At 34.6% G+C, this 115343-nt stretch carries 105 protein-coding genes, 1 rRNA gene and 4 pseudogenes (1 of these 110 running past the window's edge); 55 read left to right on the top strand and 55 right to left on the bottom strand.

The window, feature by feature from the left end; translation table 11 throughout:
* The 5 genes from EKM03_RS07335 to EKM03_RS07315 all read left to right on the top strand — a co-directional run.
* On the top strand, window positions 1-637 hold the 3' portion of the coding sequence (locus EKM03_RS07335; protein WP_126553643.1) for a YggS family pyridoxal phosphate-dependent enzyme. The gene continues 17 nt to the left of window position 1, outside the view; 637 of the gene's 654 nt are visible here — the last part of the coding sequence; its start codon lies beyond the left edge, outside the window; the stop codon is at window positions 635-637.
* Window positions 638-755: 118 nt separating this feature from the next.
* A complete protein-coding gene (locus EKM03_RS07330; protein ID WP_126740101.1) occupies window positions 756-2117 on the top strand; it encodes an exonuclease domain-containing protein in 1362 nt (453 codons plus the stop codon).
* 27 nt (window positions 2118-2144) lie between these two features.
* On the top strand, window positions 2145-2975 hold the full coding sequence (locus EKM03_RS07325; RefSeq protein ID WP_126462913.1) for an ion transporter: 831 nt from the start codon (window positions 2145-2147) through the stop codon (window positions 2973-2975).
* A gap of 158 nt (window positions 2976-3133) precedes the next feature.
* Window positions 3134-4051: a tRNA (adenosine(37)-N6)-dimethylallyltransferase MiaA gene (miaA, locus tag EKM03_RS07320; RefSeq protein ID WP_126462916.1), complete on the top strand. Its 918-nt coding sequence runs from the start codon at window positions 3134-3136 to the stop codon at window positions 4049-4051.
* Window positions 4052-4241: 190 nt separating this feature from the next.
* The gene (locus EKM03_RS07315; RefSeq protein WP_126740100.1) at window positions 4242-4982 is read left to right on the top strand and encodes an acyl-[acyl-carrier-protein] thioesterase; all 741 of its coding nucleotides are present in this window, start codon (window positions 4242-4244) and stop codon (window positions 4980-4982) included.
* Window positions 4983-5030: 48 nt separating this feature from the next.
* Here EKM03_RS07315 and EKM03_RS07310 read toward each other — a convergent pair whose 3' ends face one another.
* The 12 genes from EKM03_RS07310 to EKM03_RS07255 form a co-directional block, all read right to left on the bottom strand.
* Window positions 5031-5747, bottom strand: a complete 717-nt coding sequence (locus EKM03_RS07310) for a response regulator transcription factor (protein ID WP_126452426.1) — start codon at window positions 5745-5747, stop codon at window positions 5031-5033.
* Window positions 5748-5750: 3 nt separating this feature from the next.
* Window positions 5751-7334, bottom strand: coding sequence for a sensor histidine kinase KdpD (locus EKM03_RS07305; protein ID WP_126553637.1), 1584 nt, complete (start codon window positions 7332-7334; stop codon window positions 5751-5753).
* A 71-nt stretch (window positions 7335-7405) separates the two neighbouring features.
* Entirely contained in the window at window positions 7406-7990 is a 585-nt protein-coding gene (coaE, locus tag EKM03_RS07300) for a dephospho-CoA kinase (protein WP_126740099.1), read from the bottom strand.
* A gap of 1 nt (window position 7991) precedes the next feature.
* Complete coding sequence (locus EKM03_RS07295; protein WP_126452432.1) at window positions 7992-8993, bottom strand: glycosyltransferase family 2 protein; 1002 nt, start codon at window positions 8991-8993, stop codon at window positions 7992-7994.
* 128 nt (window positions 8994-9121) lie between these two features.
* Window positions 9122-10312, bottom strand: coding sequence for an enoyl-ACP reductase FabV (gene fabV / locus EKM03_RS07290; RefSeq protein WP_126562401.1), 1191 nt, complete (start codon window positions 10310-10312; stop codon window positions 9122-9124).
* 109 nt (window positions 10313-10421) lie between these two features.
* Window positions 10422-12074, bottom strand: a complete 1653-nt coding sequence (recN, locus tag EKM03_RS07285; RefSeq protein ID WP_126740098.1) for a DNA repair protein RecN — start codon at window positions 12072-12074, stop codon at window positions 10422-10424.
* A 53-nt stretch (window positions 12075-12127) separates the two neighbouring features.
* On the bottom strand, window positions 12128-13012 hold the full coding sequence (locus EKM03_RS07280) for a DUF4835 family protein (RefSeq protein WP_126740097.1): 885 nt from the start codon (window positions 13010-13012) through the stop codon (window positions 12128-12130).
* A gap of 69 nt (window positions 13013-13081) precedes the next feature.
* On the bottom strand, window positions 13082-14299 hold the full coding sequence (gene coaBC / locus EKM03_RS07275) for a bifunctional phosphopantothenoylcysteine decarboxylase/phosphopantothenate--cysteine ligase CoaBC (RefSeq protein WP_126462930.1): 1218 nt from the start codon (window positions 14297-14299) through the stop codon (window positions 13082-13084).
* A gap of 8 nt (window positions 14300-14307) precedes the next feature.
* Window positions 14308-14625, bottom strand: a complete 318-nt coding sequence (locus tag EKM03_RS07270; protein ID WP_026709525.1) for a DNA-directed RNA polymerase subunit omega — start codon at window positions 14623-14625, stop codon at window positions 14308-14310.
* A gap of 8 nt (window positions 14626-14633) precedes the next feature.
* Window positions 14634-15434 carry an outer membrane protein assembly factor BamD gene (locus EKM03_RS07265; RefSeq protein WP_126462931.1) on the bottom strand — a complete coding sequence of 267 codons (801 nt, stop codon included), beginning with the start codon at window positions 15432-15434 and terminating at the stop codon, window positions 14634-14636.
* A gap of 175 nt (window positions 15435-15609) precedes the next feature.
* Complete coding sequence (gene dapA / locus EKM03_RS07260; RefSeq protein ID WP_126462933.1) at window positions 15610-16491, bottom strand: 4-hydroxy-tetrahydrodipicolinate synthase; 882 nt, start codon at window positions 16489-16491, stop codon at window positions 15610-15612.
* Window positions 16492-16497: 6 nt separating this feature from the next.
* Complete coding sequence (locus EKM03_RS07255) at window positions 16498-17016, bottom strand: hypothetical protein (RefSeq protein WP_126740096.1); 519 nt, start codon at window positions 17014-17016, stop codon at window positions 16498-16500.
* A 47-nt stretch (window positions 17017-17063) separates the two neighbouring features.
* Here EKM03_RS07255 and EKM03_RS07250 point away from each other — a divergent pair, with 47 nt between their 5' ends.
* Complete coding sequence (locus EKM03_RS07250; RefSeq protein WP_126553629.1) at window positions 17064-17873, top strand: 5'-nucleotidase C-terminal domain-containing protein; 810 nt, start codon at window positions 17064-17066, stop codon at window positions 17871-17873.
* A 139-nt stretch (window positions 17874-18012) separates the two neighbouring features.
* On the top strand, window positions 18013-18924 hold the full coding sequence (locus EKM03_RS07245) for a bifunctional UDP-sugar hydrolase/5'-nucleotidase (protein ID WP_126462937.1): 912 nt from the start codon (window positions 18013-18015) through the stop codon (window positions 18922-18924).
* Window positions 18925-19192: 268 nt separating this feature from the next.
* Here the strand turns inward: EKM03_RS07245 and ligA are convergent, their stop codons facing one another.
* From ligA to rpsF, 6 genes are all read right to left on the bottom strand, one after another.
* The gene (gene ligA / locus EKM03_RS07240; protein ID WP_126740124.1) at window positions 19193-21211 is read right to left on the bottom strand and encodes an NAD-dependent DNA ligase LigA; all 2019 of its coding nucleotides are present in this window, start codon (window positions 21209-21211) and stop codon (window positions 19193-19195) included.
* A 73-nt stretch (window positions 21212-21284) separates the two neighbouring features.
* Complete coding sequence (locus tag EKM03_RS07235; RefSeq protein ID WP_126452452.1) at window positions 21285-21758, bottom strand: DUF6495 family protein; 474 nt, start codon at window positions 21756-21758, stop codon at window positions 21285-21287.
* Window positions 21759-21868: 110 nt separating this feature from the next.
* Window positions 21869-25033 (bottom strand): carboxypeptidase regulatory-like domain-containing protein, encoded by a 3165-nt coding sequence (locus tag EKM03_RS07230; protein WP_126740095.1) that lies wholly within the window; start codon window positions 25031-25033, stop codon window positions 21869-21871.
* Window positions 25034-25127: 94 nt separating this feature from the next.
* Window positions 25128-25571, bottom strand: a complete 444-nt coding sequence (gene rplI, locus EKM03_RS07225; protein ID WP_126462941.1) for a 50S ribosomal protein L9 — start codon at window positions 25569-25571, stop codon at window positions 25128-25130.
* Window positions 25572-25637: 66 nt separating this feature from the next.
* On the bottom strand, window positions 25638-25934 hold the full coding sequence (gene rpsR, locus EKM03_RS07220) for a 30S ribosomal protein S18 (protein ID WP_007138295.1): 297 nt from the start codon (window positions 25932-25934) through the stop codon (window positions 25638-25640).
* 5 nt (window positions 25935-25939) lie between these two features.
* A complete protein-coding gene (rpsF, locus tag EKM03_RS07215; RefSeq protein ID WP_035671622.1) occupies window positions 25940-26281 on the bottom strand; it encodes a 30S ribosomal protein S6 in 342 nt (113 codons plus the stop codon).
* Between the two features lie 166 nt (window positions 26282-26447).
* On the opposite strand from rpsF, the gene EKM03_RS07210 reads away from it, so the two are divergent.
* Window positions 26448-27143: a LytTR family DNA-binding domain-containing protein gene (locus tag EKM03_RS07210; RefSeq protein WP_126553621.1), complete on the top strand. Its 696-nt coding sequence runs from the start codon at window positions 26448-26450 to the stop codon at window positions 27141-27143.
* 10 nt (window positions 27144-27153) lie between these two features.
* Here EKM03_RS07210 and priA read toward each other — a convergent pair whose 3' ends face one another.
* The 4 genes from priA to nadC all read right to left on the bottom strand — a co-directional run bounded on the left by priA (window position 27154) and on the right by nadC (window position 32004).
* Entirely contained in the window at window positions 27154-29634 is a 2481-nt protein-coding gene (priA, locus tag EKM03_RS07205) for a primosomal protein N' (RefSeq protein WP_126562413.1), read from the bottom strand.
* Window positions 29635-29711: 77 nt separating this feature from the next.
* The gene (locus EKM03_RS07200; protein WP_126553617.1) at window positions 29712-30140 is read right to left on the bottom strand and encodes a DUF2147 domain-containing protein; all 429 of its coding nucleotides are present in this window, start codon (window positions 30138-30140) and stop codon (window positions 29712-29714) included.
* A 101-nt stretch (window positions 30141-30241) separates the two neighbouring features.
* Window positions 30242-31150 carry a YihY/virulence factor BrkB family protein gene (locus EKM03_RS07195; RefSeq protein WP_126462949.1) on the bottom strand — a complete coding sequence of 303 codons (909 nt, stop codon included), beginning with the start codon at window positions 31148-31150 and terminating at the stop codon, window positions 30242-30244.
* Complete coding sequence (nadC, locus tag EKM03_RS07190; protein WP_126562415.1) at window positions 31147-32004, bottom strand: carboxylating nicotinate-nucleotide diphosphorylase; 858 nt, start codon at window positions 32002-32004, stop codon at window positions 31147-31149. Before nadC ends, EKM03_RS07195 begins: the two co-directional genes overlap by 4 nt.
* Window positions 32005-32289: 285 nt before the next feature.
* Here nadC and EKM03_RS07185 point away from each other — a divergent pair, with 285 nt between their 5' ends.
* The 3 genes and pseudogenes from EKM03_RS07185 to rlmH all read left to right on the top strand — a co-directional run bounded on the left by EKM03_RS07185 (window position 32290) and on the right by rlmH (window position 33940).
* A complete protein-coding gene (locus EKM03_RS07185; RefSeq protein ID WP_126553613.1) occupies window positions 32290-32724 on the top strand; it encodes a hypothetical protein in 435 nt (144 codons plus the stop codon).
* A gap of 108 nt (window positions 32725-32832) precedes the next feature.
* Window positions 32833-33255: pseudogene (locus EKM03_RS07180) on the top strand (CIA30 family protein).
* Between the two features lie 211 nt (window positions 33256-33466).
* Entirely contained in the window at window positions 33467-33940 is a 474-nt protein-coding gene (gene rlmH / locus EKM03_RS07175; RefSeq protein ID WP_126462955.1) for a 23S rRNA (pseudouridine(1915)-N(3))-methyltransferase RlmH, read from the top strand.
* A gap of 469 nt (window positions 33941-34409) precedes the next feature.
* On the opposite strand, the gene EKM03_RS15090 is transcribed toward rlmH, so the two are convergent.
* A complete protein-coding gene (locus EKM03_RS15090; RefSeq protein ID WP_199736827.1) occupies window positions 34410-34598 on the bottom strand; it encodes a hypothetical protein in 189 nt (62 codons plus the stop codon).
* A gap of 2 nt (window positions 34599-34600) precedes the next feature.
* The gene (gene folP / locus EKM03_RS07165; RefSeq protein ID WP_126740094.1) at window positions 34601-35425 is read right to left on the bottom strand and encodes a dihydropteroate synthase; all 825 of its coding nucleotides are present in this window, start codon (window positions 35423-35425) and stop codon (window positions 34601-34603) included.
* Between the two features lie 109 nt (window positions 35426-35534).
* Here folP and EKM03_RS07160 point away from each other — a divergent pair, with 109 nt between their 5' ends.
* The 5 genes and pseudogenes from EKM03_RS07160 (at window position 35535) to tpiA (ending at window position 39579) form a co-directional block, all read left to right on the top strand.
* Window positions 35535-36080: a DUF1599 domain-containing protein gene (locus tag EKM03_RS07160; protein ID WP_126562421.1), complete on the top strand. Its 546-nt coding sequence runs from the start codon at window positions 35535-35537 to the stop codon at window positions 36078-36080.
* A 104-nt stretch (window positions 36081-36184) separates the two neighbouring features.
* On the top strand, window positions 36185-37285 hold the full coding sequence (locus EKM03_RS07155) for a BT_3928 family protein (protein ID WP_126740093.1): 1101 nt from the start codon (window positions 36185-36187) through the stop codon (window positions 37283-37285).
* Window positions 37286-37357: 72 nt separating this feature from the next.
* Window positions 37358-37981, top strand: a pseudogene (locus EKM03_RS07150) (ABC transporter permease); the annotation flags it as partial.
* A 263-nt stretch (window positions 37982-38244) separates the two neighbouring features.
* Entirely contained in the window at window positions 38245-38739 is a 495-nt protein-coding gene (locus tag EKM03_RS07145; RefSeq protein WP_126562426.1) for a TlpA disulfide reductase family protein, read from the top strand.
* Window positions 38740-38826: 87 nt separating this feature from the next.
* Complete coding sequence (gene tpiA, locus EKM03_RS07140) at window positions 38827-39579, top strand: triose-phosphate isomerase (RefSeq protein ID WP_126462964.1); 753 nt, start codon at window positions 38827-38829, stop codon at window positions 39577-39579.
* 51 nt (window positions 39580-39630) lie between these two features.
* Here tpiA and EKM03_RS07135 read toward each other — a convergent pair whose 3' ends face one another.
* Complete coding sequence (locus EKM03_RS07135; RefSeq protein ID WP_126562428.1) at window positions 39631-40854, bottom strand: porin; 1224 nt, start codon at window positions 40852-40854, stop codon at window positions 39631-39633.
* A gap of 95 nt (window positions 40855-40949) precedes the next feature.
* Here EKM03_RS07135 and prmA point away from each other — a divergent pair, with 95 nt between their 5' ends.
* From prmA to EKM03_RS07115, 4 genes are all read left to right on the top strand, one after another.
* Window positions 40950-41783, top strand: a complete 834-nt coding sequence (gene prmA / locus EKM03_RS07130; protein ID WP_126462968.1) for a 50S ribosomal protein L11 methyltransferase — start codon at window positions 40950-40952, stop codon at window positions 41781-41783.
* Between the two features lie 45 nt (window positions 41784-41828).
* On the top strand, window positions 41829-42104 hold the full coding sequence (locus EKM03_RS07125) for an ATP-dependent Clp protease adaptor ClpS (protein WP_126553601.1): 276 nt from the start codon (window positions 41829-41831) through the stop codon (window positions 42102-42104).
* A 92-nt stretch (window positions 42105-42196) separates the two neighbouring features.
* On the top strand, window positions 42197-43468 hold the full coding sequence (locus EKM03_RS07120; RefSeq protein ID WP_126562431.1) for a sterol desaturase family protein: 1272 nt from the start codon (window positions 42197-42199) through the stop codon (window positions 43466-43468).
* Between the two features lie 7 nt (window positions 43469-43475).
* Window positions 43476-44144 (top strand): lysoplasmalogenase, encoded by a 669-nt coding sequence (locus EKM03_RS07115; protein ID WP_126562433.1) that lies wholly within the window; start codon window positions 43476-43478, stop codon window positions 44142-44144.
* Between the two features lie 44 nt (window positions 44145-44188).
* Here EKM03_RS07115 and EKM03_RS07110 read toward each other — a convergent pair whose 3' ends face one another.
* Together EKM03_RS07110 and EKM03_RS07105 are read right to left on the bottom strand one after the other, a co-directional pair.
* Entirely contained in the window at window positions 44189-44605 is a 417-nt protein-coding gene (locus tag EKM03_RS07110) for a DUF6691 family protein (protein ID WP_126553595.1), read from the bottom strand.
* A 37-nt stretch (window positions 44606-44642) separates the two neighbouring features.
* Window positions 44643-45203, bottom strand: a complete 561-nt coding sequence (locus EKM03_RS07105; protein WP_126452492.1) for a YeeE/YedE family protein — start codon at window positions 45201-45203, stop codon at window positions 44643-44645.
* Window positions 45204-45395: 192 nt separating this feature from the next.
* Between EKM03_RS07105 and EKM03_RS07100 the strand changes: the two genes are divergently transcribed.
* The 4 genes from EKM03_RS07100 (at window position 45396) to EKM03_RS07085 (ending at window position 49679) form a co-directional block, all read left to right on the top strand.
* Window positions 45396-45848 carry a 2-dehydro-3-deoxyphosphooctonate aldolase gene (locus EKM03_RS07100; RefSeq protein ID WP_126576363.1) on the top strand — a complete coding sequence of 151 codons (453 nt, stop codon included), beginning with the start codon at window positions 45396-45398 and terminating at the stop codon, window positions 45846-45848.
* A 196-nt stretch (window positions 45849-46044) separates the two neighbouring features.
* Window positions 46045-46863, top strand: coding sequence for a 3-deoxy-8-phosphooctulonate synthase (gene kdsA, locus EKM03_RS07095; RefSeq protein ID WP_126740092.1), 819 nt, complete (start codon window positions 46045-46047; stop codon window positions 46861-46863).
* Between the two features lie 18 nt (window positions 46864-46881).
* Complete coding sequence (locus EKM03_RS07090) at window positions 46882-47724, top strand: hypothetical protein (RefSeq protein ID WP_126553591.1); 843 nt, start codon at window positions 46882-46884, stop codon at window positions 47722-47724.
* Between the two features lie 878 nt (window positions 47725-48602).
* Window positions 48603-49679: a PAS domain-containing sensor histidine kinase gene (locus EKM03_RS07085; RefSeq protein ID WP_233579309.1), complete on the top strand. Its 1077-nt coding sequence runs from the start codon at window positions 48603-48605 to the stop codon at window positions 49677-49679.
* 28 nt (window positions 49680-49707) lie between these two features.
* Here the strand turns inward: EKM03_RS07085 and EKM03_RS07080 are convergent, their stop codons facing one another.
* The 10 genes from EKM03_RS07080 to corA all read right to left on the bottom strand — a co-directional run bounded on the left by EKM03_RS07080 (window position 49708) and on the right by corA (window position 67307).
* On the bottom strand, window positions 49708-51087 hold the full coding sequence (locus EKM03_RS07080; RefSeq protein ID WP_126562444.1) for a M28 family peptidase: 1380 nt from the start codon (window positions 51085-51087) through the stop codon (window positions 49708-49710).
* Between the two features lie 140 nt (window positions 51088-51227).
* Window positions 51228-53324 (bottom strand): glycoside hydrolase family 97 protein, encoded by a 2097-nt coding sequence (locus EKM03_RS07075; protein ID WP_126740091.1) that lies wholly within the window; start codon window positions 53322-53324, stop codon window positions 51228-51230.
* A 142-nt stretch (window positions 53325-53466) separates the two neighbouring features.
* The gene (bglX, locus tag EKM03_RS07070; protein WP_126740090.1) at window positions 53467-55767 is read right to left on the bottom strand and encodes a beta-glucosidase BglX; all 2301 of its coding nucleotides are present in this window, start codon (window positions 55765-55767) and stop codon (window positions 53467-53469) included.
* Window positions 55757-56017: a hypothetical protein gene (locus tag EKM03_RS15260; RefSeq protein ID WP_233584073.1), complete on the bottom strand. Its 261-nt coding sequence runs from the start codon at window positions 56015-56017 to the stop codon at window positions 55757-55759. The genes bglX and EKM03_RS15260 overlap by 11 nt, the downstream gene beginning before the upstream one ends.
* Before the next feature lie 3 nt (window positions 56018-56020).
* Window positions 56021-57409, bottom strand: coding sequence for a glucoamylase family protein (locus tag EKM03_RS07060; protein WP_126462991.1), 1389 nt, complete (start codon window positions 57407-57409; stop codon window positions 56021-56023).
* A 73-nt stretch (window positions 57410-57482) separates the two neighbouring features.
* Window positions 57483-58385 (bottom strand): LamG-like jellyroll fold domain-containing protein, encoded by a 903-nt coding sequence (locus EKM03_RS07055; RefSeq protein ID WP_126462993.1) that lies wholly within the window; start codon window positions 58383-58385, stop codon window positions 57483-57485.
* A gap of 17 nt (window positions 58386-58402) precedes the next feature.
* On the bottom strand, window positions 58403-59857 hold the full coding sequence (locus tag EKM03_RS07050; RefSeq protein WP_126740089.1) for a RagB/SusD family nutrient uptake outer membrane protein: 1455 nt from the start codon (window positions 59855-59857) through the stop codon (window positions 58403-58405).
* A gap of 4 nt (window positions 59858-59861) precedes the next feature.
* Window positions 59862-62870, bottom strand: a complete 3009-nt coding sequence (locus EKM03_RS07045; RefSeq protein ID WP_126562456.1) for a SusC/RagA family TonB-linked outer membrane protein — start codon at window positions 62868-62870, stop codon at window positions 59862-59864.
* 239 nt (window positions 62871-63109) lie between these two features.
* The gene (locus tag EKM03_RS07040) at window positions 63110-65854 is read right to left on the bottom strand and encodes a histidine kinase (RefSeq protein ID WP_126740088.1); all 2745 of its coding nucleotides are present in this window, start codon (window positions 65852-65854) and stop codon (window positions 63110-63112) included.
* Window positions 65855-66236: 382 nt separating this feature from the next.
* Window positions 66237-67307: a magnesium/cobalt transporter CorA gene (gene corA / locus EKM03_RS07035; protein ID WP_126562956.1), complete on the bottom strand. Its 1071-nt coding sequence runs from the start codon at window positions 67305-67307 to the stop codon at window positions 66237-66239.
* A gap of 331 nt (window positions 67308-67638) precedes the next feature.
* Here corA and EKM03_RS07030 point away from each other — a divergent pair, with 331 nt between their 5' ends.
* Window positions 67639-70200 (top strand): zinc-dependent metalloprotease, encoded by a 2562-nt coding sequence (locus tag EKM03_RS07030; RefSeq protein ID WP_197037198.1) that lies wholly within the window; start codon window positions 67639-67641, stop codon window positions 70198-70200.
* Window positions 70201-70372: 172 nt separating this feature from the next.
* Here the strand turns inward: EKM03_RS07030 and EKM03_RS07025 are convergent.
* Window positions 70373-70575 (bottom strand): annotated as a pseudogene (locus EKM03_RS07025) (rhodopsin); the annotation flags it as partial.
* Window positions 70576-70735: 160 nt separating this feature from the next.
* Between EKM03_RS07025 and EKM03_RS15465 the strand changes: the two are divergent.
* Window positions 70736-71158: a Brp/Blh family beta-carotene 15,15'-dioxygenase gene (locus EKM03_RS15465; RefSeq protein ID WP_126564212.1), complete on the top strand. Its 423-nt coding sequence runs from the start codon at window positions 70736-70738 to the stop codon at window positions 71156-71158.
* A gap of 44 nt (window positions 71159-71202) precedes the next feature.
* Here the strand turns inward: EKM03_RS15465 and dnaK are convergent, their stop codons facing one another.
* Complete coding sequence (gene dnaK / locus EKM03_RS07015; RefSeq protein ID WP_126452530.1) at window positions 71203-73089, bottom strand: molecular chaperone DnaK; 1887 nt, start codon at window positions 73087-73089, stop codon at window positions 71203-71205.
* Window positions 73090-73470: 381 nt separating this feature from the next.
* On the opposite strand from dnaK, the gene EKM03_RS07010 reads away from it, so the two are divergent.
* From EKM03_RS07010 to EKM03_RS06995, 4 genes are all read left to right on the top strand, one after another.
* Entirely contained in the window at window positions 73471-73647 is a 177-nt protein-coding gene (locus tag EKM03_RS07010) for a histone H1 (RefSeq protein ID WP_126452532.1), read from the top strand.
* 239 nt (window positions 73648-73886) lie between these two features.
* On the top strand, window positions 73887-74324 hold the full coding sequence (locus EKM03_RS07005; protein ID WP_126463004.1) for a thioesterase family protein: 438 nt from the start codon (window positions 73887-73889) through the stop codon (window positions 74322-74324).
* A gap of 181 nt (window positions 74325-74505) precedes the next feature.
* Complete coding sequence (locus EKM03_RS07000) at window positions 74506-75084, top strand: cytochrome b/b6 domain-containing protein (protein ID WP_126553575.1); 579 nt, start codon at window positions 74506-74508, stop codon at window positions 75082-75084.
* A 221-nt stretch (window positions 75085-75305) separates the two neighbouring features.
* Entirely contained in the window at window positions 75306-75986 is a 681-nt protein-coding gene (locus tag EKM03_RS06995; RefSeq protein ID WP_126463008.1) for a haloacid dehalogenase type II, read from the top strand.
* 117 nt (window positions 75987-76103) lie between these two features.
* Here EKM03_RS06995 and EKM03_RS06990 read toward each other — a convergent pair whose 3' ends face one another.
* The 3 genes from EKM03_RS06990 to EKM03_RS06980 form a co-directional block, all read right to left on the bottom strand.
* Window positions 76104-76589 (bottom strand): hypothetical protein, encoded by a 486-nt coding sequence (locus tag EKM03_RS06990; RefSeq protein WP_126564211.1) that lies wholly within the window; start codon window positions 76587-76589, stop codon window positions 76104-76106.
* A gap of 245 nt (window positions 76590-76834) precedes the next feature.
* Window positions 76835-78415, bottom strand: coding sequence for an NADP-dependent glyceraldehyde-3-phosphate dehydrogenase (locus EKM03_RS06985; RefSeq protein WP_126740087.1), 1581 nt, complete (start codon window positions 78413-78415; stop codon window positions 76835-76837).
* Window positions 78416-78648: 233 nt separating this feature from the next.
* Window positions 78649-78960: a rhodanese-like domain-containing protein gene (locus EKM03_RS06980; RefSeq protein ID WP_126463014.1), complete on the bottom strand. Its 312-nt coding sequence runs from the start codon at window positions 78958-78960 to the stop codon at window positions 78649-78651.
* Window positions 78961-79231: 271 nt separating this feature from the next.
* Here EKM03_RS06980 and EKM03_RS06975 point away from each other — a divergent pair, with 271 nt between their 5' ends.
* The 15 genes from EKM03_RS06975 to trpA all read left to right on the top strand — a co-directional run bounded on the left by EKM03_RS06975 (window position 79232) and on the right by trpA (window position 92789).
* The gene (locus EKM03_RS06975) at window positions 79232-79858 is read left to right on the top strand and encodes a Crp/Fnr family transcriptional regulator (protein WP_126463016.1); all 627 of its coding nucleotides are present in this window, start codon (window positions 79232-79234) and stop codon (window positions 79856-79858) included.
* Window positions 79859-79926: 68 nt separating this feature from the next.
* On the top strand, window positions 79927-80715 hold the full coding sequence (locus tag EKM03_RS06970) for a sulfite exporter TauE/SafE family protein (protein ID WP_126463018.1): 789 nt from the start codon (window positions 79927-79929) through the stop codon (window positions 80713-80715).
* A gap of 80 nt (window positions 80716-80795) precedes the next feature.
* On the top strand, window positions 80796-82211 hold the full coding sequence (locus EKM03_RS06965; RefSeq protein ID WP_126463020.1) for a rhodanese-like domain-containing protein: 1416 nt from the start codon (window positions 80796-80798) through the stop codon (window positions 82209-82211).
* A 59-nt stretch (window positions 82212-82270) separates the two neighbouring features.
* Window positions 82271-83107: a methyltransferase domain-containing protein gene (locus EKM03_RS06960; RefSeq protein ID WP_126463022.1), complete on the top strand. Its 837-nt coding sequence runs from the start codon at window positions 82271-82273 to the stop codon at window positions 83105-83107.
* Window positions 83108-83320: 213 nt separating this feature from the next.
* The gene (locus tag EKM03_RS06955) at window positions 83321-83776 is read left to right on the top strand and encodes a MarR family winged helix-turn-helix transcriptional regulator (protein ID WP_126463024.1); all 456 of its coding nucleotides are present in this window, start codon (window positions 83321-83323) and stop codon (window positions 83774-83776) included.
* Window positions 83777-83790: 14 nt separating this feature from the next.
* Window positions 83791-84423 (top strand): NAD(P)H-dependent oxidoreductase, encoded by a 633-nt coding sequence (locus tag EKM03_RS06950; RefSeq protein ID WP_126463026.1) that lies wholly within the window; start codon window positions 83791-83793, stop codon window positions 84421-84423.
* Window positions 84424-84458: 35 nt separating this feature from the next.
* Complete coding sequence (locus EKM03_RS06945) at window positions 84459-85028, top strand: YceI family protein (protein WP_126463028.1); 570 nt, start codon at window positions 84459-84461, stop codon at window positions 85026-85028.
* Between the two features lie 360 nt (window positions 85029-85388).
* Entirely contained in the window at window positions 85389-86789 is a 1401-nt protein-coding gene (locus EKM03_RS06940; RefSeq protein WP_126463030.1) for an anthranilate synthase component I family protein, read from the top strand.
* A gap of 154 nt (window positions 86790-86943) precedes the next feature.
* Window positions 86944-87510, top strand: coding sequence for an aminodeoxychorismate/anthranilate synthase component II (locus EKM03_RS06935; RefSeq protein ID WP_126463032.1), 567 nt, complete (start codon window positions 86944-86946; stop codon window positions 87508-87510).
* A gap of 73 nt (window positions 87511-87583) precedes the next feature.
* Window positions 87584-88576 (top strand): anthranilate phosphoribosyltransferase, encoded by a 993-nt coding sequence (gene trpD, locus EKM03_RS06930; protein WP_126740086.1) that lies wholly within the window; start codon window positions 87584-87586, stop codon window positions 88574-88576.
* A gap of 87 nt (window positions 88577-88663) precedes the next feature.
* Window positions 88664-89443 (top strand): indole-3-glycerol phosphate synthase TrpC, encoded by a 780-nt coding sequence (trpC, locus tag EKM03_RS06925; protein WP_126463036.1) that lies wholly within the window; start codon window positions 88664-88666, stop codon window positions 89441-89443.
* Window positions 89444-89581: 138 nt separating this feature from the next.
* A complete protein-coding gene (locus tag EKM03_RS06920; protein WP_126568492.1) occupies window positions 89582-90202 on the top strand; it encodes a phosphoribosylanthranilate isomerase in 621 nt (206 codons plus the stop codon).
* A gap of 4 nt (window positions 90203-90206) precedes the next feature.
* Window positions 90207-91388 carry a tryptophan synthase subunit beta gene (gene trpB / locus EKM03_RS06915; RefSeq protein WP_126463038.1) on the top strand — a complete coding sequence of 394 codons (1182 nt, stop codon included), beginning with the start codon at window positions 90207-90209 and terminating at the stop codon, window positions 91386-91388.
* A gap of 258 nt (window positions 91389-91646) precedes the next feature.
* On the top strand, window positions 91647-91967 hold the full coding sequence (locus EKM03_RS06910; protein WP_126463040.1) for a gamma-glutamylcyclotransferase family protein: 321 nt from the start codon (window positions 91647-91649) through the stop codon (window positions 91965-91967).
* 60 nt (window positions 91968-92027) lie between these two features.
* Window positions 92028-92789, top strand: coding sequence for a tryptophan synthase subunit alpha (gene trpA / locus EKM03_RS06905; protein WP_126463042.1), 762 nt, complete (start codon window positions 92028-92030; stop codon window positions 92787-92789).
* A 564-nt stretch (window positions 92790-93353) separates the two neighbouring features.
* Here the strand turns inward: trpA and EKM03_RS06900 are convergent.
* Entirely contained in the window at window positions 93354-96047 is a 2694-nt protein-coding gene (locus EKM03_RS06900) for a TonB-dependent receptor (protein WP_126740085.1), read from the bottom strand.
* A gap of 296 nt (window positions 96048-96343) precedes the next feature.
* Between EKM03_RS06900 and ychF the strand changes: the two genes are divergently transcribed.
* The 7 genes from ychF (at window position 96344) to EKM03_RS06865 (ending at window position 103976) form a co-directional block, all read left to right on the top strand.
* A complete protein-coding gene (gene ychF, locus EKM03_RS06895) occupies window positions 96344-97438 on the top strand; it encodes a redox-regulated ATPase YchF (RefSeq protein WP_126452619.1) in 1095 nt (364 codons plus the stop codon).
* 373 nt (window positions 97439-97811) lie between these two features.
* Window positions 97812-98333, top strand: coding sequence for an NADPH-dependent FMN reductase (locus tag EKM03_RS06890; RefSeq protein WP_126463048.1), 522 nt, complete (start codon window positions 97812-97814; stop codon window positions 98331-98333).
* Window positions 98334-98475: 142 nt separating this feature from the next.
* Complete coding sequence (locus EKM03_RS06885) at window positions 98476-100338, top strand: DNA topoisomerase IV subunit B (RefSeq protein WP_126463051.1); 1863 nt, start codon at window positions 98476-98478, stop codon at window positions 100336-100338.
* An 11-nt stretch (window positions 100339-100349) separates the two neighbouring features.
* On the top strand, window positions 100350-100535 hold the full coding sequence (locus EKM03_RS06880; protein WP_126553547.1) for a hypothetical protein: 186 nt from the start codon (window positions 100350-100352) through the stop codon (window positions 100533-100535).
* Window positions 100536-100585: 50 nt separating this feature from the next.
* Window positions 100586-101035, top strand: coding sequence for a DUF1016 N-terminal domain-containing protein (locus tag EKM03_RS15255; protein ID WP_126553545.1), 450 nt, complete (start codon window positions 100586-100588; stop codon window positions 101033-101035).
* A 77-nt stretch (window positions 101036-101112) separates the two neighbouring features.
* Window positions 101113-101286, top strand: a complete 174-nt coding sequence (locus EKM03_RS15250) for a PDDEXK nuclease domain-containing protein (protein ID WP_233584072.1) — start codon at window positions 101113-101115, stop codon at window positions 101284-101286.
* Window positions 101286-103976 (top strand): DNA gyrase/topoisomerase IV subunit A, encoded by a 2691-nt coding sequence (locus EKM03_RS06865; protein WP_126740084.1) that lies wholly within the window; start codon window positions 101286-101288, stop codon window positions 103974-103976. The genes EKM03_RS15250 and EKM03_RS06865 overlap by 1 nt, the downstream gene beginning before the upstream one ends.
* Window positions 103977-104015: 39 nt before the next feature.
* On the opposite strand, the gene EKM03_RS06860 is transcribed toward EKM03_RS06865, so the two are convergent.
* The 7 genes from EKM03_RS06860 to EKM03_RS06830 all read right to left on the bottom strand — a co-directional run bounded on the left by EKM03_RS06860 (window position 104016) and on the right by EKM03_RS06830 (window position 108695).
* Window positions 104016-104786: a TerC family protein gene (locus tag EKM03_RS06860; protein WP_126463058.1), complete on the bottom strand. Its 771-nt coding sequence runs from the start codon at window positions 104784-104786 to the stop codon at window positions 104016-104018.
* A gap of 33 nt (window positions 104787-104819) precedes the next feature.
* Complete coding sequence (locus EKM03_RS06855) at window positions 104820-105194, bottom strand: DNA topoisomerase IV (RefSeq protein ID WP_126463060.1); 375 nt, start codon at window positions 105192-105194, stop codon at window positions 104820-104822.
* 161 nt (window positions 105195-105355) lie between these two features.
* Window positions 105356-105928 (bottom strand): pentapeptide repeat-containing protein, encoded by a 573-nt coding sequence (locus tag EKM03_RS06850; RefSeq protein WP_126562965.1) that lies wholly within the window; start codon window positions 105926-105928, stop codon window positions 105356-105358.
* The gene (locus tag EKM03_RS06845; protein WP_126463064.1) at window positions 105928-106149 is read right to left on the bottom strand and encodes a DUF6095 family protein; all 222 of its coding nucleotides are present in this window, start codon (window positions 106147-106149) and stop codon (window positions 105928-105930) included. Before EKM03_RS06845 ends, EKM03_RS06850 begins: the two co-directional genes overlap by 1 nt.
* Window positions 106150-106205: 56 nt before the next feature.
* Entirely contained in the window at window positions 106206-107018 is an 813-nt protein-coding gene (gene murQ / locus EKM03_RS06840) for an N-acetylmuramic acid 6-phosphate etherase (protein ID WP_126740083.1), read from the bottom strand.
* 155 nt (window positions 107019-107173) lie between these two features.
* Entirely contained in the window at window positions 107174-107842 is a 669-nt protein-coding gene (locus tag EKM03_RS06835; RefSeq protein ID WP_126562967.1) for a ZIP family metal transporter, read from the bottom strand.
* A gap of 88 nt (window positions 107843-107930) precedes the next feature.
* Window positions 107931-108695: a class I SAM-dependent methyltransferase gene (locus EKM03_RS06830; RefSeq protein WP_126463070.1), complete on the bottom strand. Its 765-nt coding sequence runs from the start codon at window positions 108693-108695 to the stop codon at window positions 107931-107933.
* A gap of 95 nt (window positions 108696-108790) precedes the next feature.
* Between EKM03_RS06830 and EKM03_RS06825 the strand changes: the two genes are divergently transcribed.
* Together EKM03_RS06825 and EKM03_RS06820 are read left to right on the top strand one after the other, a co-directional pair.
* The gene (locus tag EKM03_RS06825; RefSeq protein WP_126452595.1) at window positions 108791-109966 is read left to right on the top strand and encodes a class I SAM-dependent RNA methyltransferase; all 1176 of its coding nucleotides are present in this window, start codon (window positions 108791-108793) and stop codon (window positions 109964-109966) included.
* A 56-nt stretch (window positions 109967-110022) separates the two neighbouring features.
* Window positions 110023-110259 (top strand): hypothetical protein, encoded by a 237-nt coding sequence (locus EKM03_RS06820; protein ID WP_126463073.1) that lies wholly within the window; start codon window positions 110023-110025, stop codon window positions 110257-110259.
* A gap of 100 nt (window positions 110260-110359) precedes the next feature.
* Here the strand turns inward: EKM03_RS06820 and EKM03_RS06815 are convergent, their stop codons facing one another.
* The 3 genes from EKM03_RS06815 to rlmD all read right to left on the bottom strand — a co-directional run bounded on the left by EKM03_RS06815 (window position 110360) and on the right by rlmD (window position 113178).
* On the bottom strand, window positions 110360-111181 hold the full coding sequence (locus EKM03_RS06815) for a DUF6048 family protein (protein WP_126740082.1): 822 nt from the start codon (window positions 111179-111181) through the stop codon (window positions 110360-110362).
* Window positions 111153-111674 (bottom strand): DUF6452 family protein, encoded by a 522-nt coding sequence (locus EKM03_RS06810; protein WP_126562969.1) that lies wholly within the window; start codon window positions 111672-111674, stop codon window positions 111153-111155. Before EKM03_RS06810 ends, EKM03_RS06815 begins: the two co-directional genes overlap by 29 nt.
* Window positions 111675-111762: 88 nt before the next feature.
* Window positions 111763-113178, bottom strand: coding sequence for a 23S rRNA (uracil(1939)-C(5))-methyltransferase RlmD (gene rlmD, locus EKM03_RS06805; protein ID WP_126463077.1), 1416 nt, complete (start codon window positions 113176-113178; stop codon window positions 111763-111765).
* 480 nt (window positions 113179-113658) lie between these two features.
* On the opposite strand from rlmD, the pseudogene EKM03_RS06800 reads away from it, so the two are divergent.
* Window positions 113659-114640, top strand: a pseudogene (locus EKM03_RS06800) (transposase).
* A 156-nt stretch (window positions 114641-114796) separates the two neighbouring features.
* Here the strand turns inward: EKM03_RS06800 and EKM03_RS15245 are convergent.
* Entirely contained in the window at window positions 114797-114922 is a 126-nt protein-coding gene (locus EKM03_RS15245) for a hypothetical protein (RefSeq protein WP_317125163.1), read from the bottom strand.
* 165 nt (window positions 114923-115087) lie between these two features.
* Window positions 115088-115197: ribosomal RNA gene (rrf, locus tag EKM03_RS06790) — 5S ribosomal RNA — on the bottom strand.
* Between the last annotated feature and the right edge of the window lie 146 nt (window positions 115198-115343).

Here is a 115343-nt window from a genome sequence, read left to right as displayed (position 1 = left end):
TTTACTCCAAATAAAATCCACTTTACCGGAACATATAACCTTAGTTGCGGTTTCAAAGACCAAACCTGTTTCGGATTTAATGGAAGGGTATGAGGCCGGTCAACGCATTTTTGGAGAAAATAAAATCCAGGAAATGGCGGAGAAATGGGAACAAATGCCCAAAGATATTCAATGGCACATGATAGGCCATGTTCAGACCAATAAAGTCAAATTTATGGCGCCATTTGTGAGCTTGATTCACGGTGTGGATAGTTTGAAATTGCTACAGGAAATCAACAAACAAGCACTAAAAAGCAATAGAATTATTGATTGTTTATTACAAATGCATATTGCCGAAGAAGAAACTAAATTTGGTCTTGACCAAGAAGAACTTGCTTCACTCCTATCCTCAAACGAATTCCAGGAATTGAAAAACATTAGAATCGTTGGATTAATGGGAATGGCAACTTTTACAGACAAGAAAGATCAAATCAAGAAAGAATTCACCCATCTGAAATCTATTTTTGATCAATTCAAAATTCAAAATTCACAATTTACCATTCTTTCTATGGGAATGTCCGGTGATTATCAACTTGCAATTGAATGCGGAAGTACGATGGTTCGCATTGGAAGTAGTATCTTTGGAGGAAGAAATTGACTTTTGATTTGAGATTAACGAATATTGACCCGAGCGGTAGCGAACTGGCGAAGCATTTCAGATTTAAAAATCTCTACTTCAAAACTGAATACTAAAAACTGAACACTGAATACTTATTTTGTACGCAATACTAGACATAGAAACCACAGGAGGACAATTCAACGAAGAGGGAATCACTGAAATCGCTATCTATAAATTTGATGGACATGAGGTCGTGGATCAGTTCATTAGTTTGGTAAATCCGGAAATCCCAATTCAACCTTTTGTAGTTAAACTTACCGGTATTAATAATGCCATGTTGCAATCTGCTCCCAAGTTTTTTGAAGTAGCAAAACGCATCATCGAAATGACAAACGATTGTATTATCGTGGCTCATAATGCTTCTTTTGATTACAGAATCTTGAGAACCGAATTCAGACGATTAGGATACGATTTTGAAGCCAGAACACTTTGTACGGTTGAATTATCAAAAAAATTATTGCCGGAACAACCGTCCCATAGCCTAGGAAAACTCGTTCGTGCGCTTGGAATCCCAATGGCAGACCGCCACAGAGCCAGTGGTGATGCTTTAGCAACAGTCAAATTATTCAAAATTCTTTTAGAAAAAGATTTAGAGAAAGAAATTGTAAAAGATTTTATAAAGCTGGAAATCGAAAAAGGAATTGCTCCAAAATTACTGGATATTGTGTCCGGATTACCAGCAAAAACAGGTGTCTATTACATTCATAATGAGAAAGGAAATCTAATTTACATTGGCAAAAGCCGAAACATAAAAAAACGAATCAATCAGCATTTTATAGGAACTTCTGCAAAATGCAAGAAAATTCAAGCAGAAGTGTTTTCCGTAACCTATGATGAAACCGGAAGTGAATTGATCGCATTATTAAAAGAAAGCGAGGAAATAAAAATCAACAAACCCATATATAACAGAGCACAGCGAAAAAGTATTTTTCAACTGGCACTCTATGCTGAAAAAGATAAAAATGGGTATCTCAACCTAAAGCTTCAAAAAGCAGATGGACGCAAAAAAGAAATCACATCCTTTTCCTCCCTGCAAGAGGGTAAAAACGCATTATTCAGAATTACTTCTCATTATAATTTATGCCAAAAACTAACTGGTTTGTATGTTTCTAAAACCAACTGTTTTCAATACACTATAAAAGAATGTGACGGCGCTTGTATTAGCAAAGTTTCACCTGAAGAATACAATATCAGAGTTCTTACTTTTGTCGAGAAAAATAGTTTCGAAAATCAAAATATGATATTGATTGACAAAGGCAGAGCCATCAGCGAAAGATCTGCCGTTTTGATCGAAAACGGAATTTACAAAGGCTATGCTTTTTATGATTTAAATTATCAAATCAACAATATCGAAATACTGAGAAACATCCTCATTCCGATGCAAAATAACCGGGACACTAAAAATATTATCCAAGGGCACATACGAAGCAATAAAACCTTGAAAACGTTAAAATTCTAATCGTATGCTATCAATCCATCCATAATTATGCACCGAATAAAGTCAAAATTTGACACTTTCAGACAAAAAACCAATGTCATTATTTATGGCACAAATACGGCTTCCGGACGCTTGTTTGATCTGGTACTTTTAGGAGTAATTTTGTTAAGTGTTGTAATTGTGATGCTTGAAACCGTAAAAGGTTTCGATACAAAATACCACCAAGAACTCATTATCCTAGAGTGGGTCATTACGATTTTCTTTACCTTAGAATACATTCTTCGAATTATATCTATAAAAAAACCTGTCAAATACGTTCTCAGTTTCTATGGAATCATTGATTTGATTGCCACTTTACCTATGTATTTGTCCTTGTTTTATTTTGGAACAAGCGTTTTAACTGTGGTAAGGGCTTTGAGATTACTGCGATTGTTCAAAATATTGAAACATCCAAAATTCTCCAGTCAATCCACTCACCTAAAAGAAGCGCTAATTGCCAGTAGAGGAAAAATATTAATTTTTATCTATTTCATGTTGATCAGCAGCATCCTGATAGGCTCCGTTATGTATGTGGTAGAGGGTAAAGAAAGCGGTTTTACCAGCATTCCCACCAGCATTTATTGGACCATTGTAACACTCACAACCGTTGGCTACGGTGACATATCGCCCATAACACCATTAGGCCAAGCTATAGCATCAGTAGTAATGATCATGGGATATGGAATAATAGCCGTTCCTACGGGTATCGTTTCAGCTGAATTTGCAAACAGCAACCGTAAAAAACCAAGAGCCGAAAGAATTAATCCATGCACCGTTTGCGGAACTGACGGTCATGAATATAATGCAAAATACTGCTACCATTGTGGCACCGAATTATAATTTATTAATTTGAAGCAATTCCAGCTGTACACTGCAACTCCTCGTTATTCCAGTTGTTTTTCTAAGGCTAAAAAGGAGCTTCCTCCGGTCGCTCTTTTACACCAAGAAAAAAAACTGCAATACCTCCGGGGTTTCCGTTTCCATCTGGGCTAAAAACTATGAAATACCTAATCACCATTATCGGACCCACAGCGATAGGAAAAACTTCCTTGAGCATCATTTTGGCTAATTATTTTAAATGCGATATCCTGTCATGTGACAGCCGACAGTTTTTCAAGGAAATGACCATCGGAACCGCAGTTCCAAACCAAGCCGAGCTAGCAACAGCTACCCATCATTTTATCCAAAACAAATCCATATTCGAGAATTATACCGTAGGTGATTTCGAGAAAGAAGCCATTGCAAAACTGGACGAATTATTTCTGACCAATGATTATGCTATACTAGTTGGTGGTTCGGGATTATATGTAGACGCAATCCTAAAAGGTTTTGATGAATTTCCAGAAATAGACCCTACAGTTCGCTCAGCAATAACACTGAATTATGAAAAACTGGGAATTGGGTATTTGCAACAAAAACTCGAAGTTTTAGATCCTAATTATTACAAAACTTTGACTGTCGAGAATTCTCAAACCTTACAAAATCCACAACGTATGATGCGTTTCGTAGAAGTATGTATTGGTGCCGGAAAACCATATTCTTCTTTTTTAAATCAAAAGCAAAACAGTCGCAACTTCACTCCTATTTTAATTGGTTTAGAAGCCGACAGAAAGGGTATCTATAACCGAATCAATCAACGTGTAGATGCCATGATGAACGAGGGTTTATTAGCGGAAGCAAAAACGTTATTCCAGAATAAAGAATTGAACGCCTTGCAAACAGTGGGTTACAGAGAACTATTCCGTTATTTTGACAGGGAAATTTCATTGGAATTTGCCATTGAAGAAATAAAGAAAAATACCCGCCGATTCTCAAAACGTCAACTCACTTGGTTCAAAAAAAATGAAAACACCAAATGGTTTGATTTTGAAACTCCTTATGAAACGATTGTGAAGTACATCAATTCAAAAAAATAAAAATATCATTATTGACGACGATCAAAAAAATTTAACCACTAATTCGCTAATAAAAAACCTATACTTCGAATATAATTAGCGGTCATTATTATTATTTATAAAATGTTTTGTTTTAACAATCCCTATAAACAAAAGAAGTACAACAAAAAAGCCTTTTTAAACCCATTACTAATAATTACAATCTATAAATATGCCCATTTCACCTAACTTCACATCTATTCTTAGCAAAGACTGGGAAATCAATTTTATACAATGTGCTCCAAACGGGTTTTTAAAATACACTGATTTGTGTTCTATATTACAATTAACAGCAGCTGCACATTCAGAAATTGGTGGAATCAGTTTTACGGACATGCAGGAATTTAATCAAGCGTGGGTTTTGAGCAGAATGCGTGTTGAAGTTACTAAATTACCTAAATCCGGAGATGTCGTAACGGTAAAAACCTGGATCAATTCCTTAGAGAATTCCCGTTCAGTACGGGCGCTGGAAATGCAAGTAAATGGAGAAAAAATTGTGGGTTCAGAGACTTTCTGGGCTGTATTCAATACTAAAAAAAGACGGCCGGAAGCATTGGCGTTGCCGTTCGAGCATTTTGAAGTATATCCAGAAAAAAAAGCTACTCATGAAGGTTTTTCTAAAATTAATTTCAATCAGGAGAAAGAAATAGTTTTTGAAAAAACCATTTTCTTATCGGATTTAGACATTGTAAATCATGTTAATAATGTCAAATATCTGGAATGGTGTTTGGATCTGGTTGATGAAAAATTAATCCTGAATCAGGAAATTATTAGTTTCGAAATGAATTTCCTAAAAGAATTATCTCTAAAGGATAACGTAATTATTCATGAAACTATTTCTAAAAATGAAACTATTTTTAGTATTACAAAAGAAGAAAAAACCAATTTCGCTTTGCAATTAAACTGGAAATAAATATTTTTAAAATAAAAAAAGCCTCAATTTCTTGAGGCTTATAGCTACTTATTCTGCTACTTTATTTTTTACAACTAATCTAAATCCTTCTCCGTGGATATTCAAAATTTCAACATCTTCATCCAGTTTAAGGTATTTCCTCAGTTTTGCTATATAAACATCCATACTTCTGGATGTAAAGTAATTATCATCTCTCCATATTTTTGTCAAGGCTAATTCTCTTGGCATCAAATCATTTTCATGAAGAATCAACATCTTCAACAAATCATTTTCTTTTGGAGATAATTTAATTGGCTCTTCAGTATTAAAAGTTAAAAAACGAAGTTTTGAATTTAAATAAAACTTCCCAATATTAAATTCAAATTGTACTTGTTCTGCTCTGGTATCTGATGATTTTCTTTGAATTATCGCTTTGATTTTCATCAACAATACTTCTGAATCAAAAGGTTTATTTAAGTAATCATCCGCACCCGCTTTGTAGCCTTTCAACACATCCTCTTTCATCGATTTTGCAGTTAAAAAGATAATTGGAACTTCGTTGTTTTTTTCTCTGATTTCTTTTGCTAAAGTATAACCATCTTTGTAAGGCATCATTACATCCAGAATACACAAATCATAAGTATCTTTTTTAAATTTTTCGAAACCTTCCATTCCATTTTTGGCTAAAGTGACGTCAAAATCATTTAGCATTAAATAATCTTTCAAAACCGCACCAAAATTCAGGTCATCTTCCACTAAAAGTATTTTCTTATTTACATTTTCCATATTCTAATTTATTAATGGTAATTTTATTATGAAGGTACTCCCTTTTCCCTTTTCACTTTCTACATATACTTGACCGTTGTGGTCATCTACAATTCTTTTTACATACGCTAAACCTAATCCATGTCCTTTGACATTATGAATGTCGCCGGTATGTTCTCTATAAAATTTTTCAAAAATTCTTTTTTGAGCTATTTTACTCATTCCTAAACCGTTATCTTTAACTTTGATAATAACCATATCTTTTACATTTTCAGTAAAAATGTCTATTTCTGGCACATTAGGTGAATATTTTATAGCATTTTCTAAAATATTGACAATCACATTGGTAAAATGAACATCGTTGAGTAATACGGTAGTTCTTAAAGCGCCAAAGTGGCTTCTAATGGTTCCTTCTCTATCTTCTAAAATTAGATTTACATGTTCAATAGCATCATTTATAATGTCATGTACATTGAGCGTCTCTTTGATAATGTCCAGTTCTTTCTTTTCTAGTTTAGAAATTCTTAATACATTCTCAACCTGGGCGTGCATGCGTTTATTCTCGTCTTTAATCATCTGAAGGTATCGTAAAACCTTCTCCTTATCATCTATTATTTTTGGATTTCGTATCGCATCTAATGCTAAATTAATTGTGGCTATTGGAGTTTTAAACTCGTGCGTCATGTTATTAATAAAATCATTTTTAATTTCAGAAATTTGACGTTGCCGGATCAATTGATTCAATGCACTTGAATACGCAATCAAAATAATTAGAGTAAAAACAATTGAAAGTACGGTAATACTTACGAGTTCCGACAATAAAAATTTCTTTTTAAGCGGAAATGTAACCAACAAATCATACTTACTGCTTCCTTCATTATCAATAAATACCGGAATAGAATAGGTAGCATCTTTATCATATTTAAACTCGCTTGATTTGATTTTAGTCGCTAAATTATTGCTGTAAATACCAAATTCAAATTTTGTTTCAATACCGTGTTCTTCTAATTCTTTCTTGATTAATTTTTGTAAAACACTGCTCGAAACACGTTCCTCAAGCGGCATTGCTGACAATACATCTTTTGCTGAAATTTTAAAAAGAGCATTGTCTAAAATATCTAAATTTCCTTCTTTTTCAATTCTAATATCTGGAATCAAACTTTGATTCCCACCTAATTTGTCAATAGAATTATTGTTATACACTTCTGTAACGCGTTTAGAACTAAAATTCTTGAATTTTTCACTATCAAATTTCTTATCAAAGAACGTAGGAGAAATATTGTAATTCTCAGAAATTATACTGTTTGAGTATATAATAGTTTCGTTTGTTCTTGGATTTTTCTGAACGTAATAAAACTCTAATATATCGTCCTTTTCAGGAACTTTTCCGGTACTATCCTTGTAATGATTTATTTTGTCATAAAAATTATACTCTTCTTGTTTTTGAAGATTATTCGCCACATTACCAATAACTTGCTTAACATGAAACTTAAATTGCTCATCATTATTTTTAAACGAGGTATTGAACCAATATACCTGAACTAAAATTATCCCTATTAAGGACAAGCTCATTAATAAAACAAGTAATCTAAAAAAAAGTTTATTCATCAAAACAAATTTAGTATTTTAACAATATATTAAATAATAGATTAACCAAACATTAACAACTATGCTTGTTTTTATACAATCTTTAATATTTTAAGAATTTCATTTGCCTCCTGCTTTGCTGTTTCAAGTGAAACATTATGAATAACAAAATCACTTTTGTCAATTCTCTGTTTATCAGTCCATTGTGAATTTATTCGTTTCAAAACAAGATCTCGGTTTGATTTATCTCTGGCAATTACCCTTTGAATTCTCAATTCTAACGGTACTGTAACCGTTATAATAAAATCAAATTCTTTATCACGCCCACTTTCAAATAAAATAGCCGCTTCATAGATAATAAACGGCGCCGTCTCTTGTTGTAAAATCCATTGATCAAAATGTTTTTTTACTGCCGGATGAATAATAGCATTGAGTTTTTCTAATTTTTCAGGTTCCTCAAATACGATTTTAGCTAATTTTTCTCTATTTAACAGGTTAATTTCAAAAACAGAACTCCCAAATTCGTTTTTTATGGCTTTTAAAATCACAGCAGATTCCATCATTTTTCTGGCCTCCGCATCCGCAATATAAACGGGAATCCCAAATGATTCAAAATATTTTGCAAGGGTAGTTTTGCCACTTCCTATGCCTCCGGTTAAACCAATGATTTTTGTCATCTTACACTTTAAAAAATAATTCTGGAAAAGCCTCTTGTGGTTTTTGCCTTAAAATAATAACTTTATAATAGGATTTTATGAAACCTAAACCGTAACCATAAAACTGTTTCCAAACCGCTATTAATGATAAATAACCTATTTTAAGGCTCTTATTCTGGTAAGAAGAGACCAAGAACAATACCAAAAAGTAAATAAAATACAACTGAAGCAGATAATCAAAATTAAAAATTAACAACAATACAATTGAAAAGAAAAATCCAATGATGAAAACCGAAGGAAAGAAAAAAGTAAGCTTATTGTATTTTGGATACCAACTGTTAAGAATTGGTCGTGCTTTTCCAAATTTATTTACCTGAGTTGAAAACTTATCCCAGTCGATTCTTCGTTTGTGATATACAAATGCTTGTGGGAAAAGTGTGGTTTCAAAACCTAAGTTCCACAAACGAATTGACAAATCAGGATCTTCTCCTGGATGAATATTTCCAAAACCTTTGGACGCTTCAAAAGCTTTGCGAGACAGCCCCATGTTAAAACTTCGGGGCTGAAACTTATCGATTTTTTCAGAACCGCCTCTAATTCCTCCTGTGGTTAAAAAAGAAGTCATTGCAAAATTAATTGCTTTTTGGATGTCTGAAAAACTATCTAAAGCCTTGTCCGGTCCTCCAAAACAGTCTACATAATTTTGCTTTAAAGCCGTATCAACTTCAGACAAGTACTGCTCAGGTATAATACAATCCGAATCAAAAATGATAAAGTAATCCCCTCTGGCTTTTTTCATTCCATAATTTCTGGAATCGCCAGGTCCTGAATTCTCTTTGTAATAATAGGAAATATCAAGTCTGTCTCCATATTTTTGAGCAACATCCTGACACACTAAAGCAGAACCGTCTTCTACGATTACAATTTCAAATATCTCTTTATAGGTTGTATGAGACAAACTTTCTAAAAGTTCATCTACTTCGTCTGGGCGATTGTAAACTGGGATTATTAAGGAAAATAACATAAATCAAAATGAGGTATTAGTAGTCTGTTTTTAGGTCTTTAAAATTTTAACAAATATAATGGTTATCCATAAAAAAACCATCAACTATTAATTGATGGTTTTATAAATACTATTTTAAGGTACAATAATTAAGAAATACTTTTAATGTTTACCACTTCGTTTGTATCCGCTTTGTAATCTACACCATCCACGTCAAAACCAAATAAATTGTAAAAATCTTTTCTGTATCCTACTAAATCTCCTATTTCGGATAAATTTTCAGTTACAGCCTCCATCCACAATTTAGCTACTTTTTCCTGAACATCAGGACGCATCTCTAAATCATCAATCCTAATTCTTCCTTTTTCGTCAACAGGAACTTCATTGCCGGTAAACAATCGTTCTTGATACAAACGCTGAATTTGCTCAATACATCCTTCGTGTATACCTTCTTCCTTCATTATTCGATATAATAAAGAAATATACAATGGAATAACCGGAATTGCAGAACTTGCTTGTGTAACCAATGCCTTATTTACAGAAACAAATGCTTTTCCATCAATAGCTGCTAAACTGTCCGTGATTGCAAATGCAATCGATTCAAGATGATCTTTGGCCCGACCAATTGTACCTTTTCTATACACTGCCTCAGTCAATGATGGCCCAATATAGGAATAAGCAACAGTTGTAGCGCCTGGAGCTAATAGATTTTGAGCTTTTAGAGCATCAATCCACATCTCCCAATCTTCCCCGCCCATAACGGCGACTGTGTTTTCTATATCATCACCAGTGCAAGGCTCAATTGAAATTTCAGAAACTTTACCAGAATGAAAATCAACTGTTTTATTGGTAAAAGTACCACCAATTGGTTTCAAAACAGAACGATGCAATATTCCTGTTACAGGATGCATACGAACGGGAGAAGCTAAACTGTAGATTATTAAGTCCACTTGACCTAAATCAGCTTTTATAAGATCTAATGTTTGTTGCTTTACTTCATTCGAAAAAGCATCTCCATTGATACTTTTTGCATACAAACCTGCTTTATGCGCTTCATTTTCAAAAGCTGCAGAGTTGTACCAACCTGGTGAAGCTGTTTTTCCTTCAGAAGGAGCTTTTTCAAAAAACACACCAATAGTTGCTGCATTAGAACCAAAAGCACTTGTAATTCTGGAAGCCAAACCAAAACCGGTTGAAGCCCCAATTACTAATACATTTTTAGCTCCGTTGATTGCGCCTTTTGATTGTATGTATTCTATTTGATTTTTTACATTTTGCTCGCATCCTTTTGGGTGTGATGTCGTACAAATAAATCCTCTCATTCTAGGTTCTATAATCATAATTCTATTGTTTATTTGGTTAAACGTTTAATCGGTAATAGATTAAACACATAACTAAGTTTATCTTTATTTATTTATCTTTTTAAGTTGACAAATATAAGGCATTTCTTTAGTTCAACAAGGCTTTGGCATGATTTAAGGCTGAGTCGGAAACGATTGTTCCAGATAACATTTGCGCGATTTCAACCACTCTTTCTTCTCTACTTAATAATTTCAATTCAGATTGCGTATCCTCGCCAACAGTCAATTTAAACACTTTGAAATGAGCATTCCCTTTTGCCGCAATTTGGGGTAAATGCGTAATTGCAAAAATTTGCATTTGCTGACTCATTTCCTTCATAATTTCCCCCATTCTAATGGCTATTTCTCCGGAAACACCAGTGTCAATTTCATCAAAAATTAATGTTGGTAATTTTGAATAGTGTGCCAATATCGCCTTAACAGCAAGCATAATCCTTGACATTTCTCCACCAGAAGCTACTTTTTTTAACAAACCAAAATCCGTCCCTTTATTGGCCGAAAATAAAAACTGAAGCTCATCTTTTCCGTTTTGAAAATAGGTTTCAGTTGATTTTACATCCATTTTAAAGCGCACATTAGGCATTCCTAAAGTTTCTAAAATCGCAATCAACTTTTGGGATAAAACTGGAATCGAATTCAATCTATTCGTATGAATTGTAGTTGAAAAAACATCTAATTCAACGGTTTTTTGCTTTAGAGAAAGCGTCAGTGCAGCGATCTCTTCTTCCATATTTCCTAATTCTAATACTGAATTTTCTAGATTCATCTGAATTTGAAGTAGTTCATCCACAGATGACACCTGATGTTTCTTTTGCAAGGTAAAAATCACCTGAAGCTTTTGACTAATTAAATCCAATTGTTCCGGATCATTGATCAATTTTTCAGAACAACGATTCATTTCTTCCAAAACATCTTCAAATTCAATCGTTACGCTTGTAATTCTTTCTAACAAAGATTGGTAATCCGCTGAAAAAACAGCAATTTTTTGTAATAAAACCTTAATTTCATTCAAATTATGCATCACACCCATTTGTTCTTCATTGGCTATAGCCAAAGATTTATCAATAGATTCCTTGATAATTTCAACATTATTTAATTTTTCAAAATCAGCCTCAAGAGATTCTTGTTCACCTGATTTTAATTGCGCTGCTACCAATTCATCCAATAAAAAAGTATTGTATTCCTGCTCTTTCTTAGATTCGCTTTGTCTTTTCAGTAACGAATTTAATTTGGATCTATCCGATTTATATTTTTTTAAAAGCGACTGATACTCCAGAATTATATTTTTATTTGTGGCAATAGCATCTATAATTTCAAACTGTACATTTTCATCCGAAAGTTCTTGAGTTTGTTGTTGCGAATGAATATCAATCAAGAATAAGCTCAATTCCTGCAATTCCTGAAGATTTACGGGGCTGTCATTAACAAACGCTCTTGATTTTCCTGAAGGCAGGATTTCGCGTCTAATTATAGTGTCATTTTCATAGTCTAAATCATTTGTTTCAAAAAAAGGAAGTAAATTATACTTAGAAATTTCAAAATGAGCCTCAATAATACACTTTTCTTCTTTGTTTTTTAGAGAAGTCAAATCGGCTCTTTTTCCTAAAACCAGCCCCAATGCACCTAAAATTATTGATTTTCCTGCACCAGTTTCACCAGTGATTGTTGAGAAACCTTTTGAAAAATCGATTGTCAATTTTTCTATTAAAGCATAGTTTTTTATCGAAAGTGACGTTATCATTTATTTGTTTTTTTTTATTGGAACCGGGGATTAAATTAAAATCTGGCCGCTAATTAATAGTGTATCAGTGCCCATTTGCTAGAATTCAAAGGAGAAATTTTATTTAGATTATCAACTAAATCTGAAATTGTGATACTAGGACCACCTGAAAATACAGCTACAATTTCATCTGATTTAGCATCAAAAAAGACACGGGTTAAAAACGCATTAGGTCTTGAAGCATTTAACTTAGCTAAATCAATTAAAGATCCTTTTATTTTTTCTTTAGCCTCTTTTAAATCCTGATTCATCAAATCTAATCCGGAATGGTACTCAAACATCGTTTGTCGAACTTGTTTGAATGCCGGGGATAAAATATCATTTATCAAAAAATAACGGTTTTGATTTCCATCGGCCTGACTCCATCCTTTTGATCCTCCTTGCTGTGCTACATTTAAAATATTCTGAGCAGTTTCAAAATAAGGATTTCCGGATTCCATCACAAAAGTATCCGCATCCATTCCTAAAATGACATAACTGTAAAAAGAAAGAACCGAAACTAAATTAGAATCAAAACTGCTGGGGTTAAAAATTAAATTTTCAAACTCAGTATACCGAAAACTAAAATCTTTGTCGTTATAATTTAAAACTGGTGAAGTGTACGATGAATTAAAAACCGGACGGGATGATTGTACCTGGATGGTGGCTATAAATTGATCGGAATTATTAGCAGAAACAGTAATATAAATTGAGCAATTAATTTTTTTATTTTGCTTCACTGTTTGACCGGTCCAATCTGTTTTGTTTACAAACTCACTGATCGAGGTTTGCAAGGTTTTAAAAACTTGTTGATTGGTAACACTCAATCGCTGTGCATCAACTGTTACGGTACAATTCAATTGTTGTGCTTGGACACCTCCAAAAATAAAAAGCAGCAAAAAAGTAAATATTTTATTCATCTGTAGATTTCTGTTTTTTTATCTGTCACCATAAATCACAACCGTTATTACCTCATAGAGTGTCATGTGCTACCTTAGTTTTTCAAAATGCGCTATTACTTTATTTAGTATATCATCCGCAACAGCCTCTTTCGATTTTAATTCCATTGGTTCAAGATTAAAAAACTGGTCTATAAAAGTAACTTTATTCGTTGGTTTTCCAAAACCGGCACCCTGATCTTGAAGGGAATTCAAAACGATCAAATCTAAGTTTTTTTTCTGAATTTTCAGCTTTGCATTTTCGATTTCATTTTCTGTTTCTAAAGCAAAACCAATCAGAAACTGATTTTTCTTCAGCGTTCCCAAAGAAGCTAAAATATCCTTGGTTTTCTCGAGTTCAATTACAAAATTATCAGCTGCCTTTTTAATTTTTTGTTTAGCTACATTCTTGGGCTTATAATCCGCAACTGCTGCTGCTGCAATGGCGACATCTACATCAGCGTACCTCTGGTGGCAGGCTAGATACATCTCTTCGGCAGAGACTACATTAATAACTTCAATCAAGGAATTTGAAACTGTAAAATGTGTTGGTCCACTTACTAAAATTACTGAAGCACCTAGATTAGCAGCGCTAATTGCTATATCAAAACCCATTTTACCCGAAGAATGATTTCCTATAAAACGCACGGGATCGATTGCTTCATAAGTAGGACCCGCAGTAATTAATATTTTTTTCCCTTTAAGAGGTAATTTATTGTTTAAATCCGCCTCAATAAAAGCCACTATATTCTCTGGTTCCGCCATTCTACCTTCTCCGGACAATCCACTTGCCAATTCGCCTGTTTCGGCAGGAATTATTGTATTACCAAATTGTGTCAAAGAGGAAAAATTAGCAATAGTTGAAGGATGTTTGTACATATCTAAATCCATTGCAGGAGCAAAATACACGGGACATTTTGCGGATAAATAGGCTGCAATCAATAGATTATCACAAATACCATTTGTCATTTTAGACAATGTATTTGCTGTAGCTGGCGCAATAATCATCAAATCAGCCCAAAGTGCCAATTCAACATGATTGTTCCATTTTTCATCTTCATTGTCTTGGTTATAAAAACTAGAATAAACCGGATTTTTGGATAACGTAGATAATGTAAGAGGGGTTACAAAATCCTTAGAAGCAGGTGTCATTATCACTTGGACATGTGCACCTGCTTTTATGAAAAGTCGTACTAATGAAGCGGTTTTATAGGCTGCAATTCCACCAGAAATTCCTAGTAAAATTTTCTTACCGTTTAAAACTGACATAGCATTTATTATTTATTAGAGTCTCTGTGGTAAATTTTACCATCTAACCATTCTTGAACTGCTAAAGCGTGTGGTTTAGGCAGTTTTTCGTAAAATTTTGAAACCTCAATTTGTTCTTTGTTTTCAAAAACTTCTTCAAGACTGTCATTATATGTTGCAAACTCTTCTAATTTCTCTGTCAATTCTTTTTTAATTTCTGAATTGATTTGGTTTGCTCTTTTAGCCATAATGGTTATTGCTTCATACACATTACCAGTAGGTTCTTCAATAACAGTTTTATTATATGTTATTGTATTTACTGGAGCATTCGTCTTTTTTAAATCCATGACTTTATTTATTTAGTAAATTTTTGTAAATCTTTTTCTATTTGAGCTAACATTTGGTTCGCTACTTTTATATATTTCGTTTCAGCATTAAATTTTATCAAATTTGCTTGCGCTGTTTTTGCAACATTCAAACGTTCTTCCATTTTTGCAGGAACACTATTTATTGCCAGTTGGTAAGCTGAATCTAATTTAAAAAACAATGCGTCCTCTTTTAGTGGTGTTCCTGGATAATCTGCAACAAAATTATCTAAAGCAATTATCGCTGATTTGAAATCAGAAATCGTATGGTATCCTTTAGCATTTTCAAATACTTTTTTTTGTATTTTCTCGCTAAGCACTTTAACGGAACTATTGGCGTCAGCCATATATTCTGAGTTTGGATAACTATCAATAAACAGTTGTAATTTATCCAATGCTTTGTTCGTGTCCGTTTGATCTAGACTATAAGAAGGAGAAAGCATAGAGTAACTTTTTGCCCCTAAATAAGCTGCTTCTTGTATTTTTTCACTTTTAGGATATCCTGAAACAAAGCTTTCAAATTGATATCCTGCTAAATAATATTGCTTTGTCTTGTAATAGGATTGCGCAAACATATAAAACAATTTTTCTGCTTGAGGCTTTCCTCTGTATGCTGGGCCAATCTGCTCAAAAATACGAATTGCTTTAGAAAATTTTCCTGTATCGTATAATTTAGTCGCCATTTCAAACTTGACAGCTACATCTTCGGTTTTTAGTGCTCTTTGGTATTCGTTACAAGAACTAAAAAAAACTACAAGAAGCAATAGAGATATTATTTTTTTACTCAACATTTAATATTGTTTTTTAGATTTCGTGAATCTTTGATTTCATTTTTTTACTTTTTTCATGATTCCTTTGGCTGAAACAACCTACCAAATCATACCGAAGTTTCGGTGGCAAATTTAGTTATTAATTTAGCGACTTCAAAATATATTTTTTGTTTAAAAAAATGCTACTTTTTCATCCTTATTTATTCATTTTTTTTACAAACTGATCAATTCTATTTGCTAGTGAATCATCTACTTTTACCAGTGGCAAACGCACTGTATTTTCAGAAATCCCTAGTGACAGAAAGACTTGTTTGATTCCTGCTGGATTTCCCTGCTCAAAAATCATGTCAATACAATCTGATAAAAGATACTGTGTTTTGAACGCTTCATCTGTCTTTCTGTTTAAGCCCAATCGAATCATTTCAGAAAATTCTTTAGGGAAACCTTGACCAATAACTGATATCACACCTGCTCCACCTGCTAAAACCATTGGTAAAGCTATCATATCATCACCAGAAATTACAAGAAAATCTTTTGGTTTGTTTTTCAATAATTGCATTGCCTGAACAAGATCTCCTGCTGCTTCCTTTATGGCTACGATATTTTCGAAATCATTTGCCAAACGCAAAACAGTCGAAGGCAACATATTACTTGCCGTTCTTCCCGGAACATTATATAAAATCACTGGAATGGGAGAGGCTTCAGCAACAGCCTTGAAATGCTGGTAAATCCCTTCCTGAGTAGGTTTGTTATAGTACGGAGAAACGGAAAGTATTGCCGTAAACGCAGTTAAATCTCTTGTTTTTAACTCTTCAACAACTTTTAAGGTATTATTACCTCCTACTCCAAGCACTAAGGGCAAAGTGCCATTATTAGCTTCGATTACAGTACGGATGACCAATTCTTTTTCCTCTGGAGACAAAGTTGCGTTTTCTGCAGTGGTACCCAATACTACCAAATATTCAATTCCTCCATCGATAGAAAAATGTACAATTCTTTTTAAAGCTTCGGTATCTATTGAAAAATCTTGTTTAAAAGGAGTTACAAGAGCAACACCTGTTCCTATTAATAATTGCATATTATTTTATATTTTGTTTAATAATTTTAAATATTTGAATAACTCACTTGAAAAAATGCGGTAACTATTAACCTCTGTTTTAATCATGAAATGATTTAATCTTTGGTCTATGGATGAAAAACCAACCTTGAATTGTGCTTTTGAATTATGGGTAACTTGCAATAAAATTGCTTTTTCTATATCGTAATAGCTTATTAATAAATCGAATTTTTCATTGCTAAAAGCATTAACCTCCGTGGATGCAATTTGTCCTTTCCAATTGAGATCTCCAGCACTAAATATAGGATATTTTTTTTCGCTAATTTGTTTTAATTTATCGTTATAAACAATAATTTTGATGTTTTCAGGCAAAATTCCATAGGATAAAATTTCCTTTACCAGCAATTCAGTCTCAGCAAAACCAGTAGTATCAACGACTAAACCAATTGTTTGCACACCAGCCACAGATCCATTACTTTTTAAATTCTGAAAGCTGTTTTTTAATGTTTTTTTTACAAAAAAATTCTTTATATAATTTAAAAACATAGTACTTTTACTTGATTACAAAATTAATTAATTAAGTTGCATTTAAAATGGTAAATCTAAAAAAGTATAACGACGTTTCTAAACTTTTTGTTATATTCTTAACATTTTTATTTGTTGCTTCGTGCAGCAAACAAAATTACTATGTTACTAAAATTGAAGGAAAACGAATTCCTGTCACTGAAAAAGAAAATCAAGTCTCTACTACAGACCCCATAGGAAAACAAGCCCTGCAAATTGAAAATTTCATCAAACCGTATCGGGAACACATCAATAAAGATTTAGATAGTGTCCTTGCGTATTGTCCGGAAACATTAGACAAGAGTTCTGGAAAATGGCAAACTACAATTGGTAATCTGATGGCCGATGTCACATTAAAACGAGGTAATGTTGTGTTTCAAGCTAGAGAAAAAAAGAATATCGACATTTGTTTGCTGAATAGCGGAGGGATTCGCTCTATACTTCCAAAAGGGAATGTCACCGCCCGAACGGCTTTTGAAATTATGCCTTTTGAAAACAGTCTGGTCGTTATTGCGCTAAAAGGAGAACAAATCCTTGAAATCGTTTCCTATCTTATTGCTGAAAAAAAACCGCATCCATTAGCTGGATTAACCTTTACTATTGACAAAAACAATCTTCCAAAAAATATATTGGTTCAAGGAAACCCTGTTCAGCAAGAAACTATTTATTATGTAGGAACCAATGATTATTTATCAAATGGTGGTGACAATATGAATTTCTTTAAAAAAGGAGTTCAAAAATTTGATTTAGAGTACAAACTACGAAATATACTGATTGATTATTTTAAAGAAGTGGATACTATTCCTGTGATAAATGATGTTCGGATTACGGTTGAATAAAAAAGGGTAATAAACAATCCAAAGTAATTTTGAAAACATAAAGCATAGCCCCGATTAAAGTGAAAATCCTTTTTTATCGTTTTTTAACGATAAAAAAGATTGCAACGAAAAGCGGGAAATAGCTCCAAAAAAATATAAAATGAAAAGAAGAGAATTTATTGAGAAAACAGCTGCTGGATCAGCTTTATTAGGTTTAGGTGTATCCTTGAGCAGTTTTGAGTGGTCTAAAACCAAACAACTAACAATTTTACACACCAATGATGTGCACAGTTATATTGATCCTTTCCCAGCAGATCATCCCAGAAATGCTAATATGGGTGGTGTGGCCCGAAGAGCCGCTTTGATTGAAACGATTCGGAAAGAAAATCCAAATGTATTATTGCTGGATGCAGGCGATATTTTTCAGGGAACCCCTTATTTTAATTATTACGGAGGTGAATTAGAATTCAAATTGATGAGCATGATGGAGTACGACGCTTCTGCAATAGGGAATCATGATTTTGACAATGGTGTAGAAGGTTTGCATGCGCAAATGCCACACGCTAAATTTGAGTTCCTATCTGCCAATTATGATTTTAAAAACACGGTGATGGATGGTTTTGTAAAACCCTATAAAATATTCAACAAAAACGGAATAAAAGTAGGTGTTTTTGGACTCGGGATAGAGCTTGCTGGCTTAGTAGACAAGGCAATGTATAAGGAAACGGTGTACAATGATCCGATTGAAACGGCTCAAGATATGGTTCGGATTTTAAAGAAAGAACAGCAATGTGATATCATAATTTGTTTGTCTCATTTAGGGTATAAATACAGAGACGAACCTGCCAAAATATCTGATTTAAAATTGGCCGAGCTGACTCAGGATATAGATTTGATTATTGGTGGACATACCCATACTTTTCTGGACAAACCAACGGTTATAAAAAATCTTGTAGGCAAAGAAGTTTTAGTAAATCAGGTAGGTTGCTACGGAATTAATCTGGGAAGAATTGATTTTTATTTGGATAACAATAAAGCAAAAGCTTTTGAAGGAAAATCGATCATAGTGTAACTGTAATCGATTTTTTCTATGAAATTAAACCATTTTATACCAATTATTTTTTGAACAAAACCAACCGTTATTCTATTCATTGTTTATTTTTAAGTCCGGATTTAAACTTTGGGCATTAATTCCAAATTTATAAAAACAGATTAGCGTGCTATAAATAAGACCAATTGTTTAATAACATAGAACATTACTATGTAAAAACACCTTTACAAGAATTTCAAACAATACATCAAAAAACAGACAATTAATATTCTGGCAAAAAAATATATTTTTAATCAGTCTCTGCAGTAGAACTATGAATTAAATTGATAAAATCATCTTCTGAAATTATTGGGACATTTAGTTTATTGGCTTTATCTAATTTAGCAGGCCCCATATTGTCTCCAGCTACAACATAATCCGTTTTTGCTGAAATAGAATTCCCTATTTTGCCTCCATTATCTTCAATTGCTTTTTTCAAATCGTCTCTGGAAAATTTCTCAAAAACTCCTGAAACTACAAAAGTCTTTCCTGAAAGTTTATCCGTGGCATTTGGATTTATTTTTTCAAAAATTTCAAATTGTACACCATGTTTTTTTATTCTCTCAATGATACTTCTATTTTCTTGATTTTCGAAAAAATCAATTACGCTTTGTGCAATTCGGTCTCCAATTTCATCCACTAAAATCAAATCCATCAAAGTCGCCTGACCCAAGGTATCAATGTTTTTATAATGTTTAGCCAATTTCTTCGCTACTGTTTCTCCTACAAAGCGAATTCCAAGTGCGAACAAAACGCGTTCGAAAGGAATATTTTTCGAATTAGCAACACCATTCACTAAATTTTCAGATGATTTTTGTGCCATTCGCTCCAATGGTAAAATCTGATCTACCGTCAATTCATACAAATCGGCATAATTATGCACTAATCCATTATTAAAAAGTAAAGCTATCGTTTCTCCGCCAAGACCTTCAATATCCATGGCTTTTCTAGAAATAAAATGCTGAATTCTTCCAATGATCTGCGGTGGGCAACCATAAAAATTTGGACAATAATGATTGGCTTCACCTTCACTTCTCACTAATTTTGTATTGCATTCCGGGCAATGCGTGATGTATTTTGTAGGCTCCGAGACATCGGATCGTTTTGTTAAATCGACTGCTATAATTTTGGGAATAATCTCTCCTCCTTTTTCTACAAAAACAGTATCTCCTTCACGAATATCTAGCTTTTCTATTTGATCTGCATTGTGTAAAGAAGCCCTTTTTACAATGGTTCCAGCTAATTGAACGGGTTCAAGGTTAGCCACGGGAGTTATAGAACCAGTGCGTCCTACCTGATACGAAATAGAATTTAATTTTGTTGAAACTTGTTCTGATTTGAATTTATAAGCGATGGCCCAACGAGGCGATTTAGCAGTAAAACCCAGTTCCTCTTGATAATGAAAAGAATTTATTTTAACTACTACGCCATCCGTTTCATAAGGAAGAGTATGTCTATGAGTGTCCCAATGATTAATGAATTCAAAAACTTCTTCTAGATTATGAGCTAATTTTGCTTCTTTGGGTGCTTTAAAACCCCAATTTCTTGCCGTTTCTAATCCTTCAAATTGCGATTTAAAAGGCAAATTATTGCCAATTAAAAAATACAACAAACAATCCAAAGGTCGTTTTGCCACTTCAGCACTATCTTGCAATTTTAGACTTCCTGAAGCCGTATTTCGAGGATTTGAATAGGGAGTTTCTCCAATTTCTATTAGTTCCTGATTCATTTTTTCGAAACCGGCAAAGGGCAAAATGATTTCACCGCGAATATCAAATGTCGCAGGGGAATTTCCTTTCAACTTAAGCGGAATTGATTTTATGGTTTTAATATTATTAGTCACATCGTCCCCTTGAAAACCATCGCCACGCGTAACAGCACGTTTTAATTTTCCGTTTTCATACGTAATACTGATAGAAGCTCCATCGTATTTTAGTTCACAAGTATATTCTAATGGAACATCTCCTAAAACCTTCTGAACACGTTTTTCCCAATCGATTAATTCTTCTTTGGAATAGGAATTATCCAAAGAATACATTCTATATTCATGCGGAACGGTTTGGAAGTTTTTTGTTATTGTTCCCCCAACTCGTTGCGAAGGTGAATTCTCATCAAAATATTCCGGATACTGGCCTTCAAGTTCTTGTAGTTTTTTTAATTTCAAATCAAAGTCATAATCAGAAATTATTGCATTATCTAACACATAATAATTATAGTTGTGCTGATTTAATTCCTCCCTTAATTTTTGAATTGTATTCTGAATATCCATAGAAAATAAATTGGCCATTTTAGTTTTGAAAAAGTGTACTAAAATAACCAATTAAAAATAAATAGCAATACAATTACGATGCTATAATAGTATTTATTTGTTGGTACAATAGACCATCACTCAAAAACGAACCTTGCTGTATTAATTCAAAAATTGAAGAATTTCGTTCTTCTGTAAACTCTTTTTTACCCACTTTCATTTCAATAGTATCCGTAAACATATTATCGCTAAGCCATTGCAATCCTTGTTTGGTCAAGAAATCAGTTTCTGGAACTAAAGATTTCAAGACAATTGATTGCACATGAGTATCAAAACAATGAAAAAGGAAAATATGATTTTTAGAAAAATGTTCTAAGTAGGTTGCTTTTGAAAGTACTCCTTCCCAAACCAAATCAGAAAACACATCTAATTCTTGTTCGGCAACTTCCGGTTTTTCTGCTTTTATTTTATCCCACTCGGCTTTATCGATAGTCTGCGTTGCTAAAAAAGTACTGAATTCCTGATTCAATTCCTCAAATTGTTCTTTTGTTAATCTTGAGTATTTCATTATTGCGTTTTAATATTTAACTTTTGTTTTTTAGCTGTTTTTTGAATTTATAAAACAAAAAAAGCCCTCTCAAACGAGAGGGCAAATTTAATCTATATTTTTATCTTTTTTTAGAAAATATATCTAATTCCAAACTGTGCCTGCCATCTTGATAATAAACTTGCATCATAGTTGAAGGTTTTGGTTTGAGTACCGTTAAAAGTATAGGTTGGTATTTTTGTAGTTTTATCAACAGATACTCCAATTGGCTGTACACTTGTTGGTACTTGAACCAATCCCCAATCCGAATTAATCAAATTACCTAAGTTCAGTACATCAATACTAAATTGAATGGTATTCGTTTTATTAGAAGCTGAAGAAATTTTAAAATTATAATCTTGCATTATTTTAAAATCCCATTTTCCTCTCCATGGAGACAGCGCACCATAACGCGCTGCGTACTGACCTCTTCTATCACTCAAATAGTTATCCTGCTTGATAAAGGCATCAAATGCGGCACCTTGACTAACTCCTCCTGTAAATAGCATAGTACTTATTTCGGCTGAAGTTGGTATATAAATTAAATCATTTCCAGTTGCCCCATCATTGTTAATATCTCCACCATACGTATAATTAAAACGGCCTCCTTGTGCGTATTCAAAGAAAGTCGATACAGTAGTAGCCCATTTGTCATTAGTACCATACTTCCATTTTTTTGAAGCTACGCCTATAAAACGGTGCGTATCGCCATACTTAGAATCAGATAAAACCGCATCATTCACATTCCCCAAAGCCGGATTAAAAGCAAAAGCATCACCCGTAATTTCTGCTTCAATAGAATTAACATCCTGTGACTTCAAATAGTTGTAAGCTAAACTTGCGAACAATCCATTGTCAAAAGTCTTTTGTACTTTGATAGAAGAGTTGAATGCACTTCCTTTATTTGTATTCGTCAATACATATCCATTAGTTCTCGCCGGAAAACCATAATCTGTCCAAGTACCATAATCCGCACTACCGTATATTGCTCTATTATCAACACCTGTCAATTGACTTGTTGGTCTTTTTAATCCCCAATTTTGTATATGAACCCCATTTAAATCTTTATTATAAGACATGTCTATGGTTACAATATAATCATTTTCGAATTTGTGATCAAATCCTAAACTCGTTCTCCAAACCTGTGGAAATTTAAAATCTTCGTCTACTACTTGATAGAAAAATGGGTCTATACCACCTACTTGATTTCCAATCCATACAAAAGGAAGCTTACCGGTAAAGATTCCAGTACCACCGCGTAACTGTTGTTTTTTATCTCCATTAATATCCCAATTGAAGCCAACTCTTGGCGACCAAAGTAAATTATTATTAGGTAATTTAGTTGAATCAAAATTCTTTATACTTCCATCAGCTGGGTTGTAATAATCAATATTTGGCAAATATCCTTCTGAATTATCTGTGTCAATAAATTTTTGAGCTAATTCAGATGTATTGAAATACAATGGTTTATCAGCTCTTAATCCATAGATTAATTTGAAATTATCACTGATATTCCATTCATCCTGAACGTAAAAAGCTAATTGTCCTACTGTCGTTTCAGCTAAATTCCAACCCCCATCAACACCGTCTTTCAATGCATTTTTTGTATCAAAAGTTGTTTGTGCGTTTTTTATTGCAGTGCTGTAATAACCATTTGCAATATTCGCATCAAAACCTGCCATATTTGTACTTCCAAAAACATCAAAACCATACCCTTTTAGGTTAAATGAATTTTTGAAAATGAACTTTTCGAATGAGAAGCCTACTGTATAGGTATGATTTCCTCTGACAATATTTAAATTATCAGTAATTTGAATTACTTTTTGATCTAATTTATTATTGATAGAGAAAGGCTCATGACCTGCTATAATGTAAGGCGAACCATCTTTAGTAATTGTAATTACAGGCGCAGGAGTAGAAAAAGGATTTCTAAAATCATTAAAATGAGTATAACCTGCTTGTAATTTATTAGAAACCGTCTCACTAAATTTAGAATTTAATTCTACTAAAAAAGAGCTAATTTGGTTGTTAATTTGGTACCCTGAATTTTCAAATTGTAACGTATTTACATCAATTCCTCTACGAATAATAGCGGTAGGATGTGCAGGCTTATCTTTTGAAGCATCTAAAAAATTATAAATAACAGCTAGTTTATGGTTGTCATTAATATTCCAATCCAACTTTACAATTCCTTTACTTGAATTAGAATTATGTGTAAATCCTTGATAAGCTCCCGTATTATAACCTAGCTTTCCTAACTCAGTAGATACATGCATTAAATCAGTTTCTAATACTCTGGATTCATTCACTCCAGTAGTTCCATTTCCATCATTAGCAACAAAATTTGATCCTGAATCGCTTCTTTTATCAATTTCAAAATTGGTAAAGAAAAACAATTTGTTTTTAACAATTGGACCACCAAGACTAAAACCGGTTTGTGTTTGCTCTAACGACGGCACAAATATTTTTTCTCCTTTAATTTTATTACCTGTCATATCCTGATTTCTATAAAAACTATAGGCAGTACCATGGAATTCATTTGACCCTGATTTAGTGACTGCATTTACAGAAGCTCCAGTAAAACCTGATAATGTAACATCATAAGGAGCGGTGGCAACTTGAATTTGTTCGATTGCATCCAATGAAATAGGCTGAGAGCCAGTTTGTCCACCCGGAGTTGCTGCATCTAAACCAAAAGGATTGTTAAAAATGGCACCATTAAGCGAGTAACTATTGTATTGATCGTTTCTACCTCCAAAAGAACCTCCACTTGCTGTTGGTTCTAAACGGGTAAAATCATCAGCTGATCTAGAAATTGAAGGCAGCGCTGATAATTCTCTTCTACCGATAGTGGTTTCTGCACCAGTTCTTCCACTTTGAAAAACTCTATTTTTAGAACCAACTACTTTTACTTCCGCTAATTTCTGACTTTCATCTTTCAAGACAACATCTAAACTGAATACTTTACCTAAATCAAGGTAAACATCATTATATTCTTCACTTCTATATCCTACATAGGATACGACAATTTTGTAAGGACCACCAATTCTCATATTCAACATACTGATTCTTCCATCCGCATTAGATAACGCAGAATACTTAGAACCTGTTGGAATATGTATTGCCTGAACCGTCGCTCCAGGAAGCGTCTCATTGCCTGAACCTCGCACAATCCCTTTGATGCTAGAAGTTGTAGTTTGCCCAATGACAGCACTGAAACTACATAAAATTAATAATAAAGTAATGATTTTTTTCATTTGTGTAAATGTGTTATTTTGGGTGCAAAAATAAACAAAAAAAAATCACTCCTAAGAGTGATTTTAATAATTTATTAACAATATGTTAACAAATTTATGCTTTTTCAGCAACAATTTCATAATCCAATTCAACTATTACATCTCTGTGCAAACGAACGTTGGCAGTATATTTACCAGTACGTTTAACAATTCCGCTTGTGATGAATTTTCTATCAATTTGTTGTCCACCTTTAGCTAAAGCTTCAGCGATATCAATATTCGTGATTGAACCGAATAATTTTTCACCACCTGCTTTTGCAAAGATTTTAATTTCGATAGCTTTCAATGCTTCAGCCAATGTTTTTGCATCATTAACTACTTTAGCTTCTTTATGAGCTCTTTGTTTTAGGTTTTCAGCTAATACTTTCTTTGCAGAAGATGTTGCTAAATGAGCGTGTCCTTGTGGAATTAGAAAATTACGTCCGTATCCGTTTTTTACAGAAACGATATCATCTTTAAATCCTAAATTTTGAACGTCTTGTCTTAAAATAAGTTCCATGTTGTTGTCCTTTTATATAGAAGTTAGGTTTCGTATTTCAGAAAACCAACAACTGTTAATTTTTTATTATTTTAGTAAATCAGCCACATATGGCATTAATGCTAAGTGACGTGCTCTTTTTACAGCAACAGACACTTTTCTTTGGTACTTCAATGAAGTTCCTGTTAAACGACGAGGAAGTATTTTTCCTTGCTCATTAACAAATTTCAATAAGAAATCAGCATCTTTATAATCAATATATTTGATACCTGATTTTTTGAAACGACAATACTTTTTAGTTTTGTTTGTTTCTATATTTAAAGGCGTAAGATATCTGATATCTCCGTCTTTTTTTCCTGAAGCCGATTGTTGTAGTGTAGCCATGATAATTAAGCTTTTGTAGATTTTAATTTAGTTCTTCTTCTTTCAGCCCAAGAAATAGCGTGTTTGTCAAGACTTACAGTCAAGAAACGCATTACTCTTTCATCACGTCTAAATTCAGTTTCAAAAGCAATAAGGACTTCTCCTGCTACTTTGAATTCGAATAAATGGTAAAAACCACTTTTTTTGTTTTGAATTTCGTACGCCATTTTTTTAAGGCCCCAGTCTTCTTTCGACACCATTTCTGCTCCTCTACTAGTAAGAAAATCTTCAAATTTGCTTACTGTTTCCTTTACCTGAACTTCAGATAAAACGGGATTTAAAATGAAAACAGTTTCATAATGATTCATAAATATATATTTATTTGTTATTTGGGTGCAAAAGTAATCAATATTTCTTATCTCACAAACCTTATTTCGTTTTTTTGCTCTAAATTTAAAAAAATCGATGATATTATTTTTATTTCTAAATAAAAAAGTAGTAAATTTACTTAACCATATCTAATACTGAAATTTTATGAAACTAAACTGTGTTGTAGTTGATGATAGTTCTATCCAGAGGATAATTATTGCAAAGTTAGTTAATAATAATCAAAATTTACACCTAATAGGGGATTTTTCTAACGCTATAGAAGCAAAAAGTTGCATGGCTATTCACAATGTAGACTTAATATTTCTAGACATAGAAATGCCTGTCATCAGTGGTTTTGATTTTCTAGATGGCTTAAAAGTAAAACCCCAAATTATTTTCATTACTTCCAAGGCAGAATACGCCATGAAAGCGTTTGATTATGACGCAACAGACTACCTTCAAAAACCAATCGCAATTGATCGATTTAACGCCTCTGTAAAAAGAGCTATTGATTTTCATTTACTTAAAAAAGAAAATAAAGAAAATGAAGGCGAGCATATTTTCATTAAAAGTAATTTGAAAAAATTGAAAATTTTCACTTCTAAAATAAAATGGATTGAAGCCTTTGGAGATTATGTCAGAGTCGTTACTGAAGAGGACACTAATCTGGTACTCTCTACAATGAAATCTTTTGAAAATGATCTGTCAAAAGATAAATTTATCAGAGTTCATAAGTCCTATATTATTAATATCGATAAAGTAGAGCGCTTCAATAGCAAATATGCCGAAATTGGGATGACAAAAATTCCTTTAAGCCGACACAAAAAAGAAGATTTAGTACGAGCCCTTTCCTTTTCTTAATTTCCATTTATCAATAAAAATCTACATTTGAAGTTACTTTTATAGCTCTGAACTGAGCAACAGCCTCAAAACTATTTAGCATTTTCTGAATCGTTTTTTTTGTGTTCCCAATAGACACATTTTGAGGTATTTTGATAATAATCATACGAATGTATTCGTTTCTAATCCTGCTGATAGCTGGTTCTTCCGGACCCAATACTGGCATATTTAAGTTTTGACTTATCACTTGATACAGCCACATAGCACCTTCCTTTAACTTATCAAAATCACGTTGTTTTAGCGTTAGTTTTATAAGCCTGAAATACGGTGGATATTTATAAATTTGTCGGTCATACAATTGTTCGTTATACATTCCAAAATAATCGTTCTTAGTCACTTGTTGTATTGTATTGTGATTGGGATTGTAGGTTTGTATGATCACTTTCCCTTGTTTTTGAGAACGTCCTGCTCTACCGGCAACTTGAGTCATCATCTGAAAACTTCTCTCAAAAGCTCTAAAATCAGGATGATATAACATATTATCCGCATTCATGATTCCCACTAAACTCACGTTGTCAAAATCCAACCCTTTGGCCAGCATTTGGGTTCCTACTAATATGTCCATTTCTCTGTTCTTAAAACTATCAATGATTTTTTCGAAACCAAATTTTCCTCGGGTCGTATCCTGATCCATTCTCCCTATTTTTGAATTTGGAAAAATAGACAGTAATTCTTGTTCAATTTGTTCGGTTCCAAAGCCTTTTGTAGTCAAATCAACACTAGAACATTCGTGACAATGTGTAGGTTTAGCCATGGTGTATCCACAATAATGACAACGCAACTGGTTTTTATGCTTGTGATAGGTCAAACTTACGTCGCACTGTTGGCATTGAGGTACATGACCGCAAGTGATACATTCAATTACAGGAGAATATCCTCTGCGGTTTTGAAACAAAATCACTTGCTCTCCTAAAGACAACGCGTTTGTAATTTCTTCAATTAAAACGTCACTAAAATGTCCTGTCATTTTTTTTCGAAAGTATTTGTCTTTCAAATCCACCAATTCAATATTGGGCATCCTGACATTCCCGAAACGTTCCGAAATTTCGACCAGACCAAATTTATCTGATTTGGCATTAAAATACGTTTCTATACTTGGCGTAGCCGAACCCAAAAGCACTTTTGCCTTGTGGGAATGTGCTAAAACTATAGCCGCATCCCGGGCGTGATACCGCGGAGCCGGATCTGCCTGCTTGAAGGTTTGCTCGTGTTCTTCATCTACAATTATGAACCCTAAATTATGAAAAGGCAAAAACAAAGCGGACCTCGCTCCAATTACCACTTGCGCTTTCTCAGAATTTTGCAAAACTTGATTCCACACCTCAATCCGTTCATTATTGTTATATTTCGAATGAAAAACCGCTACTTTATTTCCAAAATAACTTCTTAATCGACCTACTAATTGAGTCGTCAAGGCAATTTCAGGCAGTAAATACAGGATTTGTTTTCCCGTTGCCAAATATTCTTCGATGAGTTTGATGTAAATTTCCGTTTTTCCACTGGATGTTACTCCGTGTAATAAACAGACTTCTTTTAGAATAAAACGATCTTTAATTTCTTCGAAAGCAGCTTGTTGCGCCTGACTCAACTGTAATTCTTCATCACGAATTTTTCCGTTGAAATGTACTCTGTCTTCCTGCAAAAAATAATCTTCGAATATTTCTTTCTCGATTAAAGCTTTAACAATTGCCGAAGAAGAATTAGCTTGCTCAACTAATTTTTTTACGGTAATGGGTTTAGCTCCGTTCCTTTCGGCCTCGCCTTGGGACTTTTGCGTTGCGCTCAATTGAAAATAGTGCATTACAATTTCCTTTTGTTTGTTGGCATTTTTCAGCGTCTCAAGTAATTCGCTTAAGCCTTGATTGGATTCGTATTTAGGGTGCAGCCGCACGTAGCGAACTAATTTAGGTTTGTAGCTTTCCTGTATTTCTTCCTGAAGCACCAAGATGTTCTTATCAACTAGTTTTTGAATAACAGGAAAGATATTTTTCTTGTTTAAAATAGCAATAATATCTTGAATTTTTAGCGAATTCTGCTGTTGCAAAGCTTCGTAAACTAGGAACTCATCATCCGAAAGAAGATTGGTATCCACAAATAAATTCGTTTTTTGAGAAATCAAGGTTTCGCTTTCCAGCAAAAGAGCACTTGGCATGGCACCACGATACACATCTCCAATGGCACACATATAATAGGAAGCGATCCACTGCCAATGTGCAATCTGGATTTCAGTTACGATGGGCTTTTCATCCAGAATTTGATGGATTTCCTTCGCATCATACAACTCTGGTTTGTTTTGATGAGTTTCAATAACTAAAGCCGTAAAAATTTTACTTTTCCCAAAAGGAACAGCTACCCGCATTCCTTTTTTGATGTATAAAAACTCCGTTTCGGAAACGCTATACGTGAATGTTTTAGCTAAGGAAAGAGGTAAAATTACTTCTGCAAAATACATTTATAATCAATTATGAGTTATCAATTTGAGTGATGTGTTGAATTTTTACTTTGAACCCATAACTCCTAATTTCACACTTATTTTACTCTGTTCCAAGTTTGTGTTCTTCCAAATAAGGCCACACCAATATATCCTCGAACGTTCAGTTTATCAGTACCATTCAAAACCAAAGAACATTTGTAGAGCTTCCCCGTAGTTGGATCCAAAATTTTTCCTGAATTGTATTCTTTACCATCTTTAGTAAGGCCTTTGATAATCACAAGCCCCATAATAGGCTTATTTTTTTCATCACCGGAACATGCTGTACATACACTTTTTTTCTTTTCGGTATCTAATATGTCAACGATTTTTCCGTAAATTTTACCGGAACGTTCGTAGATTTCGACTATTGATTTGGCTTTGCCTGTTTCGTCATCAATGGTTTTCCATTTTCCGATAACGCTATGCGTTTGTCCATAAAAGGCCATCGAAATAAATAATACCAGAATTGTAATTGTATTTTTCATCTTTTTCTTTTTAGAGCCCTGATAGCCTTGAAAATCCTGTCATGGCAAGAAACGAATAGCAGGAAATAACCCTTGATTTTGAGACTATTTTGGTTTAAAAATTATATTTTTTTTGCTTTCAGTTTATTTACTGTGGCATTCAATTCAAAACCCAACAGTAATATCATGCAGTTGATCCAAATATAAAACATCAAAACCAATAATGTTCCTATTGAGCCATATAATTCATTGTATTGTGAAAATTTTGTGACCCAAATTCCAAAACCGTATGAATCCAGCAGAATCAATATTGTTGTAAATACAGAGCCAATAGAGATAAAAGCTCTGTTTTTATAATACTTAGTTCCAAACTTAAAAAGTATAGAAGTAGTAGCTAAAATCATCAAAATCACGAATGCATAGCGTCCTAAAATAATTAGTTGCAGCTGATCGCTAAATACTGTTTTCTGTATAAATACCTCAAAAACAACAATTATTGCAACCGTTACAATTAAAAGTAAAGACAGCAATAATGACATTCCTAATGCGACTAAATACTGACGGATAAACCCTCGTTTGATCAGGACGTGTCTGGAAGATTCAAAACCTCCCAGAATTCCATTTAATCCATTTGCCATTAATAAAATGGAGAGCAAAAACCCATAGGAAACTAATCCTGAATGGCTGTTATTAAGAATATCATTGATGATTTTATAAATAGCATCATAGGTATTGGGCGGAACTCCATCCTTTACAAATTGAAGAAAATCATTCTGAAAACCTTCAATAGGTATGTAAGGAATAAGATTTAAGATGAACAGCGCAAAAGGAAATAAGGCCATGAAAAAACTAAATGCAATTGCACTGGCATGATAGGTTACCGCACTCTCCACAATCCCAAGTCCGTAAAGTTCTAACAAATCGTATAAGGACAAGCCTTCTAGCCAAGGAAGCTTGATCTTTTTTAGCACATGAACCAGATTGCGAATTATCGGGATTTTTTCGAGCTTAACCTCTATCTCTTTACTCATATTGCTTTTAAACTCAAATCCATGTTGTAAACGGAATGCGTCAAGGAACCTGACGAAATATAATCTACTCCACATTCTGCATACTTGCGAATGGTATTTTCATTTATATTTCCGGAAGATTCAGTCCGGCATTTATCCCCAATCAAAGCTACTGCTTTTATCGTATCCTCATAATTAAAATTATCAATCAAAATCCGGGATATTCCTTCACTTTCGAGAATTTCTTTTATTTCGGCTAAATTTCTGGCTTCGACAATGATTTTAAGATCCAGATTATTTTCCTTGAGGTAGGCTTTGGTTTTGGCAATGGCCAAGGTAATTCCGCCCGCAAAATCATTATGATTGTCCTTGAGCATTATCATATCATACAAAGCATACCGGTGGTTTTCACCGCCACCAATTTTGACTGCCCATTTCTCACAGGCCCTGAATCCCGGTGTTGTTTTGCGGGTATCGAGAATTTTTGTATTTAGCCCTGTTACTAAACGAACGTATTCTTTGGTTTTAGTTGCTATAGCTGACATTCTTTGCATTGAATTCAAAACTACACGTTCTGATTTTAAAATAGATTGTGAACTTCCCGAAACATGAAAAACAACATCTCCCTTTTTTACTGAAGTTCCGTCCTTAATAAAAGTCTCTATTTGTAAATTAGGGTCTACATACTCAAAAATCATTTTGGCAAAAGCCACGCCTGCAATAATACCGTCTTCTTTTACCAATAATTTTGCTTTTCCTGTGGCCGATGCCGGAATACAAGCCAAAGAGCTATAATCTCCAGGGCCCACATCCTCCCTAATGGCGTTTTGTATTAGTATTTGTAACTCGTTATTGAATTGTGCTTCGCTAATCATTTTATAGAAAATTTATGGAATGCTAAAGTAGCATATATTTTGTGGATTTGAAAATTTGAGAGTTGGCTTCTTTGGATAAAGAAACAAATGAATCTATTTTATCAAGAAAAAAACTAGACATATTAAAGATCTAATTGTAGAAAACAACACAGTTACCATACGCAATTACAGCTTTACACATTGACTTTAGGCGCTCTAGCTATTTAAACCCATAAATCAATTGTTTATTTAGGGCAGTACTATTTAAAATCCTATATTTGGATTTAGTAACTAAATCACTATTTTATGAAATCTTATTTTAGCCTGCTTTTTGTATCGTCACTACTTTTTATTTCTTGTAAAAAGGAAGTAGACATACAAAATACTACTCCGACAAATATCGTTCCTTTTACTGAAGTTGGCAGACAAATGCAGAACCAATCGCAAACTACCACTCAGCAACAACAAAATACGGATCCTACTGCTGTTGCCACTGGCGCAAATCCAGCTCATGGTCAACCTGGTCACCGATGTGATATAGCCGTTGGTGCTCCTTTGAACTCCCCGGCTGCTACAAATGCTTCTGCTACGCCACAACAAAACGCGCCTGTTCAGGCTAATACAGTCTCAACTGCAACAACGCAAGACCAGGGAACTCCTACGGCTGAAGGAATGAATCCGCCACACGGACAAACCAATCACCGCTGTGATATTGCTGTGGGTGCTCCGTTGCCTAAATAGGAATTTGAATGCTCCTCAAAAATAAAAAATGGGCGCAAATCCCCAAGTGTTTAGGCCCGTTTTAGTTTTTGAATCCTACCGCGTGATAGTAATTTGTTCAGCGAAAAGATGTTACAATACCAACCAACAATGACACCTGTACTAATTTTTGATTTTAATTTAAATAGCGATCTAAGCAATTGGAAAATTGTAAATGATGCTGTGATGGGAGGAATATCCAAAAGTACATCTTATTTAGAACTCAAATGGAAAGGGAACCTTTGAAGGTACTGTTTCATTAGAAAACAATGGCGGATTTTGTGCTGTGAAATATGTTTTTGAACCAATGTATCTAAAACCTGCTAAACATATTGCATCCACATTAAAGGAGACGGCAAACAATACCAATTTAGAGTGAAGATAAATCGTACAGACCCACATTCGTGTGTATTCCCTTTTCAAACTACCACTGATTGGCAAACAATTGAAATTCCATTCACCCAGTTGTATCCAGCTTTCAGAGGACGAAAATTAGATCAGCCTAATCATTGACGGTTCTAAATTAGAGGAAAATGCTTTCCTGATAGGCAATAAGAAAGAAGAGTCATTTCAATTGCTAATTGATCGCATTGAGGTAAAATAAATAGCATCTTAGCTTTCGTAATTTTATAAATTTAAAAATCAGATTATTAATTTCCATTAAAGAGAATGTAATTTAAAACTGCTAATTTTTCTATCTTTGCATCTCTGAAATCTAACAAAAATGAACATCAAATTGATTGCTATCGGTAAAACTGATAACAAAGCGCTACAATCCTTAATTGACGATTACACCAAGCGTTTGTCTTTTTACATTAAATTCGATTTAGATATTATTCCTGATATCAAGAACGTAAAAAACTTATCCGAAAGTCAGCAAAAAGAGAAGGAAGGCGAATTAATTTTAGCAAAAATCACACCAACGGACCAACTTATTTTATTGGATGAAAACGGAAAAAATTTTTCTAGCGTTGGCTTTTCAGAAGAATTACAAAAGAAAATGAATTCCGGAGTAAAGACTTTAGTTTTTGTTATTGGCGGTCCTTATGGGTTTTCGGATACGGTTTATGCTAAAGCACAAGGAAAAATATCGTTGTCTTTAATGACTTTTTCGCATCAGATGGTTCGGTTGTTCTTTATCGAACAATTGTATCGTGGATTCACGATCTTGAAAAACGAACCGTATCATCATCAGTAATTATTTCGTTTGAAGTGTTCTTTTTTTAAAGTTTAAAGTTTAGTAAATAAATTCTTGATTACTTTTCATTTGTACTTTTAAACTTTCAATAAAAATTTTGTTTTGTATATAACTTCCAAAGCTTAAATTTTCATCAAACCTAAATAAAAAAGTAGTTGCAACGTCTTTGGGTAAAACAGTATTAATTAAATCTTGAAGCTTTTCTTTTTTGAAAACTTGATTCTCAATTAAAATCTCATTATTCTTATTGAAAATATGATGGTTCCAATTGGTTTTTCCAGTTTATAAAACACATTGGTAAAAGGTATAAAAACTAAATTTTTTCCGATTGTATTAGCATAAGAATAATAATTCTCGGCTTTTTCATTCTTGTGTGCTTTTTCTTCACGCTTTTTTGTTGCAACCTCATAATATCCGGAATTGCAAGTCGTAACGGTTAACGTTTGTCTACATTGAGAATCCAATTGGTCTAAATAATACTGTTTTTACGGTTTACTTCAGCCAGCGTATCCAAGTCTTTTGTTCTAAAAAAAATATAGATTGGCGAAAGATCCTCTACCACTTTGACAATTGAAATATTTGATTTTGGCAATAAAACCGCTTCTTTATTTCCACAGGAAAAAAGAGTAAAAAGAACAATCAACATAAAATATTTCATCGTTATAAATTGATTTTATTGAATAATGTAACGCATTCCACAGCTTCTTTTACATCGTGAACACGAAGGATTTTTGCGCCTTTGGTCAATGCCAAAGTATTTAAAACTGTAGTTCCATTTAATGCATTTTCGATTGAAGTATCTAGGGTTTTATAAATCATGGATTTTCTGGAGACTCCTACAAGAAGTGGTAATTTCAAGATGTTAAACAAGTCCATTTTTTGAAAAACTTCATAATTTTGTGCTATAGTTTTGGCAAAGCCAAAGCCCGGATCAATAATCAAATCATTGATTCCAAAACTTCTGGCCATAGCTACTTTTTCAGAAAAATAGAACACCATTTCTTTTACAATATCATCGTAATCCATAAGTGTTTGCATCGTTTGCGGATTGCCTCGCATGTGCATCATAATATACGGAACATTGTATTTTGCAATTATCTCCAGCATTTTGTCGTCTAGATTTCCGGCTGCAATATCATTGATGATAGCCGCACCACTTTCAATCGATGCTTTTGCTACTTCGCTTCTAAAGGTATCAATAGAGATTATTGTTTCTGGAAACTGCTTTAGAATCAAATCAATAACAGGAAAAATTCTGGAAATTTCATCTTGTTCCGAAACGAATTCTGCATTTGGTTTGCTCGAATAAGTACCTACATCTATAAAAGTTGCGCCATCAAGCAGCATTTTTTCAGTATGAGAAAGGATTTCGGTTTCATTCTTATACTTTCCTCCATCAAAAAAAGAGTTGGGTGTCACATTCAAAATTCCCATTACTTTGGGAGTTGATAGATCAATGAGTATTCCTTTACAATTAATTGTCATTCTTTTTTAGTTTTAAAACTACTACTTTCAACATTATTTACCCTTCATTCTGCATTCAAAAAAATTATTCTTATTTTTGAAAAAATTTGAATACAAATATACACCAATAATGAAGAATACTTCAAAGGAATATGATGCTGTGATTGCGACTTGTCGGGCACTGTATATCAACAAAATGAAAGATTACGGATGTGCTTGGCGCATTTTGAGACTGCCTTCATTAACGGATCAAATCTATATTAAGGCCCAAAGAATCCGAAGTTTACAAGAAAATGAAATCCGCAAAATTGATGAAGATGAAACGGGTGAATTCATTGGGATCATCAATTATGCTCTCATGGCGTTGATTCAATTGGAATTAGGCGTTGCAGATCAGCCTGATTTAAGTGTGGAAAAGGCAACCAAATTATACGATGCCAAAATCAAACTAACCAAGGAATTAATGGAAGACAAAAATCATGATTACGGGGAAGCTTGGCGCGAAATGCGTGTAAGTTCACTAACAGATTTAATTTTGCAAAAACTACTTCGTGTCAAACAAATTGAAGACAACAAAGGAAAAACATTAGTTTCTGAAGGAATCGATGCTAATTATCAGGACATGATAAATTATTCGATTTTTGCCTTGATTCTAATGGGTTTTGGAAACAAATAATAAAAAGCAATAACTAAACATGAAATTGCCAAGGTTTTAAAATCACAAACTGTAATCAAGAATGGCGATACCATATTCCATTAAAACATAAATATTATCTTCATATGAAAAATATAATTACTCAATTTTCTAGAATTTTCGTGGGAATCCTATTCATAATCTCCGGATTAATCAAACTGAATGACCCTGTTGGTTTTTCTTATAAATTGGCAGAGTATTTCAGTGAACCCGTATTCAACATGCCCTTTTTTGTTCCGTTTGCACTGGGAATCGCCCTGTTTTTAGTGATTCTTGAAGTGGTTTTGGGGATTATGTTACTCATTGGATACAAGACTAAAGTCACGGTTTGGAGTTTATTGGTTTTGATTGTAATGTTTACCTTCCTAACTTTTTATTCCGCTTATTTCAATGTAGTAAAAGATTGTGGCTGTTTTGGCGATGCGCTAAAACTAACACCATGGCAATCGTTTACAAAGGATATTGTGTTGTTGTTCTTTATTCTGGTATTGTTCTTTAACAAAAAATTAATCCAACCCTTATTTAGAACTACCGTTCAAAACATAATTATTTATGCCAGTATCGTTTTATCAGCCTTTATGGGCGTTATCGTTTTAAACCATTTGCCATTAATAGATTTTAGACCATTCAAGGTAGGAAATAATATTCAACAAGGAATGCAAATCCCTGACGGCGCTGATAAATCAGTGGTAGAAATGGTGTTTATATACAAAGTGAATGGTGTAGACAAAGAATTTACCGAAAAAGACCTAATGTCGATTCCTGAAGGCGCCGTATTTGTAGACCGAAAAGACAAAGTCATCACAGAAGGATATGTTCCTCCTATTCATGACTTCACGATGGAAAAAGACGGTTTGGATTATAAAGATCAGTTCTTGCGAGAGCCAAAATTGATGTTGATTGTAGCCTATAATTTAGTGAATGCCGATAAAGCGGGAATGGGCAAAATGGAAAAACTGTATTTAGATGCAAAAACAAAAGGATATAAGGTAATTGGAATGACATCTTCCTTACCGGAAGAGATCGCTGCAGCAAAAAAACAATATGGATTGACATTTGACTTTTATTTTTGTGATGCAATCACATTAAAAACAATTGAAAGAGCCAATCCAAGTATTGTATTGCTCGAGAAAGGAACAATCACACAAAAACTTCATCATAACGACGTCAAAGACTTAAGATTATAAGAATAGGACGGTTCTGATTTACGGTATTACAGAACTTTAACCGCTAATTATTTTTACCCATTAAAAGCATTTATGTTAAAATGTTTTTTTAGTAAAATTGGATCTGCACTGCTTACTCTTTTTGGAGTGTTTACAGTGATATTATTTTTGTTTACTGTTTTGCCTGGGGATCTTGCACCCATGATACTGGATCAAAATGAAAATTCAGAACAACTGGCCATTGTAAAAAAGAAATATGGTTTTGATAAACCTATTGCTACTCAATACTTGTATTATCTGAATGACCTGTTGCCTATTTCTTTGCACAGTGATACCCAATCCGATTATACTTTTCTGAGCGAGGGAAAATACAATGTGGTACCCCTTTTTGGAATTGGTACAAATGAATTGGTTTTGAAAACCCCCTATTTAAGAGAAAGTTTTCAAAAAAGCGGAAAAAAAGTTTCTCAAATTATTGGATATACATTGCCAAGCACAGCCGTATTAGCCATATTTGCCATAGGTATCGCTATTGTTTTTGGAATTGTTTTTGGTATTATTTCTGCCTTATACAAAGATACCTGGATCGATCGCCTAATTGCTTTAATCAGTACTTTAGGGATGAGCATTCCTTCCTTTTTCAGTGCAATCCTATTTGCCAGGCTCTTTGGATTTGTATTACAAAAACAAACGCAGTTTAATATGCCCGGAAGCCTATAAGAAGTACATAATTTCGATGAAGGAAGTTATATTCAATGGATTTTGTATATGCATATTTAGATCCCAAAATAAGACTGGGATAATCACTGTATTTTGACAAGAAATAGCATTTCCAAAGTAACAACAGGTTTGATGTTGTCTAAATCTCATCAACTATAACGATATTGCTGAAGCATTTTTGAATTCCGCTTTCAAAATATGGTATTCTGCACAACTCAATCCAATTGTTTGTTTAACTTTGTTTAAAAAACAACTCTATAATGAAACAAATACTATTACTTCTAATATCTATTGTAACCTTTTCTTGCGCAAAAGAGGGAAAAACTGAATTTTCTAAAACGGCTTTGTCTGAAACTCTACTAGCCACTGACGGAAGTCAAGTTGCTTTTCAGGATATTTTAAAAAAACACAAAGGCAAAACCATAGTAATTGAAGTTTGGGCTTCTTGGTGTGGGGATTGTGTCAAAGCAATGCCAAAAATCAAAGAATTACAAGCGAACAATCCTGATGTTGCTTATTTATTTATTTCAATGGACAAAACTGCCGATAAATGGAAAGTTGGAATTGAAAAACACGAATTGAAAGGAGATCATTTCATGGCAAATGACCAAATGGGAGGTGTATTTGCAAAAGCCATTGACCTAGATTGGATTCCAAGATATATCATTGTGGACAAAACCGGAAAAATTGCTTTATACCGCGCTATTGAAACTGATTTTGACACGATTAACGAGACTTTAGAAAATTTAAAATAAAGCATTCAAACACCATTTGAGATGCAGTTCTTATCATTTGAAAAACTTCAAAAAAACGAAACCAAAAACTAAATATAACACGACAAAATGAGAAAGAAGATTGTTGCAGGAAACTGGAAAATGCATAAAAATGCAGAGCAAACAGAAGATTTATTAAATGAATTAATAGCGAAAATCCCTACAGATACTGCTGTGCAAATAATTGTAGCGCCAACATTTGTAAACCTGGCTTCTGCTGTAGATCATTTAGAATTTACCAATATAGATGTTGCTGCACAAAACGTTCATCAAGCAGAAAGCGGTGCTTTCACGGGTGAAATTTCGGCAGATATGTTAAAAAGTGTAGGTGTAGACATTGTCATTTTAGGACACTCCGAACGCAGAGCCATTTTTCAGGAAACAGATGCTTTAATTGCGAATAAAGTAAATACGGCTTTGGAACATGACATAAGAGTTATTTTTTGTTTTGGTGAAGAATTAAAAGACCGCCAATCAAAAAATCATTTTAATGTAGTTGAAAACCAATTGCGAGATGGTTTATTTCATATTGAGGCTAAAGACTGGGACAGTATCGTTTTAGCCTATGAGCCAGTTTGGGCAATAGGAACAGGAGAAACAGCTTCTCCGGAGCAAGCACAGGAAATGCATGAATTTATAAGAGAAACCGTTCGTAAAGCTTTTGGAAGCGATATTGCTGAAAACGTATCTATCCTATATGGAGGAAGCGTGAAACCGGATAATGCTAAAGAAATTTTCTCAAAACCAGATGTAGATGGAGGCCTCATTGGGGGTGCCGCACTAAAAGCTGATGATTTTGTAGCAATTGTAAAGGCTATCTAAATTTCAATTTTAAACGTCATAAAAAAGCGGTGATTCATTTTACCGTTTTTTTTATATTCCTATTTCAACCTGAAAACGCAGGTGCCAGTTGTTCTTTGTATTACCGTCAAAATAATGTAGGGTATCAAAAGTCAATTCCGTTTGCAATTTAAAAGTGTGTTCCCAAATATATTTCGTCAAACCAATGGTATACTGTTTTGTGTTTGGTGCTAAAAGCTTAATGTCCTCGCCCACTTTTTGAGTAGAATACCGTCCGATAATCTCATAATTTGATAACAAATTATAACTCAATTGATGATCAAATCCGTTACCAACGTAAGCAAAATTAGATTGTGAAATATCATCCGGATTTATTGTAACTGCATTTCTTGGAGTAATTCTGGACATATAACTTGACATAGCGGCCCATCCGTTGTATTTAATCAAAACATCAAGCATCACTGATTTCATAGTGCGAGCTTCAAATAAATCATTTCCTAATTGACCTTGGGTTCTTTTGGCATGATTATTTTGCTGAAAAGCACCCGAAAGCATTAATTTCGGCTTTTTTTCTCTTACAATATCCCCTTCAAAATAGGTTCCGTCTCTTGAAAATGCCCCAAACGGTAACAACTCTACCTTCCCTGTTAAGGCAACACCTTCATCTGTATTCCCCGTGATATTTCGACCTTCTCCTGTTGAAATAGCTGTTTTGAAATTATAGGAAAATTTATCCCGAAATTCATTCATATTGTGAACTTGAAAACCAAAATCCCTGTCAATTGTAAATCTGGCATTGTTAATCGATCGGTCCGTTAACTGTAATCCGCCTGAAGAATTCACACGTTGGCGATTTCCTGGTAATTTTGTTTGTCCAAAACTGATATTCCAGTGTCTATTAGGTCTGTAAAAAACAACTGCATCTCTGATAATATTTATGTTCTCACCTTCTCTAATTTCACCAACATCGCCCGGAGCAAATGACAATTGAACTGCATATAAAAATTTTGGATTTCCCACATATCCGTCAAATCGCAAACGTAATCTTCGGATTTGCCCGTCATATCCCCTTTTTTCATCTTCATTTTCAATATAAGTCACCCTATTTTGCATTCGGAACCGAATATTCAATTGGTATAAACTATCCGGAGAAGTGATTCCAATTCCTTTACCAAAACTATAGTACGGAAGCGCCGATAATCTTAAGTCATTATCTTGTTTGCTTTGCTTGATATTCACCTGCGCATTGCTGGAAATGCAACTTACAAAGATCCAAAATAAAATTATTTTTTTCATGGTGTACTACTGTGTTTTGGGTACAAATGTAAAATAAAATTTGATTTACAAATACTCTTTAATATGCGATTGTTACCTTTGCAAAAAAAACAAGCATGTCAAATATTTATATAGCGTACCATTTTACTATTGAACCTAAAGAATTGGGGTCTGAAATCTTAATCGCGGAATTGGGAGAAAGAGCTTTTGAGAGTTTTACAGAAACTGAAACCGGGATTTCAGCTTTTGTGCAAAAGGATTTATGGAATGAAACCATCTTAGCGGATATCCATATTTTACAATCCGAAGAATTTACGATTGATTATACATTTGAAGAAATCGAACAAGTCAACTGGAATGAGGAATGGGAAAAGAATTTTGAAGCCATTGATGTCGACGGAAACTGTCATGTACGAGCACCATTCCATCCAAAAACAGATGCCGAATTTGATATTATAATTGAACCAAAAATGAGTTTTGGAACAGGGCACCATGAGACCACTCACATGATGATTCAACATTTATTAGAAATAGATGTAACCGGAATGAAAACACTCGATATGGGATGTGGAACCGCAATATTAGCAATTCTTGCCGAAATGAAAGGAGCGCAACCAATTGACGCTATTGATATTGACAATTGGTGTTACTTGAATTCTATAGAAAATGCAGCACGTAATAACTGCAAACACATTACCGTTTATGAAGGGGAAGCCTCTTTATTAGAAGGTAAAAAATACGATTTGATTATAGCCAACATCAATAGGAATATTTTGTTGAACGATATGCAGAGTTACATAGACAGTTTAAACCCTAATGGAACGCTACTTTTAAGCGGTTTCTATCATGAAGATATACCATTTATAGATGCCTCTTGTACCGAAAAAGGACTGATTTATGTTAAAAAACTTGAAAGAAACAATTGGGTATCTTTAAAATATGTAAATTAGTAGTATTATTTTTTTATTAATTACGAAAGTACAAAAACCTATAAAATGAGTACTAAAGAAAAAGTAAGAGAAAGAGTCCATGTCAAAGAAGCAACCCAGCTGGACAACGAAATCATCGTTTATAATGATGATGTAAATACATTTGACCATGTCATTGACACCTTAATTCGCGTATGCAATCACACACCGGAACAAGCAGAACAATGTTCATTAATCGTACATTATAACGGAAAATGTACTGTAAAAACAGGGCCTTACGACAAATTAAAACCACAATGCACGCAATTATTAGAAGCAGGATTAAATGCAGAAATAATTTAAGAATAATAAAAATTCCCTTTGACAAATAAATTACTGTGAATAATTAAAAAACATTCTCTTTTATTCTATATTTGAATAAAAAAAGTGTTCTTATGGAAGAATATGGTAAAATTTTAGTTTTTGTAATGCCCATTTTTTTGATATTAATTAGCATCGAAAAAATTTATGGGCATTACAAAGGGGAAGATACCGCACCTAATATGGATGCTGTTTCAAGCGTGAGCTCTGGAATGGTCAACTCCCTAAAAGATGTTTTAGGACTTAGTATCACACTGGTTTCTTACGATTGGATCGTATCTAAAATAGCTTTATTCAATCTTGAAGCTACCTTTTTAACCTATTTTATTGGATTTATAGCTATTGATTTTTATGGCTATTGGAGTCATCGTTTGTCGCATCAAATTAACTTTTTATGGAACAAACATGCTATACATCATAGCAGTGAAGAATTCAATTTGGCCTGTGCCCTACGCCAGCCCGTTTCCAGTTTTGTAAATCTGTTTACCTTTTTATTGATTCCAGCCGCACTTTTAGGAGTTCCCTCCAAAGTGATTGCGATAACCTTACCAATTCATTTATTCCTTCAATTTTGGTACCATACTAAGCACATCAAGAAAATTGGTTTTCTGGAAAGGATATTGGTTTCACCATCCCATCATAGGGTGCATCATGCCATCAATCCAGAATACATGGACAAGAACCATTCGCAAATATTCATCATTTGGGATAAATTGTTTGGTACTTTTCAAGCGGAATTAGAAAGCGTTCCACCTGTTTTTGGAATCACAAGACCAGCCAGAACCTGGAATCCGATCCGGATAAATTTTCAGCATTTATGGCTATTGATTACAGATGCTTGGCGCGCCGAAAACTGGAAAGATAAGTTTATCATTTGGTTTAAACCAACAGGCTGGCGTCCGGAAAATTTTGAAGAAAAATATCCCGTTGTCAAAATTACCAATGTATATGATTTTGAAAAATACGGCGTTCAACATTCTAAAAAACTAATGTACTGGTCCTTATTTCAAGCAATTATAACGTTGTTACTTATTAGTTATATGTATAATTCTATCGTGGTGATAGGGTTGCCAAATGTATTTATTTACGGCGCATTCATCTTCCTGACCGTTTACAGTTACACGGAATTAATGGATACCCGCAAAATTTCCATCTTCTGGGAAAGTATCCGTTTTGTTTTTGGAATTGGACTAATTTTCTATTTTGGCGATTGGTTTGGAATGAATCAACTTTTTCCTTTTGCGAGTTATATTATTGGTGGTTATCTCCTTTTATCCTTGGCTGTAACTGTATATTTTGTCAGCACTAATTTTGAAAAAGATGCCATGATTACCGTTCAATCTTAAAAAAAATATGAAACACAACATTAAAGTAAAGAGTTTTATTGGGTTTAGTCTTGTTTATCTATTGCTAATTCTTTTTGGTTGGGAAACTATAGCTTGGTTTTTGAAACCATTTTTATTGCCGTTTTTAATTCTGACAGTTTATTTACACGAAAGATTTAGTACTAAAAAAGTTCTTATAACTGCTTTGACTTTGTCGTGGATAGGGGACATTATTTTGATGTTTGCTGACAAAGGAGAGTTGTATTTTATTGCAGGGCTGATTGCCTTTCTACTTTCGCACATTTCGTATATCATACTATTTAACAAACAATTGAAAATTTATTTAAAGAATAGTAAAATTATTTTCTGGGTAGGAGTTACAGTAATCGTAGTTTATTTAATCGTAATGATGTTGCTTTTATTGCCAAGTTTAGGGGACTTAAAAATTCCTGTTCTATTATATGCCCTTACTATTTCAATTATGTTGTTATTTGCGCTCAAGGGTTTTTTAAACTGGCAAAAACCTGCCAACAGCTATATATTAATTGGCGCTATTGTTTTTGTAGCTTCAGATAGTCTTTTGGCCTTTGATAAATTCTATGCGCCATTGCAATACAGCTCCTTTTTGATTATGGCAACCTATTTACTTGCGCAATATTTGATTGTTTCCGGCATTTTAAAATTAAAAAAAAAATAGCATTCCCACAAGAGAATGCTATTTTGATGTCAAGTGTTTTTCGATTAATGAGGTAATTTATTTTTCAATAGTCCATATAGATAGGTCCCGAAAAGAGACCCGAAAAGCACTATCAAAATGGTCCAAAAACCAGCCCCAAGCAAGATGAATATTGGTCCCGGACAAGAACCTACCAATGCCCAACCCAATCCAAAAAACAATCCGCCAATCCAGTATCTGGCAGAGCCTTTTTCTTTATCCGGAATTTCTATAGATTCTCCCTTGATGTCTTTTATATTGTTTCGTTTAATGATTTGAATGCCAATAATTCCCGTCAAGATAGCCACCGAAATAATTCCGTACATGTGAAACGACTGAAATTGAAACATTTCATAAATGCGATACCAGGAAACGGCTTCAGATTTAGTCAAAACAATTCCGAAAACAAATCCAACCAATAGATATTTTAGTATATTTTTCATTCTTTTTATTTTATATTATGAGTCAATGATTGCTTATCTACTTTACAATTAATGGCAATAAAAAATGCGCCATTATCAATCCACCAATGAAGAATCCAATTACGGCTTTCAACGAAGGAATTTGTAAATTACTCAAGCCTGAAATGGCATGTCCGGAAGTACAACCTCCTGCATAACGAGAGCCAAAACCTACCAAAACACCACCAATAAGCAGTATAAAAATATGCTTTGGGGATTCTAAAATGGAGATTCCAAAAAGCGCATCCGGCATTAATTTTCCGTTTGGGGCATCGATACCAAGTTGTGCTAATTGTTCAATTGTTTTGGGATTAATAGTTACATTTGAAGCATCACTCATAAAATGAACGGCAACAAAACCACCTAACATTGCGCCAAGAACAACCACTAAATTCCAGCGTTGTGCTTTCCAGTCAAAATCAAAAAAAGAAACTCGTTTTCCTAAACCAGCCATCGAACAAAGCGAACGCAAATTAGAAGACATTCCAAAAGACTTTCCGAAATAAATAAGTGCCAGCATAATCAAGCCGATCAAAAAACCGGAAACAGACCAAGACCAGGTTTTAAAAATAATATCCATATTGTTTTTTTGTACAAAGATAAGAAGCATTTTACGAGATTTTAAGACAAATGTTATATTCCACAATAGACACTTGTAAATTATTCAGGGAACTCGCAATAAGGTCTGAAGTTCTGGTTATATTTGTGTCGAAGTACTTCCTTGCAATTAAAAGTGCCGTTTAAATTTTGACATTATAAATCTACCTTAAATATGAAAAAATCGATCCTTTTTATTGCTTTGCTAATAGGTACTACTTCTTGTATAAGTACACAATCTACTTTGAAAAACACGGACGATAATGCTCCCGATTTATTGCTGTCACAAGACTATACTTTTGTGATTACTCAGTACAGCACAAACAAAAAATATGGATATGATAAGGATTATCCCATCAATATATTCTTTAATAACACTAAAAACGAAACGATCAACCAAGAACGGTTTTTGAACGCATTAGCTGGGCCTAATGGTGAAAAAATAACGTATACCAAACAAGAAAGTTGCTGTCCGTTTCCAACGAAAAGAAGTGAAATGGGTGCTGGATTTCTGGATGTTTATGAATTAAAATGGAACGGTCAGAAAGAACCGCTACTACTCTACCTGAACATCTATGAAAAAGGAATATTGATGGTTCCGGTGGGACTTACATTGAAAAAAAAATAGTTTTTAAAATCCCAAAAGTCCTTATAAACCAAATTCCTAGCCCTGATGGCAGTGAAAATCCTCCCGTTTTTCAGGGAGATTGCAACATACAGCAGGAAATAGCTCCTAAAAAAAAGTTAATGCCCGAAATTAATTGGGAAACGTAAATTGGAAATCGTAAATCATAACTACCTTTGCACCTTTAAAAAATCATACTATGAACTTACAACATATTCCACAAATCAAATATACTGATAGTGGCAATTTCTTCTTGTTAGCTGGGCCTTGTGCCATTGAAGGGGAAGAAATGGCGATGCGAATTGCCGAAAAACTAGTTGGTATTACTGATCATTTACAAATTCCTTTCGTTTTCAAGGGTTCTTTCAAGAAAGCTAACCGATCTAGAATTGACAGTTTTTCAGGAATCGGTGACGAAAAAGCATTGAAAATCCTCAGAAAAGTTTCGGAAACATTTAAAGTTCCTACCGTTACGGATATTCATACAAATGAAGATGCGGATATGGCTTCTCAATATGTTGATGTATTGCAAATTCCAGCTTTTTTAGTGCGTCAAACGGATTTAGTAATGGCTGCTGCCAATACCGGAAAAGTAGTCAACTTGAAAAAAGGACAATTCATGAGTCCGGAAAGCATGAAACATGCGGTTCAAAAAGTATTGGATTGTAACAATGAAAAAGTGATGATTACCGATAGAGGAACGATGTTTGGCTACCAGGACATGATTGTTGATTTTAGAGGAATTCCTACAATGCAACAATATGCTACAACTGTTCTTGATGTGACGCACTCACTGCAGCAACCCAACCAAACGGTTGGTGTAACTGGTGGAAGACCTGATATGATTGAAACCATTGCCAAAGCTGGTATTGCTGTAGGCGTAGATGGAATCTTTATAGAAACCCATTTTGATCCTGCCAATGCAAAAAGCGATGGTGCTAATATGTTGCATTTGGATTATTTTGAATCCTTAATGACCAAGTTAGTTGCCATCAGAAAAACAATACACACATTTTAAATTTAGGCACCATATATATTGAAATATCTTTTATATTACGCATCCCTTATTATTTTATTTACCAATAGTATAATTGCACAGGAAATTACAGAAATTCAAACTAAATATACAACTCATAACAAAGGAAAATTTTTCATCTCATGGGGAGGAAACAGAGATACTTACTCCAAGTCGGACATAACCTTTCGAGGTAAAGATTACAATTTTACCTTAGAAAATGTCCAAGCGCAGGACAAACCAAAAGGGTGGCATGTAGATTATATCAATCCAGCAAAAATGACTATTCCTCAAACTAATTTCAGAATGGGGTATTTCATAAGTGACCACTACAGCGTTGCTATAGGTGTAGATCACATGAAATATGTAATGCTACAAGACAAGGCGGTAACGATCAATGGGCATTATCCCAATCCGGGATCTTATGATGAGCTATTAGCCAATAATCAAGTTCTTTTGACAGCAAAATTTCTCAAATATGAACATACCGATGGTTTAAATTATGTGAATACTGAGTTTTCTCGACATGATGATATCTCGTCATTATTCAAAATTAGAAATACGGATAAAATTCAAGTTAATTTAACCGAAGGAGTTGGTTTTGGTCTCTTATATCCAAAAACTAACACCACTTTATTAGGAAAAGATCGTCATGATGATTTTCATGTTTCAGGGTATGGAACTTCTTTGAAAGCAGGATTGAATGTTACTTTTTTTAAACATTTTTATATCCAGGGAGAACTCAAAGGAGGGTATATTAACATGCAAGACATTCGAACTACACAAAGCACCGAAGACAGTGCTTCACAAGATTTTTTCTTTTTTCAGAGAATTATTGCTGTAGGAGGAATATTCAAAATATAAATACTTTACACACAATAAAAAAACGAGGCTGTCTGGATATGACAGCCTTCTTTTGTTTACCAAAATTTTATTTGAATGATCGTGATGTGTTTTGATTTAATTGAAATTGTTTAGCGTATTTCTTTAATTATAAGCCGTTGGGTGCAATTATTCAAAACGTCAGTTCGAGTGTTTTTTGTGTAGTAAAACGGAACAAAACTTCTCAATACGCTTCGCACTCGAAGTGACGTGTATCGAGAACCGTTTTTAATACTAATTTTCTAGTTCTCGATATAATCCCGCCCAAAAGCGGGATCACTCGAACTGACAAAAATTATCATCAAAAATTAATTGCACCCAACGGGTTAATTATAACATATTATTAGCTAAATGTGGTGTACTATTTTCTTCCATAATAATAAAAATTTTATCTATCCAAAACTTGAATGGTAAATACCCTTCAAACTTAATTAAAATCACGTAAAAACACCTATAGCCAGACGAATTACTATTTCTAAATTTGCATGTATAACCTAATTTACATTAAATGAAAAATTCAGCACTAAATTCAGAGGAAAACACTAACCATTTTAATTTTAAAACTATTTTAAAAAAAATTGGATTTTATTTGTTAATTGTGCTTGTTTTTTTACACTTTAAGTTTTAATTATTTTCTCTTATGATGCTAAGTCGAGACCAGGAGACACCACAACCAATTGTTTCAAAAAATTATTATGCTGCTTTATCAGAAGAAATTCTATCAACTGCAAAATTAGGCAATATATGACTTTTCTTATAATATAATTTTTTATATCAGACAACAAAAATCAAAAAGAGTCTGGACACTGATGCTTTAAAAAAAACTTTTTAGATTAATAAATATAATGAATGTAACAAAGATGAATACTGATTCACATGGGGCATATAACTTTGATAATTTTTTTAATATATCTGCTGATTTTATATGTATTGCGGGATTTGACGGCTATTTTAGAAGAATAAATCCGGCTGTTTCAAAATTATTAGGATTTTCAGAAGAGGAATTGTATGCTAGACCCATCAGTAGTTTTGTGTATGCATCTGACCTTAAAATTACTATTGAAACCAGAGAAAAAGTATATAAAAACAAGCCTCTTTTGAATTTTGAAAATCGGTATTTAACAAAAACCGGGGAAATTATATGGCTGTCCTGGACATCGATGCCTGTCGAGTCCGAAAGATTAGTGTATGCGATTGCCAAAAACATTACCCATAAAAAAAGAATCGAAGAAGAACGCAATTTACTTCTTGCCAATCTTACCCAAATTAATAAGGAGCTCACGGTTTTGTCACATAAAACATCCCATGATTTAAAGTCTCCCATTAACAATATGCTTTCGGTCTTCAGTTTGATAGACAGTACTAAAATTCATGATCCGGAAACACTGGAATTGATCAGCACTCTTAAATTGACCAGTGAAAATTTAAAACAAACTTTAAACGATTCGATTGATGAATTAATTGATAATGAAAACATCAACACTCAAATAGAAAAAATAAACCTAAATGAAGCACTCAACGAAGTCTTGATCTCGATAAATTCTTTAGTCCAAGATTCAAAAGCAGAAATTAATATCGACTTTTCAGCTTTTGAAAATGTAACTTTTAACAAAGCGTACATCAAAAGTATTTTTTTAAATTTATTGACTAATTCGATTAAATATGCAAAACCGGATGCCCCTCCAATTATTACTATACAATCTAAAAAGGTAAATGGAATCAATCAATTAATTTTTTCTGATAATGGGCTGGGTTTTGATTTAGACAAAGTAAAAAACAGGATTTTTGGATTGTATGAAAAATTTCACAGCAACAACGACAGCAACGGTATAGGGCTGTATTTAGTGTACAACTACATCACAAGCTTAGGCGGGCGAATTGCGGTTGAGAGTAAAATAAATGAGGGTGCTACATTCACTATTTCTTTCAAATATTGAATGTAGCACCTTCTAAGATTTTGGTTTTTTAATTGACAATCCCTTGCTGATCCACCAGATAAAGTAAGGAAGCCATAGCCGCTGCTCCTAGTTCCAACTCTCTTTTATTGACAGCATCAAATGTGTCATTAGCGGCATGATGGTAATCAAAATAACGTTGTGAATCCGGTTGCAATCCCACCTTTACGATATGATTGGATTGCAGTGGACCAATATCAACACCGGAATGTCCTTTTACAAATTTGTGGATTAGGTATGGTTCAAATAACGTTGCCCAACTACTGATTTTGTTAAAATTTGCTTCATCAGCATCAATTGAAAATCCTCTTGGGGAAAATCCTCCCGAATCGCTTTCTAAAGCAAAAATATGGTTTTCATTATTTTTATTGGACTGTACTTCATATTCTTTGCCGCCTCGAACTCCGTTTTCTTCGTTCATAAACAATACCACACGCAACGTATTTTTAGGTTTATACCCAATGTTTTTGAAGATATTTAATACCTCCATACTTTGAACACATCCAGCACCATCATCATGAGATCCGTCTCCTAAATCCCAGGAATCAAGGTGGCCGCCAACGACCATTATCCTTTCAGGATGTTCAGAACCCGTTATTTCACCAACCACATTGTAGGATAAAACATCATCAAATGTTTCACAAGATTGTTTGAAATAGAATAGCGAATTTGGATTTTGTTTTAAACTTTTGCTCAACAGTTCGGCTCCATTTGTACTAATGGCAGCAGCTGGAATTCGTTGTTCTTTGGAAATTTCTCCATAATTAGTTGCACCGGTATGCGGTAAATCATCCAATCGCAAATTCATGGATCTTACAATTACAGCTAAAGCACCGAGTTTTCCAGCTTCTCTGGCTCCTGATGATCTTTGGTCAACACAACTCCCATAGGCTTTGAAAGTTTCGATAAATTCAGGATTCATCGCTCTGTTGAAGAAAATGATTTTCCCTTTTACTTTTGCTTCCCCTAATGCGGTTAATTCTTCCAGGCTGTTTACTTCAATTATAGTTGCTTGTACTCCTTTTTTTGGAGTGGCCACTGAACCTCCCAGCGCGCAAATGGGGAAATTAATTTTTTGTTTTCCTACTTGTAAATATGCGATTTCTTTTTCGCCACGAACCCATTTTGGCACCATTACTTCCTGGAGATAGACTTTATCTAAACCCAGGGTTTCTAATTGTGCTTTGGTATACAAAACTGCTTTTTCAGCTCCTATAGAACCTGATAATCGGGATCCAATGGTATTGGATAAATGGTCCAGCCAAGGATAACATTTGGCATTGGTTAAGGATAATTTGTAAATTTCTTTTAACATTTGTTCCTCCTTAGCTTGCGCAAAAGCAGTAATTCCACCAAAGAAAAGTGCGGCTAAAACAATTGATTTTTTCATAATAAATTTGGGCTTTTTTGGGTATTCTTCTTTATAATTTTGGTTTTGGTTGCCGTCGCAATTTCGTAATTCTTACTGAATATTTTATGCTAGATTCAAAAAAAATCCTGCAAGTTATATTTTCTTGCAGGATATCCTATTTATTTTATTGGTTCAAAACTGATTGCCGTTCCACCTCCGGGAGCTAAATTCAATTTGATTTTTGATTTGCTGGTTACTGTTATCGTTCTTATTTTATAAGCGATAGGATTCTTTTTCCAATCGGCATCTTTAGCATCTTCATAAATGATGGCTTTGTATTTCATTCCTTTGGTCAGGAAATCTAATTTAATTTCTGATTTTCTGGCATTCTCATCTGTTATTGCACCCAAAAACCAGGTTTCCTTTCCTTTTGTTTTTCGAGCAACCGTAACGTAATCGCCTGGTTCAGCTTCTAAATACTTACTTTCATCCCAATCCGTTTCAACGTCTTTGACAAACTGAAAAGCATCCGGATATTTCTCGTAATTTTCTAATAAATCGGCCGCCATTTGCAACGGAGAATACATCGTTACATACAAAGCCAGTTGCTTGGCTAAAGTCGTGTGTACCTGCTCCGTTTTATTTTTATCATAATAACTCATTTTAATTTCAAATATGCCCGGTGTATAATCCATAGGTCCGCCCAGTTGTCTGGTAAACGGCAATATAGTTTCATGCATAGGTGGATTTCCTACGCTCCAAGCATTGAATTCATTCCCGCGAGCCGCTTCGGCAGCGATATAATTAGGATATGTTCTTCCGTAACCGGTAGGTCTTGATGATTCGTGGGAATTAATCATAATCTTGTAATCCGCGGCACGTCTAACAACAAAATTGAAATGATTCACCATAGATTGCCCGTCATGAAATTCGCCACGCGGAATAATTTTACCCACATAACCGGTTTTTACCGCTGGATATTCGTGTTTTTTCATCAAATCAAAAGCGCGATCCAAGTGTCTTTCATAATTACTGACAGAACCCGATGTTTCATGATGCATGATCATCTGTACATTTTTTGCTTTGGCATAAGCCGAAATTGCAGCAATATCAAAATCCGGATACGGAGTGGTAAAATCAAAAACTTCCTCTTTCCAGTTTCCGTTCCAATCTTCCCAACCTACATTCCAACCTTCAACAAGTACCCCACCGAAACCATTTTTCGCGGCAAAATCAATGTATCTTTTCGTGTTTTCCGTGGTAGCGCCATGTTTTCCTGAAGCTTTTGGGGCATCTGCAAAATTAGTGGCATTTTGAGAACCGGCATAATCCCAAGTTGATTTCCCAACATGCATTTCCCACCAAATTCCAACATATTTCATGGGTTTGATCCAAGACGTATCGTCTAATTTTGACGGTTCATTGAGGTTCAAAATCATTTTAGAAGCCACAATATCTCTGGCATCATCGCTAATCATGATTGTTCTCCAAGGTGACACACAGGGTGTTTGCAAATACGCTTTGTCACCAATAGCGTTAGGAACTAATTCGGCTTTCAATTTGTAATTTGTCACATCAGCATTCAGGTGCATGACCGGATAATTGACAACCGCAGCTTCAAAAATATTGAGATACAAACCTGATGGTGCTTTCATCATCAAAGGTGTTTGAACCATATATTTTCCCGGAATAGATTTTACTCCAATTCCATTATTCATATTGATTTTGCTGTTATCAATTTCAGAAAACTTAGTTTCATTGTATTCGTATTCATTACTGTCAAAATCTCCTGGAATCCAGAATACTTTATTATTTTCGGTCAAATTGAATTGCGTAACCTCATCCGAAATGATGAAATAATTCAACTCCGCTTGTCTTGGAAAATCGTATCTGAAAGCTACACCTTCATCAAAAACTCTAAAAATGATGTTCATTTTTACTTTAGATTCTTTATTTATTAAAGAAACATTAAGCTCATTATACTGATTTTGAATACTAGTTTGTTCCCCTAAAACGGGTTTCCAAGATTCGCTGAAACTTGAAGTTTTTGAAGTCAGAATTTCAAAATTAGTGTCGAGATCCGGTTTTTCCTTTAATTTTATGCCTAAAAGACTTTCTAAAACAACTGCTTTATTTTTGTAATTTACAGAATATGCCGGTTGACCATTTCCTGCTAATTTAAAATTTAGAGCTATAGTGCCAGATGGAGACTGAACGGTTTGAGCATGTCCAAAACTGAACATAAAGAGTAGAAAAAGAGAAAGTAAATATTTCATTTTTAATGATTTTTTTGAATTGATAAAAGTAAATAAAATAGTCGTGTATCACAGTCTCACATGTACCAAATACCATTATTTTGTTTAAAAAAACCCTTCAGTACAAATACTGAAGGGCCGATCATAAATAAATAAACCAAATCTATTTAATCAACTCAAAACTAACTTTCCGGTCCGTGTTCGAATCTGTTCCTACAAAAACTTGAAAAGTTCCCGGTTCTGCAATAAACTTCAAATCCGAATTATAAAATTTCAATTCTTCTAGGGAAATTTCGAAAGTAACTGTTTGCTTTTCTCCTTTTTTAATTGCTATTTTTTGGAATCCTTTCAATTCTTTTAGCGGTCTTGTAACTGAACCCACTAAATCTCTTATATATAATTGAACGACTTCCTTACCATCAAAATTTCCGGTATTGGTGACATCAACAGTCACATTTAATTTCTCGATGAAACTCATTTTATCTGCTGATATCCTCAAATTCGAATACTCAAAAGTGGTGTAACTCAATCCAAATCCAAAAGGATATAAAGGTTCATTTCTTTCGTCGATATAATTCGATCTGAATTTTTCGAACTTCCCTTCTTTGTTCCCTAAAGGTCTTCCTGTATTTTTTTGGTTGTAATAAATAGGTACCTGCCCTACACTTCTAGGGAAAGTAGCAGTCAATTTTCCCGAAGGATTTTCATCGCCAAACAAAACATCAGCAATTGCACTGCCTGCTTCACTACCGGCAAACCAAGTATTCAAAATAGCAGGAACGGTTTCGTTTTCCTGAACCAAAACCAATGGACGGCCAGTAAATAAAACCAAAACCACCGGTTTTCCCGTTTTCAATAAGGCTTGTAATAAGTCTTTTTGCGCTTGTGGAATTTCTAAGTTCGTTCTGCTACTGCTTTCTCCGGACATTTCTGCTGATTCTCCAAGTGCGGCAACAATTACATCCGATTGATTCGCAATTTTCAAGGCTTCCTCCAATAATTCTTCGGTAGTTCTGTCATCGCGATGTAAGGTTTTGCCAAACATAGTTGCTTTTTCCTCGAAAGCGGCATCATAATCCAGATTGCTTCCTTTGGCGTAAAGCACTTTGGTCGAATTCCCAACCACTTCTTTGATTCCTGTCAAAAGTGAAATGGATTTATCCTGATTTGTGGCTACACTCCAGGTTCCTGCCATATTTTCTTTGGCATCAGCCAAGGGTCCGATTAAGGCAATCGTCCCAGACTTTTTCAAAGGAAGCAACTGATTTTGATTTTTTAATAAAACTAAAGATTGAGCAGCTGTTTTTCTGGCTTCGGCTCTGTTGCTTGCTGTAAAAATTTCCTCTTTTGCTCTTTTAGCATCTGTGTAACGATACGGATCATCAAACAATCCCAGATCATATTTGGCATTCAAAATAAGACGCACGGCGTTATCGATTTGTTCGACGCTAACTTTTCCTTCCTCCACTGATTTCTTTAGAGTCGTAAGGAAGCCTTCACCCACCATATCCATTTCAATCCCAGCATTTAATGCCAAGGCTGAAACCGTTTGCAAATCCCCCATTCCATGATCTATCATTTCCGGAATTCCTGTAAAATCAGTTACTACAAATCCTTTGAAACCCCATTGCTTACGCAACACATCAGTCATTAACCATTTGTTTCCGGTTGCAGGAATCCCGTCTACTTCGTTGAAAGAAGCCATTACAGAACCTACACCCGCATCAACAGCGGCTTTGTAAGGTGGAAAATAATCATTGTACATCCTGATTCGACTCATGTCAACCGTATTGTAATCACGTCCTGCTTCGGGCGCGCCGTATAAAGCAAAATGTTTGACACAAGCCAAAATGGTATTATTAAGGGACAAATCATCTCCCTGATACCCTTGGACCATTGCTTTTGCAATTTGGCTTCCCAAAAATGGATCTTCACCCGAACCTTCGGAAACTCTTCCCCAGCGAGGATCGCGGGAAATATCAACCATTGGGGAGAAAGTCCAGTTGATTCCATCAGCACTGGCTTCTTGTGCCGCAATTTGGGCACTTCTTTCTATCAGTTTCATATCCCATGTACAAGACAATCCAAGCGGAATAGGAAAGGTCGTTTCATACCCGTGAATGACGTCCATCCCAAAAAGCAACGGAATTTTCAATCGGCTTTTTTCGACCGAGATCTTTTGAACTTCATATATTTTTTGAACTGATTTGATGTTGAATAAACCACCCACTTTACCTTCTTCGATATTCTTCGCGACATTGGAACTGTTGGCCTGACCCGTGGTAATATCTCCCGAAGTAGGTAAATTTAATTGCCCTATTTTTTCTTCCAAAGTCATTTTAGAAAGTAACTCTGAAACGAATTCTGTTTTCGGTTTAATTTTAACGTTCTTTTTAGTTGTCTTTTTTTGGCTGTAGCCAAAAAGAGAAATTCCAAAAAGTAATATAATAAGTTTAATTTTCATTTTGTCTGTTTTTTGTTTGTTGGAACATCCAATCATAAATTTCTTGGTTGTCATACACGCGCGACCAACTGTCGTGGTTTGCATTATCAAAAATGGTTAATTCCACATTGGAGTTCTTTGGAATGTGCAAAACGTAATTTAGTTCGTAATTTTTAACGACTTCCGTTTTAATTTTCCCCCTCCTCTCAGTTTGAGAAAAAGAATTCCATGACATTAAAAAGGCGAGCATTAAAATTAGACCTTTCATCATTCTTTAAAAATTATATTTTGTAGAATTAAAGCCCAATTTTGTCAAACCTGGTTTAATTTCCGGAGCGTTCATAAATAATTTCCATAATAAACCGGAACGGTGATTTTCAATCATAGGTGCAATTGTACCTTGATCAATGGCTAAATATCTTGGCGTTACCCAGTTATAATGCGGGGAAAAGGCATCATAAGGCCCTGCTATTCCAACATATTCTGTTCTTTTTTCATCGTATAAATAATGAAGAAACTTCATGGACTCTACTGGTGTAAAAGGAAACGAAGACAGGGCAGCCGTAGGCGTAATTACCCCTAAATCATTGTTAGGCTGGTGTGCTGAATATCCTGTAGAACCATCACTGTTACGGGAATAACTAGCCGTTAATCCCCAACATTTATCTGAATAACCTTTCCATTGACGTGGATTAGCAATGCAATATTGATTGATGATTTTAGAATGATTTTGGGTCAATGCCCAATAATCGGCATATTGATCCTTCAATGTAGTGGGATCTAATCCTAAATAAGAATATTGCGCCCAGAACAAAGGCCCTACATTTCCTGAAGCTCCGTTATAATTGAAAATCACAGGAATTCCATATTGTGATCCTCCATTTGTAATGCCTCCATTTCTGGCCCAAGCCTGATGATAGGCCTGTTCCGAAATAGGATGCGTAGGCGAAGCAGCACCCAAAACATAGGTAATCAAACATTCGTTGTATCCTTCTAATTTAAAATTCATTTCCCAACCGTATTGCGGAGACCAATGCCAGTAAAGGGCGTTTTCTCCTTTGGTATACCAATCCCATTCTACTCCTTTCCAAAGTGCATCGGCTTTTGCAGCTAATTCTTTTTCTGAGGCAGAACCATTTTTAAAATATTCTCTGATGCTTAATAATCCTTGACAAAGGAAAGATGTCTCTACTAAATCACCTCCATTATCTTTTGTTCCAAATGGAATTACTTTTCCGGTTGAACCATCCATCCAATGGGGCCAAGCACCGTGAAAACGTTCTGCTTTTTCGAGAAAATTCATAGCAGTTGTAAGACGTGAAACTGCTTCTGACCGATTTACAAAACCGCGTTCAATACCTACTATTATTGACATTAACCCAAAACCGGAACCTCCCGTGGTGACAATATTAGCTTCAAAACCAGGATCATTGGTATAATACCGTTCTCTTGCCAGTTTAGAATTAGGCTCTGCATACTCCCAAAAATACTTGATGGCATCTTTTTGAACCTGATCCATAACCTCAATATCCGTCAAAGGAACTGTTGGAGTAACAGGAGTTGTTGGCAATGGAGTTCCAGTACCTCCGTTACTCTCCGGAGTTGAGGAAGAGCAGGAAATAAAAAAACTAATACAAAATAGTAAACTCAGGGAAATCTTCATTTTAATAAAAATAATAGGATTAATAGTTTTAAAATAAACCCCTAGTTTTAGAAATCTAGGGGTTAATAGTCTTTTATCTGTTGTCTTTTTCTAATTTATATAAAGCGACAACTTCATTGTCAGAAAGAGCTGCGTTATAAATTCTAAACTCATCCATTAAACCGGTGTAATTCAACATCCAACCATCTGGAGCGTTCCATGGAGCACCTAAATGTTGCTGGAATCCACCAATAATGAACTTTGAAACATTCGAACTGGCAAGATCACCATAGCCAACACCCCCGCTAAGAGGATCACTTGCATATCGCTTGGCAATTGAAGCAGGTAAATTCAGTTTTTGTCCATCAATGTACATACTGTAAGTAGAACTAACTCCACTGTAAGCCCATACAACATGTTTCCATGTTCCAAACATATTTGTTAGAACATTAGCACCACCATGCTCTATAAACTGCCCAGACCATGCAATACTGGGTGTCACATCTTTTTGAAGATGATTTTTCATTAACATAGTAGTTGCCGGACCAGTACCTTCTATTAATGAGAAAATGTTCCCCCAAAAATCTGTTGTTTTTGGCAACATAAATAATGATTGTGCTCCTCCGGAGTGTGGATTTGTATTGATCCACATAGAAACAGTAATACTTTTTAAATCCACCAAAGAACTTGCCACTGCGCTGTAAGCAATAAAAGAATTTGAAGATCCTTGATATGCCTTTCCTTTGATTCCGTTTCCATAGGTCACATTTTTCCCTACCCCGCCTGTTATTCCATTTTTTGAATCTGTAATACTGTTCTCAAAACTAAATTTGGTAACTAAATTAGCGGCAGCAACGTTATCTGAATTTTCATATCCACCAATTGCCTCGTAAGCAATTGGTGTATTGACTTTATCTATACTATCCTCGTTACAGCTCACAAAAAATTGTGAAGCCAAAACAGAAGCAAATAAGAAAATATATTTATTTTTTTTCATTTTACAGTTCTTTAAAATTAATACCCTGGGTTTTGTGTTGACAATCCGCCTGATTGTATAATAAAAGCTTGTGGCAATGGAAACAATTCATGTTTACCTGCAACGAATGTTTTTCCATGAATAGCAAATGCGGTTACTGCTTGTCCCGTACGAACTAAATCAAAAAATCTATCGTGTTCAAATGCCATTTCAACTCTTCTTTCTTTCCAAATTGCAGTTCTCACATCACTTTGAGATAGAGCAATTGTGTTGCTTAATCCAGCTCTTGCTCTAATTTGGTTCAACAAAGAAATCGCTGCAAGAGTTTGATTCAATTCATTTAGCGCTTCGGCTTTCATTAATATAACTTCGGCATATCTCAAATATTTAATATTCACATCGGTTTCCCAACCATCTGTGAAAGCAGATGAATACGCTTTGTAGTTGTATCTTTCATTTTCAACAGTAACTGGTACAACTCTACCATCATATAAAGTGGTACCTCTAAAAATGATTGTTGCATTTTTTCTACTATCACCTGTTTCATAAGCATTTACTAAACTTTGGGATGGTGTATTGAAGCCCCAACCCCATCCACCATTACCACGAGCTCCTTGCGTATTGGAATATCCTGAGATTCCTCTGGCAGGAACTGAACCTGTGCCTTGAATTTCAAAAATAGATTCAGCATCATTTTCTCCAGCTAATCTAAACATAGAAGCATAATTTGGAACAATAGCATATCCTGTAATCAAATTACAGTTGTCCACTACTTTCTGCCAGTTTTTTTGGTACAAATTTATTTTTGCCAATAAAGCGTAAGCAGCTCCTTTTGAAGCTCTTCCTTTTTCAGCAGCCGCATATTCGGATTTGTTTGGCAATGCCACAATAGCATCATTCAAATCACTTTCAATATAAGCATACACTTCTGCTCTAGATTTTCGTGTTAATTGCATAATTCTATCTTCATCAGAAGAAGGGTTTGGCAAATGATCAATAATTGGAACACCTCCATAGGTTTTCACTAAAGTGAAATACATAAAGGCTCTCAAAAACTTTGCTTCTCCCATTAATCTGGTACGTAAAGCAGGATTAGCTTTGTCTAATTGAGGAATAATACTTAATGCTTGATTGCATCTGTTAATTCCTTCATAATTAGCTGCAAAAACCTCACTTGTTGATGGCGTTGAGGCATTATAGGTTAAGGCATCCATTAAATCTTTATCGGTACCAGTATCTCCTGGAGACGATCCTTTGTCAGCATCATCAGAGGCAATACTTGACAACCCAATCCAAGAAAAGGAAGTCATGTTCCAATCTAAAAACTTACTGTAGATGGCAGTTACAAAAGTGGCAGCTCCTGCATCATTATTGAATAATTCTATGTCTTTTGTAGAAATAGATTCTGTTTGATCTACCTCTAAATAGTCGTTTGAACATCCCGAGAAAAAGTATGCGGATAGCGCAAAAATTGATATATATATCTTTTTCATTGTATTAAAATTTTAAATTAGCACCAATAACTACTGATCTTAATGTTGGATATGCATCCAACTCAATACCTTGCGTTCCATAAGGATCTCCATTACCATTTAATTCAGGGGAGAAACCTGAGAATTTTTGAGTAATAAGTGGATTTATTGCATTTACATATACTCTACAAGAAGTTAAAAATTCTCCTTTCAAAGGAATTTTGTATCCTAGAGTAATATTATTGATTCTAAAGAAATCCCCCGATTCTAAATAATAAGTTGACGCTACCGGAACTTGATTAAACGGTCCAGGATTTGAGGCAGTAGTATTGTTTACTGTCCAAAAATCTGTTGCCAGTGAATCTTCGATATTTTCTCCTGTAAAACGTTGTGCTTTTTTACCGTTATACACTTTTGCTCCAGAGGTACCGTATCCGTCCACTGAGAAATCAAAGTTTTTATAGTTCATCCCTAAAGTAACTCCGTATGTTGAATTAGGTAAAATAGAACCAACGTACTTTTTATCTGCATTAGCATTTAAAGCATCTTGAGTCACTTTGGCTCCTGCTGCAGTGTAGTATAACATTTTACCATTTGTAGCATCAAAACCCGCATATTCATAAATATAAAAACTACCCAATGGTTTTCCTACAGAAGTATTGTCTAATAGTTTTGTCCATTGTCCATTTCCTAAATCTCCACCTGTAATTGGGGCAAGTGTAGCATCTTTTAAACCTGTCAATTCATTTTTGTTGTTAGAAAAATTTCCTCCAACCCAGTAACTCAAATTATCCGTTAGTTTATCGTCCCAACGCAAAGCAATCTCATATCCTTTATTAGAAACTTCTCCCACATGTGCCGGTGAAGAATTGCTGATTCCAGAAGTAATATAAGGTCTTGTGTTTAAAATTACATTTGTAGTCGTTTTATCGTACACATCAAATGATCCTTTCAATCTGTTAGTCAATAATTCAAAATCTAATCCTGCAGAAGTTTCTTCGGTGATTTCCCATGATAAACTTGGATCTACTTGTGAATTGATAGTAGTTCCTTCATTCAATAGGGAACCTCCTAAATAATAAGTAAGACCAGAACTATATGCTTGGTTGTTAAGAGGAACATTTTGGTTTCCTAATTTACCCCAACCACCTCTTAATTTCAATAAGTCTATTCCTGTTGCATTGGCCATAAATTCCTCTTTGGTAATAACCCATCCTAAACCAAAGGCTGGAAAGGTTCCCCAACGGTAATCTTTACCAAAATTTGATGAACCATCCCGTCTGATTGTACCTGAAAATAGGTATTTATCCATTAATTTGTATTGAAAACGACCAAAATAAGAAGCTATTTTATTTTCATTAAAAACCTCATCTCTGTAATTAACAACTGTTCCTACATAATCAACACCCGCTAGTGACCAGTAATTTGAATTTGCATTTACATTTTTTCTGGCAACAGTCAATTGCTCTCTAGCACCCCTAACCGAGGTCTCGATACCAGCTGTTAGTTCAATATCATGAATTTCTGCAAAAACTTTATTGTAAGTCAGGTAGTTAGACAGATTCCAATTGAAATATTGATTTCTACCTTTAGTCAATAAATTAATATTTTTATCCGCTGGATAAGTAATACTGCTTAATTGTCCCGGATTATTATTGGATTGCCAAATTGTTTTAGTGTCTTCGAAATTGTAATTTTTCCAAGAATAATATTCCCCGTTAAATTGAGAAGTAAATTTTAATGATTTCAAAATATCATAATCTAATTTCAAACCCCCTTGTAAGGTTATGCTTCTTTGCTCTTCATCAAAATAGTTTAATTGTGCTACAGGATTTCCTACGTTATTAAAAGAAGAACCGGCAGTCCCGGCAAAGCCGTTAGTACCAACATAAGAAACTCCATATTGACCATTTGAAAAACGAACTGGAACGATTGGTGATTGTTTGTAAGCGTTAGTAAAAGCGCTTAATGGTTTTGGAGTAGAATTTGCTGAACCAAAACTAAAATTTTGATTTAAAGTTACTTTTTTAGAAATTTTAATTTCATTATTGTTTCTAAAAGTGGTCCGACTGTAATCCAATCCGTTAAGAATTGCTTTTTCCTGATAATTTCCTAAACTGAAGAAGTATTTAATATTCTCCGTTGCACCAGAAACCGAAACGTTATTTTGAGTATATGAACCTGTTCTGGTAATCGCATCAAACCAATCGGTGTTAATGGGTTGATCTTGTGAAAAAGTAGTGGTTTGCAAAGCAGAATTCGAAAAATGAGAGTACTTATTACTTCCTGCCATTTTTACTTTTTTCAAAGGCTCTCTAAAACCTGTGAAGCTTTCAAATTCTACTGTAACTTTGTCTCCTTTGCCTTTTTTGGTTGTAATAATGATTACACCGTTTGCAGCTCTAGTTCCATAAATTGCTAATGCAGAAGCATCTTTTAAAATTTCGTATGAGGTAATGTCATTCGTATTAATGTTATTGATATTCTCCGTAGGCATACCATCTACAAGATATAAAGGAGTACGTCCGCCTAATGCAGTACCCAAACCCCTAATAATTACGGAAGGAGTGCTTCCCGGTAAATCAGAAGAAATTACCTGAACACCCGCAGCTTTACCTTGAATTGCTTGTGAAGCATTGAGTACTTTAGTTTTAGAAATTTCTTCTGCTTTCAGCGAAATTATTGAGGAAGTATTATCAATAATTTTTCGAGTTCCGTACCCTATAACAACGACTTCATCTAATTGTGTATCCTGATCTTCTTGAAGTACAATACGCATCAGGTTTGATGTAGCTACAGTAGAAGTTGGTTCAAAACCTAACATAGAAATTTGTAAAATTTCACCTATTACAGCTCTAATTTCAAAATTCCCATCAAAATCAGTAATTGCATTCGTTTTAGAATCAACTGCAACTATAATACCACCTGGAATTCCGATGCCATTTTTATCTGCTACTTTTCCCTTAATTACTTGTCCAGACATGTATGCCGGTAGTAAAATAAGTGCTAAAAAGCTAAAAATAATATTTCTCATATATTAATAATTTGTTAAAGTTAGTTGAGCCAAATTAGATAATTACAACGTTATAGTTAGTACAACAGAGTTACTACATAAATACATCAAAAAATAAAAGTAGCGAAACAAATCAATGATTGAAAGCTGTTAATAAGGAAAACGGGTATTGCAATAGATGTATATGATGTAGTAATGATGTATTGTGGTTTCTAAAAAAACAATACATTAAATATAGTATCTATAAAAATAGAAGGTATTTATATGTTTAACAAAAATTTAGAAAGGTTTTCTTCCTGATTAAGATTTAATTTTTTTCTTAGGCGATACCGTTGCAACTCAACTCCTCTAAATGAAATGTTCATCATTGGAGCAATTTCTTTAGAAGAAAGATTCATTTTTAAGTAAATACAAAGTTTAATATCCTTAGAGGTAAGGTTGGGATATTTCTTTGCTAGCTTGACAATAAATTCATTGTGAATCTGATTTAGGTTGTTCTCAAAAGTCTCCCATTCATGTTTATTCACGGCATTTATTTTTATGGCTTTTTTGATGTCACTTTTTAGTTTATTAAAGTCCGATTCAGAGTCTAAAATACCTTGAATACGTTCTATCATTTCACTTTGCTTTGCTATAGAAAGTGACTTACCGGCAACCTCAGATGACTTTGTTTGCAATTCAAGTTCCAAAATGTGCTTTTCATATTCTTGAATATTCAACTTGTTTTGGGCTTTTAATTCCATTTCCAGAATTTTATTTTGATGTTTTAACTCCTCATCACGAAACTCTAATTTTTGAACATATCGTATTTTATTCCACTTATAATATAGGTATAATATTGTGCTTATCACAATAAGATACAACGAGATCATCCAAAAAGAAAAATACCAAGGCTTAGCCACAATGAATTGAAAATTAGAAATTGTAGTATAATTCAGTCCATCATTCCCGTAAATAGTAACACTATGGTCGCCACTACTAAGGTTATTCAAAACAATCAATCCCTCCTTGATAGGTATAAAACGAGACGTGTTAGTGGTTTTATAAAATAAATTTGGCTTTGCCGCTCCAAATTTTCCAGATATTACATGTATCTTCAACTCTGAATTATAATTTATCCGCGATTTATTGTGAATCAAACTATCTTCACTAAAAGCTTCTATTTTTATATTCGTATTTTGTTTTTTTTCTTGTTTTAACTGAAGTGAAATAAAACCATCGTCAAGATTTAATAAATAACTTTCTTTATTTTTAAAAATTTTCAAATTGTCATTGATAATCTTTCCTGAGTAATATTTTTCCTGAATAACTTTCCAGACAAATTTATTTGCATTGGCATAAATATGATACAAAAGACCACTCTGAAGTACTATAAAATGATTTTCGTCAATAGTGGCAATATTAGAAATATTTTTGAAATTAGAATTGAATAATTTATCTTTCTCGAGTTGATTCGTGATTGAATTATAGGTATACCAAGACTTATTTATCAGAAAAAGAATTTCATTTCGGAATTCAAATATTTTCACGCCAAAATCATTACTAATTTTGCTGCGTTGGGTAACATTTTCAATCGCAGTAGTTTCATAGGCATCATTATACAGAATGCGGTACAAACCTCTGTTGTTATCAGCAGCCCATATTTCATTTTTCCTATTTTGAGCTACATATTTAATTGGTTTTACTAATCCTTTTATACTTTTCTTTTGATTCAAATCATCAATATCATTATAAATAATTACGCCGCTATATGTTGCTTGCAAATACGAATTATTGATACTGCTTTTTGCTACATTCCACCCCCCGTGTACAGCACTTAATTTATAGAACAATCCTTTCTCGTAAACAAAAGTGCCTTCGTTGTGACCTATCAGGTATTTGTTATTAATTTTACTGATATTCCATGCCTGCCCTTCAGTATTGGGAACTATAGAAAATTGATTGCCTTCTAATTTAAAAATACCATGATTGGACGCCATTAGATAACCTTTGTCTATAGTAGCGACAGAATATACAGAGCCTAAAACGCCCGAGTTATCATAGAAAATAGATATTGGCGAATTGACCTCAACATGGGCAATTCCATTATCCAAGCCAAGCCATAAATCATTTTCTTTGTCCAACCCCATACTCAAAATCGAGTTGTTCATCAGGACATTATTTCTATTAATGTTTTTATAGGAATTGGTTTTTAAATCAAACAGATAAACCCCTTTACTGGCAGTTCCAATAACTAATTTATTGTTTTTTATAAACGCAGCTGCATTGATATTAGCCGTTTTCAAAATAGTGTTTAAAGGGTTTTTCCAAGTACTCAAAACGCCTTTATCATCAATGTAAACCCCATTTTTTTTAGTAAAAATATAGGTTTTGTTTTGGAACTTTCCTATAGCATGAATCACATTATTTTCTAATATAGACCATCTTTGAATTTTTTCAAAAGTGGAATTATTCATTTTATAGATTCCGTTTTCTACTGAAGCAACGAGCAACTGATCGTCTACTACGAAACAATAAGAAATCAAAAAAGAGAACTTTTCCTTCTTGATTGCTTTTCCATCATACAGAAAAATCCCATTAAATGATTGAAAATAAATTTTTCCTTTGAACTTAAATATCTTCCAAATTTCTTCATTATCACTATCTTCGAAAACCTTCGTTTTATCAGAAAGTGAGACATACAACATCTTCCCTTTTTTTCTGTACCAATACCCAAATTCTTTATAAGAACCCGAATAAATCCTGTCACCATCTACCAGTATCGAACGGATAATCGTTTTGTTGGGCAGTGTGTATTTCTCCCATTTCACACCATCATATCGCAACAAATAATAATTATTAGCAAAGTACATTGCGTCATCATTTCCTTGGGCTACATTCCAAATCTGGTTGTCGCCTTTATAATCTGATTTGTTATAATTTTCCACAAAAGGAAGTAGCTCCTGAGCAAAAAGTTGGGATGAAATTAAAGATAAAAGGATTATTATTGTAATTTTTACTTTCAAAACGCGGCATTTTTATCTCCAAATATAGATAGATTTCTTAAATAAAAGGCATAAAAAAAGCGTCTGAATACAGACACTTTTTTGTGAACGGCGAATTTTCTTAATTCTTCAATAATTCAAATACCTGATTGGCCAATGACTGTTTCTATGTGATTGTCAATCCACCTTCTTCGAAATCCTCAACAATGGCCTGAAACAACCCCCTTTTGCAGTTTTACCAATCAAAATGCTCATCAAGCCCAAAGTTATAATTTACTTCCCGCTATTTTGTTCCGTTGTTGCAATATAAATGGTTTACTCATTTTTTGATATTTGTATTAATTCCAAAACAAATTGGAGGTCATATTGTTATTTAATATTTTTTTGTAATACCCTTTTTATATTAAAACCACTGGCGTTTTTTAAAATATATAATCATCCCTATTACGATCAAAAACATAGCACCCATAACGGTATGATAGCCATATTGGTATTTAAGTTCCGGTAAATTTTCAAAATTCATTCCATACACACCTACAATAAATGTAAGCGGAATAAAGATTGCTGAAACAATAGTCAGTGTTTTCATAATCTCATTCATCTTATGTGTTTGTGCCGAGAAAAAAAAATTAGAGGCACTTTCTAATGACCCCATATCCGATTCTATTTGTTCTAAAAGTTCCAGGCTCTTTTGATGCAATCGTGCAAAAAAGCTAAAATTCTCTTTTTCTATCGCATTAAATACATTATCATCTTTGATGCTCTTTATATTGTACAAAGAATCTCGAAGCGGAACTATAGAGCGCTTCAAAAAATTGAAATTATCCCTGTGTTTTTCAATTTTTTCTAAGATAATTGGGTTGGTACTTTGTTTTGAAAGGTTGATGAGTTCCTCTACTTTATCTTCTTCGTTTTCTATGGTGATGTAAAAATTTTCCATAATGGCATCTAAAAGAATGTACAACAAGTAATCCGTTCTTTTGCTTCTTACAATGCCGGAATGCGTCCGAAGACGTTCGCGAATATGCGTAAAAAAGTCACTACGCTTTTCCTGAAAGGAAATTAAGATCCCATCTTTGATCAAAAAACTAATCTGCTCTACACTTATATTATCAGAATTTCCTGTCGGAAGTAATGATTTTATATTAAAAAACAAAACATCTGACAATTCTTCAACTTTAGTTCTTCGTGTAGTATTTAAAATATCAGCTAAAATGAAGGTATCTATTTTGAAATAATTCCCAATAGATTTTATGTATTCAATATTACTTAGACCGTGTAGATTAAGCCAATTATTTTTTTGCAGATCAATATATTTATCAAAATCCGAAACTTTGAAATCATCATACTCTGACAGCATTAAATCATCATAAACAAACAATTGTATTTCCGATTTATAGTCCTTATGAATCCCGGTATATTCTAAATTGTTGGGTTGTAGTTTTCTACTTTTCTTATATTTAATTTTTCTCATACAGCGTCATTTGTATCGTAATATTACGAAAATATTTTAAAAAAAAATCACTCCTCACTACTTTTACAGCTGCTGAAAAGGAAAAAAATATTTTTGATTTATTCATTATAAAACAAAGATAAGGCGAAAAAATACATCCATTCATGAGAAAAAACATATTGTGATATTAAAAAATCTTATTATTTAATAAATGTTAATTATTCGATTTTTGTACATTATTGGTCTGTTTTTAAAAATATATCAATAGATTTGGATTTCGATTGTAAAAAAGAAAAAAAAAACTACTTATTTACAAAAGCTAATCCTTAACCTTTATAAAACATTTAACTAAATGCTAAAAAAAAAACTAACCCTAATTATTGTATGTCTGCTGTTTTTTTCCGTCCAGGGAACATTTGCCCAAAGTAAGAAAAAGAAAAAAGCAGATAAAAATGCCGTTACAGCAGTTGACACCAAAGTAGCTGATGCCAAAAAAGAACCTAAACCCTATAAAAAAGTAATTGATACTAGTGCCGTTACTCAGAAAGGATTAATTGATGTTCATAAAATAGACAATAAGTATCTTTTTGAAATTCCTGATTCTCTATTAGGGAGTGAAATGATGACCATAACCCGATATTCTAAGACTCCTGCCGGAGGAGGAATTTTTGGCGGAGAAGAAATCAACAGACAAGTCGTTCGTTGGGAAAAAGGACTGAACAACAATATATTGTTGAGATCAATCACTTATGTCATTATGTCTCCAGATGAAGACAAACCAATGGCTAAAGCAGTTAAAAACTCCACTTCGGATCCAATTATTGGTAATTATGATGTACTTGCATACAAAAAAGATGATTCCGGAAAAATAACGGGCTATGTTGTCGATTTATCTACAACATTCGATGCTGATGTTCAAACTTTTTCATTAGATCCAATTAAGAAACAATTATTAAACATTCAAACATTTCAAAAAGACAAATCATTTATTTCAAAAATAAGTAGTTTTCCTATCAATACTGAAATAAGAAGTGTAAAAACATTTACCACTACACCACCAAAAATCAATACAACACCAACGCCAAAAATTGGAGTTGATTTACCTTCGGCTCTAGATGCTGGTGTACTCACTGTGGAAATAAATACATCCATGATTTTATTGCCAAAAACTCCCATGCGCAAAAGAGAATTTGATGCACGTGTAGGATATTTTGCCAATCAATACGGTGTTTTTGAGGAAGAATCCCAAAAGTCCGACACCAAAGTATTTGCTGTCAGATGGCGTTTAGAACCTAAATCTGCCGAAGATGCTCAAAAACAAAAAAATGGAGAATTGATAGAGCCTTTGAAACCTATTGTATATTACATTGACCCGGCTACACCAGAAAAATGGAAAAAATTCATCAAACAAGGAATTGATGATTGGCAAATTGCCTTTGAAAATGCAGGTTGGAAAAATGCCATTCGTGGAGAATATTGGCCAGAGAACGATCCAACTATGAGTTTAGAAGATGCTCGTTTTTCTGTATTGAGATATTTCGCTGCTGAAATTCAAAACGCGTATGGACCAAATGTTCATGATCCAAGAAGTGGTGAGATTCTGGAGAGCCACATTGGTTGGTACCACAATATCATGAGTCTTTTGAGAAATTGGTATTTGATTCAAACTGCGGCTGTAGATCCGGCGGCTAGAGCTAAGAAATTTGACGATAAATTAATGGGAGAACTCATTCGTTTCGTGTCTTCGCATGAAGTAGGACATACATTAGGCTTGCGCCACAATATGGGAGCCAGCTCTGCCACTCCTGTTGAAAAACTAAGAGATAAAGACTACCAAGAGCAAAACGGACATACTTCATCTATAATGGATTATGCGCGTTTTAATTATGTTGCACAACCAGAAGATGGTGTGACTAGTTTATTTCCTAGAATTGGAGACTATGACAAATGGGCTATTAAGTGGGGATACTCTTACTTTGAAGACACGAAAACGGAAGCAGAAGAGAAAGCTTTTTTGAATGAAATGACTAAGGAAGCCTACAAGAACCGTCGTTTATGGTTTGGGTCTGAAACCAGTCCCTATGATCCAAGATATCAAACGGAAGATATTGGTGACAATGCTATGAGAGCCTCTGAATATGGTATTAAAAATCTAAAAAGAATTTTACCCAATTTACTAGAATGGTCTAAAGAAGATGGTGAAAGTTATACTGAACTGGACGAACTTTATGGCGCACTTACCGGTCAGTTTAGAAGGTATATGGGTCATGTAACTAAAAATGTAGGTGGAATATATGATAGTCCAAAAACGTATGACATGACTGGCAATCAATTTGAAGTAGTACCAAAAAGCATCCAGAAAGATGCTGTAGCATTCTTGAATACCCAGTTATTCACCACGCCAAAATGGTTGTTGAATCAAGATATTCTTTCAAAAATTAACCCGGAAAATGGTGTCGAAGCAATCAAAGGAATGCAGGATGCCACCTTAAACAGCTTATTAGCCGGAGACCGAATGGTACGCCTTTTAGAAACCTCCTCGGTGAGTAAAGACAACTATTCTGTAGATGAATTAATAACCGATTTGAACAAAGGAATTTTCTCTGAACTGAAAAATAAAAATTCTATTGACATCTACCGCAGAAACATCCAAAAATTGTATGTAGACAAGATGATTGAATTACTAAAACCAGGTACGGCAAGCGTTAGATCTGTTCCGGTAGGAGTTACTTATGGTTTCACCACCAGAAAAGTCAATCTGGCGCAAACGGATTTACCATCTATTGCTAGAGGTCAACTGAATAGTTTAAAAAATGAATTGAAATTATCTACTTCTAGAATGTCAGATCGAATGAGCAAATACCATGTTCTCGATTTAATTTCCAGAATAGGAGAAGCTTTAGATCCTAAATAATAAATTAAAAAGGGAAAATATTCAAACAACATTTTCCCTTTTTTTGTTAAATGTGACTTTAATGTAATGTATCTTGTAGAAACGCACGGCAGTACGTCTATACGTGATAAATAACAATAATGATAGAATTAAATACCCGACTTATTTAAAAAATAGGTCGGGTTTTTTGTTTCATGTATCCTAATGGATATATTGACCAGCCTACAAGTACAAACCAGCACAATATTCTGTGTGCTTTTTGAATTTCTCCACCTGTAGCAACAGCTAATTTTGAAGCTTCTCCTAACCTGATTTCATACACAATTCAAAATAAGCAAGTCCGAAAATGAAGTCCCATAGCGCTACACAATCGGTAAATACAACCTCGCCAAAGTACTATTCCAATTCTCTTATGGATTCTTTATTTTAGTGTTGCTGTTTACTTTTCACTCTGAGGAGGTACAAAACATTATATTAAACATCACAAAAATCAGTATTCCTATTCTATACATTTGGCTATCCTTACAGATTTCAGGTGCCTTATTTATAGCTATCAGTGTTTATTTGTATTGGAAATCAAAAAAAACGCCTAGAACTCTTTTATTTAGTACTATTTGCTATCCTTTTTAAATTCTCGAGTCTGATCTGGGGTTTTGCCATTTATTTTGTCTTGTGGCACAGTATTCCTTCTATAATTAACCAAATAAAGTTTTCAAATGGTTCTTGTTTCGTAAGCAATTTTATTGCATATTGCCCTGTAGCAGGCGTTTATTGGTTGGTTTCACTAGTAGAAATGGCACTTTTGTATTTTACATTTAAAGAAGAACAACTATTCAATACTTTATTTTTTTCTTTTTTGGCTGCCATAACATTTCCTCATACTTTAGTTATCACAAGAATGTTTCGTGGTAAAAAGGAGAATAAAATTAAAATCAATGTCCATAAAAAAACCGTTCACCAAAGGCGAACGGTTTTCTAAATCAATAATAGAGACGCAATAAATCGCGTCTCTACGAGAAATAATTATTTTACTTCTTCAAATTCAACGTCTTCAACATTGTCACCTTGAGCTGCTTCACCTTCTGGTTTAGATGCTGCTTGACCTTGTTCTCCTTCAGCATACATTGCTTCAGTTGCTTTTTTCCATGCCGCATTGATGTTGTCAAGAGCCGTTTGAATTGCAGGAATATCTTGAGATTGGTGCGCCATTCTCAATTCAGTCAATGCGTATTCTACAGCTACTTTATTATCATCAGATAATTTAGCACCAAGTTCTTTCAATTGCGTTTCAGTTTGAAAAATCATTCCATCTGCTTCGTTCAATTTTTCAGCTCTTGATCTAGCGATTTTGTCAGATTCTGCGTTAGCTTCAGCATCTTGTTTCATTCTTTCGATTTCTTCAGATGTTAATCCAGAAGAAGCTTCGATACGAATATCGTGAGATTTTCCTGTTCCTTTGTCCGTTGCAGAAACTTTGATGATACCATTAGCATCAATATCAAAAGTCACTTCAATTTGTGGAACCCCTCTCGGTGCTGGTGGAATACCGTCTAAGTTAAAACGACCAATTGTTTTGTTATCAGCAGCCATAGCTCTTGCCCCTTGAAGAACGTGTAGTTCAACTGTTGGTTGAGAATCTGCTGCTGTAGAGAAAACTTGAGATTTTTTAGTTGGGATAGTTGTATTAGACTCAATAAGAGTTGTCATAACACCACCCATAGTTTCGATACCTAAAGACAAAGGTGTAACGTCAAGTAACAATACATCTTTTACATCTCCAGAAAGAACTCCACCTTGAATAGCTGCTCCAATGGCAACAACTTCATCAGGGTTAACTCCTTTAGACGCTTTTTTACCAAAGAATTTTTCAACCTCTTCAGCAATTCTTGGCATACGAGTAGAACCTCCTACAAGAATCACTTCGTCAATATCAGAAACAGATAAACCTGCATCTTTTAGCGCTTTAGCCACTGGTGCCATAGAACGTTTTACTAATGAATCAGTCAATTGCTCAAATTTAGCTCTTGTCAATTTTTTCACTAAGTGTTTTGGTCCTGAAGCTGTAGCGGTTACGTAAGGCAAGTTGATTTCAGTTTCAGCAGAAGAAGACAATTCAATTTTTGCTTTCTCCGCAGCTTCTTTCAAACGTTGTAATGACATTGGGTCAAGACGTAAGTCAATCCCTTCTTCCGTTAAGAAATCAGCAGCTAACCAGTCAATAATTTCGTGGTCAAAATCGTCTCCACCTAAGTGAGTATCTCCATTTGTAGACAATACTTCAAAAACTCCGTCTCCTAATTCAAGAACCGAAATATCAAAAGTACCACCACCTAAATCGTAAACAGCAATTTTTTGATCTTTACCTTTTTTATCCAAACCGTAAGCAAGAGCTGCAGCTGTAGGTTCGTTGATGATACGCATTACTTTAAGACCTGCAATTTCACCCGCTTCTTTCGTAGCTTGACGTTGTGCATCATTAAAGTAAGCAGGAACAGTAATAACTGCTTCAGTAACAGTTTGACCTAAATAGTCTTCTGCTGTTTTTTTCATTTTTTGAAGTGTCATTGCTGACAATTCTTGTGCAGAGTATAAACGGCCATCAATATCCACACGTGGTGTATTGTTGTCTCCTTTTACTACTTTGTACGAAACTCTTTTTGCTTCAGCTGTAATTTCGCCGAAAGAATGTCCCATGAAACGTTTGATAGAAGCAATAGTCTTAGTTGGATTAGTTACCGCTTGTCTTTTAGCAGGATCTCCTACTTTAATCTCTCCACCTTCAACAAAAGCGATGATAGATGGTGTTGTTCTTTTTCCTTCTGCATTAGGAATAACAACAGCTTCATTACCTTCCATTACAGAAACACAAGAGTTGGTCGTACCTAAATCAATTCCGATTATTTTACCCATTTTAAATATATTTAATTTTATTGTATACTAGTTTTAATGACTCGAAGTCGATAAGTCAATCTTTGTGCCAATACAAAAGGGACTAATGAATTGTCAGTTTATGTTAAAATTGGCGTAAAAAAATCTGACAATATGACATCACAGAGAAGTTGTCATTATAACCGAAGTTGTCATTCTTGATCTCAGGAATACTGAGATTTCACTTCTTATTTATTGAATAATTAAAAAAAGCGGACGTAATTTTATTCAGTATTTATAAAAAAAGATATTTCTGACACATACAATAAAATAATGGTTTTCTAATGTTAATTTAAAACTCAAAACATCCCAATCTAAAAATCAAAATTCTATTTTAGCGCCTTAATTTAATACAGTACTATTATGAAAGATTTAGTTGCAAAAATCAACGCTGAATTCGAAACATTCAAAACAGAATCTGAGTCACTAACTGAGAAAGGTGTCAAAGCTGCCGGACCAAGAGCTCGTAAATCAACTTTGGAACTAGAAAAACTATTAAAAGAGTTTAGAAAAGTTTCTGTAGAAGAATCAAAAAAATAAATTACGCAGCAAGCATCAGCCCTTTGGATTTTCTGAAGGGCTTTTTTATTTAATAGAATTCTTTATAAATTAGGCTTCGCTATTCAATATTTTTAGTAGTGCTAAAAATATACTCCAACAAATGGATCTAATTTATAATTTCATTAGCTTCCTACTTGCTTTTTGTCGTACTTTTGAGTTTCAAAAAAACACAGTACTTCCTTGGTATCAAATCTTGGAAACATCTATAAAAAAAAACAATGACTTCATTTAGCAAAGAATTATCTTTTCGCTGGTCAGATCTTGACCCTAATTTTCATGTACGGCACAGTGCCTATTATGACTTTGGCGCACAACATCGTATCGAAATTCTGGAAAGTCTTGGTTTGACCATTAAGGTGATGCAGTTGCAAGGCTTTGGCCCTATTCTTTTTAGGGAAGAATGTGTTTTTAGAAAAGAAATAAAGCTTTCTGACAAAATTTTTTTGCGCACCAAAACTTCAAAAGTAAATGCGGATGCTTCCCGTTGGTCCATTGTGCATGAGTTTATAAATGAGGACAACAAATTATGTGCAACTATAACAGTTGATGGCGCTTGGATGGATCTCAAACTTCGCAAACTAGCCTCTCCTACTCCAGAAATTGCGATTGAAGCCTTGAGTATTTTTCCTAAAAGTGATCATTTTACAGCACTTTAAAGAAAGAACGATTTATTGGCTGGTAAAAATAGGATAGTATCGTTGCTGTTTTTCTAAAACCATTCTTCATCGCCTTTCATTATATCCGTGTACTCTGAATTAATTTAAACTAAATTCTTTCTGAAATTGTATCGCAATTAAAACTGACTCCTAAACCATAACAACCCAATTCTGATAAATCATGAAATCCAGAAATTACTCCACCATTTACCGAATCATGCACTGGTCAATAGCCATTTGCATGACGCTAATGCTTATTACTATATTTCTTAGAATGACCTGGATGAACAAAAATAATGTCGCACTGATCATGCAAGACTATCTTTCAACCACAGATCAATCCCTATCCCAGGATCAGCTTATTTTGCTTGCTAAAAAAATAAGAAAACCCATGTGGGATTGGCACATATATATTGGTTATGCGTTAGTAGGGCTGTACAGCATCCGATTGGCGCTTCCCTTTTTTGGACAGATGAAATTCTCCAATCCCTTTTCCAAAGGATTAGCATTTAAAGAAAAAATTCACTATTGGACGTATTTAGTTTTTTATGCTTGCGTGGCAATTTCACTAATCACCGGTTTAATCATTGTTTTGGGTCCAGAAAACAGAAAGGAATCAATGGAAGATATACATGTCCTATCCATTTATTATTTATTGACCTTCATCGTAATTCACTTGGCGAGTATTTTCTTTTCTGAATTCACGAACCAACAAGGATTGATTTCTAGAATCATAAGTGGTTCAAAAAAGAAGAACTAAAACAAAAGATCTCTCAAAGAAATACTTAAAAATAGTATTTTAAAATCAATTTGTTACTTCCTTTTGTCTAATTTTAAAACATGCCATTACACAATGATTGTTACTTACTATTGATCAGATAAAACCCGACAAAAAAATATAATTTCGATTAAAAAGTGATCCATTTGGCTTCTTTTATTATCGAACAAAATGAAAGCCCATATAAAACTAAATTAAAAATTATGACAGCACCAAAAGTAGTATTCTTTGATGTAAATGAAACCTTATTGGATTTAGGAGCCATAAAAAAAAGTATTGGTCAAGCCTTAGGAAATCGAGAAGATTTAACTGCCCTTTGGTTTACTACCATGTTGCACTATTCTTTAGTAACAACAGTTGGTGGTCAGTATACAGATTTTGGTACTATTGGAGCTGCTGCTTTAAGAATGGTAGCTGCGAATCAAGGTATTCTTTTAACAGAAGCGGAAGCTAAAGTAGCCGTAAGCAGTATAACCTCTTTACCACCTCATCCCGAAGTAAAAGAAGCGTTAGCAGCATTAAGAAATGCTGGTTATACATTAGTTGCCTTAACAAATTCATCAACCAAAGGCGTTGAAACTCAATTTAAAAATGCGGGCTTAACGGCATTTTTTGATCAAATTTTAAGTGTTGAAGAAGTAGGCAAATACAAACCAGATACTGCTGTGTATAATTGGGCAGCGCAAAAAATGGGAGTTAAACCCAACGAATGTTTGATGGTTGCAGCTCATGGTTGGGATATTGCAGGTGCAATTTGGGCAGGTTGGAGAGGAGCCTTTACGGCACGTCCCGGACAACAATTGTATCCTTTGGCACCATTACCTGAAATAAACGAAACAGATCTTCTAAAAATTGCCGAAAAACTTATATCCTTACAAAAATAACATAACATAAGTATCTCTTTACCACTTTGATTAAGAGATACTTATATTATTTAAATCTTGTTTACAGGAATTGCCCTTTTGATATTTCAAGAAATACTTTTTACGCTGTTGAATTAATTATTTTTCACCAACACAATCAACACTTATAAATTTATATTTCACATTATCAAAATCTATAGGTACTCCTTTCACAAAATAAGAAGCTCCTAAATAAGTTTCGATTTTTCCATTACCTAAAATGAGTTCGTTCCCTTTCTTTAACATTGCCAATGGATTTTTATACGTTATTTTATCATAAGTTCCTTGAATAAACGAGTAGTCAGCAAATAATGTATCGCCTCGGAATTCGCCGTTGATTTTTCCAGTTTTTTTGGGCATGTTAAAAATCTTCATCACCATGTTTCCTGTAATTTTTCCGTTTTGCAAAGTGCTGATTTCTAAATCAATGGTGTCTTTTTCAAACAAAGCTTTATAACACTGAACGTTTATTGGCTTTTCAGCTTGGGTTCGGGCAGCATCTGTAGCGTTCAGATTTTTATTTTTTTTACAACTTTCGAACCCAAAGCAAGCTAACAGTAAACAAAAAAGGATTAGATTTTTCATGTAAGTAAATATTTAGTTAATAATTACACCTCAACAAGAGTATAAAGATAAAGTTTCTTTTTAAACTTTTTAGATAATTTCACCTAAATAAGGATTTGTCCATCGGGTATTAATTCTATAGACTCTACTATTTTATGGCGCTATTAGCACGCGATGTTTTGAAATATGTCGTTTAAAATTCTAAAATATATTTCAAAGAGGAATGTTAAGTCCAAAAAAAAACGGCTTTTTTTGATTATAAAAGATTATAAAATATAATCGGTATTAATAAAATTAGATTCTTTACTGCTCAATAATTCCTGTAAAATAGCATTGTTATAGGCATTGTCTTTAGATGCTACAAAGGTTCTAATTGAGAACGAGCGCAGCGCATCATGAATACTCAATGTTCCTACTGCTGAATCTTTTCGTCCTGTAAACGGGAGAACATCCGGACCTCTTTGGCAAGAACTATTCAGGTTTACTCTGCACACTAAATTCACCAAAGCATCAATAAGTGGTGCAATAGTTTTAATGTCTTTTCCAAACAAACTTACTTGTTGCCCATAATTCGATTCGGCCATATCATTCAAAGGTTCCTGAATGTCTTTGAAAGAAATAATAGGCACCACAGGACCAAATTGCTCTTCGTGATACACACGCATTTCTTTATTTACTGGAAATAAAACCGCTGGAAAGATGTAATTAGAATAATGTTGTCCTCCCTTTTCATTAATTATAGCAGCTCCTTTACTAGTAGCATCATCAATCAATTCCTGAATATAAGCTGGTTTTTCTTTTTCTGGTAAAGGCGTCAGAAACACGGAGGCATCCCACGGATTTCCAAAAACTAAGGCATCCACTTTGGCAGCAAAACGCGTATTGAACTCCTCAGCAATAGACTCATGCACATACAATACTTTCAAAGCCGTACAACGCTGTCCATTGAACGATAAAGAACCGGCAATACACTCTTGGATGGCCAAGTCTAAATCAGCATCCGGAAGAACTATCGCAGGGTTTTTCGCCTCTAAACCTAGGATCAAACGCAATCTGTTTTTATTAGGATGCTGGTCTTGTAATGCAATCGCTGAGGTACTGTTTCCTATCAAAGCCAAAATAGCTACTTTACCGGATTTCATTATTGGCGAAGCCACTTCACGTCCGCGACCGTATACAATATTGATGGCTCCTTTTGGGAAACTGCTTCTAAAAGCTTCTAATAAAGGGGAGATCAACAGCACACCATGTTTTGCCGGTTTAAAAATTACCGGGTTCCCCATGATCAATGCCGGAATGAGTAACGAAAAAGTCTCATTCAACGGATAATTATAAGGCCCAAGGCATAAAACAACTCCAAGCGGTCCTCTACGAACCATAGCGTTTACTCCCTGAACTTTAGAAAAATGAGCACTACGGCTGTTCAATTCTTTTAAACTGTCAATAGTATCATATATATATTCTACAGTTCTGTCAAATTCTTTTTCAGAATCACTCAATGATTTTCCTATTTCCCACATCAATAGTTTAACTACTTCTTTACGGGTCGTTTTCATTTGAGTAACAAAGTTTTCCATACACTTTATCCGATCCGCCACTTTCATCGTAGGCCATAATCCTTGACCGTTATTATACGCTGCATTGGCTGCATTTACCGCTTCTAGAGCTTCCGTTTCCCCCATAGACGGGATAGAGCCTAAAATAGTTGGACCATATTCATCTGTAGACGAAATTGTTGAAAAAACAGGAGTTGTCTGACCGTTCCATTTTTTTAATTCTCCATCAATTAAGTACGTATCTTGATTTAATAAAGTGCTAATTTGAAATTCTTCTGGTATTACATTCATAAAAATAGATATTATATTTATAATTTGGCTCTGCCACGAAATCGGTATGCATTGCACTCTATACTGATTTGCAAAATAAAGACTTAATAATACCAGCATTAAAACATTACGTTAATTAAGCTTAATGGCAAAAAAGGGATTCCCTAAGTAGTGTGATTTCTAATTAAACCCACACAAAAAGTAGTAAAACCTGTAATTTAAATACTAAAAAGAGGTATTACCCTCTTTGCGTTTTATGGAGCTACTACTTCTCCATCCCATTCTATAATTCCGCCTATTAAGTTGTAGGCGTTTTCAAAACCAAGCTGATTCATTATTTCGCATGCTTTTGCACTTCGCATTCCGGATCGACAATACACATAATACTTTTTGTTTTTGTCCAAAGCTTCTATTTCAGTTACAAAATCCTGGCCGCTGTGAATGTCAATATTGATGGCATTGGCAATATAGCCTTCGCTAAATTCATCTTCGGTTCTCACGTCTAGAATTACTGCATTTTCATCCGCTTCAAATTGAGAAATCCAATCTTCTTGTGTTAAATTCATAATGATGTTTTTTGTAAAAATACAACGTTTTTACCAAACAATAAACGTAACAATTGTTAATTAGATATTTTTATTGAAAAATCGTTTTCGCAAAACATTAAACATCAACAAACTAAAACTAAGGCTTGAATTCTTATTAAAAATAGTCTATTAAATCCATAGACAACAAGCCATAAATCAAAGGTTTGTACACTGTTATAGTCTGAAAAACGGTCTGTTTTTTGAGTTATTTACACTACTTTTACAAGGCAGAATATAGAAAAAAATAAAAATGCTTGATTCCATAAAAAAAATATTTCCTTCCTTTTCTACTGAACTAGTCAAAGATGTGGATGCAAATGCTGCGATCCAATCCTTCAAAACTGGTGATGTCATCATGCGGACCGGACAGTACATAAAAAATACTGTATTGGTAATCCGTGGAAAAATTAAGGTCTATCGCGAAGATGAAAATGGAGGAGAGTTTTTCATGTATTATTTGCAACCCGGTCAGGCTTGTGCCATTTCCATGATATGTGCCACCAAAAATGAAAAAAGCCAAATCATGGCTAAAGTCGTTGAAGATGTCGAACTAATCCTCTTGCCCTTACTCTTGATGGACAAGTGGATGATGCAACACCGCAGCTGGTATGAATTTGTAATTGATACCTACAGAAGTCGTTTTGAGGAGATTCTCGAAGTCATTGACAGCATTGCTTTCCGGGCGATGGATGAGCGATTGGAATTTTATCTAAAACGCCATGCCGATGTGTGTGGTTGTAAAGAATTGAAACTCTCCCATCAGGAAATCGCATCAGAGCTCAATACCTCAAGAGAAGTAATTTCGCGTTTGTTAAAAAAAATGGAGCAACGCGGCATTGTGGCCTTACACCGCAATAACATTGAACTGTTAAAATAAAATTTACGCCCTGAAGCGGTGCTTTTGTGCAACTATTTTTAAAATCAGAGCTTCAAAAAAATGTTACGATGGAATATTTAGGCTATTTTGCTTCTATTATTATTGGTCTTTCTTTGGGTTTAATTGGCGGTGGCGGATCCATACTTGCCGTTCCCATACTGGTATATCTCTTTAATATCAATCCGGAACTAGCCACCAGTTATTCGTTATTTATAGTCGGAATAACAGCTATGATTGGGAGCTACAGCCAGTACAAACTTGGTAATTTAAAAATAAAACCAGCACTTGCCTTTGCGATTCCTTCTCTCCTCTCTTTACTTTTTGTACGAGAAATTGTGTTACCAAAAATTCCGTCCGTTATTTTTACACTACACCATTTTGAAGTGTCAAAAAATCTTTTGATTCTCATTGTGTTTGCGTGTCTTATGATAGCCACATCCGTATCGATGATCAAAAAGGCAATACCAAAAAAAACTCTTCAAAAAGACAATTTCAGCAAGATAGCCCTCATTGGACTATTAGTAGGTTTTCTCACTGGTTTTCTAGGTGCCGGTGGTGGTTTTTTGATCATTCCAGCATTGCTTTTCTTTGCAAATTTACCTATGAAACAAGCTATTGGCACCTCTTTATTGATTATCTTTATTACTTCGTTAATTGGTTTTGGCGGCGATGTGTTAAACGGTATCAGCATCAATTTCAGACTGCTTTTTACCATTTCGGCAATTGCCATCCTGGGACTGTTCATTGGCACCTATTTATCTAAAAAAATCGATGGCGCAAAACTAAAACCGGCTTTTGGTTGGTTTGTGTTAGCTATGGGAATGTATATTATTATCAAAGAATTTCTCCTGAATTAAAAAAACAGAATGTAGCAATTGTTACCGTTTATCCTAAAAAACAGAAGTACATTTATACCATAAATTAAAAAAACGCAATCATGCAAATCGAACAAATATATACCGGATGTTTAGCACAAGGCGCCTATTATATCACATCAAATGGAGAAGCAGCCATTATTGACCCGTTACGGGAAACCCAGCCCTATCTGGATCGATTAGAACGAGATGGTGTGCAATTAAAATACATTTTTGAAACTCATTTTCACGCTGATTTTGTTTCCGGTCACATAGATTTAAGCCGTCAAACTGGTGCTCCTATTGTTTATGGCCCAAATGCAACATGTGAATTTGAATGCATTTCTGCAAATGACGGACAGGAATTCAGCATTGGAAACATCAAAATAAAAGTACTACACACGCCGGGACATACCATGGAAAGCACCACTTTTTTATTGATAAACGAAAACGGAAAAAACCATGCCATTTTCTCCGGTGACACCTTGTTCATTGGTGATGTGGGAAGACCGGATTTAGCCCAAAAAGCGGCACACATGACCCAGGAACAGCTGGCCACAACTTTATTTCATTCTTTACGAACAAAGATTATGACCTTGGCAGACGACGTCATCGTATATCCTGCTCACGGTGCAGGAAGTGCCTGTGGAAAAAACATGAGCAAGGAAACCGTTTCGACCATTGGCGACCAAAAAGCGACCAATTATGCGTTGCGTGCGAATATGACGGAAGCTGAATTTGTTCATGAAGTCACCGAAGGTTTATTGCCTCCGCCAGCTTATTTTGGTATGAATGTGGCAATGAACAAAAAAGGATATGAAAGTTTTGAAAACGTTTTGAATCTGGGAATGCGTGCGCTTTCCCCTTCTGAATTTGAAGTAGCCGCTGAAGAAACCGGAGCTTTATTATTGGACACTCGGAAAAATGGGGAATTTGCCAAAGGATTTATTCCGCAATCCATAAACATTGGTATCGATGGTGATTTTGCTCCTTGGGTAGGCACTTTAATTGCCAATGTGCAACAACCCATCCTGATTGTTTGTGAACCGGGACAAGAGGAAGAAACCGTTACGCGCTTGAGCCGTGTGGGTTTTGACAACTTAATGGGGCATCTGGCTGGTGGTTTTGATACCTGGGCAAAAGCAGGAAAAGAAATGGATACCGTACATAGAATTACTGCAGAACAATTTGCCAAGGAAGTAAAAATTGGCCAAAGCAAAGTAATCGACATTCGGAAAGAAAGTGAATACTCCGCAGAGCATGTTGAGGAGTCCTACAGCAAGCCATTAGCAGCTATTAATGAATGGATCAAAGACATAAATCCTAAAGCCCATTTTTACCTGCATTGTGCCGGTGGATACCGCAGTATGATTGCGGCTTCAATACTGGAAGCGCGGGGTTTTAGAAATTTTACTGAAATTGAAGGCGGTTTTAATGCTATTGCAAAAACGACTGCTCCTAAAACAGATTTCGTTTGCCAAAGCAAAATTTTGAAATAAAAATAATTTCAATAACAATGGCTGTTCCAAAGTAATGGCTGTTTCAAAAAAACAAAATTATGGAGCATCTAAAATGTTGTGTCATTTCTAACAACGAACCGCTGGACCAAGCCTATTGGGAAACACAATACAAAAACAAAACAACCGGTTGGGATTTAGGCCAAGTATCTCCGCCCTTACAAAGGTATATCAATACTATAATTACTAAAAACAGTCGTGTTTTGATTCCCGGTTGTGGCAACAGCTACGAAGCGGAATATCTTCTGGAGCATGGATTTACAAATGTTACCGTTATTGATATTGCTCCAACACCTGTTAGAGCTTTAAAAGAAAAATTTAAAAACAACCCTTCTATTAAGATTGTTTTAGGCGATTTCTTTGCATATCAGGGAAACTATGATTTGATTATTGAGCAAACTTTTTTCTGCGCTTTGCCTCCTACAATGCGCCAGAAATACGTTTGGAAAATGCATCAACTCTTGGCTGAAGAAGGAATTCTGGCGGGATTATTATTCAATAGAACGTTTGAATCCGGACCTCCTTTTGGCGGAAACAAAGAAGAATATGAGCTGATTTTCAAAGGTGCTTTTGACTTTTTGAAAATAGATGTGTCTAAAGATTCAATTGCACCAAGAGCAAATTCAGAGTTGTTTATCGAATTAAAAAAAAACAGTCAGGTTGTTGTGAATTTATATGAGCTGGAAGGCATTACAGATAGCGACTGTATGGAAAAACTTATAGAAAAACTACTGGCAATTAACGGTGTTTTAAATGTAAGCATCAGCAGTAATTTTGCCGATGTACTACTTGTGAGTAAAAAGGAAATTACAACCGAAACATTACAGGAAGTGACTGCTTATGACGAAAAGTACGCTATCAAAAAAATAAAGAACTAAATTCAGATTCTTTTTTTAGAGACAAAAAATGAAAACATTATTTACAAATTGGCATATTATGCGCTGGGTGCGGCTAGTGTTTGCCTTATTTTTATTTGCACAAACCAGTATCCTGTATAGCACTTAAAAAATAATTAACAAAAAAAATAAACATTTGTATATACAACTATAAAAAGTGTTACATTTGTACCAACAAATTACATATATACAAATATGAAAATTGAAGAAATTTTAAAAACAACTATACCAATGGATAATTCAAAAAAAATTATCCTTAATGTGTTGTACACACAAAATGTAATTACAGAAAACTTTAATGAATTATTAAAACCTCACGAAATATCAGGAGAACAATACAATGTACTTCGAATATTAAGAGGGCAAAAAGGAAATCCTGCAAATATGTGGGCTATTCAGGAGCGAATGTTAGCCAAGACCAGCAACACCACCCGATTAGTTGACAAACTACTATTGAAAGAGTTTGTCACTCGAAAAGTGTGTCCTGAAAACAGACGTAAAATAGAAGTTCTGATTACACAAAAAGGATTAGATGTTCTAGCAGTATTAGATCCTAAAGTTATAGCGCACGAACGGTTTTTCTCAAAAAATTTGAGTGCAGAGGAAATCATTCAATTAAATCAATTATTAGAAAAATACAGAAACCAATAAATAGTATATACAATATGAACACCTTTTTAGATCACCAAAATTGGAGATACGCCACCAAAAAATTTGACGCCACCAAGAAAATATCCAATGAAGATTTAAACATTCTAAAAGAAGCAATCCGTTTAAGTTCTTCTTCCTACGGATTGCAACCTTACAAAGTCATAATTGTTGAAAATCCTGAATTAAGAGCTAAAATTAGACCATCGGCCTGGGGACAATCACAAATTGTAGAGGCATCACACTTAATTATCTTTGCTAATGAAATTAACTTTGGCACAACTGGAATCGATAATTATTTTAAAAACACCAGTGAAACCAGACAAATTCCTTTAGAAAGTATGAAGGGATATCAAGAGCTGGTAATCAAAAACATTACGTCTCTTTCCGAAGAAATGCGAAATATCTGGACGGCAAAACAAACGTATTTAGCTTTAGGAAATTTATTGAACGCCGCTGCTGAACTTAAAATTGATGCTACTCCTATGGAAGGTTTTGTTCCCGCCGAGGTTAATGAAATATTAGGTCTGGACAAATTAGGATTAAATGCCACTTTAATAGCAACTATTGGCTACAGACACGTGGAAGATGCAACACAACACAACAAAAAAGTTAGAAAATCAAACGAAGAATTATTTATCACATTATAATTATTAATCAAATTCAAATTTAAACACTCAAACACATGAAAAAATTCAAATCAATCGCATTAGCATTAGTAGTAGTTTTATCTGCGGTATCTGTAACAGCCCAAACTAAAAAAGTTGATGTTGCAAAAAGCACCATCAACTGGACAGGAAAAAAAGTAACGGGACAACATGAAGGAACAATCAACCTGAAAGATGGCGCATTAGTTTTTAAAGGAAAAAAATTAGTTGGCGGTACCTTCAACGTAGACATGACCTCACTTTTGGCAACAGATTTAAAAGCAGGTCAAGGCAAAGAAAAATTAGAAGGCCACTTGAAATCAGAAGATTTTTTTGGAACTGAAAAATTTGCAACAGCAACTCTAGTATTCAAAAAACTAGTAACTAAAGCGCCTAATGTGTATACAGTAACTGGGGATTTAACAATTAAAGGAATTACGAAACCAGTTACTTTTGATTTAACCACAACCGCAAATACAGCTTCAAGTACTGTAATAATTGATAGAACAAAATATGATATCAAATACGGTTCCGGAAGTTTCTTTGACAACCTTGGAGACAAAGCAATCTCAGACGAATTTACTTTAGCTGTTGCTTTGAAATTCTAAATTTCAGTACATTTTGTTTTCAAACCCCAACAAGCAATTGTTGGGGTTTTATTTTTAATAATTCTAGTCTGCATATTTATTTAACAAAAAAACTTTACCTTTCAACTTATTTAACGCCTAATGTTTTTGAAAAATCAAATTTCATTTCTATCTTTGTATCATTAAAAAAAATATGAAAACAATTTTAAACAATACTTGGTGGTGGAACAATTTACGTCAGTCGTCGTGAACTAAGCTCCTATAGTATTATTAAAACTATAAATATAAAAGGCTTGTCATCACGACAGGCCTTTTTTTGTTTCAAATTATAAATTAGAACGCACAGGATACATCCTGTTGCTATCAAATAATAAAAACATAATGAAAACTTTGATATTAAATACCAAATACAAACAAATCCTGGCAGATACGATAACTCCTGTCAGCGTATATCTCAAAATTCGTGATAAATTCCCAAATAGTTTACTACTGGAAAGCAGCGACTATCATGGTAATGACAACAGTTTCTCCTATATTTGTTGTAATCCGATTGCTTCCATAAAAATAGAAAATGAAATCATCTACAAAACATTTCCTGATGGGAGTTTTGAGAAAATTGAAATTGATGCCAACACCAATATCCCGCAAGTAATTCAAGAATTTTCAGGTCAATTCAAATCCGAGAAAAACGATTTTAAATTCATCAATAATGGACTTTTTGGATATATTTCGTACGATGCTGTTCGTTACTTTGAAAAAGTGTCTATTGCCAAAAAAGAAAATAGCAATACCATTCCTGATGTGTATTATGCCGTGTACCAAAACATAATTGCTATTAATCATTTCAAGAATGAGGCCTATATTTTTTGTCATAGTTTAGATGGTAAAAACAACATTTCAGAAATTGAACAATTATTACAATCCCGAAATATTGCTTCTTATAAATTTTCGAAACAAGGAGAAGGATTTTCAAATTTAACCGACGAAGAATTCAAACATAATGTGGCTTTAGCCAAAAAACATTGCTTTAGAGGTGATGTGTTCCAATTGGTTTTGTCCAGACGATTTACACAAGGGTTCAAGGGCGATGAATTCAATGTATATAGAGCATTGAGAAGCATTAATCCTTCGCCTTATTTATTCTTTTTTGATTACGGTGATTTCAAAATATTTGGTTCTTCGCCAGAAGCCCAAATTATTGTTAAAGACCGTAAAGCTGAAATTCATCCTATTGCAGGAACTTTTAAAAGAACGGGAGATGATGAAAAAGATGCCATTCTTGCCAAAGAGCTATCCATTGATAAAAAAGAAAATAGTGAACATGTGATGTTGGTGGATTTAGCCCGAAATGATTTGAGCCGCAACGGTCATAATGTGAATGTAGAGAAATACAGGGAGGTGCAGTTTTTCTCACATGTCATTCACTTAGTTTCAAAAGTAACCGGACATTTACATGAAAAAGCTTCTACAATGCAGGTTGTAGCCGATACTTTTCCAGCTGGAACATTGAGTGGCGCTCCCAAACACAGAGCCATGCAACTGATTGAGGAGTATGAAAAAACAAATCGTAATTTTTATGGTGGTGCTATAGGTTTTATGGATTTTGAAGGTAATTTTAATCATGCGATTATGATTCGGACTTTCCTTAGTAAAAACCATCAATTGCATTCTCAAGCCGGCGCCGGAATTGTAGCCAGTTCAGATGAAGAAAGCGAAATGCAGGAAGTATATAATAAATTGAGGGCCTTAAATGCCGCTTTGGATTTAGCAGAAACAATATAAATCCCCTCCCCAACCCTCCCCGAAGGGAAGGGAAGGAAAGGGAGCCAAATGTAAAAAAATTAGCAACTTATGAAGTTGTAAATAAAAATAACAATTAAAAAACCTATTTACCCCAATAGGTACTCCCCTCCTTCGGAGGGGTTGGGGGAGGAAAATGAAAAAAATACTAGTTATAGATAATTACGATAGTTTCACTTACAATTTAGTGCATTATCTGGAAGATTTAGATTGCGAAGTAACCGTTTATAGAAACGATGAATTTGATATTGATGAAATTGCCGTTTTCGATAAAATTCTTCTTTCGCCGGGACCCGGAATTCCGGATGAAGCGGGGTTACTCAAAGCAGTGATTCAAAAATATGGCCCTACAAAAAGTATTTTTGGGGTATGTTTAGGCCAACAAGCAATAGGTGAAGTCTACGGTGGGTCACTTTCTAATTTAGAAAAAGTCTACCACGGTGTGGCCACTAATGTAAAAACTGTTGTTGATGATGAGCTTTTATTTGAAGGGTTAGGAAAGGAATTTGAAGTAGGGCGGTACCATTCCTGGGTAGTTAATGCCAATTTACCGGATGTTCTAGAGGCAACTTCCTTTGATGAAAACGGGCAGGTAATGTCATTGCGCCACAAAACATACGATGTCCGTGGTGTACAATTTCATCCCGAAAGTGTGTTGACTCCAAATGGGAAAAAGATATTGGAGAATTGGGTTAAAAATTAGTCATAAAGTCAAATATCACAAAGTCGAAAGACTTTAAGACTTTAAGACTTTCAACTTTAAGACATATATAAAAATGAAAAATATATTAAACCGATTAATCAACCACGAAATGCTTTCGAAAGAAGAAGCAAAAAACGTATTAGTTAATATCTCCTACGGAAGTTACAACACCAGTCAGATAGCTGCTTTCCTTACCGTGTATATGATGCGAAGCATCAGCATTGAAGAGTTAGCCGGTTTTCGTGAAGCATTATTAGAACTGTGCATTCGTGTGGATTTATCTGCATATGATACCATCGATTTATGCGGTACAGGTGGTGACGGAAAAGACACTTTTAATATTTCAACCTTGGCTTCTTTTGTGGCAGCGGGTGCAGGAATTAAAGTGGCAAAACATGGGAATTATGGTGTTTCTTCCATTTCAGGTTCTAGTAACGTAATGGAGAAATTAGGCATTAAGTTTAGTAACGATTCTGATTTCTTAGAAAAAAGTATTGATAAAGCGGGAATTTGTATTCTACATGCTCCATTATTTCATCCAGCGATGAAAAATGTGGGACCTATTCGAAAAGAATTAGGGGTGAAAACTTTTTTCAATATGTTAGGACCAATGGTAAATCCATCGTTCCCAAAAAATCAATTGGTTGGTGTTTTCAATTTAGAAATGGCCAGAATGTATGCGTATTTATATCAAAATACTGATGTGAACTTTACCATCCTGCATTCGCTTGACGGCTATGATGAAGTGTCCTTGACGGGACCTACAAAAACGATTACCAGCTCCATGGAAGGCATGATAAATCCGGAAGATTTTGGTGTTCGCCTTTTGCTGCAAAGCGAAATCGAAGGAGGGAAAACTATAGAGCAATCTGCTCAAATGTTTACTGACATCATTTCCGGAAAAGGAACTGAAGCACAAAACAATGTGATTTGTGCCAATGCGGCCATGGCAATTGCGACTGTTACAAAATGTTCTCCTTTAGAAGGATTTCAAATAGCGAAAGAAAGTTTATTATCCGGTAAAGGACTTGTAGCTTTGAAGAAATTGAAAGATTTAAGCAAATAAAAATAGTTTGAAGTTCAAGGTTTAAAGTTGTTTGCATTTCGAACAACTTTAAACCTTGAACAAAGAAAACTTTAAACAAAAAAATAAATGAATATTTTAGATAAAATCATAGTTGACAAAAAAAGAGAAGTCATTCTCAAGAAATCTATCATACCTGTTTCACAATTGGAAGCTTCCGTTTTCTTTGAAAAAAAAACTATTTCTTTGAGTGATAATTTACGAAACAGTACATCCGGAATTATTGCGGAGCACAAACGCCGTTCGCCTTCCAAAGCAGCAATAAATTATAGTTTTACTGTTGAAGAAGTAACCAAAGGATATGAAAATGCAGGTGCTTGCGGGATTTCGGTGTTGACAGATGGAAAATATTTTGGTGGTTCGTTAGACGATTTACTTTTGGCAAGAGCCACAGTAAATATACCATTATTGAGAAAAGAATTCATTGTTGATGACTATCAAATATTGGAAGCCAAAGCATACGGAGCCGATTTAATTCTACTTATCGCAGCAATTTTAACCAGAGAAGAAATCAAATCCTTGTCTGAATTTGCCAAAAGTTTAGGACTAGAAGTTTTACTGGAGGTACACAATCAAGAGGAACTGGAAAAATCGATTATGCCTACCTTAGATATGATTGGTGTAAACAATCGCAATCTAAAAACATTCGAAGTGAGTTTGGATTTCAGCAAGCAATTAGCAGCGCAAATCCCAAATGATTTTGTAAAAATTTCCGAAAGTGGGATTTCATCAGTTGAAGCGATTAAGGAATTAAAACCATTCGGATATAAAGGATTCCTGATTGGAGAAAACTTTATGAAAACTGATAATGCAGGTAAAGCTGCAACCGAATTTATCAGCCAACTATAAAACAACCCTGTTAAGGTTCAAAACTCTAAAAGGATTGAATTTAAAAAAAAACTGGAAATGAAAAAACAAACAGACCATCAAGACACTTCGACTCCATCCCCTTCGAGGTGGGCTGGGGTGGGGATAAAAATTTGCGGCATGAAATATCCCGATAATATAATCGAAATAGGGTCGTTCCTACCCGATTATATGGGATTTATATTCTGGGAGAAATCGGCTCGATATTTTGATGGTGTGATTCCAAATTTACCAAAATCAATTAAAAAAGTAGGCGTTTTTGTCAATGAAAGGACCGAAGTTATTTTGGCGAAAACCAATAAACACGATTTGCAGGCCATTCAATTGCACGGTCACGAATCCGTTGCCTTTTGCCAGGAATTAAAAAATAAAATTGATCGTAAAATTGATATTATAAAAGTATTCTCTGTTGATGATTCTTTTGATTTTGAGGAACTAAAACCGTTTGAAACCGTTTGTGATTATTTTCTTTTTGATACCAAAGGAAAATTACCCGGAGGCAACGGAACCACATTCAATTGGAAAGTATTAGAAAAGTATCCCTCAAGCAAACCGTTTTTCTTGAGTGGTGGAATCGGAATTGATGAAATGGGCGCTATAAATGAAATTTCGAAAACCAATTTACCGCTTTACGCCATTGATGTAAACAGTAAATTTGAGATAGAACCCGGTTTAAAAAACATACAATTGTGTAAAGACGCACTGCAGTACGTCTCTACAGATAATAAAATAAAAAAATAAAACTATGTCATACAACGTTAACGAAAAAGGCTATTACGGAGAATTTGGAGGCGCCTTCATTCCTGAAATGTTATATCCAAATGTGGAAGAATTACGTCAAAATTATTTAAAAATTACAGCTGAGCCTGAATTTCAGGCTGAATTTGATGCCTTGCTTAAAGAGTATGTTGGTCGCCCTACGCCTCTTTATTTTGCAAAACGGTTATCAGAACAATACAACACTAAAATCTACCTAAAAAGAGAAGATTTATGTCATACTGGCGCACATAAAGTGAACAACACCATTGGACAAATTTTATTAGCCAAACGTTTGGGTAAAAAACGTATCATTGCCGAAACCGGTGCCGGGCAACATGGCGTAGCAACAGCAACTGTTTGTGCGTTAATGGGACTGGAATGCATCGTGTATATGGGTGAAATTGACATCAAACGTCAAGCGCCAAATGTAGCTCGTATGAAAATGTTGGGTGCCGAAGTGCGTCCGGCGCTTTCAGGATCAAAAACCTTAAAAGATGCCACAAACGAAGCCATTCGCGACTGGATTAACAATCCTGTAGACACCTATTATATCATTGGATCCGTCGTAGGACCACACCCTTATCCGGATATGGTGGCGCGTTTCCAAAGTGTTATTTCTAAGGAAATTAAAGAACAATTATTGGAAAAAGAAGGTCGTGAAAACCCTGACTATGTGATTGCCTGTGTAGGTGGTGGTAGCAATGCTGCCGGAGCCTATTATCATTTTCTGGATAATGAAGACGTGACTATTATTGCGGTCGAAGCAGCAGGATTAGGAGTCGATTCAGGCGAAAGTGCTGCTACATCGGCATTAGGGAAAGTAGGCGTTATTCACGGTAGTAAAACCCTGTTGATGCAAACTCCTGATGGTCAAATCACCGAGCCATATTCCATCTCGGCAGGATTGGATTATCCAGGCGTAGGTCCTATGCACGCTAATTTATTCGCTACTGGCAGAGCACAATTCATCTCCATAACGGATGATCAAGCCATGCAATGGGGGTTAAAATTATCCCAAATGGAAGGACTGATCCCCGCTATCGAAAGTGCGCATGCCTTTGCCGTTCTCGACCAAATGAAATTCAAAGCAGATGATATTGTTGTCATCAATCTTTCCGGTCGTGGCGATAAGGATTTGAATACTTATATTGATTATTTTAAATTATAGTTGATTTGACCCTCATTTTTTTAGGGTTTATCCCGAAATTATTTCGGGGCGTTCCCTCGCTTCCACTAACGTTACTGCGAGGTCAGGATTTTCGTTGCACTCTTTTTTATCTCGTTAAAAAACGAGACGAAAAAGGATTTTCACTGCAAACGAAGTTCACTGAACTCCAATAAAAAATAAGAGTTTAGTGAAGTAATCCTTAACGCAAACCCAACAACATAAAAATGACGTTCAATTCATATTTTAAAAATAGAAACTATGGAAAAATTATTCGCTTACAGCAGCTTACAAAATGTGGACATACAAAAAGATCTTTTTGGGCGTATTCTTGAGGGAACTCCTCAAACACTAATTGGTTACATCATAAAAGAAATCCAAATTGAAGAAGAATTTGGATTAGTGCACTACCCCATTATTACCGAAACCCAAAAACCGGAAGACACCATCAACGGAATGGTGTATTCCGTTTCTTCACAAGAACTTCGCCAAACGGATTTGTACGAAGGATTGCATTACAAACGTGTTGAAGTGCATTTGCAATCCGACCAAAAAGCTTGGGCGTACAGCGCCGCTATCTAAACATTCCAATTAAAACTCCAAGGTAAAAAAGATCCTAAAATAGAATAAAAAAATACGACAATGAACCGAATAAATCAAAAACTACAAGACACTAAGAAGATCCTTTCCATCTATTTCTCGGCAGGATATCCCAACCTTAACGATACCGTACAAATCATCCAGGATTTAGAAAAAAGCGGGGTGGATATGATTGAAATAGGATTGCCGTTCAGTGATCCATTGGCTGATGGACCAACGATTCAAGCGAGTTCCACACAAGCATTGCACAACGGAATGACGACACAAGTTTTGTTTGACCAATTAAAAGACATTCGTAAAACAGTATCTATTCCTTTAGTGATTATGGGATATTTCAACCCAATGTTACAATACGGAATCGAGAATTTCTGCCAGAAATGTGCGGAGATTGGCATTGACGGGTTAATCATTCCCGATCTTCCCGTTGACGTATATGCAGATGAATATAAATTAACTTTCGAGAAATACGGATTGAAAAATATATTCTTAATTACACCACAAACTTCTGACGAGCGCATCAACTTTATTAACAGTGTATCTGATGCATTTATTTACATGGTAAGTTCCGCGAGCGTTACAGGATCACAATCCGGTTTTGGAAGCGTTCAAGAAGACTATTTCAAACGCATTGCCAAGATGAATCTGAAAAACCCTCAAGTAATAGGTTTTGGCATCAATAACAAGGAAACCTTTAATCAAGCCACTCAGTTTGCCAAAGGAGCAATTATAGGAAGCGCTTTCATTCAGCATTTAACTGAAAATGGTACCGGTAAAATCGAGGAATATATAAACGCAATTCGATAACTAATCTCTTTTATATAAAATCAAACGGCGTTTACAGTTCCTTTAAACGCCGTTTTTTTTAGGATCATTTAGTTAAGTACATGACAAAAAGTAAAACAGATTGTTTTCTAAAAACTTAAATCCTGTTAAAATAAATTTTGACAAGTAATCAAATCCATATTTAAAAACGTTTACTGCTCTTCTTCCATGTTTTTTTATTATTATTTGGATGTTTTCATCTAAATAGTCACCAATTTTATAACACCATACAAAAGCAATGATTGTCAAAGAAAATAGTTTCTCTAATCTTTCTAAATCGGATACATGAGTAGCCTTTTTTGTTTATATTTTAAAAAGGAGAAACCTGTGGAACTACCTCTTTTTAAGGAGCAGACAAAAAAATATTTTTCACTTGATGAAAGGCCCAAAAATTGATTTTTTTGAGCTATAGTGCAACTACATAAACGCGAATTAATTACCTAAAAATCAATTTAATAAAACAAAAATAATCCTTTGTTCTATTAATTATTAGTACCAAAAAGGGCTGTCGATTGACAGCCCTTTATAATTAATTAAATACTTAAATTAGAATTTATAGTTTAATGATAAATTAAACATTGTTCCTAATTGGCTAAAGTGATATCCATCATACGTCATTTGAGAGTAACGTTGGTTGAAAGTAATCAAGTTAGACTGATTTTTTACTTGAGCAGGATCGTTTAAAAGTTCTACACCCTTAGCATTTTCTGCTACAAATTTCCATTCAGGAAGTACATTCAATAAGTTGTTTACATTCAATGCCAAAGTTAATTTTTCGGTAGCAGAAAAAGTAACTCCTAAATCAGTAATAACTTTTGGAATAAACTCCGTTTTTAAATTAGCTTTTAAATAATTTGCAGAGCCAACTGGAGCATTCGGATCATTTGTAGCTAAGCCATCTTGATTAAAGGTACTTTTTCCAAAGTAAGTGTTGTTAATGGAGAAACCAAATTTTCCAATTTCATAATTCACTCCTAAAATCCATTTTGTTTCAGGTCTTGAAGTAAACATTAAAGATTCAAGTATAGGTCCAAAATTGTCTTTTTTTACAGGTGAGATTCTTTCATTTTGAAAAGTAATATTTCCAGATAAATTGAATCCAAGTTTTCCAGATCCCAATAGAAGGTTGTTGTAATTAGCAACTACATCTAAACCTGAAGTTCTAGAGTCAAATGAATTTTCAAACCAAGCTACATTTCCAAAATCAGTATCCTTTCTGTCACCTAAAACGATTCTGTCTTCCACTTTAATGTTATAGTAATCTACTGTGAAATTAAAATTTTTCGTTGGTTTTGCTCCAATTCCGATAGTGATATTTGTTGATTTCTCAGCATCTAGCGGATCAATTTCTAATTTACGTGCTTGTGGTGAAACGTTATTTATAATTCCACTAACTTGAATTCCTTGTCCAGGAAGGAATGAATACTGCGATTTTTGAGTATAGATTTGGTGTAATGTAGGTGCTCTAAATCCAGTAGAAATAGACCCTCTTAATGTAATTTTGTCATCTAAAAATTTATATCTAGAACTTAATTTCCAAACTGTTGCACCACCGAAATCGCTATAATCTTCATAACGAACAGTACCATTAATTAAGAAATCTTTGGTCACATCATAAGCAAGGTCAAAATAAGCTCCTAAATTATAACGATTCCATGATCCTGAATTTTCAGGTCGATTACCTGCAAATGAATCAGCTCCCATGCCGTCCCAAGATGCTTTATCTCCTTCAATTACTTCAAAAGTTTCTGTTCTCATCTCAGATCCAAAACCAATACTAACTTTGTCAGATAATATTTTAGAGACATCTAAGTTTCCTACAATATGATTGAAAGCAGTCCCTCCTGGTTTGAATGATATTGGGCTGTTGTCTCTGTAAACTTGAGCACCATTTCCATCTACAATGTTAGATCTATTCTGTGAGTTGTTTACAGTATATGATTGGGTGTTACCACCTACAGTAATACTCGCGTCGGTATTCCAGTCATTTTTAGTTGATTTGTAACCTAATGTTCCGTTATAGTCATTTAAATCCCCTTCAAAAGTAGGAACATATCCTTGGTAAGAAGCTGCAGTACCGTCACCAAATAAGTCTTTCAAATAAGGTGCAGATGCTAATGTTCTCCAATATGGAGTTCTGTAGTTAGCAAATGAATTTACTTTTTTGTAAACATAAGCGGCATTGTAATACAATTGAGATGTTTCGCTTAATTCACTTCCACCATTTACTAAGAATTTTGCAGCAGCAGTTTCAGGTGAACCATTAATATTCCCTGCATCTGGTTTTTTAGCTAAAAATGCCTGAACGTCTGATAGAGAAGCCCCAAAATCTGCTGCTTCACCAGCGGCATCTACAGTCCCTGGTCTGTTAGATAAATTAACTTTCGAAAAATCAATAGTATAATTTATAAATCCTTTTTCTCCTACCGTTGTTCCATTATTTAAACTTACACCTAGCATTTCGCCGTCACCAGCAGAAGTCATTCCACTTCTTACTGTTACTGATCCGTCACGTGTTCCTTTTTTTAAGATAATATTCATTACCCCAGCAATTGCATCAGAACCGTATTGAGCCGATGCTCCATCACGAAGTATTTCCACTCTTTCGATTGCATCAGTAGGAATAGCAGAGATGTCAGCACCTGTTTCACCACGTCCCGGAGAGGTTTGTACATAAAGTAAAGAACTTAAATTTTTACGTTTCCCGTTGATAAGGATTAACGTTCTACTCGGTCCCATGTTTCTAATCTCATAAGGATCTAATAATGAAGTTGCATCATTTACCGGAGTCTGAACGGTGTTGAACGATGGAATCTTGTATTGTAAAGCTTTGTCAAAAGAAGCTTGCCCTGTTGAGGCTAAATCCTTTGCAGAAATAACATCAATAGGTAATGCTGATGTGGTATTACTTCTTGGCGCAGTTCTGCTTCCAGTAACTACAACTTCATTTAGATTTTGTCCGCCTTCTTCTGATAAGACAACATTCAGCACAGCACTTGTAACTGCTTTTTCTAATTTAGCAAAACCTACATAGCTAAAAACTAAAGTAGCCCCGTCTTTAACTTTTATCTTGTATGCTCCATTCATATCAGTAGAAACCCCATTTTGAGTTCCCTTTTCAACAATGTTTACACCAGGCAAAGCATTGCCGGTGTTCTCTTTTACAACACCCGAGACTTCTTTTTGTGCAAAAAGAAACGAGATGTTTAATAGAAATAATAATAATGCAAATTTTCTCATAATAAGTTTTGTTTGATTTTTGGTTTGGTTTAAATCGATCGCAATATAATTTTTTTTAACAAAATATTAGTAAATTTTTCGTTTTTTTATAAAAAATATTTCAGATACGTTTAATCTGAAATTTTACTTATTTAAACATTTTTAAAATCTTATCTTTGCATACTTTTAGCGGTAGCTACTAAATTTTACGTTTAGCGTGTCATTCAAAAAAAGCATTACAAAATCGTGATGAAATCTGTTTAAAAACAGCAAAAGTGACGATACTATACTCCATTAAAAATAAATATTATCTACATATGAAAGCAGGAATTGTAGGATTACCAAATGTTGGAAAATCAACATTATTCAATTGTTTATCCAATGCAAAAGCGCAAAGTGCCAACTTTCCTTTTTGCACCATCGAACCCAATATAGGTGTTGTAAATGTTCCGGATTCCAGAATGGAAAAACTGGAAGAATTAGTAAAACCAGAACGCGTGCAAATGGCAACTGTCGATATCGTTGATATTGCAGGATTAGTAAAAGGAGCCAGTAAAGGGGAAGGTTTAGGAAATCAATTCCTTGGAAACATTAGAGAATGTAATGCGATCATCCATGTTTTGCGTTGTTTTGATAACGATAACATTGTTCACGTTGACGGAAATGTAAATCCTATCCGCGACAAAGAAACCATAGACATCGAGCTGCAATTGAAGGATTTGGAGAATGTTGAAAAACGCTTAGAAAAAGTAAATCGTGCCGCTAAAACGGGAAATAAAGAAGCACAAACCGAAAAAGCTCTTTTAGACCGAATCAGAGAAACATTGCTTCAGGCAAAATCAGCTAGAATAGTAATTCCTCAAAACAATGATGAAGAGGTTTTGATGGAAGCGTTTCAGTTAATTACAGCAAAACCAGTTTTATACGTATGTAATGTTGATGAAAACTCAGCAGTAAATGGAAACAAATATGTGGATCAGGTTCGGGAATTGGTCAAAGATGAAGATGCGGAAGTAATTATTCTTTCGGTTGGTGCTGAAGCTGATATTACCGAATTAGAAAGCTATGAAGAGCGTCAGGTTTTTCTGGAAGATATGGGTTTGACTGAGCCAGGAGCCTCAGTCTTGATACGTGCAGCTTATAAATTATTGAAGCAACAAACTTACTTTACAGCAGGTGTCAAAGAAGTTCGTGCTTGGACTATAGATGTTGGGGCAACTGCGCCACAAGCTGCAGGAGTAATTCACACTGATTTCGAAAAAGGATTTATCCGCGCCGAAGTGATTGCATACGAAGATTTTGTTCATTACGGTTCCGAAGCTAAATGTAAAGAAGCCGGGAAATTCAAGGTAGAAGGAAAAGAATACATCGTAAAAGATGGAGATGTGATGCATTTTAGATTCAACGTGTAAATAAGTCATAATGTCAAAAGTCATAAAGTCGAAAGTTAGTAATAGCTTTCGACTTTTTTGTACCCAATCCAGCTTTCCACTTCAAACGAAGTTCACTGAACTCCAATTAAAATAAAAGTTTAGTGAAGTACTATTTTCCCATCAATCTCTTTTTTCTAAGACAAAAAAAGGAGCTTCCGCTGGTTGCTCTTTTATGTCAAGAAAAAAATGAGATTGATCAGAAAAATGCTTTCCGTTTCACTCTGGGGTAAAATTAATTTTGCAAATATCAGATTTCATAGTTTCTCATCTTTGTTTTCAAAATGGGTCAATCTGTGGCTAATTATTTTGGAGCTGAACCAATTTTTAGTACTTTTAGTCAAAATAAAGTATCATGAAAATAATCGCTTTTGGCGCAAGCCCCAGCAAAAACTCGATCAACAAAAAATTAGCGACTTACGCAGCGAATCTTTTTGAAAATGCAGTAGTTGAGGTGCTGGATTTAAATGATTTCCAAATGCCGATATTTACCGTCGATATAGAAAAAGAAATTGGTCAGCATGAATTAGCAAAATCATTTCTGGCTAAAATTGCCACTGCTGATATTCTAGTGGTATCCATGGCGGAAAATAACGGAAATTATTCTGCCGCTTTCAAAAATGTTTTTGACTGGTGTACCAGAATAAATGCGAAGGTTTTTCAGGAAAAACGCATGTTATTGATGGCTACTTCTCCCGGAGCCAGAGGCGGAGCAAGCGTTTTGGGAATTGCAAATAACGCTTTCCCCTTTTATGGCGGAAACATAAAAGCGACTTTTTCATTGCCTAGTTTTGAGGCTAATTTTGATGTGATAAATAATAAGATTTCTAATGCTGAATTAGACAATCAGTTGAAAGAGATTATCAAGATTTTTTAAATTCGAATATCAAAAATCAATTTCAATTTGAAATCGTTAATTCTAAATCGGTTGTCAATATCATTCTTAATAACTTTGATGACTTCCTGTTTTAAATTTTATCGAATTACACTACATTAGCACCAAATCCACAAAACCTACAATGTCCGATCAAAATCAATATACCGAAGACAACATTCGGTCACTCGACTGGAAAGAACATATTCGCATGCGTCCCGGAATGTACATCGGAAAATTAGGCGACGGCTCCTCTTCAGATGACGGAATTTATATTCTGCTGAAAGAAGTACTCGATAACTGTATCGATGAATTTGTTATGGGTGCTGGAAAAACAATCGAGGTCACTATCAAAGATAAAACCGTTACGGTCAGGGATTATGGACGTGGAATTCCTTTGGGAAAAGTGATTGATGTAGTTTCCAAAATGAATACCGGCGGAAAATATGATTCACTTGCGTTTAAAAAATCAGTTGGTCTGAACGGAGTAGGGACAAAAGCAGTCAATGCGTTGTCCAATTATTTTAGAGTAGAGTCCGTTAGGGATGAAAAACAAAAAGCAGCAGAATTCTCAGCAGGAAACCTTGTTCTCGAAGAAGATATTATCGAAACCACCAAGCGAAAAGGAACCAAAGTTACTTTTATTCCAGATGAAGCAATTTTCAAAAATTATAAATATCGATATGAATATGTAATCAAAATGCTCAAAAATTATTGTTACTTAAACAATGGTTTGACAATTCTTTTCAACGGTGAAAAATATTTTTCAGAAAATGGTCTGAAAGATTTATTAGAAGAAACTATTCATGCTGAGGATTTAGAATATCCTATCATTCACTTGAAGGGTGAGGACATCGAAATTGCTTTGACGCACAGCAAAACCCAATACAGCGAAGAATACCATTCGTTTGTAAACGGACAAAACACGACTCAAGGCGGAACACATTTAGCAGCCTACCGGGAAGCAATTGTTAAAACCATCAGGGAGTTTTACAACAAGAGTTTTGAAGCTTCTGATGTTCGAAAATCAATCGTTACAGCGATCAGCATCAAAGTAATGGAGCCGGTTTTTGAGTCGCAAACCAAAACTAAATTGGGTTCAACTGACATGGGATCCGAACCGGGAATGCCTTCCGTGCGTACTTTTGTAAACGATTTTGTGAAAACCAAATTGGACAATTACTTGCATAAAAATCCACCAACCGCAGAAGCATTATTACGAAAAATTATTCAAGCCGAAAGAGAGCGCAAAGAATTGTCCGGAATACGAAAATTAGCGACAGATCGTGCCAAAAAAGCAAATCTGCACAATAAAAAATTAAGAGATTGTAGGGCGCATCTCCCAGATACTAAAAACCCTAAAAATCTGGAAAGCACGCTTTTTATTACCGAGGGAGATTCTGCATCCGGATCCATTACTAAATCGCGCAATGTAAATACGCAAGCCGTTTTTAGTTTGCGTGGTAAGCCTTTGAATTCCTATGGAATGAGCAAGAAAATTGTATATGAAAATGAAGAGTTCAATTTGCTGCAAGCGGCACTGGATATTGAAGATGGCTTAGAAAAATTGCGGTATAACAACATCGTAATTGCTACAGATGCGGATGTTGATGGAATGCATATTCGCTTGTTATTGATTACTTTTTTCCTGCAGTTTTTCCCTGAATTGATAAAAGAAGGGCATTTATACATTTTGCAAACGCCACTTTTCAGGGTTAGAAACAAGAAAGAAACCATTTATTGTTACTCTGATGAGGAACGAAGAAATGCTATTGAAAAATTAAAACCAAAACCAGAAATTACCCGATTCAAAGGACTAGGTGAAATTTCACCGGATGAGTTCAAAAATTTCATAGGCGAAAGCATTCGTTTAGAACCCATTATGATGGATAAAAACACTTCGATTGAGCAATTATTGTCATTCTATATGGGCAAGAATACGCCGGACAGACAGGAATTTATCATCAAGAATTTGAAGGTGGAATTAGATGTGATTGAGAAAATTTAAATAATTATAAAATGCCTACAAAAAGAATACTTATTCTTATTGCCCTACTATTTGTGATCAGTTTTTCAGCTACTTTTTTTATTATAAAGAGCAATGATCACAAGGAATGTGAAACAGTTGTAAAAAAAGAGTTGGATAAAAATGGAAATAGTGTCACAAAAGAAGAGCATATTTGTAAAGAAAAATATTCGTTTTAGCATTTTAAGACAAAAAATATAATTAACTACTATTCAATAGAATATATTTAATGAAAGACGAAGAAAATACAATTCCAAATAATTCTCAAAATAAAATTTTATTTTCTCAAGTGGTCACGCTGTTGCAAAATACCCGTCAACAGGTTTTACGTACCGTAAATTCAACAATGGTTTACACCTATTTTGAAATGGGAAGAATGATTGTTGAAGAAGAGCAAAGCGGAAAAGAACGAGCTGAATGCGGAAAGCAACTACTAAAAGGACTTTCTGAACAGTTGACTATTCAGTTTGGAAAAGGGTTTTCGATTCGGAATTTAGAACAAATAAAACAATTTTACATAACTTATTCAAAATCCGATTCATTGACCCGGATTTTAGAAATTCGAAATTCGCAATCACTGACTGCGGAATTCAAATCTCAAAAAGCGCAGACAGTGTCTGTAGATTTAAATAAATTAAATTATCAAAAAATTTCAGGATTCTTAAATGTTTTATACTGATTGATTTAAAAATAGGAGAATTAAAACACCAAGATTTGTGACAAATGCAAATGTATGTCAATTAAGATGACCGAGAAATGCGTTTTGAAGATGAAAATAAAACCATAGGAATTGTACTGTGCCAAAACAAAAGTGATTTGGTTTTAGAATATACTTTACCTGAAAAGAATGAGCAAATTTTTACTAGCAAATACAAAACAATTCTGCTAAGCAGAGAAGATTTAATACAATTAATTTCGGAATCAAGATAATGAAAGACGAAGAAGACGATAACATATTACCAGAAGGTCAGGAAGAAGATAATTCGATTAATGAAAATCAATCTGAAGAAAAAACCTCGAAAGGCCAGCATTTTTACGACAATCAAGAAGACGGCAACGATACCATTACCAAAGTTACGGGAATGTATAAGGACTGGTTTCTGGATTATGCCTCGTATGTAATATTAGAGCGTGCCGTACCGGCTATTGAAGATGGTTTTAAACCGGTGCAACGCCGTATCATGCACTCTTTGAAGGAGCTGGATGATGGTCGTTACAATAAAGTGGCCAATGTTGTTGGGCACACCATGCAATATCATCCTCACGGAGATCAGAGTATCGGTGATGCGATGGTGCAAATAGGGCAAAAAGAATTACTGATTGATTGTCAAGGTAACTGGGGAAATATCCTAACAGGAGATGGTGCTGCGGCTTCGCGTTACATTGAAGCACGTTTGTCTAAATTTGCTTTAGAAGTGTTGTACTCTCCAAAAATTACCGATTGGGGTGTGTCCTATGACGGAAGACGGGCAGAACCCAATAACCTGCCAGTTAAATTCCCATTATTATTAGCTTCCGGAGCCGAGGGAATCGCAGTAGGTCTTTCTACGAAAGTATTGCCTCATAATTTTAATGAATTAATCGATTCATCGATAAAAATATTAAAGGGAAAACCGTTTACTTTATATCCTGATTTCTTGACACAGGGAATTGCAGATGTATCCAATTATAACGATGGATTGCGTGGTGGACGTATCCGTGTGCGAGCCAGAATTAGTCAGCTAGATAAAAATACTTTGGTAATTACCCAGATTCCGTTTTCGACCAATACGACGACTTTGATTGACAGTATTTTGAAAGCCAATGAAAAAGGGAAAATCAAAATCAAGAAAATTGAAGATAACACCGCTGCTGAGGTCGAAATATTAATTCATCTTTTTCCGGGTGTTTCTCCTGATAAAACCATTGATGCATTGTTTGCCTTTACGGCCTGTGAAACTTCGGTGGCACCATTAGGCTGTGTGATTGAAGACAACAAACCGCTGTTTATTGGAGTCTCTGCGATGTTGAAAATTTCGACCAACAGAACTGTCCAATTACTGAAAAGCGAACTCGAAATCCAGTTGAGTGAATTAGAGGAGCAATGGCATTTTCTTTCTTTGGAACGTATATTTATCGAAAATAAAATCTATCGTGATATTGAAGAACAGACCACTAAGGAAGGCGTCATTAAAGCGGTAGATGATGGACTGAAACCCTACATTAAACACCTGAAGCGCGCCGTTACCGAAGACGATATTCTGCGTTTATTGGACATCCGAATCATGCGTATTTCTAAATTTGACAGCAACAAGGCTCAAGATAAAATTCAAGCGCTGGAAGGAGATATTGAACAAGTGAAACACGATTTAGAACATCTGATTGATTTTGCTATAGCCTATTTCACACGATTAAAAGAGAAATATGGTAAAGGGAGAGAACGCCAAACTGAGCTTCGTGTTTTTGATGATATCGAAGCCACGAAGGTAGTCCTTAGAAATACTAAATTGTACGTAAACAGAGAAGAAGGTTTTGTAGGAACGAGTTTAAAAAAAGACGAATATGTTACAGACTGTTCTGATATTGACGATGTAATTGTTTTTCTGCGTGACGGAAAAATGATAATTACCAAGGTAGATGCGAAAACCTTTGTGGGAAAAGATATCATTCATATTGCCATTTTTGACAAAAGTGATAAACGGACCATTTACAATACGATTTACCGTGACGGAAAATCAGGACCTTCTTATATAAAACGGTTCAATGTTTCAGGTGTGACTAGAGACAAAGCGTATGATCTGACGAATGAAAGTACAGGATCACAAGTGGTGTATTTCTCCTGTAATCCAAACGGAGAGGCAGAAGTAATTACCATTATGTTGCGTCAGGTGGGAACTGTCAAAAAACTAAAATTCGACATTGATTTTGCGAGTTTAGCTATAAAAGGAAGAGGTTCGAAAGGAAATTTAGTCACTAAATATCCAATCAAGAAAATTGAATTAAAAGAAAAAGGAATTTCAACATTATTGCCTCGAAAAGTATGGTTTGATGAAACCGTACAAAGACTTAATGTGGATGGAAGAGGAGAACTGTTAGGCGAATTTAGACCTAATGATAAAATTTTGATCCTTTCGCAATCCGGAAAAGTAAAGGTAATTACACCAGAATTATCTACACATTTCGATGAAGATATGATCGTTTTAGAAAAATGGATTCCAAAAAAACCAATTTCAGCCATTTATTATGATGGTGAAAAAGAACGTTACTACATCAAACGCTTTTTGGTGGAAACCGAAAACAAAGAGGAAAGTTTTATTACAGAACATGCTAATTCACATCTTGAAATTGTATCAACAGAGTATCGTCCAGTAGCTGAATTAGTTTTCACAAAAGTGAAAGGCGTTCAAAAAGAAAATATAACTGTAGATATAGAGTCGTTTATTGCACTCAAAGGATTTAAAGCACTAGGGAATCAATTAACCGCTGATAAGTTAAAACAAGTAAACCTGCTGGACTCTTTGCCTTATGAAGCACCGGAGGAAATTATTCCAGAAGAATTGGAAGTAAAAGGGGAGACTAATGCTGACGATTCAGGCATACAGCGCGATGATGACGGTCAGATAATATTAAGTTTAGAATAAAAAAAATGCTCCGATTTGGAGCATTTTTTTTATAAATAATTATTTTTTCTTTCTCATTTTCATGTTTAGGAACTCGACAGCCAATGAAAAAGCAATTGCAAAATACAAATAAGCTTTAGGAACCACTCCTACAGATTGGCCTACCAATACTGCTTCGGATAAGTGCATACTCTCCGTGATCAGCATAAAACCAATCAGAATTAAAAATGCCAAACCTAAAATCTGTATAGATGGATTGTTGTTTACAAACGTTCCAACCGGCACCGCAAACAGCATCATAACCCCAACAGAAATTAAAACAGCCGTAATCATAATATACAATGCACCTTCCAGTCCGTTAGTCATGCCTACAGCAGTCAAAATACTGTCTACGGAGAAAATAAGGTCAATCAACAAAATCTGGACAATAACGTTAGCAAATGATTTTGCCGCCGAAGTTTTTAAATTTTTTTCTTCTTCTCCTTTATGGTCTACTTTTTCGTGAATTTCCTTGGTACTTTTGTAAATAAGAAATATACCACCGGCCAATAATATCATCGCTTGCCCGTTAAAATGAGCAGAGAACCAACCCCAATCCACACTAAACCACGGTTCTTTCATTGCAATAAGAAGTGTAATCCCAAATAACAGCGCAATCCGCATGAACATGGCTAGAAATAAACCAATTTGCGTGGCTTTTTTTCGTTTTTCAACGGGTAATTTTCCTGTAACAATCGAGATAAAGATGATATTATCAATACCCAGTATGATTTCTAGAAACGTCAATGTTAACAGTGCTACCCAAGCATCAGGATTTAAAAATACTTCCATTTTATGTAGTTATAATTGTTTGATTTAAAATATTTAATCCGAAATCTTTGTTACTGTTCCTCTTTGTTTGGCATCAGAACCAACCATTCCAAACTCAAAGGTATACGATTTTTTTGATGTAGTCAAAATTTTCATACCAATAGCTTTTTCTTCAGCCATGTTTTTAGGATGCAGTTTTTGCAGTACATATTCGCAATCACTGATCCAACGAATGGAAGCTGTATCCGTTTTTCCTTCAAAAGTCTCAATTTCAATACTGTCGTTTCGCTCAAAAAAAGCCGTTTTCGTAACACCGTCTACGTCATATTCAAATTTGAATTTTCCGGTTTTAAAATCTTTGCAGTTGCGCTCTGTAGTATAACAAGACAACAGCAATAGCAGTGGGAGAAGAAATATTATTTTTTTCATTTTTATTTTTTTTAGTACCTAATCCAGCTGTGCGTTGCAACTCCCAAGGCTTAATTTTTTTTTCTATTGACAAAAAAGGAACTTCTTTTAGTCGTTCTTTTTAGTCAAGAAAAAATAGCTTTAAGCCTTGCTTGGTTTTCACTTCCATCTGGGGTAGTAGATTATTGGATTTTAATATCATATTTGTCCAGAAGACCAATAATTCCTTGTGTCGAAAATTTTGCTTTTTTCATCGGATTGAATTCAGGATCAATTTTAAAATCAGTTGCTTTTGAAAAATCGGCTCCAGCTAATTGCGTATTATTAAAAACAGCACCATCCAGATTGCTATTGTCAAAAACGGAACTCGTAAGATTGGTCCCAACAAAACCTACTTCTCTTAACGAACAGGAAATGAATTTTGTCTTTGGCATTTTTTTATTGGCAAACGAAGAATAATCCAAAACACATTCCTGAAAACTGACATTAAACAAGAAATCATCACATTCTTCAAATTGAATTCCAAGCAATTTACAGTTTTTGAATTGTATTCCTTTTAAGCTAGTTCCGGATAATTTAGTCATAGCCAGATTACAATCAATAAACTCGCAATCCATGAAACTGCTATAAGAAAAATCACTATTGGATAAATCGCAGTTTCTAAAAACGCAATCCTCAAATTCTCTGTTATTCACTTTTTTATCGACGTAAATAATTTTTTCGAATGTTTTTTGAACGTGAATTAGGTTTTCCATTAGTCATTAAATAAACTTTTCATAATTGTTTTTAGTCCCAAATACATCAAATACATTGCACTGATGCAGGTAATGATACCTATTGCTAAAACTAAATAGTGCCAAACATTGTGTTGATTCATAAAAGCATTAGTAATGACAATTGGACCAATAAACAGCAAAGGCAAAGCACCTGCCAAATATTTAATTCCTTTAGATAAAAGTTCTTTGTTGGTTGCCATTTTTCTTGTTTATAGGTTTACTCTTCAAAGGTAATCGATATGTTGAAAAACAAGTGTTACTTTTTGTAATTATCAACTGCTTTTCGCACACTTCCGTGTTTTTTTAATAATTCGGCAGCTTCTTTATAGGAAACAGAAATTTCTCCCAGTATCATTTTTATGCCACGATCTATGAGTTTGCTGTTGCTCAGTTGCATGTCGACCATTTTGTTGCCTTTTACTTTTCCCAGCTGAATCATAGTGGCTGTTGAGATCATGTTGAGTACCAGTTTCTGTGCCGTACCTGCTTTCATACGGGAACTTCCAGTTACAAATTCGGGCCCAACAACTACTTCTATAGGGAATTTTGCGGTTTGCGAAAGCGGACTTCCTGCATTGCAAGAAATACTTCCTGTAGTAATATTATTTTCGTTGCAAGTTTGCAATCCTCCAATAACATAAGGTGTTGTTCCGGAAGCTGCTATTCCTATAACTACATCATCTTCATTTAGCTCGAAAGCTTTTAAGTCTATCCAAGCCTGAGTTGTGTTGTCTTCGGCATTTTCTACGGCTTTGCGGATTGCGGTATCTCCACCAGCAATAATCCCGATTACTAAATTGAAAGGGACTCCAAAAGTTGGTGGACATTCCGATGCATCAAGAATCCCGATACGACCGGATGTTCCTGCTCCAATGTAGAATAATCGTCCGCCGAGTTTCATTTTGGTAACAATTTCAGTCACTAAAGTTTCTATTTGTGGCAAGGATTTTTCTACGGCAAGAGGAACGGTTTTGTCTTCCTGATTGATATTAGAAAGCAATTCCTGAACCGACATTTTTTCTAAATCGTCGTATTTTGAGGATTGCTCGGTGGTTTTTTTGAATTCCATATTTATTTTTTTTGAAGGGACAACTCGCGAGGTGCCCGTACATTTATTTCTTGCGTGAGGGATAGAAGTGGAAATCTTTTTTTATGTAGCGACAGCGGAATAAAAAAGATTGCAACATATAGCCCGACCCTTGCGGTCACGCCCAAATTGTAAAATTATATAAAATACGCCAGCGCAATTCCTATCACGATCATGGAAACTTTGGCGATGTTAAACTTGTGTCCTTCACTACTTTCAAAAATAATGGTGGAAGAGATATGGAATAATATCCCAATTACAATGGCTGTGATTTCAGTATAATACTCATTTAATATGGGCAAATAATCCGATAGAACAGTTCCCAACGGCGTCATGACTGCAAAAGTGATCATGAAGAAAAAGATAGCCTTTTTATTCAGGTTTGAATTGATGAAAAAAGTAGTCAAAATAATGGCTATAGGCAAATGATGAATGGCAATTCCTACCGCTAAATCATGATGATGGCTTACCGGGAATCCTTCCAGAAAGGCATGAATGCAAAGACTGATAAACAATAACCACGGGATTTGGGTCATGGTTTCATATCCGTGTACGTGTCCGTGCTCAGCACCTTTTGAGAAAAATTCCAATATAATTTGGAACAATATTCCAAGCATAATAAAGAGTCCGATAGTTGGATTTACACTTTCATAAACTTCTGGCAACAAATGCATTACGGTCAAGGAAAGCAGAAACGAACCACTAAAGGCCAATAGTAATTTTAGATTGGTTTTATTTTTTGGTTTTAAAACCAAGGCGATACTATATCCTATAAGTACGGAAAGTAAAGGTAAAAGGTAATTCATATTCTTTGTTGAATCGTTTATTTGTTGATTTTCTTCCGGTTTATTTTTTTGATTAACCTTATAAACGATTAACCAATTAACCCAACAACTATTTGAAAATCATGATTAGTCGTTCACTATCTGTTTTATGGAATTTTTTTAATTTGTAATCGCCAAAAATATCTAACAAATAAATACCGGCTTCTTCCATTAACATCTCAAAATCTTTTAGGTTTAATGCTTTAACTTTTTCGGTAAAGTGAAACTTTTGTCCTTTGTCTTCAAATTTAATTTCTTTATACAGATATCCTTCTTTCAGATAACGGTTCATGTGAAAATCGATTCCTTCGACCGTTTTAGTTTCTTCGGGAACCAGTGTTTCGATAACTTGGGTGACGTTCATAAAGTCAATCACAGCAAATCCATATTCCGATAGGCTTTCTTTGATTGCGATTAGCGTAGTCAGGTTATCTTGGTCATTTTCGAAATAACCAAAACTAGTAAATAAATTAAAAATGGCATCGTATTTTTCATCAAAAGGTTCCCGCATATCATGTACTTTGAAATGAAGGGTTTCATTTGCATTTTTAGTAGCTTCGGCAATGCTGTTTTCTGATAAATCCGCACCCAAAACCGTAAAACCTAATTGATTCAAATAAATAGAGTGTCTGCCTTTGCCACAGGCTAAATCCAATACATTAGCTTTTTCAGGCAAGTTGAGATAATGCGTCAAATTATCCATGAAAATCTGTGCTTCTCTATAGTTTCGGTCTTTGTACAGAATGTGATAATACGGAGTGTCAAACCAGGAAGTATACCAGTTTTCAGTTGATTTCAGTTGGTTTTCAGTTGGCGGATTTTGTGCTGCAGACATTTATTCTTTTTCAATTAATTCGATTGATGCAAATTTAGTGTATTTTTGCCGAATATAACGATAACAATTTCCCCTTTGAGGGGTAAAGGGCGCAAATGGAAAATAATTATAAAATGATTGCCAAAACCTTTTTTGGTTTTGAAGAAATATTAGCAAAAGAATTGCAAATCCTTGGTGCACAAAACGTAGAGCAAGGTGTGAGAATGGTAAGTTTTAAAGGCGATAAAGGGTTCATGTACAAAGCGAATTTATCTTTGCGCACGGCTTTGAAAATCCTAAAGCCAATTTATTTTTTCAAGGCTAATAATGAACAGGCTTTATACAAAGGAATTTCGGGAGTCAATTGGTCTAAATTGATTGGTGCTAATCAGACTTTTGTGATTGATACCACCGTGCATTCAGAATATTTTAATCACACGGAATTTGTTTCTCAAAAATGTAAAGATGCAATTGTAGATCAGTTCAGAGAGAGAACTGGGCAACGACCTAGCATTGATAAAGTACATCCTGATTTGAGAATCAATATTCATATTGATAAAGACCAGGTTTCAGTAGCACTGGATACATCAGGTAATCCGTTGAACCAACGTGGATATAGAACTGCTACCAATATTGCTCCTATAAACGAGGTTTTGGCTGCAGGAATTCTACTGCTTTCTGGTTGGGACGGTCAAACGGATTTTTTAGATCCAATGTGTGGTTCCGGAACATTTCTGGCTGAAGCAGCAATGATTGCCTGTAATATTCCGGCAAATATCAACCGTAAGGAATTTGCTTTCGAAAAATGGAACGATTGGGACAATGATTTGTTTGATAGTATTTCAGACAGTTTATTAAAACGCGTTAGGGAGTTTCATTACACCATAAAAGGCTATGATAAAGCACCAAGTGCCGTTCAAAAAGCCAAAGACAATATCAAGAACACCAATCTGGAGGAGTATATTTCTATTGACGAACAAAACTTTTTTGATACCGAGAAGTCTTCCGAAGGGAAACTTCATATTGTTTTCAATCCGCCGTATGATGAGCGATTGGATATTCACATGGAAGAATTCTATAAAAACATTGGCGATACTTTAAAGAAAAACTATCCTGGTACGAATGCTTGGATGATTACAGCAAACTTGGAAGCTTTGAAATATGTAGGGCTAAAACCTTCCAGAAAAATTAAACTTTTCAATGCCGGCTTAGAAGCCCGTTTGGTAAAATACGAAATGTATGAAGGCAGTAAAAGAACAAAGTTTCAGGTAACAACTGATACTGCTGAATAAACTAGTATTCTGTTTTTACTTTCGACCTTTGAATTAAAAATTTTAAAACTTAAAAAATGACTAAATTACAAATACGAGCATTCTTATATCAATTGGGATGTTTTGCAATCTTATTTATTTCTGCGAGATATGTAGTGGAACATTACACGAATTTAACCGGATTATGGATTCCGTTAACCGCATTTGTCATAGGAACACTTTTATCACCAAAATTCCATGCGATAAAAACCAAAGACGGAGAGAAATTATTCATGAAGTGGATTTTGATGAAAGGAATTAAGGAAATAGGATAGTTTAGAAATCCTAAGACATTCTATTTTTAAAATAGTGACCGCTAATTTGCCAATTTTTTGCACTAAATAAAAATTAGCGAATTAGCGGTTATTTTTTTATCTACTTTTTTGGGACTGCAATAGGTTTCACTTTTTTCTTATAAATAGGGACAAAATACGTCACCGTATAATTGAATCCTACGCCAAAACTGCCATCATAAGTTCTGTTGAATCCAGGAATATATAAGTTGGAGAAATTTTCCGGTTCTTTATTGGTTACTAATCGGTTCAATCGAAGGCTGAATCCCATAAATACGTTGTCAAATACTTTAGCTTTTATTCCAGCCACCACTTCAATCCAGCTGGCGGATAGTCCACTGAACTTTTTGCCGGATACAATTTCCGGGACTTCACCAAAATAAGGGTTTGCATTGTAGATGCGATAGCTGTTTAATTCCTGATTAAATGTGCTGAAACCGTAGCGCATTCCTATAGAAATCACATTTTCCATATCCAGCCAGTTTTCATAAGCATTATAATCAAAACCGGCTTTTATGTAGGAGCCTTTGGTGGTAAAATTGACGCGATCATCAGCTGTAGTTTTGTTTTCATTACCAATTTCGGCCGCTAAAAAATACTTTTTAGTCAACCGATAGTCGGCTACAAATTCAATTCCCTTATAATTTTGGTCATACAAAGCTCGCGTCAGTTTGAATAAATCAACTCCTACACGTATCCCATAGCGATCTGTTTTTATGGGAATCGAATCGTTATTTTTTGGTTCCGTATTGATTCCAACCCGCTGCAATGGAGTTTCGGGAATGATTTCATCTGTTTGGGTAGTTTTCGTGCTCTCTTTCACAGGTGTTTTCTCTTGCGCTTGCATCAAAGTCAACGACAACAGGAGACCAAAACTAAAAAAAGATCTTAATGTGTATTTCATTTTCATTTTCGATGTTACTTCTTTCAACCGATATAAATTGTATCCATTTTTGATTTGCCGTTGTTGCATCAGTATGGGTATATGGATTTGTTGGATCCAATGTGAATATTGTTTTGTAGCCACAGGCTCTGGAGACAAAAAGTTCCTGTGTAGTATACTTAAATTGTATATTATCTTCATCAACCAATGCCGAATTAGGATTTCCAGAGTTCAGCGTAAAACTATAACTGGTACTACTTTTGGCTGTTTTCAATGGAATCGAAATCTTATTTGCACTGGTAGTTTGGAGACCATTAAAAACAATTCCATCCGTCATTCCTTCACCAACTACTTTTAGATTTGTTACATTTTTTAGAACAGAAGGATTTGAAAAATCATAAAACTCTATCACTAATCTTGGTGTAGTTTGGGTATTTGCATCACAAATATCATCTTTCTCACAACTGGAGAAAGCGAAAACGAAAAACAATAACAATAAAAATGTTTTTTTCATATAATACTATTCAGTGTTCAGTGTGCCGTTTTTAGTGTTCCGTTTTTAGTGTTCCGTAATTTAAGTTCTGAATACTAAAAACTGACCACTATTTTCTTCTTTCTAAAAGTACAACATTCTCTACATGATGTGTTTGTGGAAACATATCCACAGGACGTACCCGGGTCACTTTGTATTTCTCATCCATCAACGCCAAATCACGCGCTTGTGTTGCCGAATTACAACTGACATAAACTACTTTATCAGGCGCAATCTTCATGATTTGTTCAATTACGTCTTTATGCATTCCGTCTCTTGGCGGATCAGTAATAATCACATCAGGATGTCCATTTTGTGCTATAAAACTATCGTTGAAAACCACTTTCATATCACCTACAAAGAACTCACAATTAGTAATTTCATTGCGTTCCGCATTTAATTTGGCATCTTTAATAGCTTCAGGAACACTTTCAACTCCAATAACTTTTTTGGCATTCTTAGATACAAACTGTGCAATTGTTCCAGTTCCGGTGTATAAATCGTACACGATTTCGTTTCCGGTAAGTCCGGCAAAATCGCGCGTTATTTTATACAATTCATAGGCTTGATCAGAATTAGTTTGATAAAAAGATTTGGCGTTAATACTGAATTTCAATCCTTCCATTTCTTCCAAGATGTAATCTCTTCCTTTATATAATTTAATATCGGTGTCGTATAAAGTATCGTTGGCTTTATTATTGATAACGTATTGCAACGAAGTGATTTGTGGGAATTTCTTGTGAAGATGATCCAGAAGTAATTCTCTGTTGGTTTTATCGTTTTCGAAAAACTGGATCAAAACCATGATTTCACCAGTAGAAGCGGTTCTCAACATCAGCGTTCTAAGCAAACCTTCATGTGCTCTTGGATTAAAAAAAGTCAGTCCATGCGCATTGGCAAAGTCTCTTACTTCGTTTCTAATGGCATTCGATGGATCTTCTTGCAAATGACATTTGTTGATGTCCAGAATTTTATCCCACATTTTCGGAATATGAAAACCAAGTGCGTTTCTATTTCCTAGATCTTCGGTGCTGCCAATTTCCGCTTCGGTCAACCAACGGCTGTTCGAAAATGAAAATTCCATTTTGTTTCTGTAGAAAAACTGTTTTTCCGAACCAAGAATTGACTCAAATTCAGGAAGTTCTATTTTTCCAATGCGTTGCAAATGATTTTTTACTTCGTTTTGTTTGTAATGCAATTGTTGGCTGTATTTCATATTCTGCCATTTACAACCGCCACAAACACCAAAATGCTCGCAAATAGGTGCAACACGATGCTCCGAATATTCATGAAAATGAACTGCTTTTCCCTCGTAATACGCCTTGCGCTTCTTAAAAGTTTGCACATCAACCACGTCACCCGGAACCACATTCGGGATAAAAACTACTTTACCATCGGGAGCCTTTGCTACCGATACGCCTTTTGCACCAGCATCAAGGACTTTTATTTGATGAAAGACAACTTTGTCTGTATTTTTCTTTGCCATAGCGCAAAAATAAGCGTTTGATTGGTTTTATAAATTCAAATTAGCAACTATTTTTAATAAGAAGTGTTTTTTATTGGCGTAACATTCTGTTTTAGATAATAACTTCAATTTTTTGGCACTTATTACTGTTGATTAAAATAAATTTTCCTTTTCTTTTTCATAATTTAAAATTAAGGCTTTTATTCTTAACTTTTATGCGGGTAAAGTTAGCAAGTACAATATTCAATATTACCCTCAAATTAATACTGTGTATTATAAGCGTCTATTTCCTTACTAACTCCAAAAGTGCCACTAGTTACACTACTAATCATATCAATATCATAATCACCTCAAGCTATTTGCCCACCGTATCTATTTTCGTGAATTTGTTTAGCAGCGTCATCAGTAAAAAGTTTGCGTATTTTTTAAAAGAGATCAATAGATTCGAAGCCTAATGATTGTAAAGCCATTACTTCTTTCTATGGAGTTAGTATCAAAAATCTGCAACATCAATACAAAGATTTCCTAAGTGATTTCAAAACGTGGGATGAACTATCACACGCCAAACAATGGCTTATTTTTCCAAAAAACTTAGGCAAACGTTTATCGATTGATGAAACTTCTCTCTCCAACGCAGAATTCTATACTATCTTAACCAATAAAGCAGCAAAAGGAAAGAACGGAACTATAGTTGCAATGATTGCCGGAACTAAAGCCAATACTGTTATTGCAATTATCAAAAAAATCTCTCTAAAACAACGCAATCAAGTCTCGGAAATTACATTGTACATGGCAGCAAATATGGCATTAATTGCCAAGATGTGCTTTCCAAATGCCACAAGGATAACCGACCGGTTTACTCATATATTTTCATTGAAATTTTGGAATTCGAGATACCGCTTCGCTAAATTCATGTTCAAAAGTTAGCTTAAGAAGCTTTACAAGAAATCAGAATCTAGTATCGTTGGCAAGCAATTGACCTCCAGAATAAAGCTATAGAAAAAGCAAAATCATCAAAGAAAAAATACAACCCTATACTATTAGCAAATGATGATACTGCCAAACAATTATTGGCAAGAAGTCGCTATTTCTTATATAAAAACAAATCAAAATGGTCTGAAAATCAAGCAGAACGTGCCAAGTTGTTGTTTGAATTGTATCCCTATATTGAAAAAGCCTATGACTTAGCTCAAGATTTAAGAACCATCTTTGAGAGAACAACCGATAAAATTATTGGTCTTTCAAGGCTCGCTAGATGGCATGAAAAAGTAAATCAATCAGGGTTTAAACCTTTAAATCTTTCAATACAATCTCAAGATCAATAATGAATCACTACCAAACAATATTAAACTATTTTGATAATAGAAGCACAAATTCATCGGCTAAGTCATTCAATGCTAAAATAAAAGCGTTTAGATCTCAATTCAGAGCGGTTAGAAATATAGAATTTTTCCTTTTTAGACTAACAAATATTTATACTTAATTTTTATCGCTCCACAGGTTTTGGGATTGATCCCCTAGTTCGTCTTGGTATTCTCTTCTATTAAACTTATACTTGTATTAATCTCCTTTAAGACAGATGCATATTTAAATTTAGATAGGTTATAAACTCAAAAAAATGAATTTCAATCGTGTCTTTTTACACCATCAAATACCCGTCAAAGTCAGCACTACCCAATTCTTGAAAACCCAAGTGGTTCACATAGAAATCCCGTGTAATCGCTTTGTTGCGCATGGGTAGCTTTGAGTTTATGACGGTTAGCATGATTTTGGGTTTGATCGTAAGGATCACTCGTTAAAGAGTTTTTAGAACCCCAGTCTTTTCAGACTGGGGTTTTTAAAGAAAGGCGACGAACCGAGCCCGCAGGGCGAACACGTGGTATCTATAAACAAAAGAACCCCAGTCTTTTCAGACTGGGGTTCAAATAAAGAAAGGCGACGACATACTCTCCCACATAACTGCAGTACCATCTGCGCAGGCGGGCTTAACTACTCTGTTCGGGATGGGAAGAGGTGAGCCCCGCCGCAATAACCACCTTAAGAGGTTATAATTGCTTTGGGCAATTATTGTAATGTTGTTTATATCTTATAAACATCAGTTACATAATTTCTTAACATACTGAGATAAAGAAAATAAAAAGTATTAGAAAGTTTCTTCCTGCCGATTGCTCGGCAGGAAAAGCGTA

The sequence above is a fragment of the Flavobacterium sp. GSP6 genome (assembly GCF_003984855.1).
In the GTDB taxonomy this organism is placed as follows: domain Bacteria; phylum Bacteroidota; class Bacteroidia; order Flavobacteriales; family Flavobacteriaceae; genus Flavobacterium.
The sequence above is the reverse complement of the archived record's forward strand: the minus strand, read 5'-3'. Positions and strand labels throughout refer to the sequence as shown.

Excerpts from the sequence above, each read along its gene's own strand:
- EKM03_RS07325 (WP_126462913.1), top strand. The coding sequence starts at position 2,145 with ATGCACCGAATAAAGTCAAAATTTGACACTTTCAGACAAAAAACCAAT.
- miaA (WP_126462916.1), top strand. The coding sequence starts at position 3,134 with ATGAAATACCTAATCACCATTATCGGACCCACAGCGATAGGAAAAACT.
- EKM03_RS07315 (WP_126740100.1), top strand. The coding sequence starts at position 4,242 with ATGCCCATTTCACCTAACTTCACATCTATTCTTAGCAAAGACTGGGAA.
- EKM03_RS07310 (WP_126452426.1), bottom strand. The coding sequence starts at position 5,747 with ATGGAAAATGTAAATAAGAAAATACTTTTAGTGGAAGATGACCTGAAT.
- EKM03_RS07305 (WP_126553637.1), bottom strand. The coding sequence starts at position 7,334 with ATGAATAAACTTTTTTTTAGATTACTTGTTTTATTAATGAGCTTGTCC.
- coaE (WP_126740099.1), bottom strand. The coding sequence starts at position 7,990 with ATGACAAAAATCATTGGTTTAACCGGAGGCATAGGAAGTGGCAAAACT.
- EKM03_RS07295 (WP_126452432.1), bottom strand. The coding sequence starts at position 8,993 with ATGTTATTTTCCTTAATAATCCCAGTTTACAATCGCCCAGACGAAGTA.
- fabV (WP_126562401.1), bottom strand. The coding sequence starts at position 10,312 with ATGATTATAGAACCTAGAATGAGAGGATTTATTTGTACGACATCACAC.
- recN (WP_126740098.1), bottom strand. The coding sequence starts at position 12,074 with ATGATAACGTCACTTTCGATAAAAAACTATGCTTTAATAGAAAAATTG.
- EKM03_RS07280 (WP_126740097.1), bottom strand. The coding sequence starts at position 13,012 with ATGAATAAAATATTTACTTTTTTGCTGCTTTTTATTTTTGGAGGTGTC.
- coaBC (WP_126462930.1), bottom strand. The coding sequence starts at position 14,299 with ATGTCAGTTTTAAACGGTAAGAAAATTTTACTAGGAATTTCTGGTGGA.
- EKM03_RS07270 (WP_026709525.1), bottom strand. The coding sequence starts at position 14,625 with ATGGATTTAAAAAAGACGAATGCTCCAGTAAATACAATAACATATAAT.
- EKM03_RS07265 (WP_126462931.1), bottom strand. The coding sequence starts at position 15,434 with ATGTTGAGTAAAAAAATAATATCTCTATTGCTTCTTGTAGTTTTTTTT.
- dapA (WP_126462933.1), bottom strand. The coding sequence starts at position 16,491 with ATGCAATTATTAATAGGAACAGGTGTTGCTCTTGTAACTCCTTTTAAA.
- EKM03_RS07255 (WP_126740096.1), bottom strand. The coding sequence starts at position 17,016 with ATGTTTTTAAATTATATAAAGAATTTTTTTGTAAAAAAAACATTAAAA.
- EKM03_RS07250 (WP_126553629.1), top strand. The coding sequence starts at position 17,064 with ATGGTAAATCTAAAAAAGTATAACGACGTTTCTAAACTTTTTGTTATA.
- EKM03_RS07245 (WP_126462937.1), top strand. The coding sequence starts at position 18,013 with ATGAAAAGAAGAGAATTTATTGAGAAAACAGCTGCTGGATCAGCTTTA.
- ligA (WP_126740124.1), bottom strand. The coding sequence starts at position 21,211 with ATGGATATTCAGAATACAATTCAAAAATTAAGGGAGGAATTAAATCAG.
- EKM03_RS07235 (WP_126452452.1), bottom strand. The coding sequence starts at position 21,758 with ATGAAATACTCAAGATTAACAAAAGAACAATTTGAGGAATTGAATCAG.
- EKM03_RS07230 (WP_126740095.1), bottom strand. The coding sequence starts at position 25,033 with ATGAAAAAAATCATTACTTTATTATTAATTTTATGTAGTTTCAGTGCT.
- rplI (WP_126462941.1), bottom strand. The coding sequence starts at position 25,571 with ATGGAACTTATTTTAAGACAAGACGTTCAAAATTTAGGATTTAAAGAT.
- rpsR (WP_007138295.1), bottom strand. The coding sequence starts at position 25,934 with ATGGCTACACTACAACAATCGGCTTCAGGAAAAAAAGACGGAGATATC.
- rpsF (WP_035671622.1), bottom strand. The coding sequence starts at position 26,281 with ATGAATCATTATGAAACTGTTTTCATTTTAAATCCCGTTTTATCTGAA.
- EKM03_RS07210 (WP_126553621.1), top strand. The coding sequence starts at position 26,448 with ATGAAACTAAACTGTGTTGTAGTTGATGATAGTTCTATCCAGAGGATA.
- priA (WP_126562413.1), bottom strand. The coding sequence starts at position 29,634 with ATGTATTTTGCAGAAGTAATTTTACCTCTTTCCTTAGCTAAAACATTC.
- EKM03_RS07200 (WP_126553617.1), bottom strand. The coding sequence starts at position 30,140 with ATGAAAAATACAATTACAATTCTGGTATTATTTATTTCGATGGCCTTT.
- EKM03_RS07195 (WP_126462949.1), bottom strand. The coding sequence starts at position 31,150 with ATGAGTAAAGAGATAGAGGTTAAGCTCGAAAAAATCCCGATAATTCGC.
- nadC (WP_126562415.1), bottom strand. The coding sequence starts at position 32,004 with ATGATTAGCGAAGCACAATTCAATAACGAGTTACAAATACTAATACAA.
- EKM03_RS07185 (WP_126553613.1), top strand. The coding sequence starts at position 32,290 with ATGAAATCTTATTTTAGCCTGCTTTTTGTATCGTCACTACTTTTTATT.
- rlmH (WP_126462955.1), top strand. The coding sequence starts at position 33,467 with ATGAACATCAAATTGATTGCTATCGGTAAAACTGATAACAAAGCGCTA.
- EKM03_RS15090 (WP_199736827.1), bottom strand. The coding sequence starts at position 34,598 with ATGAAATATTTTATGTTGATTGTTCTTTTTACTCTTTTTTCCTGTGGA.
- folP (WP_126740094.1), bottom strand. The coding sequence starts at position 35,425 with ATGACAATTAATTGTAAAGGAATACTCATTGATCTATCAACTCCCAAA.
- EKM03_RS07160 (WP_126562421.1), top strand. The coding sequence starts at position 35,535 with ATGAAGAATACTTCAAAGGAATATGATGCTGTGATTGCGACTTGTCGG.
- EKM03_RS07155 (WP_126740093.1), top strand. The coding sequence starts at position 36,185 with ATGAAAAATATAATTACTCAATTTTCTAGAATTTTCGTGGGAATCCTA.
- EKM03_RS07145 (WP_126562426.1), top strand. The coding sequence starts at position 38,245 with ATGAAACAAATACTATTACTTCTAATATCTATTGTAACCTTTTCTTGC.
- tpiA (WP_126462964.1), top strand. The coding sequence starts at position 38,827 with ATGAGAAAGAAGATTGTTGCAGGAAACTGGAAAATGCATAAAAATGCA.
- EKM03_RS07135 (WP_126562428.1), bottom strand. The coding sequence starts at position 40,854 with ATGAAAAAAATAATTTTATTTTGGATCTTTGTAAGTTGCATTTCCAGC.
- prmA (WP_126462968.1), top strand. The coding sequence starts at position 40,950 with ATGTCAAATATTTATATAGCGTACCATTTTACTATTGAACCTAAAGAA.
- EKM03_RS07125 (WP_126553601.1), top strand. The coding sequence starts at position 41,829 with ATGAGTACTAAAGAAAAAGTAAGAGAAAGAGTCCATGTCAAAGAAGCA.
- EKM03_RS07120 (WP_126562431.1), top strand. The coding sequence starts at position 42,197 with ATGGAAGAATATGGTAAAATTTTAGTTTTTGTAATGCCCATTTTTTTG.
- EKM03_RS07115 (WP_126562433.1), top strand. The coding sequence starts at position 43,476 with ATGAAACACAACATTAAAGTAAAGAGTTTTATTGGGTTTAGTCTTGTT.
- EKM03_RS07110 (WP_126553595.1), bottom strand. The coding sequence starts at position 44,605 with ATGAAAAATATACTAAAATATCTATTGGTTGGATTTGTTTTCGGAATT.
- EKM03_RS07105 (WP_126452492.1), bottom strand. The coding sequence starts at position 45,203 with ATGGATATTATTTTTAAAACCTGGTCTTGGTCTGTTTCCGGTTTTTTG.
- EKM03_RS07100 (WP_126576363.1), top strand. The coding sequence starts at position 45,396 with ATGAAAAAATCGATCCTTTTTATTGCTTTGCTAATAGGTACTACTTCT.
- kdsA (WP_126740092.1), top strand. The coding sequence starts at position 46,045 with ATGAACTTACAACATATTCCACAAATCAAATATACTGATAGTGGCAAT.
- EKM03_RS07085 (WP_233579309.1), top strand. The coding sequence starts at position 48,603 with ATGAATACTGATTCACATGGGGCATATAACTTTGATAATTTTTTTAAT.
- EKM03_RS07080 (WP_126562444.1), bottom strand. The coding sequence starts at position 51,087 with ATGAAAAAATCAATTGTTTTAGCCGCACTTTTCTTTGGTGGAATTACT.
- EKM03_RS07075 (WP_126740091.1), bottom strand. The coding sequence starts at position 53,324 with ATGAAATATTTACTTTCTCTTTTTCTACTCTTTATGTTCAGTTTTGGA.
- bglX (WP_126740090.1), bottom strand. The coding sequence starts at position 55,767 with ATGAAAATTAAACTTATTATATTACTTTTTGGAATTTCTCTTTTTGGC.
- EKM03_RS15260 (WP_233584073.1), bottom strand. The coding sequence starts at position 56,017 with ATGATGAAAGGTCTAATTTTAATGCTCGCCTTTTTAATGTCATGGAAT.
- EKM03_RS07060 (WP_126462991.1), bottom strand. The coding sequence starts at position 57,409 with ATGAAGATTTCCCTGAGTTTACTATTTTGTATTAGTTTTTTTATTTCC.
- EKM03_RS07055 (WP_126462993.1), bottom strand. The coding sequence starts at position 58,385 with ATGAAAAAAAATAAATATATTTTCTTATTTGCTTCTGTTTTGGCTTCA.
- EKM03_RS07050 (WP_126740089.1), bottom strand. The coding sequence starts at position 59,857 with ATGAAAAAGATATATATATCAATTTTTGCGCTATCCGCATACTTTTTC.
- EKM03_RS07045 (WP_126562456.1), bottom strand. The coding sequence starts at position 62,870 with ATGAGAAATATTATTTTTAGCTTTTTAGCACTTATTTTACTACCGGCA.
- corA (WP_126562956.1), bottom strand. The coding sequence starts at position 67,307 with ATGAGAAAAATTAAATATAAGAAAAGTAGAAAACTACAACCCAACAAT.
- EKM03_RS07030 (WP_197037198.1), top strand. The coding sequence starts at position 67,639 with ATGCTAAAAAAAAAACTAACCCTAATTATTGTATGTCTGCTGTTTTTT.
- dnaK (WP_126452530.1), bottom strand. The coding sequence starts at position 73,089 with ATGGGTAAAATAATCGGAATTGATTTAGGTACGACCAACTCTTGTGTT.
- EKM03_RS07010 (WP_126452532.1), top strand. The coding sequence starts at position 73,471 with ATGAAAGATTTAGTTGCAAAAATCAACGCTGAATTCGAAACATTCAAA.
- EKM03_RS07005 (WP_126463004.1), top strand. The coding sequence starts at position 73,887 with ATGACTTCATTTAGCAAAGAATTATCTTTTCGCTGGTCAGATCTTGAC.
- EKM03_RS07000 (WP_126553575.1), top strand. The coding sequence starts at position 74,506 with ATGAAATCCAGAAATTACTCCACCATTTACCGAATCATGCACTGGTCA.
- EKM03_RS06995 (WP_126463008.1), top strand. The coding sequence starts at position 75,306 with ATGACAGCACCAAAAGTAGTATTCTTTGATGTAAATGAAACCTTATTG.
- EKM03_RS06990 (WP_126564211.1), bottom strand. The coding sequence starts at position 76,589 with ATGAAAAATCTAATCCTTTTTTGTTTACTGTTAGCTTGCTTTGGGTTC.
- EKM03_RS06985 (WP_126740087.1), bottom strand. The coding sequence starts at position 78,415 with ATGAATGTAATACCAGAAGAATTTCAAATTAGCACTTTATTAAATCAA.
- EKM03_RS06980 (WP_126463014.1), bottom strand. The coding sequence starts at position 78,960 with ATGAATTTAACACAAGAAGATTGGATTTCTCAATTTGAAGCGGATGAA.
- EKM03_RS06975 (WP_126463016.1), top strand. The coding sequence starts at position 79,232 with ATGCTTGATTCCATAAAAAAAATATTTCCTTCCTTTTCTACTGAACTA.
- EKM03_RS06970 (WP_126463018.1), top strand. The coding sequence starts at position 79,927 with ATGGAATATTTAGGCTATTTTGCTTCTATTATTATTGGTCTTTCTTTG.
- EKM03_RS06965 (WP_126463020.1), top strand. The coding sequence starts at position 80,796 with ATGCAAATCGAACAAATATATACCGGATGTTTAGCACAAGGCGCCTAT.
- EKM03_RS06960 (WP_126463022.1), top strand. The coding sequence starts at position 82,271 with ATGGAGCATCTAAAATGTTGTGTCATTTCTAACAACGAACCGCTGGAC.
- EKM03_RS06955 (WP_126463024.1), top strand. The coding sequence starts at position 83,321 with ATGAAAATTGAAGAAATTTTAAAAACAACTATACCAATGGATAATTCA.
- EKM03_RS06950 (WP_126463026.1), top strand. The coding sequence starts at position 83,791 with ATGAACACCTTTTTAGATCACCAAAATTGGAGATACGCCACCAAAAAA.
- EKM03_RS06945 (WP_126463028.1), top strand. The coding sequence starts at position 84,459 with ATGAAAAAATTCAAATCAATCGCATTAGCATTAGTAGTAGTTTTATCT.
- EKM03_RS06940 (WP_126463030.1), top strand. The coding sequence starts at position 85,389 with ATGAAAACTTTGATATTAAATACCAAATACAAACAAATCCTGGCAGAT.
- EKM03_RS06935 (WP_126463032.1), top strand. The coding sequence starts at position 86,944 with ATGAAAAAAATACTAGTTATAGATAATTACGATAGTTTCACTTACAAT.
- trpD (WP_126740086.1), top strand. The coding sequence starts at position 87,584 with ATGAAAAATATATTAAACCGATTAATCAACCACGAAATGCTTTCGAAA.
- trpC (WP_126463036.1), top strand. The coding sequence starts at position 88,664 with ATGAATATTTTAGATAAAATCATAGTTGACAAAAAAAGAGAAGTCATT.
- EKM03_RS06920 (WP_126568492.1), top strand. The coding sequence starts at position 89,582 with ATGAAATATCCCGATAATATAATCGAAATAGGGTCGTTCCTACCCGAT.
- trpB (WP_126463038.1), top strand. The coding sequence starts at position 90,207 with ATGTCATACAACGTTAACGAAAAAGGCTATTACGGAGAATTTGGAGGC.
- EKM03_RS06910 (WP_126463040.1), top strand. The coding sequence starts at position 91,647 with ATGGAAAAATTATTCGCTTACAGCAGCTTACAAAATGTGGACATACAA.
- trpA (WP_126463042.1), top strand. The coding sequence starts at position 92,028 with ATGAACCGAATAAATCAAAAACTACAAGACACTAAGAAGATCCTTTCC.
- EKM03_RS06900 (WP_126740085.1), bottom strand. The coding sequence starts at position 96,047 with ATGAGAAAATTTGCATTATTATTATTTCTATTAAACATCTCGTTTCTT.
- ychF (WP_126452619.1), top strand. The coding sequence starts at position 96,344 with ATGAAAGCAGGAATTGTAGGATTACCAAATGTTGGAAAATCAACATTA.
- EKM03_RS06890 (WP_126463048.1), top strand. The coding sequence starts at position 97,812 with ATGAAAATAATCGCTTTTGGCGCAAGCCCCAGCAAAAACTCGATCAAC.
- EKM03_RS06885 (WP_126463051.1), top strand. The coding sequence starts at position 98,476 with ATGTCCGATCAAAATCAATATACCGAAGACAACATTCGGTCACTCGAC.
- EKM03_RS06880 (WP_126553547.1), top strand. The coding sequence starts at position 100,350 with ATGCCTACAAAAAGAATACTTATTCTTATTGCCCTACTATTTGTGATC.
- EKM03_RS15255 (WP_126553545.1), top strand. The coding sequence starts at position 100,586 with ATGAAAGACGAAGAAAATACAATTCCAAATAATTCTCAAAATAAAATT.
- EKM03_RS15250 (WP_233584072.1), top strand. The coding sequence starts at position 101,113 with ATGCGTTTTGAAGATGAAAATAAAACCATAGGAATTGTACTGTGCCAA.
- EKM03_RS06865 (WP_126740084.1), top strand. The coding sequence starts at position 101,286 with ATGAAAGACGAAGAAGACGATAACATATTACCAGAAGGTCAGGAAGAA.
- EKM03_RS06860 (WP_126463058.1), bottom strand. The coding sequence starts at position 104,786 with ATGGAAGTATTTTTAAATCCTGATGCTTGGGTAGCACTGTTAACATTG.
- EKM03_RS06855 (WP_126463060.1), bottom strand. The coding sequence starts at position 105,194 with ATGAAAAAAATAATATTTCTTCTCCCACTGCTATTGCTGTTGTCTTGT.
- EKM03_RS06850 (WP_126562965.1), bottom strand. The coding sequence starts at position 105,928 with ATGGAAAACCTAATTCACGTTCAAAAAACATTCGAAAAAATTATTTAC.
- EKM03_RS06845 (WP_126463064.1), bottom strand. The coding sequence starts at position 106,149 with ATGGCAACCAACAAAGAACTTTTATCTAAAGGAATTAAATATTTGGCA.
- murQ (WP_126740083.1), bottom strand. The coding sequence starts at position 107,018 with ATGGAATTCAAAAAAACCACCGAGCAATCCTCAAAATACGACGATTTA.
- EKM03_RS06835 (WP_126562967.1), bottom strand. The coding sequence starts at position 107,842 with ATGAATTACCTTTTACCTTTACTTTCCGTACTTATAGGATATAGTATC.
- EKM03_RS06830 (WP_126463070.1), bottom strand. The coding sequence starts at position 108,695 with ATGTCTGCAGCACAAAATCCGCCAACTGAAAACCAACTGAAATCAACT.
- EKM03_RS06825 (WP_126452595.1), top strand. The coding sequence starts at position 108,791 with ATGGAAAATAATTATAAAATGATTGCCAAAACCTTTTTTGGTTTTGAA.
- EKM03_RS06820 (WP_126463073.1), top strand. The coding sequence starts at position 110,023 with ATGACTAAATTACAAATACGAGCATTCTTATATCAATTGGGATGTTTT.
- EKM03_RS06815 (WP_126740082.1), bottom strand. The coding sequence starts at position 111,181 with ATGAAATACACATTAAGATCTTTTTTTAGTTTTGGTCTCCTGTTGTCG.
- EKM03_RS06810 (WP_126562969.1), bottom strand. The coding sequence starts at position 111,674 with ATGAAAAAAACATTTTTATTGTTATTGTTTTTCGTTTTCGCTTTCTCC.
- rlmD (WP_126463077.1), bottom strand. The coding sequence starts at position 113,178 with ATGGCAAAGAAAAATACAGACAAAGTTGTCTTTCATCAAATAAAAGTC.
- EKM03_RS15245 (WP_317125163.1), bottom strand. The coding sequence starts at position 114,922 with ATGCTAACCGTCATAAACTCAAAGCTACCCATGCGCAACAAAGCGATT.